Source organism: Thiomicrospira sp. (assembly GCF_036568485.1).
Lineage (GTDB): Bacteria > Pseudomonadota > Gammaproteobacteria > Thiomicrospirales > Thiomicrospiraceae > Thiomicrospira.
In genome coordinates this window covers 1-108,368 of sequence record NZ_DATCSL010000089.1, presented here as the reverse complement: position 1 = coordinate 108,368, position 108,368 = coordinate 1, and the positions used below count along the sequence as shown (strand labels likewise).

Sequence of the window (108,368 nt, the reverse complement as noted above, 5' to 3'; positions counted from 1 at the left end):
TGCGGAGTTCCAGCAGTTAACGACTGAGATCACACGTATTGCGAACACAACTCAGTTTAACGAAACGAACTTAATGAATGCGAATGGTACGGTGAGCTTGCATGTGGGTTGGCAGACAGGTGCAAACAATAAAATTAACGTGAGCACCATTAACTTTACAGGTCTGACTGCATTAACTGGAGACATTACAACAATTGCCAATGCCTCAGCTGCGATTGGCTCAATTGATTCGAACTTAGGTTCGATTAAAAATGTCCGCGCGAACTGGGGTGCGATGCAAAACCGTTTGGATTACACCGTTTCTAACTTGGCGAATGTGAATGAGAACATGTCAGCCGCACGCTCACAGATTCAAGATGCCGACTATGCACGTGAAAGTTCACAGTTAGCACGAATCCAAGTATTACAGCAAGCGGGTATGGCGATGTTGGGTCAAGCGAACCAGCAATCACAGAACGTCTTGTCGTTACTGAGATAATAGACTAGGCTTTAGGCGCTCTATTTTAATAGAGCGTCGGCCTTTACTAATAAAGGAGAAGGTCATGGAAACGTCTGGACTTTCAAACAATATTGGTTATCGAGCGGATACTTCAGGTCAGTCTCAGGTTGAGCAAAAAGCTAGGCCTGTTGTTGAACAAGTTGAGAAATCGAAGCCAGTCAGTCAGCCTGAAGTTACCAAGACAGAGCTGTTAGAGGTTAATGTTGAGCGTGTTAGTGATGCATTGTCTCAATATGGTTTGAGTGTTAACTTCGACCGGGATGCGGAAACCAATCGTCCAATTGTTCGCATTATTGATCGCCAAACAGATGAGGTGATTAAGCAATACCCGAGTGAAGGCGCTTTACAAGTTATGAAGAATATTCAGAACTATTTAATGCAGCAACCGACATCCGGCATGGATAAACAACAATTGACAGGCGCCTTATTCAATGAAATCATATAGATGAGACTTTGTTAGGGAGTAATCACCATGAGCGAGTTAAACAAACTGGCTGCTACGGTGTCAAATCAAGTTTATACAAATGCGGTAAAGAAATCATTTAACGATGGTGATTTTGGATACAATCCGACGCAGCCAGTTGATACGTTAAAAACTGCGTCGCCCAAACATAATGACAGTCGTGATGAAAGTACGCTTGCGCCTGTCGAAACGAATCAAGCCACACCCGAAGAGCTAGAACAAGCTCTGCAGGTTGCAAATACTCAGTTAGAAAGTTTAAAAACCAACTATCTTAAGTTTGAGCGTGATGAACTGACCGATAAAATGGTGGTCGCGATTAAAAATGCTCAAACGGATGAGTTGATTATGCAAATTCCTTCCGAAGATTTTCTTCGTATTGCTAAAAACATTGATGCTTATCTAAAGCAGGTTAATAATGGGTTTAGTGATAGTCCAAATTCAATACCTGTTGGTTTGTTTACCAATCAGCAGGTGTAATAGTTCCCTTGTGTGTTAGCGGTCTTTATGGCCGCTTTTTTCAAGATTATATTCTAAAGTTTCTAATTTAATGGTCGATAACTTTCATACAGAGTAAATCAAAGCGTTTGTTTTGGTATAAAAGTCGCTTAGAGCTTTTGTAATAAACGCCCTGACCAGGAGATGTATCATGGCTAACGAAATTGGTAGTACGCTTTTAAACTCGCTAACTAAGAGTTCATTTGACGTTGGTAATATGGCTAAAGTTTTAGCAGAAGCGGATGTGGCTGGGCCGTTAAGTATTGTTGAACGCAAATCGGAAAAGTATAGTACTGAGTTAAATGCACTTAAATATTTACAGACCAATTTAACCGCATTCAATACCTACGCTAAAGATCTCGCTTCACCAAGCTTATTTACACAGAATACCGTAAGTTCGTCTAATGAGGCAGTAGTCTCAGCCTCAATTACGGGTTCCGCTACGGCAGGTTCTTATAATATTGAATCGGTACAATTAGCTCAGGCACATACCGTTATTTCGGCTAAAACGTTTGGTTCTCAGTTTGATGCTATTTCTCAAGGTACGATGACGATCAATGGGCAAGATATTACGATTGATGCGTCTAATAATACGTTGGAAGGTTTACAGCGAACAATCAATGCATCGGGTTTGGGGGTAACCGCATCTATTATTAATAATGGTTCAGGTTATCAGCTGATGATGAGTGCCAATGAGACGGGTGCGGCTAGTCAATTTGATGTGACTGGGCATCCAGATTTTGCTGGTGCCGATGCATTTGCCGCCGTACCTGGTGCTGAAGGCCAAGATGCGATTATGAAATTGAATGGTGTGCAGGTTTCGAATTCAACTAACGCATTTTCAAATGTGGTGAATGGCTTAACATTTAACCTAAACTCAGAAGCCGTTGGTACGACTCAAGTTGTATCAATTGCTAATGATTCTGAATCTGTGACTACGGCTATTAAAGACTTTGTTGAGGTTTATAATCAGTTAGATACGATTTTAAAAGATCTAGGCTCTTATGATCCGTTAACAGCTGAGGAAATGGAAGATCCCGAAAAGGAATTTACGGGCGACTTAGCGGGTAATAGCTTATTGCGAAATTTAAAAACAGAAATTCGTGAAGCCATGAGTGGGGCACTAGCTGGTACTACAGGAGCATTTAATTCGCTTTCGAGTGTTGGGATTTCATTTGATCAATATGGCAAAATGCAGCTAGATGAAGCTCAACTGAATTCGGTGATGAGTTCTGATATAGGCTCGGTTGCGTCTTTATTTGCTGCAGGTGGGACAGCAACAGATAACTTAGTGAGCGTAAATGGTGGTTCGGCAAATACACTAGAGGGTAGTTATGCTTTAGATATTACCCAGGTAGCGGAACGAGCTGTTGTGGCAGGTGATACCGCAATCGGTGCGGGTGGGGTCGATTTGTCAGCCGCCGCAGTGGCAGATAGAACCTTTAGTATTACTGTAGATGGTGGTGCGACCGTAGATATAACGCTTGCAGCACAAAATTACGCATCCCCTCAGGAATTTGCTGCGGCTATGGCAGATGCCATTAATGGTAACGCCGATATTATGGCTTCTGGAGCGCGAGTGAGTGTGAGCCTAGATGCGACTAATAATCTAAATATTACTTCAAACCGCTTCGGATCTGGTTCATCTGTTGATATGTCAACATTTGCGGCGGCTGGATTTAGTGCGGCGGCATCGGATGTCGGTCAGAATGTGGATGGCACTTTGACAATGAGTAACGGTGCAACCGTGAATATCGGTGCTTATGCGGATTTAAACGATGGTCGTAAAGTGAATATTTCGGAGTTTGCTGTTGATTCATCAGGTGTGGCAGCAGAAGTCAGAGGTTTACAGTTTGAGGTGCAAGGTGGTGCTATAGGTGCACGAGGTACGATTGATTATACGGAAGGCTTTGGCAGCCAGGTCTTTAATACGATTAATGATGTTCTGGCAGCGGATACTGGCTTAATCGGCCAACGCATAGAGTCTCTTAACAATCGTATGGGCGAGCTTGAAGAAAAGCGCGAAAAAATTGATTTGCGATTTGAAAAAATGGAATTGAAGTATCGTATGCAGTTTTCTATGATGCAATCCATTATGTCGCAGATGCAAGAGACGCAGAGTTTCTTAACTCAAACTTACAATAGACCAGCGCAGTAATTAGTTAATTTCATTACTCGGGAATTAATATAGGGAGCAGAAAATGAGCTTGGCAATGCGGAATAAATTCGCGCAGCAATATGCAAATAATTATGTTGAAACGGCCGTTGTTGAGGCTACACCACATAAATTAATTAAGCTCTTGTATGAGGCGGCGATTAAAAACCTTGGGGTAGCTAAAGTATTTATTGAACGTAAGGATTATGCAAAAAAAGCTGAACATATTAATAAGGTTATTTCGATTTTACACGGTTTGAAGTCTGGCTTAGATATGGAAGCCGGTGGTGAAGTGGCGGATAACCTTTGGGCTTTGTATGATTATATGGTACGTCGCACTTTTCAAGCCTCTGCAAAAAATGATATTTCGATGATTGATGAAGTGGTTGACCGGCTAAAAGATTTAGACGGAGCGTGGGGTGAAATGCCTGCGGATTATCAAAACCTGACTCAGGATCAATTGAAAGTCATGCGTCAAAAACGAGTAGCTCAGTAGTGATAAGCCCGCAAATATCTGAGCAATTAAAGTTGATCGCGCACTCCCAGCATATGTTGGTGTGTGCGCAAAAGGCGCGCTGGGATGAGTTGCGCCGTTTAGAAACACAGTTTCAACCAATGTTGGAAACGTTTTTTTCTACGACGGATTTGCCAGCAGAAGAGAGTCGAGCGTTATCGGCTCAATTACTTGATCAGAATGTCGAAATACAAGCCTTGATAAAACATGAGCAAAGTCGTATTCTAGCGCTTCAAAAAGAAGAAGGTCGAAATATTAAGGCCATGCAGCAATACCTAGAGACACCAAAAAAATAAATTCCTTTTATTCCAATTATAAATACCCTTTTAATTCTTGCTTGACAATATTTTGACACTTTTACGCTGTTTGAGAGTAGAATGTCTAAAAATTTCATTTGCGGCGAGAACATGTCTTTAAATCTATTTTCTACTTTAGTTGGCGAAAGCCAGCTTATGCAGCGCCTCTATAGCGCGATTAGCGAGCTTGCTCAGACCGATGCCCCTGTTTTAATTTTGGGTGAATCGAGTACGGGTAAGGATTCTGCAGCGCATGAATTGCATTATGAGTCTGCTCGATCAGGCGCTTCATTTGTGAGTTTCAATTGCGCGGCCATTCCTCATGAGTTATTAGAGTCGGAAATTTTTGGTCATGTGCAGGGTGCCTTTCAAGGCGCCATTACGGCTCGAAAAGGCCGTCTGGAAATGGCGCATGAAGGCACCTTGTTTTTAGATGATGTGGATCATCTGCCCATGCCTATTCAGTTAAAGTTGCTCCATGCTTTGCAGCAGGGGGAGTTTTATCCGGTCGGTGCCCCATCGCCTTTAAAAATCAATGCGCGTCTTGTGATTGGCGCTACCGAGAATCTGGTTAATTTAGTTGATGAAGGTTACTTCTCTGGCGCACTTTATGCCTTGTTTCGTTCGCATGTCTTGCAAATGCCGCCTTTGCGTGAGCGTACCGAAGATATTGAGTCTTTGTTTCAAGTTCTGTTTGCTAAAGTTCAAACGACCGATATAGAGCCTCCAATGCTGGAAGAAGCGGCCTTAAATGCATTAAAAGAATACGATTGGCCAGGTAATATTAGAGAGTTGGAATGTTTGGTAGAAGGTTTGGCAAGCAGTTTTTCTGGTAAATTGATCGGCTTGGATGCTCTGCCGGAACGCTACCGTGAGCCTCATTCTAAAGACCAGTTGTCATTGGGATTGATTGAAGATGAAATGGCGTTTCTTTTGTCCAATCATTTTGACGATGATGAGTGCCAAGCATTTTTGCCCAATCCTCCGCAAGGATATGAGCCCTCGCTGGATTTGAATGAAATACAAGAAGCACCAGGCCTGGTGGATATCCCAAGTTTTGATTTAAATGCGGGTGTGCCAATGAAAACTTATCTACAGCAGGTTGAGTTAGAGGTTATTTGCGGTGCATTGCAAAAAACCCAGGGGAATGTGTCACAAGCCGCTAAATTGCTGCAAGTGAATCGCACCACTTTGATTGAGAAAATTAGGAAACACGATTTAAAGGAGCTTTATATTGCTTAATCAGGTCGAAAAAGATCGTTTGCAAGAATTGGAGCAAGCTTTTGCTTTATTTAACCAAACATCCGATCAGCTGACTCAAGCTTATGAAGCCTTGCAAAATCAGGTAGCGCACCTACAACAGCAATTGGCACAAAGTGATTCAGAAAAGCGGCGGGTGGCTGATCGATTAGAACGCTTGTTAACCTTACTGCCAGCTGGCGTGATTGTACTGAATGTACATAATCAAATTATTGAAATGAACCCAAGTGCTCAATCTATTTTGGGGGATGAGGCTTATGGCCAGGCCTGGAGTGAAGTCGTGCGGCGTGTGTTTTTAAGCACCAATGATGCGCAAGAACTCATTACTCATAACAAAACCATTTACCAATTATCTCAAGTTCCATTGGATACAACCTTGGGTAAAATTCTATTAATTCAAGATGTTACCTCGGCTCGCCAGTTGCAGGACCATATAAATCGTCATCAACGTTTACGTTCTATGGGCGAGATGGCGGCCTCGTTGGCTCACCAGATTCGTACGCCTTTAGCCGCGGCTTTGTTGTATGTGTCACAACTTTCTACCGATGGTTTGGCAGAAGATAAGCGCCATAAGTTTGTCAATAAAACCTTATTAAGTCTCAAGCATTTAGATGGTTTGGTTAAAGACATGTTGCAATACGCTAAGGGTGGCAGTGTGGGAGAAGCTTTAATTGAGTTAGATGGTTTGGTTGAAGGCTTGCAGTCTGCTGTTGAACAGCAGGTCTTGAATAGTGACAGTCAATTAACAATTAAAAACAAAGCACCAGGCCTGGTGGTTAAAGGGGATCATGATTCCTTGATGACCGCCCTGCAAAACCTGGTGGTTAACGCCATAGATGTGGTGCGAATGCGTGCTAACATTGATATTCGGATTCATGAAGCCGCTGATGGTTGGGTCGATTTGATTGTGTCCGACCAAGGGCCAGGTATTGATGTTGCGGTCCAAGAAAAAATATTTGAACCCTTTTATACCAGTCGTGCGAAAGGCACGGGTTTGGGCTTAGCGGTGGTGCGAACCGTAGCCGAGGCGCATGGTGGTGAAGCTTGGGTGCGCTCTAAGCTCGGCCAAGGTGCGCAGTTTGGCATAAGATTGCCTTTGATTAAAGAGGATGTAGCTAAATGAGTATTGCGAAGATTTTGGTTGTTGAAGATGATCCAGAACTTCAAGAAGCCTTAACGGATATTTTAATGCTGAACGAGTTTGAGGTATTAGCGGTCAGCTCGGCTGAAGAAGCTTTAGTGGCTTTAGATGATGATATCGGCATGGTGTTTTCAGATATTCGTATGGATGGCATGGATGGTTACAACTTGATGAAACGCATCCGTGCCTTGAAACCCTATTTACCGATTGTGCTGATGACCGCTTACGGTACGATTGAGCAAGCTGTAGAAGCGATGAAAGAAGGCGCAGTGGATTATATGGTTAAACCATTTGAAGCCAATGTGCTAGTGGAAAAAGCCAAAGCCTATTTTAATCGAGATGCATCTTCTGCCGATGACTTCATTGTGGCCGATCCAGTGACCACGCAAATTAAATTGATGGCGAACAAGGTGGCTCAAAGCGAAGCCAGTGTCATGATCAGTGGCGAAAGCGGCACGGGTAAAGAAGTGCTGGCGCGTTATATACATCAACAGTCTGAACGTCGAGATCAGCCATTCGTGGCAATCAACTGCGCGGCTATTCCGGAAAATATGCTAGAAGCGGTTTTGTTTGGTTATGAAAAAGGCGCGTTTACCGGCGCGATGAAAGCCATGCCCGGAAAATTTGAACAAGCGCAAGGCGGCACCATTTTCTTGGATGAAATTGGTGAAATGAAACCGGATTTGCAGGCTAAGTTACTGCGTGTGTTGCAGGAGCGAGAGGTTGAGCGAATTGGTTCAATGAAATCGGTTCAGTTAGATTTGCGTGTACTGAGTGCCTCGAATGTGGACATGAAGTCGGCCATTTCTGATGGACGCTTTCGCGAAGATTTATTTTATCGCCTGAATGTGTTTCCAGTGCATTTGCCGCCTTTGCGCGAACGTCCGAAAGATATTGCCGCAATTGCTGAAAAACTTTTATCGCGGCGATGTGCGAACGCGCGCGTGCAGCCGGTTATTTCGGCGCCCGCTTTAAAAAAATTGATAGAATATGCTTGGCCAGGTAACATAAGAGAGTTAGATAATGTGATCCAGCGTGCCTTGGTCATGATGGTCGGCGATAGCATTAATGAGCAGGATTTATTGTTTGATGGCGATCAAAATAAACCAGCCGCTGCCGTTAACGTAGTTAAGTCGACCCAGGCCGAAGTTGAAGAGGTTTCGGTTGAATCTGGCAATGAAGCGAACCTTGACCTAAAGGCTCGAGAAGTTGAGCTTATATTAACGGCTCTTAAACGAAACGATGGTCATCGCCAAAAAACGGCTGAAGATTTAAACTTGAGCCCACGCACCTTGCGTTATAAGTTGGCGAGATTAAAAGAGCAGGGTGTTGAAATTTCTTAATAGCCCGATAAAAAATGTTTTATTGGCATATGAATTGCTGGTTATGTGATAATAATCAAACGCTTTTTTGCAAGTTTTGTAGGGTTTAAAATTCAATGGACAAAGTCGATACTCAAAGTTTAATGTTACAGATGCGCGCTTTAAGTGCGCAGGCTCAGAATCGTCCAGACGATAATTCACTTGTTGAGCAGACAGGTGAGTCTAAGGCGCAAGGATTTTCGGATCTACTAAAACAGTCGATTGAGTCTGTAAACAAAGAGCAAGGCAAGTCCAAAGAACTTAAAGAAGCTTTTGAGAGCGGCGATGAAGGTGCTGACTTAACCGAAGTCATGTTGCAGGCTCAAAAAGCGAGCCTTTCATTCCAAGCAATGACTCAAGTCCGAAATAAGTTAGTAGAGGCTTATAAGGACGTCATGAATATGCCGATCTAATTCATTATGCAACCGGTTTGTCCTTGTCTTTTTTTAACCTAAATAGAGTGTGGTATGGCTGAATCAGCATCATTAGATAACAAATTGAATGCGCAGCCTTCGGCTATGAGTATGTCCACTCTAATTAATAACCTGACATCCCTTCCTGTTGCGCGCCAAGTCGGTATTATTATCGGCTTATCCGCCTCGATTGCCTTGGCGATCGGAATTCTCATGTGGTCGCAAACCACCAGTTACACCTTGTTATTTGGCAATATGGAACCTGTTGAGCTGAATGAAGTCGTTCAACTGCTAGATGCTCAAAATGTTCAATACGAATTAGATTCTAATACCGGTTCTATTATGGTGCCAACCGATCAGGTTCACCCACTTAGACTCCAATTAGCCTCAGAAGGCTATCCAAAACAAGCTGAAACCGGCTATCAACTTCTAGATCGCGAACAAGGTTTTGGTATTTCACAATTCCGTGAAACTACTCAGTATCATCGTGCGCTTGAAGGCGAGTTAGCTAAATCTGTTGCCTCAATTAATTCGGTTGAGTCCGCTCGAGTGATGTTAGGCATGCCGAAGCGCTCGGTATTTGTCCGAAAGCAGGAGGAATCCACGGCTTCAGTTGTTATTAAATTACGCTCTGGCCGAACCTTAGATGAGCCAGCGGTTTCCGCCATCGTGCATTTAGTTGCCGCAAGTGTCCCTAATCTAAACCCCAAGAATGTGACTGTTGTTGACCAACTGGGTAATTTACTATCAGACAATAATAATCCAACTAATATGCAAATGAGCATGAAGCAGTTGGACTATACGCGTTCGGTTGAGGAAACCTTGTCAAAACGTGTAGTGAATTTAATTGCGCCGATTGTCGGTGGTGCTAATAAGGTTAGAGCTCAAGTGACGGCCGAACTCGACTTTACTCAGCAAGAGCAAACCCGAGAAAATTATGATCCAGATCCGGCTGCGATTCGATCTGAACAAGAAATACGTGAAATCAATCGTAATGAGGGCCCAACCGGCATACCGGGTGCGTTAACCAATCAGCCACCTCGAGCTGGTATTGCACCAGAAGAAGGTTATACAGGGGCGCAGGATGATCCAAATTTAAAGAATTTATCAGAGCGTAGTACTCGAAACTACGAAATTGACCGCACGATTAGCCATATCAAAAATTCAGTCGGCAATATTCGCCGTTTATCGGTGGCTGTGGTGTTGGATGATAAGTGGGTGGTGACAGAAGAAGGCGGCATGGAACGTCAGCCCTTAACTGAAGCGGAGCTACAGAGCTATCGTCGCTTAATTACCGATACGGTCGGTTTGGATGAAACGCGAGGCGATACTTTAAGCCTAGTCAACGCTTCATTTGTTGAGCCGGAAGATGACTTTTTTGAAGCGACGCCGATTTGGCAGGAGGCCTGGTTCTGGGACATCATGAAGCAGGTACTGGCGGCTCTGGCTTTATTTGTTATTGTGTTTGGCGTGATCCGTCCGATGTTGCGAGATCTATCGCGCAAAGAAGAAACTTACTTGGATTATCCGGATGAGGTACCTGAAGAAGACTTTGAAGAAATTCGTGATGCCGATGAAATCGCGAATGCACTTGATAAGATGAACAAAGAGTTGGAAGAGAAGGTGGCGCAAGACAATGAAGCCAACTCAGACGAAGCGGATATGTTTGAGCGGGTTAAAACAATGGCAATCAATGATCCTAAGTTAGCCTCAATGATCATTAAACAATGGATGCAGGGGAACTAATGGCAGAAGCGATTGAAGAAATCAACGGTTCCGATGACCTTAAAGGAATGGATAAAGCCGCAATTTTGTTGTTAGCTTTGGGTAAAGAGACGGCGGCGTCTGTCTTGAAGCATCTTAATCCCAGAGAGGTTCAGCAGCTGGGCACGGCTATGACCAGTGTTGAAAATGTGACGCATCAACATGTTCATCAAGTGATGAAGTCTTTCTTAGATTTGGTGGGCGATGACGCTCTAGGCGTGGATCCAAATGAATACGCACAAAGCTTGATGACCGATGCGCTAGGAGATGGCGGCGGCTACTTGATGGATGCCGCTTTGTTTGGTGATCAGGTTAAAGGCCTTGAAGCGCTTAAATGGATGCATCCGACGACCATTGCCAATATGTTGCGTAATGAGCATCCTCAGGTAATTGCAATTGTTTTATCTTATTTTGACTCTGATCAGGCGGCCGAAGTGTTGCGTGGTATTCCGGCTCGTTTCCAAGCAGAGGTCATTTATCGTATTGCGACTTTAACCACCATTCAACCCCGAGCGTTATTTGATTTAAACGATGTGCTTGAATCGGCTTCGCGTGATGGCGAGGGCGGTAAATTGGCCTCTATTGGTGGTGATAAGCGCGCTGCAGAAATTCTAAACTATGTGGGCGGCGGTTTGGATGGCAAGATCTTGGATGAAATTGCGGTTGAACATGAAGATGTTAGTAAAGCTATTCAAGACAAGATGTTTGTATTCGACGATATTATCGGTATCGATGATAGAGGTGTACAGACTATCCTGGCGGATGTAGCTAACGATGTGTTAGTCATCGCCCTCAAAGGCGCTGAAGCGAACTTGAAAGATAAGTTCTTAAATAATATGTCTAAACGTCAAGCTGATATTATGCGTGATGATTTAGAAACTGGCGGCCCCGTTAAGTTAAGTGATGTTGAAGAAGCACAGCGTACGATTATCCAAACGGTTCGCCGTCTATCGGACGAAGGCAAAGTGATGATGCCAGGTGGGACAGAGGAGTTTGTCTAATCCATGGCTAGCGATGATCCGCGTGATCCCAACTCAAGCCAAGAAGAGGCTGAATTGACCCGTCTGGTTAGAGCTGAAGAGGTTAAAAATCCAGAAGTTCATGCTTGGCAGTTTATCAATCTTGAACAAGATGAGAAACAAAAAGAGCAGCAAGTTCGCTCCGAAGTCTATGAACGTATTCAGCGTGAGCTTGAACCCCAAATATCCAAGCAAACCGCGATTCTAAAGCGTGAAGCATTTGAAGAAGCTAAGCAAGCTGGTTTTGAAGAAGGTTATCAGGCGGGATTTGAAACTGGTCAATCACAAGGCCTGGAAAAGGCTGAGCAGTCGGCGAAAGCTGAAATTACCCCGAAAGTTCAACGTTTAGAATCCATCCTCACTGAACTCACACAGCCACAAGAACTCTTAACGGAAAAAATCTTTCAACAGCTGGCTGAGCTTGCCATCAAATTGACGGAACGCTTGGTAGAGGAAACTTTGGATTTAGACAAGCAGCGTATTACCCAGTTTGTTGAGCAAGCGGTCGCCTTAATGCCGGAAGGTGAAGCGCAAATTGAGGTCGATTTGCACCCTGATGACCTCAGTGTCGTGAGTTATTATCAACAACAAACTGAACAAAGCTGGCAGTTAAAACCGAACAAGAATATAAAACCAGGTACCTGTCGAGTTAAAAAGCTAAATTCGGTTGTGAATCATAACTGGCATGTGAGATTGGACACTTTGCTAGCAGATACTCAGCAACTGGTTAAGTCAATGGTTTCGCCATCAAGTGAGGAGCCGACAGATACAATCGATGATATCAAGTCATCTCCTGACAACGACACGTCTTCAGTCAAGTCATGAGTTTCTCTAGTTTTCTAAATCAACAAATCGAATCCCAGTTGGGTTACCTCTCGACCAATTTACCTCAACCACCAGGCCTGGTGGTTGAGGGACGGTTAGTTCGCATGGTGGGCATGACATTGGAGGTAGTAGGAACCTATGCGCCGATTGGTTCACGTTGTTTGATTATGCATGATAATGCCGATCCAGTAACAGCGGAAGTGGTTGGGTTTCATGATGACCGCTTATTTCTGATGCCGGTTGGCGAAACTCATGGCTTAGCGCCAAATGCGCGGGTGATTCCAATAAAAGGCGGCGTCAAAGTCCCGGTTGGGTTGGGCATGTTAGGTCGTGTGATCGACGGTCGCGGTCAGCCTTTAGATGGCAAGGGTGCGTTAGTCACAGATAGTTATGCCGACTTAGCGGGTCAGCGGATTAATCCATTGCATCGACATCCCATTGAACGGCCGCTTGATGTCGGTGTTAAAGCGATTAATGCACTTTTAACCCTGGGTATGGGGCAACGTATTGGTTTAATGGCGGGCACGGGTGTGGGTAAAAGTGTTTTACTTGGCATGATGACTAAGTTTACCAATGCCGATGTGGTCGTGGTCGGGTTAATTGGCGAACGTGGTCGAGAGGTAAATGACTTTGTGCGTCATAACTTAGGTGAAGAAGGTTTAAAGCGTGCGGTTGTCGTTGCCACACCCGCTGATGACCCGCCTTTAATGCGTTTACACGGCGCGATGTTAGCCACCGCCATTGCTGAGCATTTTCGTGATAAGGGTTTGAATGTTTTGTTATTAATGGACTCCTTAACGCGTTTCGCCCAAGCGCAGCGTGAAATCGCACTCGCCATTGGCGAGCCGCCTGCAAGCAAAGGTTATCCGCCTTCGGTGTTTGCTAAGTTACCACAACTGGTTGAACGAGCGGGGAATGGCCGCCGCGAAAGCGGGTCGATTACTGCTATTTATACGGTTTTGGCCGAGGGGGATGATCAATCTGATCCAGTCGTCGATTCGGCGCGTGGTGTATTGGATGGGCATATTGTGTTGTCGCGCTCAATTGCCGATTCAGGGCGTTATCCAGCTATTGATATTGAATCCTCGATCAGTCGTGTCATGATAGAGATTGTATCGAAAGAGCAATATAACCATGCGCAGACGTTTAAAAAGATCTATTCCATTTATCAACAAAACCAAGATTTAATTAGTGTGGGCGCATATCGCAAAGGTTCTAATCCAGAAATTGATCTTGCGATACAAAAACACGGCGCACTAAACAATTTTTTAAGCCAATCGATTGATGAGCGATTTGACTTTGCAAAAAGTTTGCACGCGTTAAGTAAAACCCTTTCTTAAAAATTAAAGGTTGGTTATGTCACGTTCTAAACGAATGCAAGTGATCGCCGATTTGGCCGATGAAGAAATGGCGACAGCTTATGCGACGCTCAAAGAAGTGACCAATCAGCGCGATTATGTTCAAGCACAGATGAACGACCTTAAACAGTATCTAAATGAGTATGTGGTTAACTTAACCACCTCTGGCCAGCAATTTATGCCGATTCAACTCCAAACCACTCAAGCCTTTATTGATAAGTTAAAAACCGCGATTGCGAGTCAGCAAGAACAATTGGATTCGTTAGATGATATTGTGAAAATGGCACACGAGCAATGGACAGAAAAGCGGGTAAGATTCAATGCCTTGCAAAAAGTATGTCAAAAGTTAGAGCGAGATGAAAAAGTGGCGCTGGATCGGGCAGAACAAAAAATGATGGATGATCTCGCAGCACAAAATTTTCTTAAATAATAGCATTTTTAAACGAAGTCTTTGGTTTAGGCATGGTGTTTGCTAATTCTCGGTTAGAAGAATTTAATGAGAGATGAATTATGCTGAACACAGCACCGGACACAAGAGCAACCCCCCCTATGTTTGGGTTTATCAATCGTCCTGAAACCCCATCTTTACTCTTATCGGATGCGGCCCCAGAGGCTCAGAGTGATTTCTCTACCCAGTTGGGTGCACTCATGATGGCGGAGTATCAAAAAGGCAACTTAGACTTAGCGGCCTTGTCAGACCTTAAAAAAGTAGACCCCCAATCTTTGCAAGCTTTTGCTGAGAAGTTGTCTTTTGATGTGGATTTGGAATCCGACGAGAGCATGTTCGAGCAGCTTTCTAGCTGGTTGGCTCAGCAGGGTTTGGCCACCTCTTTTACAGGAGATGTGCCACAAAGTCTTTCGGTATCTGAAGGGGCTGATGCTGAATTGGTTTCGGAGTTGGCTGATTTAGATGCGATGCTAGATACAACGCTAGAACAGCAACCAGGCCTGGTTGCTGTTTCTGAGGCGCTTGAAGATGTGCCTTCAGACGAGTTAACTCCTCAAGTGCTATCTGAATTAAACGAGCGCTTCGATGAACTTAAAGCCTCCATGCAATCGATGCTTGCGGCCTTAAAAGATGCCGAAACGCCTGAGCAGAAACATTTAGCGGTAGCCGAGTTTAATGATTCACTGCAGCAATTCGTGGCTTTTCTCAAACAAGAGAAGCCATCGGTGAAATTTGAGTTGGATATGGCGCAGAGTCAAGGTTTGAAGGCTCAGTTTGAATTAGATCCAGCATCCGATGATTCGCCATTACTGACAGATTTCATTCAAAAACATTTATTGCCACGCGCGCAAAAATTATTGGATAGTGTGTCTGCCGACCAGGCTAATCTTGCCGGTTTAAGGTCAGTTGAAACTGAATTCAGTGATTTGGACGGACTTGAAACCTTGGAGGCTTTGACCGAGCTTTTATCTTCCGATGCTTTGGCTGTTGAGAACCTGAGTGAAGAAGACTTGGCTCGTCTGGAGGAGATTGTCGGTTTTGTGCAAACTTTACAGATCCCTAGTCAGTTGAATGAAGTCATAAACCAGCCTGCCCCAGCAGTTAAGGCCGATGACGGCAAAGAGTTGCTAAATCCTGACTTAGAGATGAATCTTCTGGAAGCTGAAGAAGGCCTTAACTCAGCGCTCAATCAAGCGAGCGCTTTTACTCCTGTGAATTCACAAGCTGCCCAGCAAGCCGCGCCGCAGGGTTTAGCTGGCATGGCGCAAGCGGCGCTAAATCGTCAAGCTCAGCCAGCTAATCCTAACGCGTTAGCTGACAAAGTTCAGCTTAAAGCGGCGACAAATGAGGCAACCTCCAAGCCATTAAACGATATTCAAGCGCCAGTGCAAACGTCTCAACAACAGTTGAACCAGTCTAATTTGCAACAGCAAGCAATGAATTTAAATTTAAAGGATCAGTGGGCGCAGCAACAGCAAGAAGCTTTAAAAGTTTCTGATGTGAAGTATAAAGCCGCCAATGCTGAGGGCGAATTGGAATTACTAGGTGTCGCATCAACCGGAGCGGAACGTAAGTCAAGCGCACCGGCCTTGGCTTCAATAGCATATCCTTTGCGTCACCCTCAGTGGGCTCAGTCAGTGGGTAAGCGTATCGTTTTTATGGCGAACCAGCAGATGCAACAGGCACAAATTAGTCTTAATCCAGAGAAGCTTGGACCGATCCAATTGCGTTTACAGTTAGATCGAGATCAAATGGTGACGGTATCAATGACCGCCCAGCATGGTGCGACACGTGAAGCATTGGAGGCGGCTATCCCACGATTAAAAGAAATGCTAGAAGAAGCAGGTATCAGTTTTGATGAGGTTAAGGTAGAGGATGAGGATGCTTTTGAACAATCCAACCAAGATCAAACAGCAGAATCAGCAAAAACCAATGCAGCCAGCGTTTCAAATACTGCAAGTGAAGGGGAGGTTGAGTCACCTTCAGTCAAAAAACAAACAGATAATATGATCGATTTTTATGCTTAGGAGTAGACAAATGAAAGCCGTTAGCACAGGACTGTTTATAGGTGGGCTAGGTTTGCCCGCAATCAGTATAGCGAGCACTGATATTACAACCGGCTCGATGATTGGGTTTGTTGCGGTTGCCGTCGGGGTGACAGCTGTAATCGTTAGTGCATTAGTCTACTTATTATGGTGTAATAAGGCGGGTGTTTGTGAGCAGTCTGAGTTGGTTGATGAACTAAACCAAGTAGGCAGTGATGATCGCTTTGATCAGGTTTTGAAAGCACCAAATACGAACCCAAAATTATTAAAAGCACTTAATCAGCTGCTTGAGCAGGCGCAAGTAAAGTTAGACCAACGTTCAAAAGAGGTGTCTAACTATCAAGCTGAAATTGAAGGTTTGCAACAACAAGTAAACAATTTGAATGCCGCCTTAAGCAGTGCGCAGGAAGAAACAGAAGAAGTACGTGCGGCTGCTGAAAATGGCCTGGATATGAGTGAGCTTTTTGAATTGTCTGAGCAAGTTGAACAGGCGGTTGAACGTATGAGCCACGGCTCAGCGGCGGGTATGTCTTCGGCTGAAAACGTAATAACCGAAGTGAGTGGCTTAACTGAAGAAGTAACGCGTGCAACCGAGGTGATTAAACAGCTCGAATCCGATAGTAGCAATATCGGCACAGTTTTGGTGTTAATTCGGGACATTGCTGAACAGACAAACTTACTAGCACTTAACGCTGCGATTGAAGCCGCACGTGCGGGTGAGCATGGCCGGGGGTTTGCGGTCGTTGCGGATGAGGTTAGAATATTGGCTGGTAAAACTCAGCAGGCGACAACCGAAATTCAAACGATTATTGAAGAGTTACAGAAGCGTGCCCGAAACGCTGTTCAGGTCATGGAACATGGTCAAGAGCGTGTAGAGAATACGCAAACTCAAGCCGGCAAGGTCAGTGATTTCTTGCATGATATTGCAACCAGTTTAAATCAGTTAAAATCTGCTCAAGACGCATTAACCAATGTTATTAAACACTAAATAGCATCTAGGCATCGGTACCAGGCCTGGTTGTTATATAAGATAAGCGTCTGAGCCTTATCGTTTTATAGAAAGGGTAAATATACAGTGAAGGCGATTGTCGGAACCTTAATAGTGATGGGGTGCTTTCTAGGTGGCTATGTCCCCCATGGAAGTTTAAGCATACTTTTCCAACCGTTAGAAATGTTAATCATTTTTGGTTGCGCGATAGGTGCTTACATTATTGGCAATCCGGGGTGGATTATCAAAGGTGGTTTTGCTGGGGCTTTAGCTTTGGCAAAACCTTCGAGCTTTAATAAACAGCTTTATATGGACTTGTTAGGTTTAATGTTCCGTATTTTCAACAAGGCGCGTCGTGAAGGTTTAATGGCGATTGAAGCGGATGTTGAAGAGCCGCATGCCAGCGAGATTTTTAATGCTTACCCTAAAATTGTAAAAGATCATCATGTGGTCGATTTTATCTGTGATTATCTGCGCTTAATGATTAGTGGTGCCAGTAACCCCTACCAACTAGAAGACTTAATGATTCTAGAGTTGGACGTGCATCATCATGAAGCTATGGCCCCTTCGGAAGCGGTAGCAAAAGTGGCGGAAGCTTTGCCTGGTTTTGGTATCGTTGCCGCTGTGTTGGGGATTATTGTTACCATGAGTTATTTGGATGCGGGTCCAATGGAAATTGCGCATCATATGTCGGTCGCTCTGGTCGGGACCTTTTTGGGTATTTTGGCGGCTTATGGCTTTGTCGGCCCGATTGCTTCTGATATGGGAAATCGTGCTCATGAATCGAGTGCTTTTTTTACCACCATCAAAACTTGCTTAATGGCAAACTTAAACGGTTATGCGCCCCAAATTGCAATAGAATTTGGACGTAAGTCGATCCCTGGTAAATTACGTCCAACTTTTAATGAAGTGGATGAGTACTTACAAACTCAAAAATAATGACAAATCAGCATGAGTGATGAACAGTCCATAATTATCAAACGAGTTAATAAGTGCCCCCATGTTCGCCATGGCGGTGCTTGGAAGGTTGCGTTTGCGGATTTTATGACCGCTGCAATGGCCTTTTTTTTGATGTTGTGGATTTTGGGTGGGACCAGTGATTCAGAGCTTAAGTCTATGGCGGAGTATTTTCGAGACCCTACCGTGATAGAGGCGTCACCTGAAATATTAATTCAATCTGAGCGTGCTGGCCAGGCTACCGATTCTGTGATTGACATGGGTGGGCATACGGATGCCCCTCGTGGTGATAAGAGTGATGAGATTAACGAAGAAACGCGTCAGCAAGAGCGAGAAGAAATGCAGCAGCTTAAACAAGAGCTGGAGCAGCGTATCGAAGCCTCACCGGTGTTGCAGGAGTTTAAGGAACAGCTAAAGCTTGATATCACACCAAACGGTTTACAGGTTCAAGTATTGGATGATCGCCGACGTCCGATGTTTGATGCCGGCGTGGATGCACCTAGAGCTTATGCTCAAACGATTATTAGAGAATTAGGTATGGTTTTGGGTAAAAGCGCTAGCAAGATCAGTGTGGCGGGTCATACCGACTCATCAAGCTATGGTGCTAATGCTGAATATACAAACTGGGAGTTGTCAGCGGACCGCGCGAATGCCGCACGTCGCCTCATTTTGCAGGGGGGGGTTGATACTGACAGAATTGTTCAAGTAGTCGGTCTTTCTGATACTGTGCCATTCGATAAAGAAAACCCGTATAATCCGCGTAATCGTCGGATCAGTATTGTCGTACTTAATCAAGATGCCATTGCACGCATTCGCTCACTTAGCGATGCACCCGTGGTGGATTCGACAGGCAGTCAATTACAAAACACCCCATGATTTTGGTGTTACAATTTTCAATTAAATAATAATTAGGAATACAAGCATGGCGGAAGAAGTCCAACCTCAAAATAAAAGTGGTAAGGGATTAATCATTGCATTAAGTGTCGTGGTTTTGTTATTAGCTATAGGTATGGCTGTGATGGCGATGATGCTTATGGGGTCAGGTAGTAATGGTTCTTCAGCTGAGCAAGCGGTTGCAGAATCCACTTCACCTTATAAAGAATACCCTGCGCCACCCGCCGGAACCCCACCAACTTATTTTGAAATGAAGTTTGTTGTGAATTTCAAAGGTGAAGGTCGTGCGCGTTTTTTAGCGGTTGATCTGAAGTTTATGTCACGTCATCCTGAATTAATCGAAGATATGGAACACATACGCCCGATTCTGCAGAATGATCTACAAATGTTGTTACGTCAGCAAACTTACACCGAGTTGAGCCAAGATAACGGACAGGAGCTGCTGCGTCAGCGAATTCTGGAAATTGGTCGTGCAGCGGCTGAAAGTAATGGTCTAAACCCTGAATATGTGCAAAACGTGTTCTTAACTCGTTTTGTCATGCAGTAGAGAATGTGTAGATGGATGATATCCTAAGTCAAGATGAGGTTGATGCGCTTCTTCGCGGTATGGGCGAAGGGGATGTTGAGACTGAAAACGATGAGGCGTCAGATGGTTCGGCTAAAGTCTATGACTTTACCAACCAAGAACGTATTATTCGTGGGCGTTTGCCAGCACTGGATATTATTAACGAGCGTTTCGCTAGAGGGTTCCAGCGTCATTTTAATGAAATGATTCTGGCAAGCGTTGAAGTGACGGCTGGCGAAGTTAAAATCATCAAAATGATTGATTACCTACGTAATCTGTTTGTTCCAACCAGTTTAAATATATATCGTATTAATCCGCTAAATGGCATTTCTTTATTTACCTTAGACTCGAAACTGATTTTTACTGCCGTTGACATCTATTTTGGTGGAACGGGTTTATTACCTTTTAAGATAGAAGGGCGTGAATATACACCGGTAGAAATGAGTATGATCCGTAGCATCTTGGACATTTCTACTGAAAACATGCGAAAAGCATGGGCACCGGTAATGGATGTCGAAATTGAATATATGCATTCCGAGATGAACCCTAAATTTGCTGGGATTGTTGATGCGACCGATATGATTGTGGTGAGCCCAATTAATGTGCGTTTTGAAGGCGTGGAAGGACGGGTTGATATTGTCATGCCTTATGCGATGTTGGAGCCGGTTCGCGATAAGCTCGAAGAGGGCATGCAGAACCTACAAGGTGAATCCGATAACCGCTGGTCAAAAACGCTAAGAGAAGAGTCGAAAAATATCGAAGTAACGATTACAGCTGCGCTGGCTGAAGTTGCAATGGATATGAATGACATTTTAAAAATGGAAACGGGTGATATTATCCCGATTGAAATGCCAAAATCTGTGACACTTCGAGCCGAAGGCATTGCATTAGCCAGAGGTAAAGTTGGCATTAGCAATGATAAAAAATCCATAAAAATTGAAGAAGTTTTGCATCATCCTGCTTATCATGAGCGAATGATCGATAACGTGAAGGACTGGTACAATGAGTGATCAAGATGAATTAGATGCGTGGGGCGATGCCTTAAATGAACAGGCCGAATCGGAAGCTGATACGGATGATGTAGGTGCAGATGATGATCCTTGGGGCAGTGCGCTCAGTGAACAATCAAAAGCCGAAGCGGCTGAAGGCGCAAAAGCAACGAAAGCCGGTGCAATGGATGCGGCTGCCTTTGAAGCTTTAAGCGCGGACCGCGGAGATTCAAAAAACAAAGTTGACCTGGATGTCGTACTCGATATTCCTGTCACTTTGCAGCTTGAAATTGGTCGCGCCAAAGTATCGATCCGAAATCTCTTGTCTTATACGCAAGGCTCAGTGGTAGAGATGGATAGATTGGCAGGGGAGCCGCTCGATTTATTGGTAAATGGCACCTTAATTGCCCATGGTGAAGTCGTGGTGGTAAATGATAAGTTTGGGGTTCGTTTAACGGATGTTATTAGCCCGCAAGAACGGATTAAAAAACTTAAATGATACGCCTTAAGTGCTTGCTGTCAGTATTAATAGTTGGTTTGATGATGTTAGCCGGCACGGCTATGGCATCCGAATCAGCAACCAATAACAGCGAAATCGGTGGATCTTTAATCAGGCCTGGTGACTACTTAGGCCAGATTATGATTTCATTACTTCTGGTGTTGGCTATTATTTTTATAGGTGCTTGGCTGGTGAAACGATATGGGCGTTTTTCCGCGGTGGCTGATGGCCAACTTCGTGTTTTAGGCATGCTTTCAGTCGGACAAAAAGAGCGCATCATGCTACTACAGGTGGGCAGCCAACAGTTATTGGTTGGTGTGACACCTAGCCGTATTACAAGGTTACATGAACTAGCCGAGCCCATCGTGATTGAAGAACAGGATCAAACAACTGTAAAACCTTCTTTCTCGCAGCGCCTTCAAGATGCTTTAAAGCAAAGATATACTGGTGAAAATAGTTAAATTCTTCCTCTTTCTTTTATTATCTTGTGCTCCCTTTTTTGCTCATGCAATGCCGGGTATTCCTGCTTTTACGGTGGAAACCGATCCACAGGGGAACCAAGATTACAGCTTAACCATACAGATTTTATTGCTGATGACGGGTTTAACACTGTTGCCAGCGGCATTAATTGCCACCACCTCTTTTTTACGGATTATTATTGTTTTGGCTTTATTGCGACAAGCTTTAGGCACAATGCAAACCCCCTCTGGACAGGTTCTAATTGGATTGGCACTGTTTTTAACCCTGTTTATTATGTCTCCGGTATTGGATCGTATATACAATACGGCTGTCAGTCCTTATCTAGAAGAACAGATGAGTTTTAAAGAAGCGGTCGACTTGGCTGTTGTACCAATGCATCAATTTATGATTGAGCAGACGCGCGAATCAGATCTGGGAATGTTCGCTGAGATGGCGGGTATCACCTTGGTTTCTCCTGAAGAGGTACCACTTAAGGTGTTGGTGCCGGCTTTTATGACCAGTGAGCTTAAAACGGCATTTCAAATCGGGTTTATGATTTTTATTCCATTTTTAATTATTGATTTGGTCATAGCGAGTTTGTTAATGTCAATGGGTATGATGATGTTGTCGCCGATGATTATTTCGTTACCATTTAAGTTGATGTTGTTTGTTTTGATTGATGGTTGGGCATTGGTGGTTGGCACATTGGCGAATAGCTTTGTTGTGGCGGGGGGAACTTAAATGCAACCAGAAGTCGTGTTAACACTTGGACAAAAAATGTTAGAAGTGGTCGTGCTATTGTCGGCCCCCCTTTTGATTCCGGCTTTGTTGGTCGGGTTGTTGATTGGTATGTTTCAGGCCGCCACTCAGATTAACGAAATGACATTAAGCTTTATTCCAAAACTTGCTATTATTGTGGTAGCTCTGATGATTGCAGGGCCATGGATGTTAACCACCATGATTTCCTACACAACTGAGCTCTATATGAACATCCCTGCATTGATTGGTTAATCATGTCTTTTACCTATCAAGAACTTCTTCAATTGATAGGCTTGTACTTCTGGCCGTTTGTGCGGATTGGCGCGATGTTGTCAATTATTCCTTTATTTGGCATGCGCTCAGTTCCGGTTCGCTCGCGTCTGATTCTGACGGTATTGATTACTATTGCCGTTGCCCCTATGTTGGCCTTGCCTCCGCCGGTTGATCCGTTCACTTGGCTGGGGTTAATGTATATCATGCAGCAAATACTAATCGGTTTAGCGATGGGCATCATTTTTCTGGTGGTTTTCCAAGCATTTGTGATGGCTGGGCATATGATTGCCATGGGGATGGGTTTGGCCTTTGCCTCAATGGTTGACCCTGCAAGTGGGGTTCAAGCGCCAGTGGTATCACAGTATTTTACCATTATCGTAACCTTGCTCTTTTTAGCCTTAAATGGCCACCTAATGGTGATCTATGCGGTTGTTGATAGTTTTCATTACTTGCCTGTAGGGGCTGAAATGCTCACGACAGAAAGTTTTAAACTGGTGTATGAGTTTGGTAGTTATATGTTTTCGGCAGGGGTTTTAATTGCCTTGCCTGCTATTACAGCCTTGTTGTTAATTAATATATCTTTTGGTGTGATCACACGTGCGGCACCCGCCTTAAACATTTTTGCCGTTGGTTTTCCAATCACCTTATTAGCAGGCCTGGTGATGATGATTTATACCACGCCTATGATCTTGCCCCATTTGCAAGAGTTACTGACCCGCGCCATGGAAACCATTCAACTTTTGCAACTTAATTCAGTCTAGGGTTATAGATGGCAGAGAACGACAGCGGTCAAGAAAAAACCGAAGAACCCTCCGAGAAAAAACTTCGAGAAGCAAGTGAGAAAGGACAAATTGCGCGTTCCAGAGAGCTCACTACATTTTTGATGGTGATCTCAGCGTCGCTATTTTTGTATTTTTTCGGTGCGGGAATGATTCAATCTTTTGAAGTGATCATGGTAAAAGGATTGAGTTTTGATCGTGATCATGCATTTGACCTGACTAAAATGCTCGATTTAATTATCGCCTTGGTGGTCGAGTCAATCATGATGTTGATGCCTTTTTTCATATTAATGCTGATTGTCGCCATTATCGGCTCTTCATTGTTGGGGGGCTTTAATTTTAGTGCGCAAGCCATGTCTCCTAAATTCAGTAAGCTTAGCCCGCTTCAGGGTATTAAACGCATGCTTTCAACTCAGGCCTTAATGGAGTTATTCAAGGCGCTGGCCAAATTTACTTTAGTGTTAGCCGTCGCGGTCTATTTTTTGTGGCATGTGTATGAGGAAGTCATAGGGATTGGCAGTCAAGCCTTGAATGTAGCGTTGGCCCATTCGGCCAAAATTATTATTGAAGCGTTTATTTTTGTTAGTTTAGCCTTGATTGTGGTGGCGATTGTGGATGTCCCTTTTCAGATCTGGCAACACACCACTCAGTTGAAAATGACGCATCAGGAAGTGAAAGAAGAATATAAACAACAAGAAGGGAATCCAGAGGTTAAAGGTCGCATTCGCCAGATTCAGCGAGAAATGTCACAACGACGTATGATGCAGAAGGTACCTGAAGCGGATGTCGTTATCACCAACCCAACCCATTTTTCGGTGGCCTTAAAGTACGAGCAGGATTCCATGCGAGCGCCGGTGGTGCTGGCCGCAGGTGTTGATTTTATGGCCTCGCAAATAAGAACCTTAGCAAAAGAGCATAATATCCCCATTATAGAGGCCCCGCCACTGGCACGAGCTTTGTACTATAATGCTGAGATTGATCAGCCAATACCGGATTCTTTATTTAAAGCTGTCGCCGCCGTGTTGGCATATGTGTTCGGTTTGCGCGATAATAAACGCACAAAACCATTGGATGTCAGTAGCCTTGATATACCCAGCGATCTTAAAACAGAGCCCTAACTAACGGAATCTAATGAATATTCAGCAAATTTTTCAACAAGCTAAAAAATGGCTAAAAAGTGGGCTCGGGGCACCAATATTGATTTTAGCCTTGTTAGGCATGATTACGATTCCGCTTCCTCCACTTTTGTTGGATGTTTTCTTCACCTTTAATATCGTGATTTCTTTAGTTGTTTTGATGGTGACGGTATACGCTAAACGTGTCTTGGATTTTGCCGTCTTTCCGACCGTTATTTTGATTGCGACCTTGTTCCGTTTGTCACTGAATATTGCATCAACTCGCGTTATTTTGCTTGAGGGCCATAACGGGGGCGATGCCGCCGGGAAAGTGATTGAAGCGTTTGGTGAGTTTGTTATTGGTGGCAATTATGCAGTTGGTATTATTATTTTCGCAATTTTGGTGATTATCAATTTTGTGGTAGTGACTAAGGGGGCCGGACGAGTTGCTGAAGTCAGCGCGCGATTCACCTTGGATTCGATGCCAGGTAAGCAAATGGCGATTGATGCTGACTTAAATGCCGGCTTGATTACACAGGAAGAAGCGCAAGAACGGCGTAAAGAAATTACCATGGAAGCCGATTTTTACGGCTCAATGGATGGTGCGAGTAAGTTTGTCCGGGGTGATGCGATTGCGGGCATTATTATTTTGGTCATCAATATTATTGGTGGTTTTGCGATTGGGGTGGGGCAGCATGGTTTGAGTTTTGGTGAGGCGGTTGAAGTTTACACGCTGCTCACTATTGGTGATGGCTTGGTTGCACAAATTCCGGCATTACTTTTATCGACGGCTACTGCGATTATTGTCACCCGAGTATCAGGTGACAAAGAAGACATGGGTGAGCAATTTGAATCGCAAATGTTTTCGAGTCCACAAGCCTTAGCTGTGACGGCTGGAATTGTTGGCGCGATGGGTCTGATCCCGGGTATGCCAAATGTTGCGTTCTTGTCGTTTGCTGTGTTAGCGGGTATCGGCGCTTATTTTATTTACCTGAACCAACAGAAAAAACTGGCGGTACAGAGCAACATTATAGAACCGGATTTCGCTGAGGAATCGAAACCAGCTGAACTGGATTGGGACGACGTTCAAAATGTAGATGTGCTCGGATTAGAAGTCGGCTATCGCTTAATTCCGATGGTGGATCAATCTCAAAATGGTCAGTTGTTAGAACGAATTCGTGGTGTTCGTCGTAAAGTATCTCAAGACTTGGGTTTTTTAGTTTCACCTGTGCATATTCGTGACAATTTGGACTTAAAACCGAACCAGTATAGAATCATGCTAATGGGCGTGCCTTCGGGTGAAGGTGAGGTTATGCCAGATCGTGAAATGGCTATTAACCCTGGTAACGTTTATGGTGAGATAGCCGGAACACCAACTAAAGATCCGACTTTTGGTCTCGAAGCGGTTTGGATTGATCCTGTGGATCGTGATCAAGCGCAAGCGCTGGGTTATACCGTCGTCGATGCCAGTACTGTCGTGGCGACGCATGTAAGTCAGGTTATTCAAGATTATGCTTTTGAGTTGTTAGGTTTTGATGAGACCCAACAATTACTTGATAAATTAAAAGCGACCTCGCCTAAATTGGTGGATGAGTTGATTCCTGACCAGTTATCACTTGCTGTGTTAGTGAAGGTATTACAAAGCTTGTTAGAAGAAAAGATTTCAATTCGTGATATGCGAACAATCGTTGAGGCCATTTCTGAAAAGGTAGGGCAAACGCGAGACCCTTCTCAACTTATTATGCATGTTCGCGCAGCCTTGGGGCGCTCGATTATTCAAGATATTGTGGGCATGAACTCAGAGTTGAAGGTTATTACGCTTGAACCGTCGCTGGAGCAGCTATTGTTGCAGGCCACTCAAGGTGCGCCAGATGGTCAGTTGGCTATTGAACCAGGCCTGGCAGAACGTTTGCATGGAACCTTAAAAGAAGAATCTCAAAAAGTTGAAATGGAAGGTCAGGCTCCCGTTTTATTGGTGGCGCCGCAGATTCGGGCACAATTGGCGCGCTTATTTAAATTCAGTTTGCCGAGTTTGCATATTTTAGCTTACTCGGAAGTGCCAGAAAATCGACAAATTAGTGTGGTAGCAAATGTTGGGAATGGGTGAGATGAATCAGGAGTTTGGTCGTGAAAATTAAGCGTTATGTTGCACCAACAATGCGACAGGCTATGGTCAAGGTTCGTGAGGATCAAGGCCTTGAAGCGGTGATCCTGTCTACCCGAACCTTGTCAGAAGGGGTAGAAGTGGTCGCGGCTATTGACCCAGAAGCGATCGAACACTATCAACAAAGTCAGCGTGAACAAAAACACGCGACTTATAAAGCGCCAATCGACCAACACTTTGCAACCCCACCAAGTATGGCCAGTATGCCCGGATCAGAGCTGGACAGAATGTCGCAAGAGCTTCAAGCGGTGCGTAACCTGTTAGAGCAGCAATTATCTGGATTGGCCTGGGGTCAATCTGAAATTGCTCAACCTAATAAAGTTAGTTTACTAAAACGTCTAATGGGCCTTGGTTTAAGCTGGGAGCTGAGCCAAAGACTGGTTAAAGACGTACAACAGGACGAGGAGCAGGCCTGGTCATTTCTGTTGCAGGATATTGAAAGCTTAATTCCCAAGCATGAACGAGACATTATTGATGGCGGAGGCATTGTTGCTTTAGTTGGGCCGACAGGCGTGGGTAAAACCACAACTATCGCTAAAATAGCCAGTCGTTTCGTTATGCGTTATGGTGCCAATCAACTCGCTTTGATTACAACAGATTGCTACAAAATTGGCGCACAGGAACAGTTGCGCACCTTTGCAGAATTAATTGGTGTTCCAGTATATGTCGCCAATACCCAGGGTGAACTCTATGCACTTTTATCATCATTAAACATGAAGCGTTTGGTTCTGATTGATACAGCAGGTATGAGCCAGCGCGATTTGCAATTATCTCAGCAATTAACATCCGGTCACGCAGGAGCCGGTTCGGTTAGAAATTATTTGGTTTTATCTGCCGCCACTCAATTAAATGTAATGCGAGATATCGTTAATTCCTTTGGTCAAGTTGTATTGAAGGGTTGTATTTTGACTAAGGTTGATGAGGCTTTGCAATTGGGTAATGTGATTAGTGTTTTGATTGAAACCGAGTTACCAATGGCCTATGTCTCGGTTGGTCAGCGTGTACCAGAAGACTTGCAGAAAATGAGTGCCAATGAATTAATTGATCGTGCGATCGTATTGGGCCAGCAAATCAATAATACGAATGACGATTTGTTATACCGAATTGGTATGGGCAAGGAGATGTCAAATGCGCAATGATCAAGCAGCAGGTCTTCGTGCAATGCAGCGCACTCCTCAGACTTCTAGTGTCAGTTTAGGAGGACAAAAAAGCCCACAAAAACCAGTGCGGGTTGTTACCGTTGCCAGCGGCAAAGGCGGGGTAGGAAAAACCAACCTATCGGTTAATTTGGCGATTTCGTTAAGCAAACTAGGCGGTCGAGTCTTGCTAATGGATGCGGATATGAGTTTAGCTAATGTTGATATTATGTTGGGGCTGCAAACCAAATACAACTTGTCACATGTGTTAGACGGTCAAAAAACTTTGCGTGAAGTTATCGTTGAAGGACCGGGCGGGATTAAGATTATCCCAGCAGCTTCGGGCGTAAAACGTATGGCCCAATTAAGCGCTTTAGAGAATGCTGGCATTATTAATGCTTTTGCAGAATTATCTGATGAATTAGATGTGTTGATTGTTGATACCGCCGCTGGTATTGCAGATAGTGTGGTGAGTTATTGCCGAGCGGCTCAAGAGGTGATTGTCGTGGTGTGCGATGAACCTGCTTCGATAACCGATGCTTACGCACTCATAAAAGTGTTAAGTCGAGATTATCAAATTACACGCTTTCGTTTGGTTGCTAATATGAGTCGTTCAGCAGCGCATAGCCAGCGTTTATATGAAAAATTTTCACGGGTATGTGAGCAGTTTTTAAAGGTTCATATTGATTATTTTGGCACGGTACCGTTTGATCAAGCCTTGCGCGATGCTGTTCAAAAGCAAGTGCCGGTCACATTAAATCAACCCATGAGTCCGTCTGCTAAAGCCTTTCGAGACATGGCTAAGAAACTACAGACATGGCCGGTGCCAAGCGACGCAACAGGGTATTTACAATTTTTTGTAGAAAATTTGTTTAAACGGAACAGTCATTGACGGAGTCAAAACGGATGAACGGAGCCAGTTTATATAACCAGGTGCAGTCGACGCAAGACAGTCCTTTAGGGGATGTGGAGCACTACCTGCCCTTAGTTAAAAAAATTGCTTATCATCTAAAAGGCCGCTTACCCAGCAGCGTGTTTGTAGAGGATCTCATTCAAGCTGGCGTTATAGGTCTAATGGAAGCCTTGCAAAAATATAACGTGACCCAAGGTGCAAGTTTTGAAACCTATGCCGGTATCCGTATTCGTGGCGCGATGTTAGATGAGATTCGCAAAGGCGACTGGACACCGCGTTCGGTTCATCGTAAGTCTCGTGAGGTGAGTGGCGCGATGGCCAGTGTGGAGGCTAGATTAGGTCGCGAAGCGCATGATAGTGAAGTGGCCGAAGAGTTAGGTGTTACATTATACGAATACCATCAAATTCTAATAGACACGAGTAGTGCCCAATTATTGTCAATTGATGAGCCTGATCATGAAGACTTATCGGAAGACCAGCTGGACAGTCATACCAAGTCACCGCTAGCAGATTTGGCAGATTCAGGATTTAAAGAAGGTTTAACTCAGGCGATTGAACAACTGCCAGAGAAAGAGCGTTTGGTAATGGCACTTTACTATGATGAAGAGCTTAATTTAAAAGAAATCGGCCAAGTGTTGGATGTGAGTGAATCGAGGGTGAGTCAAATTCACAGCCAAGCTATAAAACGATTACGATCCAGGTTATCAGACTGGATTTAGCATGCTAAAATAACAAAAAATTAGATTCAGGAAATATGGAATGCAAATCAATCGAGATATGAAAATTTTAGTGGTAGATGATTTTTCTACTATGCGTCGAATTGTTAAAAACCTCTTAAAAGAGCTAGGGTTTAGTCATTTCGATGAAGCCGATGATGGTTCCACCGCATGGCCGATGGTGCAAACAGGCAAGTATGATTTTATTGTGAGCGATTGGAATATGCCTCAAATGACTGGGTTGCAGTTGCTAAAAAATGTACGAGCTGATGAGAAATTAAAAGCAACGCCATTTTTGCTGATTACGGCTGAAGCAAAACGCAGTCAAATTCTAGAAGCGGCTCAAGCAGGGGTGGATGGTTATATTGTCAAACCCTTTACGGCTGCAACCTTAAATGCAAAAATTGAAAAAATCTTTGAAAATGTCGCAAAACGCGCACAAGCAGCTGAGTAATTATCAAAAAGAGCTTGGGGAAACCTAGCTCTTTTTTAGTATCTAACCCTTCCTTTCTAACTCTACGCTGGATTATTCATTCATATTTCGAGGTGCGATGTGTCGTTATTAACCCAAATAAGTATTTCTGACGTGCAAACTCTCCTGTCTGATTTAGAGGCAGGCGATTTAATTGCTGCAGGTGCTCAGCTTGATAAGTTAACTCAATTACGTGAGCACGAACTTTATCAAGAATTGGGTAGGATGACGCGCAACCTACATGACACTCTCAAAGAGCTTGATGACACTGAGCTATTGCAGCAAGTAAAGCATGACTTGCCGGATGTATCTGAACGCCTTGAATATGTAATTGCTTCGACCGAAGAAGCGAGTAGTAAAACTCTTAGTGCTGCCGAGAGTGTGGCCGAGTGCCTTGATCAAGCGAATCAACTGATGGCTGAACTTCCTTCTACTCAAGCACAGGCGATAAAGCCTTTGTTAGATGAGGCGTCAGCGCAAGTCACCAATATTATGATGGCGCAATCTTTTCAAGACTTAACGGGTCAAGTTTTGAATCGGATTATGATTGTAATGGGCGCGTTTGAACGTAGTTTATTGGAGTTAATTTCTCGATCGGGTCATGATCTATCCACTTTGCCAGAACGTAGCGCGTCTTCAAAACGAGAAGATGAACTAAAAGGCATCGGCCCCAATGTCACCAAATCCAGTCAACAAGATAACCTTTCTTCCCAAGATGATGTGGATGACTTACTTGGCCAGTTAGGTTTTTAGACCTTCAGTTGCCTTGTTCTAAAATGAGATTTTTGAATTTAATGGCATAATCATTGCTTTAAAGCGAGCAAGATAATTTTGAGCTAGTTTTAGCTTTTATGAGGAACCTGCCGTGGATGAAGAAATTTTACAAGACTTTTTAGTCGAAGCCACTGAACTCTTAGATCAGCTGAATGAACAGTTGGTTGACTTAGAAAATTCACCGGATGATTCGGATCTTCTAAATGCTATTTTTAGAGGGTTTCATACGATCAAGGGTGGCGCAGGTTTCTTGGGTGTGGTTCCATTAATTGAAATCTGTCATCGTGCTGAAAATGTGTTCGATAAAATTCGTAATCACGAAGTTGCCTACGATGCCGATGCGGCCGATGTCATTCTTAGAGCCTTCGATAAAGTTAGTCAAATCATTGGGTTGTTAAACGATGGCGAACGAGAAATCGAAGATACTGAACCCGAACTGTTAGATGAGTTAGACGCGATCTATAAACCCGTTGCTAATCAAGATGTAGCAGAGGAAACGGCCGAAGAAATGCCATCAGAGCCAGCCGAATCGGTTGAAGTAGAGTTGACTTTACCGGAAGGCGTCGATCCGGATGGTGATATGACGGACGAAGAATTTGATGCGTTACTAGCACAGCGTGCGCAAAAAACCGCTGAGGTCTCTTCTGATGGTGATGTGGTCGAGCCCAATTTAAGTCTGCCAGAAGGGGTTGATCCGGATGGTGATATAACGGATGAGGAGTTTGAAGCCTTATTAGCTCAGCGTGACCAATTGATGACAGAGTCGCCTAAAGCGACCTCACAAACGGTTCAACAAGCTGAGCCCAGTCTAACTTTGCCAGAAGGGGTTGATCCAGATGGCGATATGACAGATGAAGAATTTGATGCGTTACTAGCTCAGCGTGAACAAATCACATCCAAACCTTCCGCACCTAAAGCTGAAGTAAAAACACCGGCTAAAAAACCAACAGAAGCACCAGCAAAGCCTAAAGCCAAACCGGCTTCTCCCGCGAAAAAAGTAGACGCAAAAAAAGAGGAGCCGGCTGAAAAGGCGAAGCCGTCAGGCGATTCAACAGTCCGAGTTGACACTCGTCGTCTAGATGAAATTATGAATTTGGTGGGTGAGCTGGTGTTGGTGCGTAATCGCTTGTTAACTTTGCGCTCAGCGGATGCCAGTATAGAAGAGATTTCAAATGCGGTTGCAAACTTAGATCATGTGACCACGGATTTACAAACCTCAGTTATGAAAACTCGAATGCAGCCAGTGAAAAAAGTATTTGGCCGCTTTCCACGAGTGGTACGTGACTTGGCACGTAAGCTGGGCAAGGATATTGAGCTAGAGTTAAAAGGCGAAGAAACGGATCTGGATAAGAACCTAGTCGAAGCGCTCGCTGATCCGCTTGTTCACCTTGTTCGTAATTCGGTAGATCATGGTATAGAAATGCCAGAAGATCGACTTGCTTCTGGTAAAGCCAAAGTTGGCAAAATTGTATTGGGTGCAGAGCAGGAAGGGGATCATATCCTCTTGTCTATTACCGATGATGGCAAGGGCATGGATGCGGATTTATTGCGTCGTAAAGCCGTTGAAAAAGGGGTAATGGACGAGGCCGCGGCTAGACAGCTCGATGATAAACAAGCCTTTATGCTGATTATGGCCGCGGGTTTTTCAACGGCCGAAAAAGTCAGCGATATTTCTGGTCGTGGTGTTGGTATGGATGTGGTCAAAAACATGATCACAAAACTCAATGGCAGCATCGATATCGATTCCGCCATGGGTCAGGGCACGCAAATTCGAATTCGTGTGCCACTCACGCTGGCTATTTTACCAACCTTAATGGTGTCATTTGGTGAAGATAGTTATGCCATTCCGTTAACCAGTGTGCAAGAGATTTTCGACTATAATCCAGACAAAACCAATAATATTGATGGCCAAAAAATGGTGCGTCTGCGAGAGCAGAGTATCCCGTTGTTTTTCTTATCGGATTGGTTAGCACCGGATGTAGAAAAGGAAAGCTATCAGGGGGATAAAGTGGTTATCGTAGCGATTGGTAACCAGCGCGTTGGCTTGGTGGTTGAACAGGTCAATGGTCAGGAAGAAGTGGTAATTAAACCCTTGGGTTTAATGCTACATAAGGTTAGTGGCTATGCCGGCGCCACCATAACAGGCAATGGTAGTATTGCACTGATTCTCGACCTACCAGGCCTGGTGGAACGTTTTCAATAAGAGGGGCATTAAGTTATGACGGTACAAACGGGCGAGCGCCAATATCAAAATACCGGTTTGTTTTCGGACGGAGCCGATCTTGATGATGAGGATTACATTAGCCCCACGATACGTTGTGTGTTGTTTAGATTGGACAATGAAAACTTTGGTATCAATGTAAAAAAAATTCGTGAAGTATTACGTGTTGGCGTAATCCGAAAAGTACCTGGATCTTCACCGAATGTGATCGGTGTGATTAATGTACGTGGTGTGATTGTGACCGTGGTCGATACGCGTCGTGTTTACGGTTTGCCTTCCAAGCCGTCAGATGAATTGTCCCGCATTATTATTGTGGAACTGGATGAGGATCGTGCGGTCGGTTTAATGGTCGACAAGGTGCAAGAGGTTAAAGATATTCCTGAGTCTAGAGTCGACTTAATGGCGGCAACACGTGAGGGGGCTTCGGGCTATATTCAAGGGATTGCACACTATCAGGATAATGTCATTATTCTAGTGGATACCGATAATATGTTTGTCGAGCGCTAGTTAATCGCTTCCTATATTAAAGCACCAGGCCTGGTGCTTTGACTCTTCGCTGTTTGTTGAATCATTAAAAATCCTACTTAAATCGAATCCTTTTTAGTATTAATAGCTTGCGTATTTTTACCAGTTTGGTAGAGTGTCGAGTTCGATCCTACAGCCGAGTTGCGTTAAATGACGGTTATGAATCCGGCCCCGCCTTCCTTTGTTGATGTTTTTATTGGGCGTCAACCTATTCTTAATCCACAAAATCAAGTTTATGGTTATGAGCTCTTGTTCCGCAATGGCTACGAGCAGAACTACGCCGAGTTTGAATCGGATGATCAAGCCACGGCCACGGTACTTCATAATGCTTTAATGGGCTTTAATTTGGATGAGTTGGTAGGACAAGCAAAAGCCTTTGTGAATTTTCCTGAATCGTTTTTTAAATTACGCACGCCGCCATTTTTTGACTGTAACGCGATTGTGTGTGAAGTATTGGAAACCATTGAACCTACTGAAGAAGTGATCGAAGGGCTCCAATATTTGAAAAAACTGGGTTATCAAATTGCCTTGGACGATTTTGTTTTTAAAGAAAAATTTATCCCATTTTTACGTTTAGCCGATTACATCAAGGTTGATATTTCAACCGTTAAACCCGAAAACCTTAAACTGGTGTTTGAGCGCATTAAAAAAGTAACCTCGGCTCGACTCTTGGCCGAGCGTGTCGAAACAAAAGACGAATTTGCAATTTGCCTAGAGGCGGGTTGCGTGCTTTTTCAGGGTGCGTATTTTGCCAAACCTCAAATTGTCTCAGGAAAGAAGTTATCGGTTAATCAGCTCAACCTGCTTGAATTGTTAGCTAAAATTAGTGATGAGTCTGCATCAATTGATGGGTTGTTGTCGATTGTTGAGAAAGATATGGGGCTGGCGCATAAACTACTGAAGGTAGCGACTTATTATCGAACCTTGGGAATGCCGAAGTTTTCGAGTTTAAAAGAAGCCATGATGTTATTTGGCTTGAAGAGAGTGCAATCTTGGGTCTCGATGATAGCGATGGATACCCAGTCAGATGTGGCGGCTGAAGTTTTTAATATGGCACGCATTAGGGCGTTGTTTTTACGCCATGCCGCTCAACAAGATGGGTTACCTCGCCCAGAGAGTTTTTATTTGTCGGGTCTTTTTTCCATGTTGGATGTGGTATTGGGTTGCACGTTACAGGAGGCGTTAGCAAAGTTGCCGCTTAGTGATGAGATGCTTGATGGTATGCTTTATCAGCGTGGGGAGGTCGGACGTTTGTTAAAGGTTGTGCAGTCGTTCGAAGCCAAAGATGATCGTAAGGTTAGTTCGCATTATCGTCATTTATATCTTGAAGCGGTGCGTGATGTGAATGCAATCGCTCAGATGGCTTAAACTTGGGTAGATAATATTTCGGTGCAAACCAAGGTTTGGTAGGGAGATTAGGTAGATCTTGTCGGTTTTTCGATCCTTTAGCATTCAGTTGCTGTAACGCCCAATCAATATGTTCATCTACCATCGAGCTGACTTTGCCTCGCTTGCTCAATAGTGCTTGTTTTACCGTCGGTTCGGCCGAGCCATTGCCTAGTGCTACCGCAATGTTTCGCATCCAGCGTTCGTAGCCAATTCGCCGAATTGGCGAGCCAGTCAGATTGTCGTTAAAATCAGACTCACTCCAATCAAACAGGTCGAGTAAAGAAACCTGGTCCAATTGCTGCCGAGGTTTAAAATCTGGTTCGGTTTGAGGTTGAGTGAAATGATTCCACGGGCACACCAATTGACAGTCATCACAGCCATAAATACGATTGCCAATAGCCGAGCGTAGCGCGAGTGGAATGGCACTTGAGTGTTCGATGGTTAAATAAGAAATACAACGTCGTGCATCCACTACGCCATTATCTAAGATGGCTTGAGTCGGGCACTCTTGAATACACGCCGTGCAGGGACCACATCCTTGCTTTTCAAATGGCGGGTCGGCAGGCAGTTTTAAGTCCGTGTAAATTTCAGCTAAAAAGAACCATGAACCAGCTCTTGGGTGAATGATTAAACTATTTTTTCCTATAAACCCCAAGCCTGCCTGTTGCGCAATCGGGCGCTCTAATACCGGGGCACTGTCGACAAAAATTCGATGTGATGAGTCAGGTATCTGCTGTTGAATTTTGCTCACCAGTTGCTTAAGGCGTTGGCGCATGACTTTGTGATAATCTCGCCCTAACGCATAACGCGAAATATATGCTTGATCGGCCTTATGTAACTGTTCGGTTGCTTGGGCAGCATTTAAATCAAAATAATTCATGCGTAAGCTGATAATGCTGGCCGTGCCGGGAATTAATTCGGTGGGGCGAGTGCGTTTGGTGCCATGGGCTTGCATATAGTGCATTTCGCCGTGAAAGTTTTGCTCTAGCCAGTTAAAATAGCCTGCCTCAAATTGTGCGAGGTCCGTATGGGTAATGCCTGTGTCAGCAAAACCGAGCTCTTGAGCCCAATTTTTAATAGCTACAGCCAGTTGGTTTAAGTCTTGTGGAGAAAGTGTGTGATTCATAAACCCTATTCTAGCAAAAAACGACATCTGGCAGATGAGTCTCAGACGGCTTTATTTGCTCAGAGCTTAGCCAAGTTATCTGGTGAGCTTGAAGCTGCACCACCAGGCCTGGTGGTGTATTTACAGGGTGAGTTAGGTGCAGGCAAAACCTCATTTTCGCGCGCGTTTATACAAAGTTTTTTACCGGAACAACGAGTTAAGAGCCCCACTTATACGTTGGTTGAAAGCTATTCGACGCCGAATTTGACGATTTATCATTTTGATTTATATCGACTTTGTGAGCCTGAAGAGCTTGAGTATATTGGCCTTCGTGATTTATTGGTCGCTCCATTTATTGCGCTTGTGGAGTGGCCCTCAAAAGGTCAAGGTGTATTGCCTGAAGCGGATTTAGTGTTGAATTTGAACCGCTTAGGCGAAGGGCGTGAGGTAATTGCGCAGGCTTGTTCTGAACGAGGTGAAGCCTTGTTGGCAAAATTAGACGCTTGAATTTGTTGATTATTTGTTAATTTTGAACAGTCATTGTTATATACTTAATGTGAAGTGTTTTTTAAAAAGTGCTCACAAGTTGTTGTGATTGCTTGAAAAATTGTAAAAAAATGTTCTACAATAGCCGCAAGGCAGTTCAACAATGGTCAATAATTATGAACAACGAGCGCAATCTCAGATATATCGGCCGCCTCTTTTTAGCGTTGCTTTTAATGCTAACCAGTCAATTGACGGTTGCAAAAGCGACGGAATTAAGTGGTATTCGGTTAGGTCAAACACCAGATCAGACACGAGTCGTGTTTGAGATTAGAAATAACGATAGCTTTGATGTGATGCGCTTGAGCAACCCAGAACGTGTGGTGGTCGATTTCCATCATGCACGCAATGCCGTGTCTTTTAAAAATCAGCGATTCCAAGATCAGCGTGTCGCGTCGATGCGAATCTCTTCAAATGAAAAAAGAACACGTGTGGTGTTGGATTTGCGCGATGCCTATCAATATAAATATTTTACGCTTGGCAAAAATGGGCCCCGTCCTGAACGTTTAGTGATTGATCTGACAGAGCCTATGTTGGCAAAAGTCGATTCACCAAGCCAACTAGCTTCTGCACAGGTAGAAGAAAAGCCTCAGCCAGTTGCCCGCGTAGAATCTGCTCCTAAAGAAGTGAACAAAGTAGTAGCTCGTAAACCCACGCCAAGTGTGGTTGCTCGCACTAAGTCTGTCAGCAATGAACGTGTACAGCCCAATTCGGCGACCGAATCTTTATTAAACAATAACCGTGACTTTGTGCAAACCAAGCAATTTATTGTGGCTATTGATCCTGGCCATGGTGGTCGTGATGTTGGAGCGATAGGTCCGGCCGGAACTTATGAAAAAGATGTGGTACTCGCGCAAGCCAGAGCTTTAAAGAAAGTCATTGATGCACAACCGGGTATGAAAGCCGTATTAACGCGCGATAGCGATGTTTATTTGCAGCTTCATGAACGTGTGGATATTGCTAAGCAAAAAAACGCCGATATTTTTATTTCAGTACATGCTGATGCCTATTCTTCTGCCGCGCCAAAAGGCGGCTCGGTTTATGTGTTATCTAATACTGGAGCCAGTAGTGTGATGGCTCGCACTTTGGCTAAACAAGAGAACGCCGCACTCGGTGTGTTGCAGTTAGCGGGGCGCGATAAGGATGTGGCGTTTGTACTGAGTGATTTAACGCGTGAAGCCAATATTCGTGCGAGTCGTAAATTGGGTCAATCCGTCTTGTCTGAAATGCAGCGTACGGTAAAAGTACATAAACATGCGATTCAATCGGCAGATTTTGCCGTTTTGAAGTCGATTGATATGCCGTCGATGTTGCTGGAAGTGGCATTTATTTCCAATCCCATTGAAGAGAAAAAATTACAAGATCCACGTTTTCATCAAACTTTCGCTCAAGCGGTTACACGTGGTTTAAATAAGTTTATTGATCAAACCGGTCATGCGCCACGTTGGGGTGAAACCCTATATGTTAATTATGAGGTCCAGCGCGGTGACACCTTGTCGGATATAGCGCAGGCTTATGGGGTAGGTTCACGAGACTTGATGAATATTAATAACATTGGTAACGCTAATCAGCTTTATGTTGGGCGTAAACTAAAAGTACCAGTGACGGATAAATTAACTGTTCAGTATGATCTGAAGTACACAGTAAGACGCGGTGATACCTTGTCACAAATTGCTCAGGCGCATAAAGTGGATGTCGACGAGTTGATGCGAGTAAATAAGATTAAAAATGCAAACCAGCTATATGTCGGCAAAGAACTAACCGTCCCTGTTAGAGAAAGTGTGCTGGCTGCAGCCCACTAAAATAATGACGTTCATCCTTTTCCAAAACCCTGCTGGTCAGGGTTTTTTTATGTCTGTCACTTTGGTTTAATGCAGCCAGTTAGTTGATTCAGTGCGCTCATCCTGTGAAGAATGTTTGTTAGAATAGTGTTCCATTTGATCTAGCTGGAGATTAGTCCAGCAGATTTGACCATTAAATACAAATGGTCGTGGAATTTGCAAATAAATAGTTTGCTCTTCACGGTTTTGTCGCGCGTGTTTTTGATAGAACATAAACAGATAAACCTTGATCGTGAGTTTAGAATTTAAAAAAATCTATTTAGCAGTTTTTGTACCAGAACTAAATCAATTTAAGGCAAGCGTGTGACTGAATTGGCCCTGAGCGCACAAAGCTCAACAGCAAAAATAAAAGCTTTATCCGAGGCTCTAGCCAATCAAATTGCGGCTGGCGAAGTGGTGGAGCGCCCTGTTTCGGTGGTTAAAGAGTTATTAGAAAATGCATTGGATTCTGGTGCGACTGAAATCGAAGTTTCGATTGAAGAGGGCGGCGAAAAATCCATTCAGGTGATTGATAATGGTCGTGGCATCGCAAAAGACGAACTTTTTTTGGCGGTCAGTCGACATGCAACTAGTAAAATTGCCACTTATGAAGACTTGACTCAAGTCGCTACTTTAGGCTTTCGTGGCGAGGCCTTAGCGAGTATTAGTTCGGTTTCGCGTTTTGAAATTGTGAGCCGACCAGCCGCTGAATCCAACGCTTGGCGTTTAAAGTCGGATGGTGGCGCAATCTGGCCAGATCCTGAACCCATTGCAGGCAAATTTGGAACTCGGGTTAAAGTCGATGATCTATTTTTTAATACCCCGGCACGCAAAAAGTTTTTACGTGTCGCTCGCACTGAATTTGGCCATATTGATGAGTTTGTCAAACGTGCGATGTTAAGCCGAATGGATGTGAGTTTTAAATTGATTCATAACCACAAAGTGGTGCGACATGTGGAGGCGGCTAAAACACCTGCAGATCAAGCACGTCGTTTAGCCAAACTTATGGGTGAAGCGTTTGTCGATCAATCTATGCATATTCATTATGACGCGCAAGACTTAACTTTACGTGGTTGGGTGGGCTTGCCGACCTTTAATCGGGCACAAACCGATATGCAATATGTGTTTGTAAATGGTCGCATTGTGCGTGACCGTTTGTTGTTTCATGCCCTTAAACAAGCTTATGCAGATGTGCTTTATAACGGCCGTCATCCGGTTTATGTGTTGTTTTTAGAGATTCCAGTTGATCAGGTGGATGTGAATGTGCATCCGGCAAAATATGAAGTGCGTTTTGCCAACGGTCGCTGGGTGTATGACTTTATTCGCCGCTCAGTTAAAGAAGCAGTACGTCAACCTTTGACACAAGCCGACATGGCTCAAGCAGATTCTCAAACTGGAGTTGAAAACACCAGGCCTGCTGCTTTTTCGGTGCAACATAATTCGCCCTTGTCTGCTCTAAATAACCAAGCCTATTTTGATTTTCAAAAGCCAAGCGTTGAAGGCATAGAAGAGGGCGCAGGTTTTTACCAAGATCAGACGCCCAATCAAGTCGACCCCATTATTTCAAGTGAGGGTCCGATGCCGCCGTTGGGCTTTGCCAAAATGCAATTGCATGGCGTGTTTATTTTGGCGGAGAATGCGCAAGGATTGATTTTGGTGGATATGCACGCCGCTCACGAACGCATTGTGTATGAGCGTATGAAACAACAATGGCAAACGCAACGTTTGATTTCCCAACCTTTGTTGGTGCCGATGGTTATAACCTTAGATGTGTCTCATATGCTGGCTTGGGAGAACCACCAGGCCTGGTGGTCGCAGCTTGGGTTTGAGTTTGAGGCCTTGGGGCCGCAGCAGCTTAAAGTGACCGCCGTTCCTTCGATTCTTGCAAAAGCCTCTATTGAGCAGCTGGTGCAAGATGTCTTATCAGATAGCGCCGCAGAGGGTGACTCCCAGCGGATTGATGAATATATAAATAGTTTATTATCTACCATGGCTTGTCATGGATCGGTAAGGGCGAACCGTCCGTTAACTGTGGCTGAAATGAACCAGTTGTTACGAGACATGGAAGCCACCCCAGCCTCCTCTCAATGTAACCACGGGCGTCCGACTTGGGTGCAGCTATCCATGAAACAATTGGACGCCTTATTTATGAGAGGCCAATAATGACCGATGCGGATGTAAACATTGAAAAGCTGGTGCAACATAAAACTGTATTGGCAATTATGGGTCCGACTGCGAGTGGCAAAACCTCATTGGCTTTAAGGCTAGCCCAACAGTGGCCAATTGAAATTATCAGTGTCGACTCAGCGCTCATTTATAAAGGCATGGATATTGGTACTGCCAAGCCCAGCCATGCTGAGCGACAACAAGTACCGCACCATTTAATAGATTTGATTGACCCGACGCAAAGTTATTCGGCTGCCGATTTTGTAACGGATGCCAAGCGATTGGTCTCTGAGATTCTAGAACGGGGTCGTTTACCAGTTTTAGTTGGGGGAACCATGATGTATTTCCATGCCTTACAGCAAGGCATGGCGGATTTGCCAAGTGCCGATCCGGGCATTCGTGTGAGGCTACAACAGCAATATGAACAAGATCCTCAAGCACTGCATCAACAATTAAAAAACTGCGATCCACAGGCCGCCGAACGTATTCATTACAATGATCCGCAGCGTTTGATTCGTGCCCTCGAAGTTTACGAAATTACGGGCGAGCCTTTGAGTCGTTTGCAAGCCCAGCAAGCAAGTGTGAACTGGAATGTAAATTTATTAAAAGTCGGTTTGATTCCAGCCTCGCGCGAACGCTTACATTTGCAAATTCAGCTCCGGCTTGAAGCTATGTATCAGCAGGGGTTTCTAGATGAAGTGAGAAACTTATTTGCTCGGCCAGATTTACACGCAGACTTACCCTCAATTCGCAGTGTGGGATACCGCCAGGCCTGGTGTTATCTAAATGCTGAATACGATCAAACGACTTTCGAACAAAAAGCATTGATTGCCACCCGCCAATTGGCTAAGCGCCAACTTACCTGGTTGCGTAAAGAGCAGGGCTTATTAACACTGGATCCATTTGAATTATCGACCGAGCAGCAGGCAAAATTGGTTGGATTATATTTGCAGAAAAATACTAACCTATAAGGTTTTGCCTATGTTATCCTTTGAAAATATTTAAGCTGGAAAATACCATTAAAATAATAAGGAAATAAGAATGGAAAAAGCAAAACCGACCAAAGCGCTACCGATACAAGATCCCTATTTAAATGCCCTAAGAAAAGAGCGTATTAGCGTGTCGATTTACTTGGTAAATGGCGTTAAATTACAAGGGCGTGTCGATTCGTTTGATCAGTTTGTGGTGTTGTTGCGTAGTAATGTAACGCAAATGGTATACAAGCATGCTATTTCGACTATTGTGCCAATGCGTGATCCTAAAGCCTATGAGTTTGGCGATGGGACCGGCGCAGATAAAGCTGAAACAGAGGAGTAAGCGCCACTTTGATGGAAATTTTTGGTCGCTTAGAACGCAAAGAAATTGATCGTGCTGTCTTAGTGCACGTTGATTTTGAAGATGAAGTAAACAGAGAAGACTTAGATGAATTTTTTGAATTGGTTGATTCAGCCGGCGCAGAAATCACTCAGGTCTTAACCACTAAACGCACATCGCCGGATTCAAAATATTTTGTTGGATCGGGCAAAGCACAAGAAATCGCTGATGCGGTCAAGCTGCATGAAGCGGATGTGGTTATTTTTAATCATGCCTTAACGCCTGCTCAAGAGCGTAATTTAGAAAGATTAATCGAATGTCGCGTATTGGACCGAGTTGGTTTGATTTTGGATATTTTTGCCCAGCGTGCGCGCTCTCATGAAGGTAAGCTTCAGGTCGAACTTGCGCAGCTACGACACATGTCAACACGCTTAGTTCGGGGTTGGTCGCATCTTGAACGTCAAAAAGGTGGGATAGGCTTAAGAGGGCCGGGTGAAACCCAGCTCGAATCCGATCGCCGCCTACTGCAAGAGCGTATAAAGTTTCTTTTAAAGCGAATTGATAAAGTACGCCAGCAGCGTGCACTCGGACGACGCACCCGCAAAAAGTCGGAAGTGCCGACGATTACCATTGTGGGCTACACCAATGCTGGAAAATCCACCTTATTTAACCAAATGACCACAGCGGATGTTTACGCTGAAGATCGATTGTTTGCGACATTAGATGCGACCTTGCGAAAAGTGCATCTGCCAGGCGCGGGCGGCGTGATTTTGGCCGACACGGTTGGTTTTATTCGCCACATACCACATGATTTAGTTGTGGCTTTCCGCTCCACATTAGAAGAAACCAGTGAGGCCAGTTTACTGATTCATTTAGTGGATGCGAGTGATCCATTACGTGAAGAGAAAATTCACGAGGTAAATAAAGTGGTGGCTGAAGTGGGGGCTGAAGACGTACCTATTTTATTGGTGTTTAATAAAATTGACCGCTTAGAACCTGTTGTTGAACCACATACTGACTTTAATGATGAAGGCTTACCTGAGCGAGTTTGGCTATCGGCAAAAAATAATCAAGGAATTGATTTATTAAATGATGCCTTGGCCGCCTTTTTTAAGGGCGAATTTGTTAAAGCTCAGGTTGTGTTGCCACCACATGCGGGGCAACGGCGTGCCCAGCTACATGAACTTGGTAAAGTTGATGCAGAAACGTTTAATGAACATGGTGATGCATTGATCACGATGAACTTAACCAAACAGCAATGGCAAAAAGTACAAAGTTGGCCAGAATTATTAGGCGCCAATCTACTGGATTTGGATCAATAATTCATAAACAGCTATAAAGTTAATTAATAGGGATGACAATTTGCAACCAACACCCTAAAATAGTACAACCTTAAAATTTTGGAGAAGGATATGGCTTGGAATGAACCAGGAAAACCAGGACAAGATCCCTGGGGTAACTCTGGCGGTAGCTCTGGCAAGAAAGATGAGCCAAAAGAGCCAAGAAAACGCTCAGATCAAGACATTGATGAGTTGTTGAAAAAAGCCCAACAGATGTTTGGTGGTGCCGGAAATAAGTTTAATGGTGGTATCGGCGGTATCGGTGGTGGCGCCATTTTCTTAATTATTCTGGTCGTTTGGTTATTGTCGGGTATTTATATTGTCGATACGGCAGAGCGTGGTGTGGTTACGCGCTTTGGCGCGTTAGTGACTGAAACCGGTCCTGGCCCACATTGGCATATTCCCTATCCAATAGAATCGGTTACTAAGGTAAACGTTGACCGTATTCGTACCACTGAAATTGGTTATCGTTCTGATGCACAAAATCGTTCTGGTAGTGTGTTAGCTGAATCTTTAATGTTAACGCGTGACGAAAATATTGTGGATATTCGTATCGCGGTTCAATATCGCGTGCAATCAGCATCGGACTACTTATTCAATGTGAAAGATCCAGATGAATCACTTCGTGCCTCCTCTGAAAGCGCCATTCGTGAAATTGTCGGTAAAAATAGCATGGACTTTGTATTGACCCAAGGTCGTGACGAAGTTGTGGCACAAGTGCAAGAATTAACACAGAAAAACCTGGATGATTACCAAACGGGTTTATTCATTACCAGTGTGAATTTACAGGATGCTCAGCCTCCTGAGCAAGTTCAGTCAGCCTTTGCGGACGTGGTTAAGGCGCGAGAAGACCGCGAACGTTTAATCAACGAGGCGGAAGCTTATGCTAATAGAATTTTACCTGAAGCACGTGGTCAAGCAGCGCGTATTGTTGAAGAAGCACGTGCTTATCGCGATCAAGTTGTGTCACGTGCAGAAGGTCAGGCTGATCGCTTTACCAGCGTTGTGACTGAGTACAAAAAATCGCCTGAAATTATGCGTGAACGTTTGTACTTAGATGCGATGTCAGCCGTATTGTCTAATACAAGTAAAGTATTGATGGGGGCTGAGGGCTCAAACAATATTATGTATTTGCCATTGGATAAAATGATGGGGTCAGGTAGCAGTTCAAGTCAGCCAACTTTGCCTTTTTCACCGATTAGTGGACAAAGCACCAGTAATAACTCAAATACTTCACAAGGTACTAGCACTCCTGCAAATCAAGCGAAATCGGAAACGAACATTCGCGATTACCTAAGACAAAGGGAGTTACGTTAATATGAAAGCGATTATCGGTTTATTTATCGCTGCGGTATTGTTTATCGGCAGCAATGCTTTGTTTGTAGTTAACCAATGGGAAACGGGTGTAGTTTTTCGTTTAGGTGAGATTGTGAAATCCGATCTTGAGCCAGGTTTGCATCTAAAGACGCCATTTATCAACAATGTGCGTACTTTTGACCGACGTATTCAAACTATGGATTCACAGCCAGAACGTTATTTAACCGGCGAGTTGAAAAACCTAGAGGTGGATTCTTATGTTAAGTGGCGCGTGTCGAATGTAGAGCGTTTCTATACGGCAATGGGCGGCGATTTCACTTTGGCCAACCAGCGTTTGTCACAAATTGTAAAAGATGGTTTAAGAGCCCAGTTTGGTAGCCGTACAGTGCAGCAAGTTGTGTCAGGCGATCGTGTTGAAGTGGCTGAAAACATTACCCGATTAGCGAATGTTGAAGCGGCTCAGTTTGGGATCGATATTGTTGATGTTCGAATTAAACGCATCGATTTGCCACGTGATATCAGTGATTCGGTTTATCGTCGTATGGAAGCTGAACGTAATCGTGTTGCTGCGGACCTTCGATCTTTAGGTGCGGAAGCGGCGGAACGTTTACGCGCTGACGCTGATAGACAGCGCACCGTGACCATCGCTGAGGCGTATCGTGAAGCGGAGCAAACACGAGGCGAGGGTGATGGACTGGCCGCTCAAATTTATTCTAAAGCCTATGGCGCGGATAAAGAGTTTTTCTCGTTTTATCAAAGTTTAAATGCTTACCAAGAATCGTTTTCGAATAAGTCGGATATGATTGTATTAGATCCGAGTACCGATTTCTTTAAGCACTTTAATCGGTCATCCAACTAAAATGTCACACACGAAGGTGGGGTAACCCACCTTTTTTATGGAAGCACCTTATGTTTGAAACAGCTCTAATTAGTGCGATTGCTCTGGTATTTATATTCGAGGGTTTATTGCCATTTCTGTTTCCTAACTTTTGGCGTCGTGTCATGACTCAAGCCACACAAATGCCCGAAAACCAATTAAGGTTAACCGGATTGATTAGTATTTCAATTGGGTTACTTATATTGTGGATTTGGGGTTAAAAATAAAGATGAAAGCTATGCAACAAGACATATGGTTTACCCCAGAAGGTATTGAGGATCTACTCCCATCTCAAGCCGAGAAGCTTGAAGTATACCGACAAGCAATACTCGCAGAATTCAAACTATCTGGTTATTCGATGGTGTTGCCACCGATTGCTGAATTTACAGATTCACTTTTAACGGGGACAGGTCGTAAATTAGCCCTGGATACTTGCCGCTTTACCGACTATGAAAGTGGTCGCATGATGGGCGTCCGTGCTGATATGACACCGCAGGTCGCGCGGATTGTCAGCACACGTATCAAACCCTCTGGAATTGAACGCTTATGTTATGTTGGCGAAGTTCTAAAGTCGCGTAACAATAAGGCCAAAGGCTCACGTAGCCCAATTCAGCTGGGGGCTGAGATTTTTGGCCACAGTGGCATTGAAAGCGATATTGAGATTATTGACGTTATGTTGTCAAGTGCGCGCTTATTGAGGCTACCCAATTTACAGATGAGTTTAGGTCATGTAGGGATAGTGCAAGAGTTAATGGACTTGGCAAAATTAAGCCCAGAGCAACAAAACACACTCGTTGATATTCTTAAGCGCAAAGCATTACCTGAGTACCAGGCCTGGTTAGCGGATCAATCCTTAACTGATAATAAACTAAAAGCCGCTTTTGAGAACCTAACAGCTTTGTGCGGTCAAGCCGATGAAGTCCTAAAACAATCCCAATCCTTACTTGCAGGTTTAAGTGCTGAATTGGATCAGGCTTTAGTGCATTTAAATCAACTGGTCGATTATTTGGCGAAAACACAATCCATAAATCCACATTTAGATTTAAGTGATTTGCGAGGGTTTCAATATCATACCGGTGTTATTTTTGCCTGTTACAGCGTGACAGATGCGAGTGTGTTAGTAGCTAAAGGCGGGCGTTATGATGAAGTCTGTGCGGCTTTTGGTGAGGCGCATCCGGCGACCGGTTTTAGTATTGATTTGCGCAGCATTCTCGATTTTATCCCTGAACCTGAAAATGCGGGGATGCGTCAAGTTTATGCGCCATTTAGTGACGACTATCAATTGTTTGAACAAATTAAGAACTTGCGTACTCAAGGTGTGCAGGTGATTCGGTTTTATGAAGAGTCAGCCATTCCCGATCACGCCGACCGATTGGTTAGCTTGAATGGTACATGGACAGTTAAATCAAGTGGGTTGTAAGAAGAATACTTATGTCAAAACGTAATTTAGTGGTTGTTGGTACCCAATGGGGTGATGAAGGTAAAGGCAAAATCGTTGACCTATTAACTGATCGAGTCGCGGCCGTGGTTCGCTTTCAGGGCGGCCATAACGCAGGTCACACCTTAGTAATTGACGGCAAAAAAACCGTGTTGCATTTAATTCCTTCTGGTATTTTGCGTGAGCACGTAGAGTGTTTTATCGGCAATGGTGTAGTGCTAGCACCGGATGCGCTCAAAAAAGAAGTCGAACAACTTGAAATGACAGGCTTAAGTGTGAAGCCTCGTTTGAAAATCAGTGAAGCTTGCCCTTTGATACTTGATTACCATGTTGCGCTTGATCAAGCGCGTGAACGTGCGCGTGGCAATCAAGCCATCGGCACGACAGGCCGTGGTATTGGACCGGCTTATGAAGATAAGGTCGCTCGTCGAGGTTTACGTGCAGGTGATTTAAAAAATCTTCCAAAAATGAAAACCATCTTGGCTGAAACCGTCAATTACCATAATTTTATGCTGCAAAATTACTACAAAGTTGAGCCAATTAGCTTTGAAACAGTTTGGCAAAAATGCCAAGCTTATGCCGATTTAATTGTGCCGATGTTAGCCGATGTGCCAGCCTTAATCGATGGTTATAACCGAGAAGGTAAAAGCTTATTATTTGAGGGCGCTCAAGGTACGTTGCTTGATATTGATCATGGTACTTATCCTTATGTTACCTCGTCTAATACAACGGCCGGCGGCGCTACGTCGGGTGCTGGTATTGGTCCTTGTCAGTTAGACTATGTGCTAGGCATTACTAAAGCTTATGCGACTCGTGTAGGTGGCGGGCCTTTTCCTACTGAGTTAGTCTACAGCGTCGCTGAAGATAGTGGCGATGCAATTGGTAAAGAGTTAGGTGAACGCGGACGCGAGTTCGGTGCGACAACTGGACGTCAGCGTCGTTGTGGTTGGTTTGATGCCGTGGCTTTAAGACGTTCGGCGCAAGTGAATGGACTAAGCGGCATGTGTTTAACTAAGCTTGATGTCATGGACCAGTTAGCGGAAATCAAAGTTTGTACGGCTTATGAATATCAGGGCCGAGTTATTGACTTACCTCCAGCCAGTGCAGATGAGTATGATTTATGTCAGCCAGTTTATGAAACCTTACCAGGTTGGCAGTCCTCTACGGTAGGAATTGAATGTTGGGATGACTTGCCAGAGCAGGCCAAATCTTATATTCGTTATTTAGAAAAACAGGTAGGTGTGCCAGTCTCGATTTTGTCAACTGGCCCTGATCGTGCAGAAACGCTTATTTTACAAGACGTATTTGCTTGAAATTTAGATACCTACTATGTATAAAAAAAGGCTCATATTGAGCCTTTTTTTATACATTAAAAACGCACATCTTAACCAAGCACGCGTTCAATCACTTTGAGTATTTTATCTGGGTCGAAAGGTTTAATGATCCAGCCAGTTGCACCAGATTGTTTGCCTTGCTCTTTCATTTCGGCGCTGGCCTCGGTGGTTAGCATCAGAATAGGTGTGAACTTATACTTGTCTAGCTTACGAAGATTTTCTAACAACTCAAAACCATTCATAACCGGCATGTTAATATCCGATATCACGAGATCAAAGTCCGACTCTTGAGCCAGTTGCAGTCCCTCTGCGCCATTTTCTGCCAAACTTATTTGGTAGTGTTTAGATAACACCATATCCATGAGTTGCCGTAATGAATGAGCATCGTCAACGTAAAGTATTTTCTTCATATTAGTCATCTTGTAATAAACGGTGAGGCCATTCTATGTGAAATCGACAAAAGCCCGCAACTAATTCAATTTTTTATGCAAAGTCACAATCTAGCTTGGTATGATATGGCGATTAAAAAATTTAGCTGATTAAAGGAATTTGGATGTTATTAGCGATTCGTGAAAAAGTTCAGGGCTGGATAGCTTGGGCCATTGTGTTGGTATTGATTGTTCCTTTTGCCTTGTGGGGCATTGATCAATACTCAACTGGTGAACGTCAGCAAGTAGTAGCAGAGGTTAATGGCGAATCGATTAGTGGCACTGACTTTTTACGTTTTTATAATCGCCAGCGCATGCGTTTGCAGGAACAGTTTGGCGATATGTATGATCAAGTGGTTGAGGATGCGCAGCTACGCGAGCAGGTATTAGATTCATTGATTGAAAGCCGATTAATTAAACAATGGGCTGAAAAACAGGGGTTACTAATCAGCGATCAGCAATTGGCATCGGTGATTCAAGCGGCTGAAGTGTTTCAAGAAAACGGTCAGTTTTCTGAACAGGTATATCAAGACCTACTGATGAGAAATGGTCTAACCGTGTCAAGTTTTGAATTTGAGCAACGCCAGTTTCTAATTGAATCCCAGTTTAGAGGTTTAACAGAAAGTTCGGTTTTTACCACACCCTCTGAACTAGAAACACTTTTCCAATTACAAAATCAGCGTCGTGATATTGACTACATTCGTTTAGATCAGCGTGTATATCGTGATCAAATTGAAGTCAGCGAAGAGGATATGCAATCTTATTACGAAGCCAATAAAGATGGTTTTATTACACCTGAACAAGTGGTCGTTGAATATGTCACGTTATCCATGGATAAGATTGCTGAAAGCTTACAGATCAGTGATCAAGACGTACGTGAGTATTACGAAACCAATATTGCAATGTTTACTCAGCCGGAAATGCGCCGTGCGCGCCATATCTTGATTCGTGGTGAAGATGAAGAAGCTGCGTTGGCTGAGATTAAGGATATTCAAGCTAAATTAGCCGCCGGAGAAGATTTTGCCGAACTTGCAAAAGTGCATTCGCAAGATCCAGGTTCTGCAATGAACGGTGGAGACCTTGATTTTTTCGAAGCCGGTATGATGGTGCCCGAGTTTGATGAAGTGGTATTTAACATGCAAGTGAATGAGGTTAGTGATGTTGTTAAAACCGATTTTGGTTGGCACTTAATCCAATTAACTGATATTAACGAACAGCGTGCATTGGATTTTAAAGACGTCAAACAAGATGTAGAAGAACAGCTAAAGCTTGAAATGGCGGAACGCCTCTATTTTGAGCAGCTTGAAACCTTGAATACAGTGGCTTATGAGCAACCAGATAGCCTTGAGCCTTTGCTGTCAATTGTAGATGGTGATATTCAAACTTCTGAAGCTTTTCCACGTGAAGGCGCGACTGAAGGTTGGATGGCGTTGCCCAAAGTATTGGAAGCCACCTTTTCAGAAGACGTATTTAAATCACGTCTAAACTCAGCCGCGATTGAAGTGGAACCCAATACTTCGATTGTATTGCGTATCAAAGATTACACGCCTGAGTATCAGCAAACTTTTGCGGAAGTAAAAGATCAGATTAACGCGCGTTTAGTTCGCCAAGCTTCCATAGAAAAAGCCGCTAAGTTAGCTGACGAAGTGATGGCTCAGATTGAAGAAGGCAAAGATCCAAAATCCTTGGTGCGCTCAGGTGTAGAGTGGCATGTGGTCGGTTTTATTGAACGTCAAAACCAGCAAGTTTTACCCCAAATTTCTCAAGCTGCTTTTAAGGCGAAAAAACCTCAGGATGATCAACCGAGCTGGACGCGTACTCAGCTAACGACGGGGGATACCGTGTTGGTTCGTATTAACCAGGTAGATGTGCTTGAAAATGAAGAGACTCGCTCACAAATGGGTCAGATAGAGCAGGCGTTAGTTTCAATCTATGGTGCTTCTGAAGTTGAGGCGCGTATTGATTCGATTAAAGCCGCTGCTAAGATTAAGAAGCCCGAGCTTTATAAAACAATAAAATAGAAACATATCAAAAGCCAATAAAAAAGCGCCTTAAGGCGCTTTTTTATTGGCTTACATAAAGTTTAAATTAATTCGGTTTAAAACGATTCTGATCTGAGCTGTGATTGGAACGGTATAAAGCTTGCGCGTTTTGTAAATATTTTTTGCGATTCCAAAGCAATCCCCAACGAGTCCCACCGACTTGACGCCAAAGCATGGCGGAGCGAATGCCAGCAAGTAACAGGGCGCGTATTTTATTGGCATTTTGTGGTTTTTGTAAGTGACCATGTTGACCTTTTACCATAATGCGCGGGCTGAGCTGACTAACGTTTTCTGTATAAGCTCGTGCAATCGAGGCAATCACATTTTCGTGCCAGTCATCAAAATGAGCACGTTGGTTTCTGGCGGTATCCAATGTGTTTGCCACCTTATCCAGTGCACTATTGTCCTTGGCTAAACTGCGTTCTAACAAGATCAAGTTGAGCGCATAACGAGTGACCTCTAAATTGCGTATTTCCTCGGCATCAGTTGCGCCCATTTGTGATAACAAGGTCTTTACCCCAACTTGTATATTTTTAGCATCGTTGCCATAAACATCTAAGGTTGAGCTGGGGTTGTCGACAAACAAAGAGTTGATCGAGGTCTGGTAGGCTTGTTCATCAAGCTTGCCTGTGGTGGCCAAATCAAAAACCAACTTGGCCGTTTGGTAAATACCAGTGAGCGCGAGGCTACGATCTTGATCTGTGTAGTTCGACATAGGATTCCTTTAGTTAACTGGGTTGATCTCTAGGGCATTCACTGAATTAGCACGCTCTTCAATGACTCCGCCTCCAAGGCAAACTTGTTCATCATAAAATACGATTGATTGACCAGGTGTAATGGCTTTTTGGGCTAAGTCGAACTCGACTAAAATTTGGCCATTATGAGACTGTTTGATTTGACATGGCTGCTCCGTTTGACGATAACGAATTTTGGCTTTTAGTGGCTTATTAATCGCTGGACATTCGCCCTTGACCCAATCCAGTTGGCTTGCTCTTAAAGCCTTGTGGTGTAGTAAAGGATGCGTTTCACCTTGTACGGCAATTAACTGATTGGTTTGTAGGTTTTTATCCGCAACGAACCAAGGGCTGTCGAGTTCTCCGTGACCGCCACCGATTCCTAAACCTTTACGCTGACCTAACGTGTAATACATCAATCCTTCATGGCGTCCAATTATGTCGCCATGTTCATTAATAATGTCACCGGGTTGAGCAGGCAGGTAGCGTTGCAGAAAGTCTTTGAATTTACGCTCACCAATAAAACAAATGCCGGTGCTGTCTTTTTTATTGTGCACAATCAATTCGGCCTCTTCAGCCAGTTTCCTAACTTCAGGTTTTTGTAACTCCCCAACTGGAAATAGGGTTTTACTTAGGGCATTTTGTTGCAAGGTATATAAGAAATAACTTTGATCTTTATTGTTATCTAGCCCTTTTAATAGCTGGAAGTCACCATTCTCAGTCTGAGCAACGCGTGCATAGTGACCGGTTGCGATTTTATCGGCACCCAAGGCTAATGCATGGTCTAGAAAAGCTTTAAACTTGATTTCTTTATTACACAAAATATCAGGATTTGGCGTACGACCGGCTTTATATTCGGCTAAAAAGTGTTCAAAAACGCGATCCCAATATTCATTCGAAAAATTTTCCACATGCAAAGGAATATCAAGCTGTTCGCAAATACTAAAGACATCTTGTAAATCTTCTGCGGCGGGGCAGTAGTCTTCGGTATCATCGCCTTCCCAGTTTTTCATAAACAAACCTTCGACCTGATATCCCTGCTGTTTGAGCAGTAGGGCGGTAACCGAAGAATCTACGCCACCGGATAAACCGACAATGACTTTGGTGTTTGAGTTCATAGTTAATTCTATTCAATAAATAAGTGGTTATTTTAACAGATTGACCTGGTGAATTAATCGGCTTTGGCCGAGTGTGAGTCCATCTAAGTTGAAAGGCCCAACTTGGCTTCGAATTAAACGTAAAGTTGGAAAACCCACCGCCGCAGTCATACGCCTGACCTGCCGGTTTCTACCTTCAGTGATAGTAAGTTTTAGCCAGCTGGTCGGAATGGATTGTCGTTCTCGTATTGGTGGGTTACGCGGCCATAACCAGTCTGGCTCATTTACCATTTGAGCCTGTGCGGGCTTGGTTGGACCATCTTTTAACATCACACCTTTGCATAATTGTTTGATAGCGGCTGAATCAATCAGACCTTCCACTTGTGCCCAATAGGTTTTAGCTAATTTATGTTTAGGATCACTTATTTGGTGCTGTAATGGCCCATCGTTGGTCAAAACCAATAAGCCCTCACTGTCACGATCCAACCGACCTGCAGCATAAAATCCAGGTTGTTGAATATAATCGGCAAGGGTTTCACGTCCCAGATCATCGGTGAATTGGCATAAAACGTTATAGGGTTTATTAAATAAAAGTACGCTAGACATATTTTGACTTGATTCGAAATGCTAAAATTTAGACTATTTTAACGCGAACCGCTATTTAATAGTTTGAAACTCAAGCTGCTTAAAGACTGAGTGCTTTAAATTAAAAGTCAAAACGGCCTGGAAGGCGAAAAAGTGGCATTAACTTTGCTAGCTGTTTTTGGGCTAAAAGCCGCATTTAGGGGAATACTCAACTTGGTTGGGGTTCAAATTTTGGTTATCAATTGGGGCTTTCTCAAAGCATGTTATCGCAACACTTTGATGTCACTAAAGATTATTTTGCTGTACTGGGATTACATGACCAGGCCTGCGAAAAGACCGTTAAGCTAGCCTATCGGCGTATGGCAAGACGTTATCATCCCGATGTCTCCAAAATGCCGGATGCGACCACGAAATTCCAAGAAATTTCAGAGGCTTACGAGGTTTTAAGTAAGTATCGGGACGCTTATTGCCGAGAACACAAACGTCGTCATAACCGTTCGAACCATTCGGGTTTTAACCAGCAGCAATCATCTTGGCAGTCTCAGCAATCCAACCCACATTATCAAAACCACCGTCAATGGCAGCGTGCCCCCGTAAATGGTAAGGATCGCGTGATTGCTTATCCGTTAACCCTGCGTTATGCCATTCGATTACTTCACCAAGGCTTCTTTTATATTCCAGGTCTAAAGGTAAAAATGAAGTTTACTCGGCAAGCGTTTGAAGGCAAAACCTTCCGCTTAAAAGGCAAAGGTTACCAGGGTTTATTTGGGGGTCGTCCGGGTGATTATCTAGTCAGCTTTAAAATTAGCCAGGACAGCTTAAGCTGGAAATTAAAAGGTGCCGATTTATATGGCGAAGTAAAAGTGCCGAAAAGTTTGCTAGTGCCTGGTTCTAAGGTACAATTTGAGTCACCGGTGGGCGCGCTAACCGTGGTTGTTCCCATTAATTATAGTCAGAATGATTTTATTAAAGTTCATAACAAAGGCTTACCCTCCGATGAACGTGGTCTAGCCGGCCATCTCTATGCGCGTTTAATTGCCGCTTAATTTGTCAAATAATTTGAAAGCTAAAACTTTATGTCTCATTTCGATGAAACCAGTGATAATCTGTTGTTAGATAAGGCAACACAAAAAGCCAAGCCGCCTAAACGTTATAAAGTTGTATTATTAAATGATGACTTTACGCCGATGGATTTTGTGGTGGATGTCTTAATGCGATTTTTTGCGATGGATGAGGCCAAAGCCATGCAAGTTATGCTCGCAGTCCACCACCAAGGTAAAGGGATTTGTGGCGTGTATAGCCGCGATGTGGCGGAGACCAAGGCCTATCAAGTGAATCAATTTTCACGTCAGAACCAGCACCCATTACTGTGCCAAATCGAAGCCGAATAAAGCGATTGAGAACCAGAATATGTTAAGTAAACCCGTGCAAATGTCACTCAGCAATGCCTTTGGTATGGCACATGAATACGAACATGAGTTCGTTACCTTGGAGCATTTGCTATTAGAGCTACTCAGCTTGCCGGATGTGCAAGAAGTGGTAGTGGCCTGTGGCGGCCAATTAGAACAAATTGAAGCTGCTCTCGAAGAGTATCTAGAATCTGAACCGGTTGTGGCCAACCCGGATCGTCAAGAAATCCATCCTTCAATGGGGTTTCAGCGTGTGATTGAGCGTGCGATTTATATGGTCCAATCTAACGGCTATAACGAAGTCATGGGGGTGCATTTGTTAGCGGCAATGTATGCTGAACCCGACTCGCATGCAGCTTATCTTTTAGAGTTGAACGGCATTCAGCGTGTTGATGTGCTTAGTTACTTATCCCATGGCATTGTTTCATCTGATGAGCATGAATATTATCGTGCAGAAGAGGATGAATCTTCGGAACAAGCAAGTGAATCCTCCAACGATGATGCCTTAAAAAACTTTACGCTTAATCTAAATCAACAAGCGCTCGAAGGTCGAATTGACCCGATGATTGGGCGGGGTTGGGAGTTGAATCGCACCTTAGAAATATTAAGTCGCCGCCGTAAAAACAACCCATTATTAGTTGGGGAACCCGGTGTGGGTAAAACCTCCATTGCAGAAGGTTTAGCTCATAAAATTGTGCATGGCGAAGTACCGGAGAGCTTAGGTGATGCGGTGGTTTACAGCCTGGATATGGGTGCGTTATTAGCCGGTACACGTTACCGTGGTGATTTTGAAAAACGTTTTAAATCTCTACTTAATAGCCTTGAGAAACAACCGCATGCGATTCTGTTTATTGATGAAATACATACTATTATTGGGGCTGGTGCGGTGCAAGGTGGTGCAATGGATGCGTCTAACCTAATGAAGCCCGCACTGGCCAATGGAAAGTTACGTTGCATTGGCGCGACCACTTATGAAGAGTATCGCGGTATCTTTGAAAAAGACCGTGCGTTAGCGCGACGTTTTCAGAAAGTCGAAGTACGTGAACCTTCAGTGGTTGAAACCATACAAATTTTAAAAGGCTTAAAAGAGCAGTTTGAATCGCATCACGATGTTAAATATACCCAACCGGCGTTAAAAGCCGCAGCTGAATTGGCGGAGCGTTATATTACCGATCGCCATTTACCTGACAAAGCGATTGATGTGATTGATGAAGCGGGTGCTAAACAACGTTTGATGGTGGCAAGTAAACGCCGTAAACAGATTGGGGTGCCAGAAATCCAGCAAGTGGTGGCGAATATTGCGCGTATTCCAATCGCCAACATTACCCAGAAAGAAAAAGACAAATTGTTTGATCTAGAGGACAGTTTGAAGCGAGTGGTTTTTGGCCAAGATCATGCCATTAAACAGTTGGTCTCGGCGATTAAATTGGCACGTTCCGGTTTAGCTAGCCCAGACAAACCAACCGGCAGTTTTTTGTTTTCCGGCCCAACTGGGGTAGGTAAAACCGAATTAACCCAGCAGATGGCAAAACATCTAGGCGTGGAGTTGATTCGATTTGACATGTCGGAATATATGGAACGCCATACCGTATCGCGTTTAATTGGTGCGCCGCCTGGATATGTGGGTTATGATCAGGGTGGTTTGTTGACTGAAGCCGTCAACCGTCAGCCTCATTCGGTGGTCTTGTTGGATGAAATTGAAAAAGCCCATCCCGATGTTTATAACCTATTATTACAAGTGATGGATCACGGCACCTTAACCGACAACAACGGCCGTAAAGTCGATTTTCGCAATGTGGTATTGATTATGACGTCTAATGTTGGTGCCGAAAATATGAGTCGCGCCAGCATTGGCTTTACCGAACAAGATCACACCCTAGATTTTGAAGCAGAGCTGAAAAAGGTATTTAAACCCGAATTCCGCAACCGTCTCGATGCCGTGATTCAGTTTAATAAGTTATCTGAAAAGTCGATGGAATCGGTAGTTAACAAGTTTATTTATGCGCTGGAACAAAGCTTGGCGGATAAAAAAGTAACCTTGGTTTTAACCACCAAGGCACGAGCTTGGTTGGCGAAAAAAGGTTACGACCCACAAATGGGCGCGCGACCAATGAACCGATTAATTCAAGATAAGATTAAGCAGCCGTTGGCGGAAAAACTATTGTTCGGTGAGCTGCAAAATGGCGGCCAAGTGACGATTGATTTAAAAGCCGATGACCTCGTATTTAAAGTTAAATCAACAAGTTAATTTTTAATCTAAGGTACAAACAAAAAAAGCGCCTCCATTTTATGGACGGCGCTTTTTTTATGGCGGCAATTAAGCTTTAAGGAATGATTTTTTGAGACTCATCTAAATATTCACGACCCTTTTTAAGCGCTTTATCATACTGGGCTTTTTCACTCGCTTTGTGCAGGTCTTCCAAGTTGTCTTCAATATTGTCTATCGCATCTTCAATCACATCTAGCGCGTTTTCCAGCGTATAGGTGATTTTATGAATTTCTGCCATATCTACAGGCTTAAGTTCATCTTTTTGCAAAATAGCAGCCAATTCCTTGTTGTACTCAGAAAAGTTTTTAACCGCTGCTTCTAGTGTATGTGATGCTTCGCCTTTGAAATGCCGTGGCATGTCATCGCTCGCCATGGCCGTCGTGTGTAATGCAAGGCTCGAAATAAATGCAAATGCGAGGGTGGCTTTGTTAATCATGATCTATCCTCATTGTTAATAATCAATGCATTTGATTTTAGCAATAACGCTTAGATAAAAGTAACGGAACATTGTTAATTCACATTTGTTCACGAATTAGGTATGCAATATGCCCGCTTTGATAAGGCTGGGTCTGTAAAACCTAGAGGCCGATGGTATGATTATGCCTTCACTTAATTTGAGGTTGGTTTTTTGTCGATTCACTTTATTTTAGGCGGCGCACGTTCCGGCAAAAGCGCTTATGCTGAACAGATGGCCAAAACACAAGCCAAGCCGGTGGTATATATTGCTACAGCCCAGGCCGACGATGCCGAAATGCAAAACCGGATTGCACATCACCAAACTCAGCGCCCACAAGAGTGGCGCACACTTGAGGTGGCTGATGATTTGGGCGGGGCATTAAATTCAATTGATGCTGAGCATTGTGTCATTATTGACTGTTTAACCCTGTGGATGATGACGTGTTTTGCAGAGCATCCGCAAGTGAATCAGCAGGCGATTGACCACTTTGTCGAATCGTTAGTGCAGTTCAAAGGCGATTTATTACTGGTGTCAAATGAAATCTCGATGGGTGTCGTGCCGATGGGCGCTTTATCTCGAGATTATGTCGATAGCCTAGGGCGTTTGCATCAACAGGTGGCCGCACGCGCCGATCAAGTAACTTTAATGGTGGCTGGGCTACCTATGACGGTTAAGTAAGCCGCATTTATAAAGGACAAGCAGTATGTGGCTAAACGAGCCAGTAAAAGTTTTAGATGTCCAAGCTCAAGCTCAGGCCGAAGCTCGTCAAACACAACTCACCAAACCGGCTGGTTCGTTGGGTGAGTTAGAGCGATTAGCGGTTCGATTAGCGGCGATGCAGGGCACCGATAAACCAACTATGCACCAGGCCTGGATTAGCGTTTTTGCCGCTGATCATGGCTTGGCTGAAGCGGGTGTGTCGGCGTTTCCGCAGCAGGTGACCGCTCAAATGGTGCAAAACTTTATATCAGGTGGGGCGGCAATCACGGTATTGGCACGTCAACACCAAGTGCCTTTTGAAGTGGTGGATGTCGGTGTCAAAGCGGATTTTGCCAAACAACCAGGCCTGGTGGTCGATAAAGTGGGCTACGGTACGGCTAATGCCTTAAATCAGCCAGCTATGACTCAAGCTGAATGTCAGCAGGCTTTAGAGGTTGGAAAGCGTGCGGCTGAAAGGGCGTATCAGGCTGGTGCATCTTGTTTTATTGCCGGTGAAATGGGGATTGCCAATACCGCTTCGTCTAGTTTACTGCTCGCCTGTCTGATGCAAACCGAAATTGCGCCTCTAGTGGGGGCCGGTACGGGATTAGATTCAGCGGGTGTTGCGCACAAAGTTGAGATTTTAAAACAGGTTTTGGATCGCCATGCCTCAAGTTTAAAGCCAGCCCAACCCTTAGATATTTTGGCGTGTGTGGGCGGTTTTGAGATAGCGGCTTTAACGGGGGCTTATTTGCGTTGTGCGCAATTGGGTTTACCGGTTTTAGTGGATGGTGTGATTACCACTTCGGCGGCATTAGTGGCGAATGCGATTGCACCGCAAGCGAAAGACTGGTGGGTTTTTAGTCATTTATCGGTCGAACCGGCTCATAAAATCGCATTGGATTTTTTAGGTGTGAAGCCTTTGTTGCAATTGGATTTACGTTTAGGTGAAGGCTCGGGGGCGGCGATTGCTTGGCCGTTATTGCAACAAGCCTGTGTTTTGCACAACCAAATGGCAACCTTTGCCGAAGCCTCGGTAAGTAGCGGCGCATGAGTTCGTTGCAACCGAAACGCATACAACTGGTTCGTCACGCGAAATTGGTGTCGGACACCACGGGTTTGTTTATCGGTCGCACCGACCTTCAGGCGTGTGCGTCATCTAGCCAGCAACTAGTGGAGAGGTTGCAAAAAAAACCTTTTGATGCGGTAGTCAGTTCCCCTTTGCAACGCTGCCGAACTTTAGCCGAGCAGGTGGCAAAATCAAACAAGCTTCAAGTTGACTATCTGGATGGCTTGCAAGAGCGTGACTGGGGAAGTTGGGATGGCTTGCATAGCGCCGATATCAAGCCGTCTGATTTACAGGCTTATTACGATGATCCATTTAATTATGTGATGCCGCAAGCCGAAAGCTGGGATCAAATGCGCGCACGTTTAAACCAGGCCTGGTGGGCGCTATTAAATCATCCAGCACAAGACATTTTATGTATTACGCATGGTGGTGTTTTACGATTATTGATGCAGCAAATATTAGGCTTAGCGGATCAGGCTTTATTCCAGCTTAAACTCGATTACGGTGTGCAAATTTTATTGGAAGTCACGCCTACTCAAACTCAACCGTTTGTGCAGTTGGTTGAGATTCGACCAGGAAATTTATAATGAATGCCTTTAAACGCTTTTTTAAATCGTTTTGGTTAGCGGTACAGTTTTTTACGCGCTGGCCAACCCCGCAATATGCCTCGGTGAGCTCCGAAGAAATGGGGCGCAGTTTGGCCTGGTTGCCATTGGTTGGCTTATTCATTGGTTTGGGTTTATGGGCTTTGACAAGCTTGCAGGCCTGGTGGTCAGAGTCAGTTGTCGCCTTAATTATCTTACTGGCTTGGGTGTGGAGCACGGGCGGCTTACATATTGATGGCGCGGCGGATTTTGCCGATGCTTGGTTGGGCAGCTGTGGTGACAAAACCCGTGCTTTAGAAATAATGAAAGACAGCCGAATCGGCACAGGTGGCGGGGTGGCAATCGGGTTGATTTTGTTAACCAAGTGGGTTTTGTTAACTCAACTATTACAAACCGATTGGTTGGTTTTGTTGGTATTGATTCCTTTTTGGGCACGCATTGGCTCGCTTATGTTAATGATGACGACACCTTATGCGTCACAAAATGGCATGGCTGAAACCATGTTTCGTCATCTGAATCGCAAAATGGTTTGGTTGTGGTTGGTGATCGCGCTTGGTTTGATGATCGTTAAAGCACCAGGCCTGGTGCTGATTGTGTTGGCTTGGTTTTGGGTACGTTGGTTATTGATTCGCTATTTGGGCGGCATGAATGGCGATGGCGCGGGTTTGATGACTGAAGTATTAGAAATCGGCGCTTTATTAATCTTGAGCGCGAGCTTTATCCATTAACTGACATAAGTTATCAAGTGCATCAATTAAACGTGCGGTTGGGCGTTGAAAATGATCGGCGTTTAAAGGATAGATATGGCCGTTTTTAACCGCCTTGAGTTGTGCAATTTTCTGCCATTCGGCAAGCCATTGTTGTTGAACATGATCCAACCCACCCAGTAAAATCATGTCTGGATTTTGCTGAATCACGGCTTCGCGGTTGACATGCGGTGCGAGCGCACTTAAATCGGCAAATACATTGGTGCCACCACACACTTCAATCGCTTGGCTAATAAACTGTTCGCCATTAATGGTGATGGTGGGTTGATGCCAAACTTGATAAAACACCCGCACTTTTGGCGCATCTTGATAATGTTTTCGTAATTGGTTTAGTTGCTCACGCAGTCGTTTGGCCTCCGTTCTGGCGGTCTGCGTTTGTTGGCTCACCCGACCGATTTCTTCGATCAAATTCGGAATAGCATCTAAACCTTGGGTATCACGAATCAATAGATTTAACCCCAGGCGTTCTAAACGATCCAAATCTTGCGGACGATTGCCAGATTGCCAGGCTAATACTAAGTCTGGTTTGAGTTGCATAATCACTTCAAAATTAAGTGCGTTATAACTACCGACAATCGGAAGCGACAAGGCGGCTTCAGGGTAATCGGAGTAGTTGACCACGCCTACCAATTGATCGCCTGCACCGGCTGAATAAACCAACTCGGTTAAACTGGGAGCAAGTGAAATAATGCGTTTGGCCGCTGGTTCAGCTTGGGCCGCCCAGCTGGTAAATAATAGGCTAATTAAAAAACTGTAAATACTGAGTTTTTTGAAGTTCATCAATTTAAACCACATGATAAAGCAGCCCAATTAAGATCAATAAAATCATGCCTAAGTCGAGCGGCAAGCTTAAACTTAACGCCCGTTTTAAATGGCTGGCCTCCAGTTGTTTGGGTGACTGTGGATCACCAAAATAGGGTTTATCCGTCAGCTCACCAAAGTAGCGGGTGGGGCCGCCCAACTGTGCACCAATTCGCCAAGCCATCGCCGCAATTGGATAACCCGCGTTGGGGCTGGCATGCCCACCTGCTTGACGCCACCAACTAAACAGTCCAACTTTGGAACTCAGCAATGCCATCCATAAGGCCGTGATGCGAGCCGGTAACCAGTTTGCCACGTCATCCAAACGTGCCGCGACCTTACCAAAACGCTCGTAGCGTGCGTTGCGATAGCCGACCATTGAATCCATGGTGTTGATCGCCTTGTAAACAACCAGGCCTGGTAGGCCAAACAATAAAAAGTAAAACATCGGTGCAATGACGCCATCGCTTAAATTTTCCGCATAGGTTTCGACACCCGCTTTAAAACAATCACTTTGATCCAGGTCTTGTGTGTCGCGGCTCACTAACATCGCCACGGCTTGTTGAGGTTGCGGGTGGGTGATGAGACCGGCCACTTGGTCACGCAACATACGATGCGCAATCAAGGTCGAAGCTAATAAACCATTAATGAATAAGTGCAGCCATAAAGGCAGGGTAAACAGTAACAAGCTGACGATTGTGGCGGCCAATAAACTGAATATCAACAAGCTAAAAACTAAACCGGCACCGCGTAAAATCGAATCGGCATAATATCGCTTTTCAAACCAGCTAATCAGTTTTCCCAGCCCAATTACTGGATGCGCACGTCCCATAAATTCGCCAAAAAATCGGTCGAAAAGGATCGCTAATAAGGCGCTGATTAAAATCCAGCTGGGATCAAATAATAGCATGGGGTGTTTCCTGGTTAAGTTGGTTAAAAGCGTGTATTAAACGTTGGTGGTGAGTCGGGGTTTGCACGGAAATGCGCAGGTGATCTTGGCCTAATTCGACCCCAAAACTATCACAAGCTCGGACTAAAATCTGCTGATCCTCCAAGGCTTGGGCAATCTGTTGAGCCGGCTGTTGGGTTTGCACCAATACAAAATTGGCTGAACCCGGCATCACTTTTTTGAGCAACGTACAACTTTGCAGGCGTTGGATTAAATCGGCTTTGGCGCTCAACAACCAGGCCTGGTTGTGGTTATCAAAGTCTGGGTCTTGTAGCGCTTGTTGCAATAATTGACTATCCAGATAAGAAATCGGCCAAGCTGCTTGTGGCCAAGTTTTTAGCCAGTCCGGTTGCGCAAACACCGCACCCACACGCAAACCTGGACAAGCGTAATATTTGGTTAAGGATTGCATAATAATGAGCTTTGGCCAGTCTTTCAGGTATCGGCGAAAACTGAGATCATGCTCAAATCCCAAAAATGGCAAAAAGGATTCATCCATCACCACCCAACAATCTTGTTTACGCCAATGGGCAATCAGTTTTTCGAGTTTATGTGGCGCATAATAATGGCCATCCGGCGTGCTGGGATTCACAAATACCACCAGACTATTGGCTGGCAGATCGGGCAAGCACCAGGCCTGGTGGTCAGGCTGATTAAAATCGCGTTTAAGCTCAATCGTGGTTTGGCTATAAAACGCCGCTGCCCGCTGATATTCGCCGTACAAGGGCGTGAAAAGCAGGGTGGTGTGAGGGCGCAAGTGCGCAAACAAACTCAAAATCGCGCTCGAAATGCCATTGGTTAAACGAATATGATCGGTAGCTAACTGAAACTTTTCAGCGATCGCCACCCGCAAATCGTGTGCTTGTTGTGGCGGATAATGTGACCATAAAGCCGGTTGCAGGGTTAAATCGTAACGCGGTTGGTTTGGGTTAATGCTGGCGGAAAAATCCAATACTCTCGCCAAAGCTTGTTGCGGGCTTAAACCTTGGCGTTGAGCAAACTCAAAAAATTGACCACCGTGTTGAGACATTAAAAATCAATACCTGGTTGGGCTTGAATGCCACTTTTGTAAGCGTGTTTTTCGTCTTGAATTTCCGACACGGTATCCGCCAGTTCACGTAATTCCGCAATCGCAGAGCGGCCAGTGACAATCACGTGTTGGCCTTCAGGTCGCTCCATAATGATATTAAGTACCGTGTCTTTATCCAAATAATCGTAGCTGAGCAAATAGGTTAATTCGTCTAATACCACTAAGTCATAACTTGGGTCAGTCAGCATTTGGGTGGCAACTTGCCAACCGCGCTGTGAGGTCGCGATGTCTTGTTGACGGTCTTGGGTGTCCCAGGTAAAACCATCGCCCAGTACATGCCATTCGCAATTGGGTTGGGCGTTAAAAAAGGCTTCTTCGCCGGTATCGGTGCGGCTTTTAATAAACTGGCAGACACCCACTTTCAAGCCATGTCCTAGTGCGCGAGCAATGGAGCCAAAGGCGGAGGTGGATTTGCCTTTGCCATGACCGGTGATGACAATTAACAAGCCCTTTTTTTGGTCGGCACGTGCAATCGCGGCATCAATTTGCGCCTTTTTACGCGCCATACGGATTTTATGATACTGGGATTTCTTATCGTCGTGACTCATTCTAAAATTCACTGTTTAAATTAAAGCCAACAGTTTACAAAACTTATGCAGTTTATTGGTTAATAAATCGGCTTTGCACGCATTAAATATCAATCCAGTTAACAAAAGTCTCTATAATCCATACCTTAGTTTCTTATTCCAGCTCTATCGAGATCGCCATGAAAAAAACCTTTAGCTTAACCCACGAAAAAATCCAACCAGCTCGATTAATTGAAGCGGTTAAACACGATGTTCGTAAATATTTAAAGCGCGAACGCGCTAAAACTTTGCCGGCAGGGGCGGATTTTTGGGATTTTGATTGCCGTTTTGGCGAGCAGGCGACGAGTAGTAGGGTGATTCATATCGCCGAAATAGATGCTTCGTTAAATCAAGCTGAAGCGCAAAATTGGCCATCTTGTTATATTGAAATTCTTGTCAAGCCCGGCTACCGCACACCTAAAACAGTCTAAATAAATATTAGCACTTGCCAGCTTAATTACCAGGCCTGGTGCTTAAGGCTTTTTCAGCTTGTTCATAACCTAATTTCACCATGCGCTCAACTTGGTTAAATTCCAACATGCCGCAGGCATTACGCGGAATATCAATTGTAAAGTCTGGCGGATAACTCGCCAGTTTTTGGCGGGCAATGGTGTTTTGCATGCTGTCGAAGGCACGATTACTGATATCCAGCACATCCCAATCCAGTCCTATGGACTTGTCTTTTTGCTGACCAAATTTCTCGACAAAAAAATCTTTAATCGTATCGGTTATACCGTTTAGGTGACCTAACCAATCAGACGATTCAGACGAGTTTTGCTTGTCGTTTTCAGGCGTCTCTTGCACCTTGTCTTGGGGTTTACCGCCCAAGTTCACCGCAATAATTAAATCATTGTGGTCGCTAAAAGTGGGGGCGATCGGCACTGGGTTGAGCACCCCGCCATCAATCAATGTCATGCCATGATGTTCATATGGTGTGAAAATCATGGGTAATGAAATTGAGGCACGGATCGCTTTATGCAACAAACCGGTTTGCAGCCAAACTTCTTTTTCGTGATCAATGTCGGTCGCCACAGCGGTGTAGGCGATATCCAAATCTTCGATTTGCACATCACCCAAAAAATCGGCCAGTTTATTAAAGAGTTTTTCGCCTTTAATCAGGCCACTGCTGTTCCAAGATACATCTATTAATCCTAGTAACTCGGTTTTGCTGAGCTGTTTTAACCAGTCTTCATAAGCATCGAGTTTGCCGGTGGCGTAGAGGCCGCCAATTAACGCGCCCATCGAGCAACCGGAGATCGAGCAAATTTGGTAACCTTTTTCTTCTAAACAACGAATCACGCCAATGTGCGCTAAACCACGTGCGCCACCGCTGCCTAACACCAATGAAACCGTTTTATTTTTAGCGGGTGTCGAGTTTTTAGTAGGGTGATTCATATGTGGTTTGACCTGTTTTGTTTAAATGAGACTGTGGGTTTGATTATAAAGACTCGTGGTTCTGGAGCAAGCGAAACTGGCCAGCGAGACTCGAGCAATTTTGACTACTATTGAATTGAAAACCAAGCTAAGCTTATCGACGCGTTAATATCGAAAAATGGTGGAATGGATTGATTGATGAGCTGGATTAAGCACTGGCAAGTAAGGCGTGTTTTAAAACGTGAGCCAATTGGGCACGAGTTTTGGCATAACCTAATGGCAAAAGATCCGCTATTTGCAGACCTAAGTTCGGTGCAAAAAGCCCATTTGCGCGAACTGACCACCTTATTTAAGTATCAAAAAAACTTTCGTGCAAGCGATGACTTCAATTTAACGCAATCGATGGCGCTGACGATTTCGGCGCATGCTTGTTTATTGATTTTAGAGTTGGGTTTGGATTACTACCAAGGCTGGCGCGATATCATCGTTTACCCAACCGCGTTTGTGGTTGAGCGCGATGAAACGGACGAATTGGGCGTAGTAGTGCATCAAGCGCAAGTTTTAGGGGGTGAAGCTTGGTTAACTGGCCCGGTGGTGTTGGAATGGCAGAGCTTTAAGGCTGAGTCGGACGAATTCACACCAGGGCGTAATCTTGTGTTACATGAGTTTGCGCATAAGTTAGATATGCTCAATGGCGCGGCTAATGGCATGCCGTCATTGCATAAAACCATGAATCGCGAACACTGGACGCAAGCTTTTAGTAAGGCTTTTGAGCAACTACAACATCAAGTCGAACATGGCCATCATCCGGCTATTAATCCGTATGCGGCGACAGATCCAGCTGAATTTTTTGCTGTCTCAACGGAGTACTTTTTTACCGCACCTCATTTGCTGAATCACCATTTTCCTGCAGTTTATGAGCAATTATGTTTGTTTTATCGGCAAGATCCTAATGCCCGTTTAAGTATTTGATTTTGGCTTGAAATCTTAGTTAAGAAGCGTAAAGTGGAAAGCAGGATATGTATCCCGTAAGGAGCTAAGTTATGCAGCGAATTACAAGCCGTTTTACGCTTTGGGCATTTATTTTAATGGCCTTATTGGGTTTCAATAATGTCTCAGCCAATAAAGCACCAGGCCTGGTGGTTGAATTGAGCATTGGGGGCGGCGTCGGCCCAGCCACTCAGGATTATATTCAACGCGGTATTCAAAAAGCCGAAGCTCAGCAAGCCCAACTTATTATTCTGAAAATGGATACGCCGGGTGGCCTAGATTCGGCTATGCGCGCGATTATCAAAAACATCGCTAATGCCAACATTCCGGTCGTAACCTATGTGTCACCCAGCGGCGCACGAGCCGCCAGCGCGGGTACTTATATTCTGTATGCCAGTCATATTGCGGCAATGGCGCCCGGCACGAATCTTGGTGCGGCAACGCCCGTACAAATCGGCGGGTTTTCTCCGCCAGACATCAAACCCAGTTCCGCGTCAGATAATACCAGCGAAACCCAAGCACCTAACGAGGCTGGGTTAGAGCAGGCCATGCAAGACCCGTCTAAACGCAAAGTCATCAATGATGCGGTTGCTTACATTCAAGGTTTGGCGCAACTGCGTGGACGCAATGCCGAATGGGCGGAAAAAGCCGTGCGCCAAGCTGCGAGTTTATCCGCAGATGGAGCGTTAAAGCAAAATGTGATTGATTTAATTGCCAACAGTCGAGCCGATTTATTAAATCAGCTTGATGGCCGTAAGGTCATTATTCATCAGCAACCCCATCAACTTAATACCGCTAATGCCCAAGTCGTCGAAATTTTACCCGATTGGCGCAGTCAATTATTGAGTGTGATCACCAATCCCAATATTGCCTATATTCTGCTTTTAGTCGGCATTTATGGCCTGATTCTGGAGTTTTTTAATCCAGGTGGTTTTTTTCCAGGCATTGTGGGGGCGATTGCGTTATTGCTGGCTTTGTATGCCTTTCAATTATTGCCGGTTAATTATGCTGGTTTGGCGCTGATTTTTCTCGGGGTCGCGTTGATGATTGCTGAAGCGTTTGATCCGAGTTTTGGTGTATTGGGACTGGGCGGTATTGCCTCGTTTGTGATCGGTTCCATCATTTTAATGGATACCGATCAACCGGCTTATGGCATCGATTTATCCTTGATTATTAGTCTTACGGTTTTGAGTGTATTGGTGTTAGGCGCAATATTGTGGTTGGCGGTGAAATCCACTCGTAGTCAAATCGTCAGCGGTTTGGAGGCTTTGATTGGCAGTGAAGCGGTGGTGATTGAAGATTTTGATGAAAAAGGTTCAGTCATTATGCACGGAGAACATTGGCAAGCTATCACCCATAAGCCTCTAAAGAAAGCGCAAACCGTCAAAGTCACCGGTCTTAAAAACCTGATTCTTAGCGTTGAGCCGCTGGATTCTGAAAATCCACAAAAGGAGGATGTAACATGAGTATGTTTGCACTTTATATCGTGTTCGGGCTGGTCGTATTATTTTTTGTCAGCGCCATCCGAATTCTGCGTGAATACGAACGTGGCGTTATTTTTATGTTAGGGCGTTTTACCAAGGTAAAAGGGCCGGGCATTATTATCGTGATTCCGCTCATTCAGCAAATGGAAAGAGTGGATTTACGCACTGTTGTGATGGACGTGCCCAGCCAAGATGTGATTTCGCGCGATAACGTATCCGTGCATGTGAATGCGGTGGTGTATTTCCGCGTGATTGAACCGGATAAAGCCATTATCCAAGTCGAAGATTTTCACGAAGCGATTAGTCAGCTCTCGCAAACCACCTTGCGTTCGGTGTTAGGTCAGCATGAGCTGGATGAAATGCTCGCCGAACGAGATCGTTTGAACATTGATATCCAAAAATCGCTCGACGAACAAACCGATGCTTGGGGTGTCAAAGTCAGCAATGTCGAAATCAAGCATGTGGATTTGGATGAAAGTATGATTCGCGCTATCGCCAAACAAGCCGAAGCCGAACGTAGCCGACGCGCCAAAGTGATTCATGCCGAAGGCGAAATGCAAGCTTCGCAAAAGTTATTAGAAGCTGCGCAAATCCTATCGCAACAACCGCAAGCCTTACAGTTGCGTTATCTGCAAACCCTAACCGAAATTGCCAACGACCGCTCCAATACCATTGTCTTTCCACTGCCGATGGATTTAGCGGATGTGATTTTCAATAAAAAGAAATAAACATTAGTGCCCAAGAATAACCAGACCTGGTGGTGAAGTGATAGTACCAGGCCTGGTGGCGTGTTTTGACTAGATTTGAAAGCCGACCACACTAATCTAATTAATGTAAAATAGCATTTCGTAACCCTTTGAGTTACACTTGTCCCATGATTAAAAGTTTTATCCATAAAGGACTTCAAAAGTTTTACGCCTCAGGCAATACTTCTGGTATTCAGAAAAAGCATGAGAAAAAACTACGCCTTATCCTTACCAACTTGGACCAAGCTGAAAGCCCAGATGACATGGATTTGCCAGGGCTTTTTATGCACCCGCTGAAAGGTGGACGCAGCGGAATATGGTCTGTGTGTGTAAGTGGAAACTTGAGAATTACTTATCGCTTTGATGGGCGGGATGTCGAAATTGTAAATTATGAGGATTATCACTAATGGCAATGTTTAATCCAGCGCACCCTGGAGAAATCTTAAAAGAACTAATTATCGAGTCTTTAGGCTTAACGATTACCGATGTTGCATCTCATTTGGGTGTGAGTCGTAAAACCTTGTCTAAGATTTTAAATGCACACGGTTCTATTACACCGGAAATGGCTGTTCGGCTAGAACTGGCTTTTGGTAAGCCAACAGCCGATCATTGGCTACGCATGCAAAACGCCTATGATCTCTGGCAAACACGACAACAAAAAGCGTCATTTCAAGTTTCACCTTATAACGTTCAAATGGCGTAAAAGGGCAAGTAGGTTAAATTTACTCTACATATTTATTCAAGGCAAAAATAATGTGTAAACCATCAGATAATCAACAAGATAAGCGACAAGAGTATTAAGAGCGGTATCGATTTTGGACTGATAAAAGAATTTCTCAGCTTTCGTTCCATAACAATCTTCTTCTTACTCTTGGTATTGCATTAATAGGGTATTTCTGGTCAGAAAGAAGCAGCATATACACAAAGCTAGTTATTGATTTCAATGAAATCGATTGGATAGTCACTTTTTTGTACTAGGTCTTATATTCACCGGAATATCTGTTTTTGCAGGCTTCACACTGTCTTTGTCAAGACTTTACGATTTACGTTTAACATCCCATATAGTTTTAACTAGAAAAAGAGCATTAGATAAAAACGTGATAATCAAGGAAAAAAAACATAAACAAAGACTATGCAGTCCAATACCTGCTTTATTCAGTGTTGTATTTTTCAATTATCAGAGGTACGAAATAAAAAAGAATGAAATAAAAGAAAATGAAGGTTTTAAAAAGAAGTTTAATGCGTTAACACAAAAGTCTTCTGACTTGGGATATTTAACATGGGGAATCCTTAAATTTCAAACATTAACTATGCTAATCGCTTTTATTCTTTTCACATTCACCCTGATATTGAAATAGCCTATTGAGAATTGTATCTGGCAGAACTCAGTTCTTATGAAAAGCCACCATTTCGGTGAATTTAATCAAGTGTACTTAAAAAAATCTCTAAACTTCAGTTTTATGCCTTGTAGTGGTTATTCAGTTAGAATAGGCGGCATAATTTTGGGTTTTGAAGGGGTGTGGTGATGGCCGGATCGTTATTTGATCAGTTGAAAAAGTCGGGTTTGGTGAATGAGCATAAGGCCAAGCAGATTAAGAAAGAGAAGTATCAGCAATCTAAAAAGAAAAAGGGTCAGAAGGCCGAGCCAGTAGAGAATGAAGCGGCAAAACTGGCGGCTGAAGCAGCGCGCTTAAAAGCTGAGAAAGACCGACAATTGAACCTAGAACGTCAGCAACAGCAAGCCGAAAAGGCCAAGCAAGCGGAGTTAAAACAAATTTTGCAGTCGAATCAGTTAAAAGGTTTTGAGGGCGAACTGACGTTTAATTTTGCGGATGACAAGCAGGTTAAAACCTTGCGAGTAAATGCTAAAACTCAAAAGGGTTTAATCAATGGCCGAATTCGTATTGCGCGGTTGGACGGCGCGTATGTCTTGATCCCGGATACGGCGGTGGAAAAGGTTGAGTTGCGCGATGCAAGCGTGTTAATTCCCTTTGCAGATAAAGACGATTCCATCTCGAAAGAAGACCAAGATTATTACGCCAAATTCGAAATCCCGGATGATTTGGTTTGGTAGGATTATTATGATGCTTGGCATTTTTAAGTCGGATTTATCACTCTATATAATACCCACAGCTCATCAGCTAACTAGGCTCGTTTCTTGGGAGGCTCTGTTGTGAGCCTAGTCGATTAAACTTTACAAAAAAGGGGAGGTGGTGAATGACTTTGGCGCAAATAATAGAGCTTATGCTAACAGCAATAATGGCTGTATTTTTGGCTTATATTGCATATCAACAGATGTCAATTAACCGGAAAAAACTGGCTCTGGAACTCTACAATAAACGCTTTAAAGTATACTCAGACACACTTTGCTTTTATCAAGAGCTCGTTGAGGGTGATGTAAGTAAAGAGGTTCACCGAGATTTTATTGGCAGTAAAGCAGCATCTAAGTTTCTCTTTTCACAAGATCCCAGTATTTTCGAACTTCTGGACACAATGCATTCTGAGTCATTCAAAAGTATTGGATTTAAGCGACATGGAAAAGAGTGGGAAGGAACTCCTGATTATTTTGAGGCTGCTAAAGTTTCAAAAGAAACTACATTTTGGCTTGGAAAGCAAATAACCTTACTTAAAAATAAAATGGCTCCTTATTTAAACCAATAGGCCTTGGTAAGGATAAAAGGTATGTGATACAGATATGGATGATTTACTGCTTTTCAACTCAGAGTAGCACTAAAGAATCCTGATTTAGTTATCACGCAAAACTGTTCTCTATGGCTAAGATTGTTGCACTTTCAGTTTGACTTACCAAGGATGTTGTTTGAGCTGACTTAGGCCTTTTAGCATAATCGGTGCGGGCTGTAAAAAGTCGGTGCCGTCTAGGGTGATAATGCGGGTGTTTTGCGGCAGGCTCATAATCTGGCAAACCGGGGTGAGTTTGCGTTCAAAAATAAACACTAAATCGGGTTGCAGTTGATTAATCAGCGCTTGAAGTTGGTTTTCGTCAGTGGTGATCGGCAGGTGGGTAATGCGTTGTTGATGACCGACTACTTGAAAACCGGTGTAGTTAAACAAATCCGCCAACCAGGAATCTAAGCCAAAACTATAGGGTAAACCAGAACAGGATGATACCAATAGTAGTTTTTGCCCTTTGCCGTCAATTGTTTTCGCCGTTTGCCGCCAATCTTGGGCAAAATCCTGCGCTTTTTTGAGCGCAACCGGATTGTTTAAGTGTTGCGCAATATCAAGCAGGTTGTGTTCGATTTGTTGCATCGAGCCAAAACTTTCGAGCCGAATGGCTTTAGCAATATGGGTTTCAATCGCGTCAAATTGATCTTGCGGAGTCCAATCGGAGGTGAGCCATAAGTCGGGTTTAAGCGACTGAATGGCTTGCTGGTCTGGGTCGAGCAGCCCGCCGGTATCAGTCACAGCAAGTTCTTTGTTGTATCTGCTTGCGCCAACAATGCAGTGTTTAACGCCTAAATAGTCGAGTTGATGGGTGATATAGGGTGACTGGCTAATTATGCGCGGGCATTGTGCGAATACCGTTGCGCTGAAACTGAGAAGGCAAGCGGCCAGCCATAGTCGAGAAATTAATTGGTATGTTTTCATGGCTGTATGAGTTCCCGTATTTTATCCATCGCTAAATGCTGCTCTAACGTATCCGCTAAACGGTTGAGTTGTTGTTCGCGTTGTTGATTGAGGTCGAAGGCTTGTGCTTGCACCAGGCCTGCCCAGTTAAGCAGGTTTTGCAGGGCTTGCGGTTGGTCAAACAAGCCGTGACAGTAGGTGGCGAATATTTGATTATCGTCTGACACGGCGCCATCGGTGTCGCCGTTTTGCCAATGGATAGCGGGGGCATATTGGCTAAAGTCGGTTTGGCCTTGATGGATTTCATAACCGCTGATTTTGACTGGTTCAACTAGGCCTGGTAGCTGCAACAAACCTTGGCGATTGATGAGTTGTTTGTGCGGGTAAAAGGTCGTGGTGTAATTCATTAATCCCAGACCAGGTATTTGGGTTTGATCAGATTCAATATGGTGCGGGTCGTTAATCAGTGTGCCCAGCATTTGCAGGCCGCCACAAATGCCGATAAGTTTGCCGCCATAACGACAATGTTTGTGCAAATAAGGCAACCAGGCCTGGTGGCTAGTGTGGTTTTGTAGCCAATCCAAATCTGCCATCACACTTTTACTGCCCGGCAGAATCACTAAGTCCGCCGCCGGAATCGGCTCGTTATGTTTGACCCATGTAAAATCCACCTGAGGATGTTGAATCAGCGGATCAAGATCGGTATGGTTGGAAATATGCGGAAACAACGGGGCAATCACTTTTAAAACTTCGTGACCTTCGTGTGCTTCGTGGTTATATTCAAACGAACCAACCGCATCTTCGGCATCAAGGTGTAAGCCGTGTAAATAAGGCAATACACCTAAAACGGGTTTGCCGGTTTCACGTTCCAGCCAATCTAATCCGTCTTGCAATAATGCGATATCCCCGCGAAAACGGTTAATCACAAACCCCTTGATTCGATTTCTTTCAGATGCTGACAAGCAGGCGAGGGTGCCGACAATATGCGCAAACACGCCGCCCTTGTCGATGTCGGCAATCAGAATCACCGGACAATCTACCGCTTCGGCAAAACCCATATTGGCAATATCGCCTTCGCGTAAATTGATTTCAGCAGGCGAGCCCGCGCCTTCAACCAAAATAAGCGGATAGTCAGCTGACAGAATTTGAAAAGAATCGAACACCGCTTGCGCGGCTTTGGGTTTATAAGCATGGTAGTCGAGGGCATTTAGGTTGCCAATCGACTGACCTTGTAAAATCACCTGAGCACCGGTATCGCTATTGGGTTTGAGCAATACTGGGTTCATGTGAACCGTGGGGACGATATTGGCGGCTTGTGCTTGTAACGCCTGCGCACGACCAATTTCACCCCCATCGGCGGTAACGGCACTATTGAGCGCCATATTTTGTGGTTTAAACGGCGCGACTTTGACACCACGCCTTGCCAATACCCGACATAATCCCGCCACTAAGGTGGTTTTGCCTGCATCGGAGGTGCAGCCTTGAATCATTAAACTGGCGGTCATGTCGGAGTTCCTTAAAAGCGAGCGTTTAAACCTAGATAAGCACTGCGTTCAGCGGTGGCATAACCTTCGACGACTTGGTAATAGGTGTTAAACAAGTTATTCAGTTTCAAATAAGCACTTACCGTTGGATCGATCTGATAGTTAATGACGCCATTCCAAACACTGTAGTTTTCGGTCGCGGTATGGACATCGCCACCACGGGTTGCGATATATTGACCGTTTAGATTAATGTCGAGTTGGTCGTTTGGATACCAATTTAAATCCAGCCCAATTTGGTTATCAGGTCGACGGGCGAGCGGGTCGCCATTGGCATCTTCAGTGTTTAAGTGAGTGTAATTCACCCCCAAACCCCAAACGTTGAATCGACGTTTATATTCAGCTTCAACGCCTTTGATTTGAGTGGTGCCTTCAACATTTTGGTATTGGCTACCTGTACTCCATTTGATTAAGTCTTCGACTTTTTTATCAAAGTAGGTAAGGCTTAGGCCGTGCAGGGCATAAGAGATGCTGGCCTCTGCGGACTTTTCGGGCGTTAAGTCGGGATTAGCGGTGCCCCAAGGATTCAGTATTTGAATAATATTGGGCGCGTTATAAGCCGTACCATAATTCACCGCTAAAGATTGATGGGTCGTGATATCCAATTTAACGCCCAGTTTTCCGGTCACTTCTGAACCAAAATTGCTGTAATCGTCATAACGTAAAGCTTCATTAAAGGTTAAATATCGCCAGCGGGTGCTGTGGTTGGCAAAGGCTGAACGAGTATAAGTTTGTTCTTCCATAAAACTAGAATATTTGTCTGAGTTGGCTTCATTGCTACTATAAGCGGCACCCAGTAAGAAATCATTAAATGTCTGGGTTAGCTGCAAACTGCGCGTTTGTCCACGCACAATGTCTGGAGCCGTTTCATCCAGCTGTTTACTACTGAATACGGACTGTTCAGCGGTAAGTTTGGTGTCGGCTATTTGATAGCTGATCTGGCTTAGGTCGGTACGGTTTTTTGAGCGTTTAATCGCGTTAGGAGCCCCCCAGCTATCGTAGTTAGCGAGCGCTTCCGTGGCATTGTGCGCTAAAGTAAGCTGTTGGTTTTTTGCTATAGGTACAACCGCACGTAATGCCACATTACTATGGGTATAGCCATCTTTTTCGTACTGATCAATGTTTTCATCAACCGGTGCTTGGGCACTAAATCCTTCGCTTGTAAGGTGGGAGGCATTCACGAAAAGTCGCGCATCGCCGAGTTTAAAACCGGTTGATATGGCCGATTTGCCAGTGTTATAGGCACCGTGTTCAACATTAATCTGGGTGTCAGTTGATTGCTTGGTAATAATATTGATGACACCAGCGGCCGCATCAGACCCCCAAACACCAGATTGTGCGCCTTTAATAATTTCAATGCGTTCAATATTCGCCACCATTAAGTCAGACAGGTTGGCACCGCTGGTATTGGAAGGATCTTGCGCCCGTACGCCATCAATTAAAATGAGTGTACGTTGGTTATCCGAACCACGTGTATACAAGCTGGCACTCGTGCCTAAGCCGCCATTTTGGGTAAAGCTTAAGCCGTTAACCTGATTTAAAATTTCCGTTAATGAATTAGCTCGTTTGGCTCTGAGTTCGGCGGCCGTAATAACGGTGACATCGGATGTCACTTTTTCAAGGTCTTGTTCGACTTGGTTGGCGGTGACTACAATATTGTTCAGGCTGTTTTCAGCCGACACCAGGCCTGGTGCTATTAAGAGAGCCGCGATTAGCGGTTTGAATTTGTAATGAGTTTGCATTTAAAAGAGTCCTTCAATTCATAGATTCAATATCTGTTATGAACGAAGGCAAAACGGACTTATCCTGAAACAGGTTCAGGCATTTCTACAAGGAAAATTTTACAAGTGCTCCGTATTGCCCACCGCAATAGGTTTAACAACTCATTAGGCCGGTATCCGGGCTGAGGAGCGATTTCAGATTGCCTTCTCGGATTTAAAAACCCAATGGCTTAATAACCTGTCTTCTCCATCACCGTTGCGGGGGCAGCGTTCGATTTGAATCCAAGGTATTTGGATTCGTACGACTCTTCCCGTTTAACGCGGCATTTAAACCGCGCACCTAACGAAGGAGATTATTGTAGAGGGTTGCCGAAAATTTGCAAGCACCAGGCCTGGTGCTTCTAGGGTTTAAGCTTATTAATCGGAATTATTGGTCTGGCTTATTGCGGTTTTTGGCGGCGAGATGATTCGCCCATTTGTAGGACAACCAAAACGCCGGCGTAATAATTGCGAAGGTAAACGCAAAGCTGCTTAACGCCGTTAACCAACCTTCGCCTTGCCAAAGTACGACGGCGCCCACGGCCAAACTTAACAATAGTCCATTGCGTAATGCGCGTTGTATTGGGTTAAATAACATACTTGATTCCTTTGGTTTAGACCTCAATGTTGTCAGCGGGTTTGTGGATTTAATTCGCCATGCCGCCGCGTTGTTGCAAACACAATAAATAGGCTTGTTCGTCTGGTGGTTGCTGGTTTTTCTGACTATGCCACAAGGCTTCCGCCAAACATTCCATCATTTCATGTTCGGCTTCTAATACGCTACCGTGTTTAAGCGTTAACACACGGTGAATTTGTGCAATCCCGGCGGGTCGATCTGTGGCAACCTGTTCACGAATACCTAAGTGCATACCCATGTGCAAAAACGGGTTGGTTTCGCCCATTTCAGGTAGATATTCATTTTTTAAATGCTGTTTGTTTTCGAACATTTTGTGATATTCAGGATGCTGATCAATCACTTGCGCAATCTGCTGTTCCAACGCATCCAAAGGCTGATTGTTGCGGGCTTTCTGCCAAATATCCGCGTAGTGTTGGCGTAGTTTGTCTCGTTCGGATGTGAACATAAATAGCGTTTCCTTAGACTAAATTCAAAAGCACCAGGCCTGGTGACCTTTGGCGATAGGGATGGCTCATTTTAAAAGGCAGACCAGGCAATGAGCAAGCCGAAAAAGATAAATATACTGCCGCTGACTCGGCCTAAACGCAAACGCCCAACATCAGAATGCAACCAGCGTTGTGCTCGGTTCGCCAATAGCGCATAACCTAGATGAACTAAAATCAACAAGCCGCCGTAACTTAGCACAAACAAATGCAAACTTAGGCCTAACTGTTGCGATTGCAACATAAACGGCGGAAAAACCGCCAGAAAAAACAAGATCAGTTTCGGGTTGGTAAATTGAATCAGCACGCCTTCGATAAAGCGTTGCAAGGGTTTGCCACGATGCGCTTGGTCAGTCTGAATATCCGCAATACCGCGTCGCCAAAGCTTGATCCCAAGGTAAATTAAATAAGTCGCGCCCAGCGCTTGCACCAACAGAAACGCCGTTTCTGAGCCCGCAAGTAGCAAACCTAAACTGGTGACGGACAAATAACCGACAATAATCGTGCCGATACTAATGCCCAAAATGCCGTAAAACGCAGGACGAAAACCAAAACGCAACGCATTAGAAAGCGTCATCACCACACCCGGGCCTGGGCTAATAATCGCGGCGGCCGAAGCGGCTAAATAAACAAGATACAAGGTCAGCATAAAGATTTTTTAACTTCACCACCAGGCCTGGTGATATGGGTTATGTTTGATTTACTCAACGTATTTTTCTTTGTCTTTAAATTCGCACAGATCAAAAATGACACAACTGCCGCAACGTGGTTTGCGCGCCATGCAAGTGTAGCGGCCATGTAAAATCAGCAAGTGATGCGCATCCATTAAATGTTCTTTAGGCGTGAACTTAAGCAGTTTTTGTTCGACTTCCAGCACGTTTTTGCCGGGCGCGATTTTGGTACGATTCGATACCCTAAAAATATGGGTATCCACTGCCATTGCAATTTGACCAAACGCGGTATTGAGCACCACATTGGCGGTTTTTCGACCTACGCCGGGCAGGGCTTCCAATTCCTCACGCGTTTGCGGCACGTCACTGTTATGCAGCTCAACCAACATTTTACAGGCTTTAATTATGTTTTCTGCTTTCGAATTAAACAGCCCGATGGTTTTAATATAACTTTTTAAACCATCCACGCCGAGCGCATAAATGGCTTCGGGGGTATTGGCAACAGGGAAAAGTTTCGCGGTGGCGATATTTACACCCTTATCCGTCGCCTGTGCGGACAAAATCACCGCAATCAATAATTCAAAAGGTGTCGAATAATTCAGCTCGGTTTCCGGCTCCGGAATCGCTTGCGCTAAACGATCAAAAATTTGTTGGCGTTTGAGTTTATTCATCTAAAAAGTTAGGAGGTAGAAGAGGCTTTAATCTCAACCGGAATGTTTAATAGTTTGGTTTTTTTCAGACGTTGATCGGCATAGTTTTTTAGCGCGATCAATAAGCCTAAGCCAATAAAGGCCCCAGGCGGTAAAATCGCGAGCAATACGGGTGTGTAATCGCTACTTAAATGCAAGGTCCAGTTGCGGGCGGTTTCGCCGAATAACAACCAGGCCTGGTCAAACAGCGTGCCATTGCCCACCAGTTCACGCAGACTGCCTAAAATAACCAACACAATCGTAAACCCAATCCCAATAAACAACGCATCGACAATTGATTTATCCAGCGAGTTTTTGGAGGCAAAAGATTCCGCGCGCGCTAGGATCGCGCAATTGGTGACGATCAGTGGAATAAAGATACCTAAAATGCCGTGCAAGGTATAAAAGTAGGCATGCATCAGCATGTCAATAATGGTGACGGCGGCCGCAATAATCGCAATAAAAACCGGAATGCGAATTTCAGACGGCACCCAGTGACGAATCAACGAAACCAAAATGTTCGAGGTGAGCAAAACGGCCATGGTCGCTAAACCTAAGCCTAAACCATTTATACTGTTATTGGTGACCGCAAGTAATGGGCATAAGCCGAGCAGGGCGACTAAGGCTTGGTTATTGTTCCAAAGACCTTTTTGCGCAATCTCTTGGTAGTCGCGCCAAGTTTGGTTAAAGGATGCTTTAGTCATACAATTCCTCTGCGTGTCTATTGACATAGTCGAGTGTTAATTTGACCGCGCCGACAACCGCACGTGGGGTGATGGTGGCGCCGGTAAATTGATCAAATTCGCCTCGGTCTCGTTTGACTGCCCAGCGATTCACATTGTCTTCGGTTAGTGTCTTGCCGTTAAAACTTAAAATCCAATCGTTTTTGCGCAGTTCAATTTTATCGCCTAAGCCCGGCGTTTCGCGGTGGCTTATCACTCGCACACCCGCCACACGACCATCTGCAAACACGCCGACAATAAGACGGATATCGCCGTTATAACCATTGGGGGCGACAGTTTCTATCACCAGGCCTGCTGGTTCACCATTTAGGCGCGCGCGATAAATCGTCATGGGTTCGTTTGAGCCCAGGTAGTCGGGTTCGGTCACGGTTTTGGTGTCTTCGAGTAGATTGTTATCATACTGCTGCGCTGGCATGACCTGATTCAGCAGTTGGATTAAAGAAGCTTGTTCGGCTTGCTCTATTTTAGGTTGGGTGAAGGCATTTATCGCGATTAATAAGGCGACGCTAATCACCACAAATAGGCTGAGTAAACCGGCGGCACGAAACATGGTTATTTTGAGTTCTGGTTTCATCGAATATGCCCTACCACGCGAGGTTGAGTGTAGCGGTCAATCATCGGCACGGCGATGTTCATTAATAAAATCGCAAACGCAATACCGTCGGGGAACGCACCCCAGTTACGAATAACATACACCAAAATACCAATGCCTGCGGCATAAATTAAGCGCCCCATCGGCGTGGTGCTGGAGCTGACCGGATCGGTGATGATAAAGAACGCCGCCAACATGGTGCCACCAAATAAAAGGTGAAAGCTGATCGGCGCGTAAAGCGCGGGATTAATCATATGGAATAGCCAAGCCATAAAGGCTAAGGTGCCCAAAAAACCGACCGGAAATTGCCAGCGGATGGTGCGCGTATAGAGCAACCATAAGCCGCCGATTAAGAAGGCGACATTAATCCAACCCCAAGCGGTGAGGTTTAACCAGCTGGATTCAAAGTAAGCCGCTTGTAGCATATCTTGGCTCGACAGACCTTGCTGTAAACCGGTTTGTAAAGTGCTGAGTGGGGTAGCGCCAGTAAAACTGTCGATGGGCATATTGGGCATCACGCCAAATAAAATATGATTGAAGGAATCCCAAAAACTCAAGGTATAACCAGCCAAATCTTTAGGCAAGGTCCACTGAGTCATTTCAGCCGGAAAAGAGATGAGCAAAAAGGCATAACCCAGCATGGCCGGATTAAACGGGTTATAACCCAAGCCGCCGTATAAATGTTTGCCGAAAACCAAGGCAAAAGTACAACCAGTGACAATCACCCACCAAGGTGATTCAGGTGGAATACAGAACACCAGGCCTGTTACAGTGATGAGCGCGCTAAAGTCGGTAATGTTCGGCATGACCGGGCGATCGCGCAGTTTGATCATCACAAACTCGACCAATAGGGCCGTTGCGACCGCCAAAAACCATTGAATAACGATGCCATAACCAAACAGCATAATATGCGCAAGCAATGCCGGAAACGCAGCGAGCTGAACCTGTAACATGATTTTTTGCACCGAGCTGTTGTTATGTGCAAATGGGGAGCTGCTAAAGGTCGCCATTATGGGTTTGTCTCCTGTTGGGCTTTACGCGCAGCGGCTTTTGCTTTGGCGGCTTCCATCGCCGCTTTGCGTTTGTCTTCCACTGACGTTTCTGGCTTAGGTAATTCTGTGCCAGAGTCTTTAGTGTTGTTCGGTTCTTCCGGGCTCGACTTTTTAGCCACTGCGCGGGCTTTGGCGGCCGCCATTGCGGCTTTGCGTTTTTCTTCCGCCGACATTTCAGACTTAGAGGATTCTGTACTAGAATTTTTCGTGCTCTTCGGGTCTTCTGGGTTCAAATTTTTAGCGGCGGTTTGGCGAGCTTTGGCCGCTTGAATGGCTTTTTCGCGTGCGCTTAATTTGGGCGCATCGGCGGCTGGTTTTTCAGTTTTTGGGGCTTCATTGGCTTGTTTTTTGACCGCGGCTTTTTTGGCGGCTAGTTTGGCTTCGCGCTCTTGTTTGTCACGTTCTAAACGTGCTTCACGGGCGTCATAACGTTGCTTGGCAATTTCGGTTAATTTCGCTTGCTGCTTGATTTCCCGCACTTCGGCTTTGGCGTGACGATAATATTGCACCAGTGGAATATGGCTGGGACACACAAATGAGCAACAGCCGCATTCAATGCAGTCGAACAGGTTGAGCTGTTCGGTTTTATCGTATTCATGCGCGCGTGCATGCCAGTAAAGTTGCTGGGGCAGTAGATTTACAGGGCAGGCTTCGGCGCATTCGCCACAACGAATACAGGCCATGGGTTCATCTGACGTTTCGGGTGGATTCGCTAGTATGCAGTTAGTGGTTTTGATTACCGGTACATCATTGTGCGCAACGGCAAAGCCCATCATTGGCCCACCCATTAATAGCGGATAATCCAGTTTTGGTTCGGGTTGGGCCAGTTCAACTAATTCATTAAATGGCGTACCAAGCAGGGCATCAATATTAAACGGCTGTTTTAAACCCATGCCGGAGACGGTGACAAAGCGTGAAACCAGCGGTTGACCGAGTTCGAGTGCCTGTGTAATTGCACGCAGGGTGGCCACGTTCATCATGACCACGCCAATGTCGATACTGTGAAGTCCACTCGGAATTTCGAGTCCAACTAATTCTTGTGTGAGTTGTTTCTGACCGCCCATCGGGTAAACCGTGGCGACTTCTTCCACTCGAACTCGAGTAGCTTGACAAGCTTGGCGCATCGCGGCGATGGCTTGAGGTTTGTTGGTTTCAATACCACAAATGACGTTTTCAACATCAAATAGATCGGCCATAAAGAGCGCGGCTCGCACAATCTCAGGCGCATGCGTTTGCATGAGCAAGTCATCGCAGGTAATGAAGGGTTCGCACTCGGCACCATTGATAATTAAATGTTTAATTTTGCCGGGATGATCGGGAAGTTTGGCAAAGGTCGGAAAGCCCGCACCGCCCATGCCGACAATGCCCGCATTAAGTAGGAGCTGTTTGAATTCAGCAATATTTTTTGGTTTCTCAACGATGCCTAGCGCATTCTCTACGGTGTCTTGTTTTGCGTCCGGTTCAATCACAATACAGGGTTCAGCCAAACCGGAGGCATGCGGCAAAATGCGCTGTTCGATTGCAACAATTTTACCGGAGGCCGGCGCGTGAACTGGCGCACTCAAACCTTTGGCGGCTTGGGCAATCATTTGGAACTTTTTGACCTGTTCACCTATCTCAACGCAAGGTAATGCGGCGCCGCCCATATGCTGTTGTAGCGGCAAAATGAGTTGTTTGGGTATATAGCCGGTTCGTAAAGGTTGGCGTAAGGATAGGCTTTTGTTGTATTTAGGAAAGACACCGCCGTGAAAGTGATACAGCCAGCGTTTCGCCATCGGGTAAATTGGTGCGATCAAATTAATGATTTTTTGGCGTAAACTGGCTTTCATTCGCTGCGCTCCGCCGCGACTTTGGGTTCGGGCCATTTCCAGTTTGTTAAGCTGGGTTTTTCCATCACCATATCAATGCAATCCACCGGGCAAACCGGTACACAAAGTTCGCAACCGGTGCATTCTTTTTCGATCACGGTGTGCATCATCTTGGTGGTGCCGACAATCGCATCGACTGGGCAGGCTTTTATGCAGAGTACGCAACCTATGCAAATGTCTTCATCAATCACGGCCACCATTTTGGGTTTGGGTTCAGTGGCTTCGGCTTCCATCGGCTTGGGTTCAACTTTTAAAATCTCGGCGATCTCAATCATGGTGGGTTCACCACCCGGAATACATAAATTAACTTCGGCTTCGCCTTTGGCGAGCGCTTCGGCATAAGGTCGACAACCTGGATAACCACATTGGCCGCACTGAGTTTGCGGTAACTTTTGGTCAATGATATCGGCCAATGGATCACCTTCGACCTTAAAGCGCACCGCGGCATAGCCGAGTAGTAAGCCAAACACGAGAGCTAAACCTAAAAAGATGAGAATTCCGGCGAGCATCGTCATTTAAACCAACCCACCAAAGCCCATAAAGGCTAAGGACATAAGGCCTGCGGTGATTAAGGCAATCGGCGCACCTTTGAACGGAGTCGGCACATCACCGGCATCGACACGTTCACGAATTGAGGCAAATAACACCATCACCAACGTAAAGCCAACCGCCGCACCAAAACCATAAAAGGCGGATTCGATAAAGTTGTGATCTTCACCAATGTTAAGTAACGCTACGCCCAATACTGCGCAGTTGGTGGTGATTAAGGGCAGGTAAATACCCAATACTTGATAGAGTGCAGGACTGGTTTTGTGAATGGCCATTTCGGTAAAGCCCACCACGGCAGCGATTGACAGAATAAAACCGATGGTCTTTAGATATTCCAATTCAAACGGTGCAAGCAGGTAGGTGTAAAGCAGATAACTCATGACCGAGGATAGCGTGAGCACAAACGTAGTGGCTAAGCCCATACCTAACGCCGCATCGAGCTTTTTGGACACACCCATAAATGGGCACAAGCCTAAAAACTTGACCAGTACAAAATTATTCACCAAAACGGTGCTAATTAAAATAATGACGTAATCGGTCATAACTACTCTTTGTTAGAGAAAACTCAATTTTTTAAACCACGAAGCACACGAAGATTTTTGACATACAATCATCTGCTTTTAAAACTTTTTGCTTGCTTCGTGAACTTCCTGCCCTTCGTGGTTAATTAAAAAACTATTTTACTCGCATACCAGGTTGCGCGCCGTCGTCTGGGTTGAGGATAAATAAATCTTTTCCTCCTGGCCCAGCCGCTAGAACCATGCCTTCGGATAAACCAAAACGCATTTTACGTGGGGCGAGATTGGCGACCATTACAGTTAGCTTACCAATTAGCTGTTCTGGTTCATAGGCCGATTTGATGCCAGCAAATACTTGGCGTTCGCCTAAACCGATATCTAAAGTGAGTTTTAATAACTTATTGGCTTCTGGCACGGCTTCGGCATTAACGATTTTAGCAATGCGTAAATCAAGTTTAGCAAAGTCGTCAATCGTGATTTCTGGCGCAATTGGGTCAAATTGTTTGGCCTCGGCCGAGGCAGCTGGCTCGGTTTTCGCTGGTTGACTTGCTTGTAAGGTTTGTTTTGAATCTTCTAACATTTTTTCTACCTGTGCCATATCTAAGCGAGTTAAAAGCGCTTTATAAGTTTGAATTTCATGGTTCATTAAAGGTGTTTTGGCTTTCGACCATGACCAGTCAGTTTCATTGAAGAACTCGCGGGCTTTGATACTGGTTTCCGGTAAAACCGGTGCCAAGTAAATCATTAAGCTACGGAATAGGTTTAAACCGACACTGACAGATTCATGCAACTCGGCGTCTTTGCCTTCTTGCTTAGCCAGTACCCAAGGAGCGGTTTCAGCAATGTATTCATTGGCTTTGTCGGCCAGCGCCATAATGTCACGCATCGCTTGAGCATATTCACGCTTTTCGTAAAGCTCGGCAATCGGCTCGGCTTTATCCGCAAATTGTCGGAACAAGGCTTGTGCTTCAGGTGACCAGGCCTGGTTGAGTTTGCCATCAAAACGTTTGGTAACAAACCCAGCACAACGGCTGGCGATATTAACGACTTTGCCGATTAAGTCTGAGTTAACCCGCTGCACAAAGTCGTCTAGGTTTAAGTCTAGATCGTCAATGCGGCTATTCAACTTGGTGGCGAAGTAATAACGTAAATACTCCGGTTCCAGGTGTTTGAGATAGGTGCTGGCCATGATGAAGGTGCCACGTGATTTTGACATCTTGGCGCCATCTACCGTAAGGAAGCCGTGGGCAAAAATCGCATTGGGTTTTCTAAAACCTGCGCCCGTTAACATCGCTGGGAAAAACAAGGCATGGAAATAAACGATGTCTTTACCAATGAAGTGATAGAGCTCGGTTTGGCTGTCTTCACGCCAGTATTCGTCAAAATCTAGTTCGTGTTCGTCACAGTATTTTTTGAAAGAGGCGAGGTAACCAATCGGCGCATCTAACCAAACATAGAAAAACTTATTATCTTCACCGGGAATTTCAAAACCAAAGTAGGGCGCATCACGACTGATGTCCCAGTTTTGTAGACCGGATTCAAACCATTCATTTAGCTTATTTGAGATTTGGCTTTGTAAGTGGCCGCCTTGCGTCCATTCTTTTAGCATGGCCTCAAAATGGGCTAATTCAAAAAACAGATGCTCTGAGTCTTTTTGAATCGGTGTGGCGCCAGAAATGACCGACTTAGGATCAACCAACTCGGTGGGCGCGTAAGTCGCACCACAGGCTTCACAGTTGTCACCGTATTGATCGTGCGTGCCACATTTAGGGCAGGTGCCTTTAATGAATCGATCCGGCAAAAACATGTTTTTTTCTGGGTCGTAAAACTGTTTGATGGTTTTGCGACTGATGTGGTTGTTGGCTTTGAGCAGGTTATAAATATAGCTCGAATAATGACGGTTTTCTTCTGAGTGGGTGCTGTGATATTGATCAAACGCAATATTAAAACCGGCAAAATCTTGTTGATGTTCTTGTGATACACGCGCAATCAAGGCTTCAGGTGTAATACCTTCTGACTGGGCACGTAACATAATCGGCGTGCCGTGCGCATCATCCGCGCACACGTAAATGCAATTGTGACCACGCTGTTTTTGAAAACGTGACCAAATATCAGTTTGTATGTATTCAACAAGGTGTCCAAGGTGTATTGGGCCGTTGGCATAGGGGAGCGCGCTGGTGATTAATATTTTTCTGACCGAGGTCATAAAGGCATCCATCTTATTGCAGTTTGAAAGCCTGATATTATAACGGCTTTAGTGCCGTCTGACTAAGGATAATTGAGCTTAATAAAGCCGCGTTCGGACTTTTTTTGATTGTTATTCGGCCACTATAAAAGAGTTGGATATACACGGGTCAATGGTTTATTATTGGGTAAGTTTTTCGTATCCTTTTGTGGATTAGATCGGAGTTTTATTTCATGTCAGTTGAAGGTCAGTTGGTGGGAAATACAGCCATCTTGTATATTAAAGGCCGTTTCGACATTGCGAGCTATGAAGCCTTTAATCAAGCTTACGCTGAGTTTATAGGGCGGGCTAAGCAATTCCAAATTGATCTTTCGATGGCCACATTTATGGATAGTTCGGCTTTAGGTATGTTGTTACTTTTACGCGAAAAAGCCGGTGAAAGCACCGATATTGAATTAGTTAATGCGAATGATGATGTCGCTATGATTTTACAGATTGCCCAATTTCACCAGTTGTTTACCATCCGATGACCCCACCTTTTACTAGCTTACAACCCTTATCTAATCGTATTTTAATTGCAGATCCGAGTGCGGAGCGCTTTGCATTTTATGAGCGTATTCTGGCACAACAGGGATTCGAAGTTCAGCATGTGGATCGAAACGAAGACATTATCAACGCGGTGCAAAGCATGCCGCCCAGTCTTATTATTATCGATCTCACTATTTGTTCGAACAACCGTAATGACTTGATAGAACGCGTGAAAAAGGTGTGTGATGTACACAGTGCATTTGTGCCGGTTTTACTGGCAAGTGATCAAGATGAACAAACTCTTCTAGAGCATGCAGTCGCAAAAAAAGCGGATGGTTTTTTGCAGTTTCCTTTTTCAGAAAAGGTCTTAATGGCTAAGGTCCAATCTTTATTGCGAATTCGCAGTTTATATGTGGCGTTGAAATCAACCAGCGATCAAATTTATCACCTTCACCACACGCTTGAACAAGAACACAAAGATGCAGAGCGAATTTATGAGAAATTTCTGCGCCCATCGTCCCAACGAATTGCAGGGTTCGATAGTTACATTTCAGCGGCATCGATTTTTAATGGCGATCTGTTGCTGGCAAAGGTACAACCTTCGGGTGATGTGCTGGTGTTATTGGGGGATTTTACGGGGCATGGTTTAAGTGCGGCCATTGGGGTTATTCCTGTCGCCGAAATGTTTAACGGTATGGTCTCAAAAGCTCGCAGTGTGCCGGAGATTATTAGTGAAATTAATACCAAGTTATACAATATTTTGCCGGCCCACTTATTTTTTGGCTGTGCGATTTTGCAGGTATCACCCGAGCAAAAGAAAGCCCGTATCTACAATTGCGGAATGCCCGATGTATTGATGATCAAGCAGGGGGCGTTAACACGTTTTAGTTCGCGTAATTTGCCGCTGGGTGTTGTAAACAGTAAACGCTTGGACTTGTATCCTCAAATGGTGGATTTGAGCGGTGATGAGGTGTTTTATATGCTGACCGATGGGGTGACCGAATCGCGTAACCCACAGGGCCAAATGTTTGGTAACCAGCGAGTAGAACAAGCATTGCTGAATGCCGGTAAACAGGGAATTAAGGCTTTAATTAAAGGCGTGGGTGACTTCTGTCATGACTGTTTTACCGATGATGATGCCAGCATTGCAGAGCTGCAAACTGGGCCGATTCTTAATTTTAATTATATTGATTCATTGAGCCATCTTGCCAAGGCATCCCGTTGGCGTTTGAACTTTCGGTTTGATCACTTGGCACTGAAACAAATGGCCCATCCGATGGAGGGCTTAGTGGACATGATTATGCATGTTCAGCCTATTCCAAGCCATAAAGAACGCCTTTTTATTGTTTTAGATGAGCTGTACACCAATTCGTTAGAACATGGTTTGCTTAAGCTAGACTCGTCTTTAAAGCAGGGGCCAGACGGATTTTTACAATTCTTAAATAAACGCGAGCGCGCAATAAGTAAGTTAAATGATGGTTTTATTGATGTGCAGTTAAGCCATGAACCATTGGGTGATTTTGAAGGCGAATTAACGATTCGAATCGAAGACAGCGGGGATGGGTTTGATTATGCGTCGTTTGGTGAATCTTTAAATCCGAGCCAATCGGTTTTTTCAGGGCGCGGCATTTTATTGACTCGATCCTTATGTTCGAACCTGACCTATGAAGGTCAGGGTAACATTGTGACGGCGGTTTATCGTTGGCATTTACGACCAACGCGCGACCCTCGCCAACCAGATTAAGTGTTTTCAATCACAATATTGGGGAAGGCTGACGCATAATTGCGTTTAGATTCAGCGATACCTGCGCCAATTTTATGTGCCATTTGACGATACTTTTGCGCCAATACACCATCCGGTTCGGCGACAACCGTAGGACGACCGGCGTCCGCTTGTTCGCGAATGCTCATGCTCAATGGCATAGCGCCCAAAAACGCAATCTTATAGTCTTGAGCTAAGGTTTCACCGCCGTGCTCGCCAAAAATGGCTTCTTCATGACCGCATTGACTACAAATGTGCGTGCTCATGTTTTCAATCACACCCAATATCGGGATATTGACCTTTTCAAACATTTTGACCGCTTTCTTGGCATCCAGTAATGCCAGATCTTGGGGGGTAGTCACAATAACAGCGCCCGTAACCGGGATTTGTTGGGCGAGGGTTAATTGCACATCACCGGTTCCTGGTGGTAAATCAATAATTAAAAAATCTAAGTCTTGCCAATCAGTTTCTTTTAAAAGCTGGGTGAGGGTTTGGGTAACAATTGGGCCACGCCAAATCATCGGTGTATCTTCTTCAATTAAACAACCGATTGACATGGCCTGTAAATCGTAAGCTCGCATGGGCTGCATGCTTTTGCCATCCAATGTGCTGGGTTTGCCAGATAAATTTAATAAAGTCGGAACACTTGGGCCATAAATATCGGCGTCTAAGATGCCGACGTTTGCGCCTTCTTGCTGAAGCGCTAAGGCAAGGTTTACGCTGGTGGTCGATTTGCCAACCCCTCCTTTGCCAGAAGCGATAGCGATAATGTTTTTAATGCCTGCCAAGGTGTTTACATTAGGTTGGGTTTGATGGGCTTTGATGTCGGTGATATGTTGAATCTTGACTTGATCAATCCCCTCCAGCGCAGTTAATTTTTGCGTAAGTTCGCTATCAAACTGATTATGTAAACTTTGAGCGGCAAATGGCCAGTTAAGCCTGAAGCTTAATAACTTATTTTTATAATTAAGCTCCGACACGAGTTTTGTGTTGGCTAGGTTTTGTTGTGTTAAGGGCAGGTTGGTTTGCTCGAAAATCGAGTGAATTTGGTTTTTCAGTTGGTCGTTTAGGCCGTCACCAAAGAGTTGATTGAATAAACCCATAGCTGTTATTAATCCTGTTATTTAAATACTTGACTGATTTTATCAGGAATTGGTGTATGAACCAAGCACCAGGCCTGGTGCTTGGTTGGTTTGCTGTGATTGATAGGTGTTTAGTCGAGCAAAGCGAGCTGACGTTCGTCGGTTTGATCTTGGTTAATACGGCTGGAGGTCGGGCCAGACTGATTGCGGTATTTTGCATCTTTGCGTTTGTTATACGGCTTATCAGCGGGACTAGATAGGGTTTCGAAGTTAATCGCACAAATATCCATGCCCGGGCGTAAAGCTAATGGCAATTTTCCGCTGTTAAAAATTTCCAATACAATTTGACCTTGCCAGCCTGGATCAATTCGATGAGCGGTGACATGAACCATTAAACCAAGGCGCGCTAAACTTGATCGGCCGTCTAGCCAGCCCACCAAGTCGTCGGGAACGGTAATGGACTCCAATGTTGAGGCTAATGCCAATTCACCAGGATGTAGGAAGAAGGCTTGGTTTTGTTCAATGACGATTTCATTGCCCATCACCTTGTCGAGTAGGGTTTGAACTTCTTCGCTTGGGCCACTTAAGTCGATATAAGGCGCGGTATGATCGTTAAAAACTCGAAAACGGTTGTCGAGTCTCAAGTCAACGCTGATGCCTTTAATTTTTCTGGCATCCGGTTCAGGTTCGATCACAATACGACCGGATTTTAATGCGGCGGAAATATCTTTATCACTGAGTTTCATAGCTTCGATTCTTAGTTTGAGTTCTATGGGAAATGAGGTGGTTCATCTAGCACTAAAACCACGTGGCGTTTAGGTTCGATATTATTTATTTCAATGCGGCCAGGGAAAAAGTTTAAGTCTTCAATCAGCCAAACTTTAATTTCTTGAGTGTCGGTTGTCCACTCATAATAGCGCGCTTTAAGATTGCTTTTATAATTAAGATGCGTTTTGGTCGCTTGATTTGCCACATCGAATTTAACCAGCGATTGCTGTTTTTCTTCTTGCAAAACGAGCGGTGGAGTCGGTTCGCCGCGTAAGCTGTAAAACTGTAAAGCGTAAGCAATCGACATGATGTCGTAGGCATAAGGCGAGCCAGGCCAGCTAAGATCTTTCTGCGGGAAAACGATGCGATTGTCTTGCAGATTGGCGATCAGGTCAATCTGGATTTTCTGTGTATGATCATCGTGTCGTCGGGTTAGATCTTTATGATAGCTGAGCCAGCGAAACTGGTTGTTTGCCGTTCGTATTTTGCTGATTTCATAGGTGGATTCGTTGATAAAACGTTTGGCCCACCAAGGCGGCTCGGCTTCGCTGCTTAAGGTGCAAGTATCGGCTTGGCAACGCATTTTTTGTTGGACTAGGCCGACATTGAATCCCATCAAGCGCACGGCAAACTCAGCATTAAAGTTTTGGCTGGGGCTGGCTTGGACTGGTGTTGATAAGCTCAAGCCAAGCAGAATCAAGGATACAAACACACCTCCCAGCTTGAGCATATTATAAGGCTTCCATTTGTAGTGGAGTGCTTAAAGCTTCGCCAGACCACCAGGCCTGGTGGTTTTGATAGCCTAGCTTGCCTTGGGCAAATAGATTGACCACCAATGGATAAGCTTGATGTTCTAACTGGTGTATTTTTGATTTTAAGCTTTCAACTGAGTCATGTGTCTCAATTTCGGTACGAGCTTGCAAAACCACCGGCCCGCCATCCAGCTCGTCGGTGACAAAGTGAATGCTGAGTCCGTGCTCTTTATCACCGGCTTCCAGCGCACGTTGGTGGGTGTTTAAACCCGGGTACTTGGGCAGTAAAGAAGGGTGAATATTCAACATGTGACCAAGGTAGTGCTGGGTGAATACAGGCGTTAGGATTCGCATAAAGCCAGCCAAGACCACCAGGCCTGGTTGTGCTTGATCAATCGAGTGGATTAACGCGCGCTCAAAATCTTCACGGTTTTGAAAATTTTGGTGGGGCACAATATCGGTTTTAATCTGTCGTTGCTTGGCGCGTTCTAAACCATACGCTTCGGCTTTGTTTGAGATGACTTTGACGATTTCATAAGCACAATCAGCTTGGTCTTGTCGGTCAATCAGGGCTTGTAGGTTGGAACCGTTACCTGATATTAAAACCACAACGCGAAGCGGACTTTGTTGCATGCTTAACCTTAGCGCCGAGCGGGGAACTCGGCGTTGAATAACAATTAATCGACAATTAACTGAACATGAGGTTCAGTTTGGTCACTGGAAACAATCTCACCAATCACTTGAGCGGTTTCGCCTAGTTGAGCAAGTAATTCCAATGCTTTATCTTGATCCTTCGAGTCGACGGCAATCACCATGCCGATGCCACAGTTGAATGTGCGATGCATTTCGACATATTCAACATTACCAGCTTCTTGTAACCAGTCGAATACGGCTGGTCTTTGCCAAGATTGAGTGTGAATTTTCGCACAGGTGTGGTCAGGTAAAACACGCGGAATGTTTTCAACCAAGCCACCACCGGTAATATGCGATAGCGCGTGTACCTTGACTTGCTTCATTAGCTCAAGAAGCGGTTTAACATAAATACGCGTAGGCGCCATTAAAGCATCAATTAAGGGTTGGCCGTTCAAATCTGTATTTAAGTTTTCGCCGCTGACTTCGATAATTTTGCGAATTAACGAATAGCCGTTTGAGTGCGGGCCAGAAGACGCTAAACCAATTAGAACGTCACCACTTTTGACCGCTGAACCATCAATTAAATCTTCTTTTTCGACAATACCAACGCAAAAACCAGCTAGGTCATAATCCCCCACCGGATACATGCCAGGCATCTCAGCGGTTTCGCCGCCGATCAGTGCACATCCGGCTTGTTGACAACCTTCGCCAATGCCTTGGATTACGTCTTTAGCGACATATAAATCAAGTTTGCCAGTGGCATAGTAATCTAGGAAAAATAGCGGTTCGGCTCCTTGAACAATCAAGTCGTTCACGCACATAGCGACTAGGTCGATGCCGACTTGGTCGTGTTTACCGCTATCAATCGCCAAACGTAACTTGGTGCCAACACCATCGGTGCCGGAGACCAATACTGGGTTTTTATATTTGTTGATAGGAAGCTCAAATAGCGCGCCAAAGCCGCCTAACGACGCCATGACTTCTGGGCGGCGAGTGGCTTTGGCAATCGGTTTAATGGCATCAACGAGTGCATCGCCAGCATCAATGTCAACACCAGCGTCTTTGTAGCTTAAGGAAGGTTTGCTTGTCATAAGGATTCGGATCAGTTCTTAGATTGATTAGGGGTTCGATTGAAAACAACCAAGCCCCAGGGTTTAAAAAATATTATGATATTGTAACTAAAAATCACCGAGGCGGGTATGAGAACTTTTCTAATTCCAATAATATTGAGCATTTTTTTTGCGACACAAAGCGTTCAAGCTCAGTCTGACTTGAATCTGTTTGTGGTTGAGAAACCGGTCGAAAAATATCACTCAAGCCAGCTAAATGATTTATTAACGTCGTCGATGCGCGATTTATTAGTTCGGGTTGTCGGCGGTGAAGCGGCGTTAAACCATGCGAAAGCCGATACTTACATCGAAAAAGCACGTCAATGGGTAAAAAGTTACCAGGTTGAAAATCGTGAAGTTGATGGCGTGGTCGTGGGTCAAAAGCTAGTCGTGCAGTTTGATCAGAACCGCTTGTTGCGAGATTTTCAGCGTGATGCGATTCAAATTTGGCCATTAAGTGAACGCCCTAAAACCCTGTTGATTGGGCAGTGGGAACAGCAGGGTTTGCAAGTAAATTTGAGTGATGAAAGTTTGCAGTATCGAGTCGATTTAGACTATCGAGACTATGCCAATCTGCTGGCTTTGTTTATGACTGAACCTGAAAAACAGGCCGAATTTAAAAACATTAATCCTGAACGTTTGGTTGCGCGTGATCAATTAAATAATGAGCTGCTTGCGATGGCCAGTTCAGCCGGAGCCGATTATGTTTTGGTGTTTAAAGCGGATGTGATTGGCGAGGTGTCTAGCTTGGTTTGGTCTTTGTACGAACGTGAAACAGGTGAGCGTGTTTTACAATCGGATGAGACCGGCGAAAGCTTTTTAAGCTTGTTACAAGGCGCATTTGACAGCTTGCTTGAACTATATTCGCGCCCTTATCGAGAAGGAGCCGACAGTTACGGCTTGATGGGACTGACGATCGAGGCTGTACCTTCATATGATGCACTGATTGAAATGGAGAAGTTTTTAAAACAACTTCGCCCCGCTCTAAATGAGGTGAATTTAGTAGAGGTAGATGGTGAGCAAGTGCGCTTTGATATTTTTTATCAAGGGCGTTATTCGAATGTCGTGAAGTTGATGGAAGAAGTCCCCAACTTGCGTTTAATAGAAGAATCGATTTTTAGCAGTGAGTTGAGAGGGCAGTTTGAACCATGAGCCACAAAACGATGTCGGTACAGCTACCGCTTAAAATAAACCTGCGTGATGACGCGAGTTTTGAAACGTTTGTGGCCGAACAAGAATCGATCGCCCTCGTGTTAAGTCATTTACAACAACCTGATAATGCACGTTTTGCCGGTTGTTATTATTTTTATGGCGCAAGCGGCGTAGGAAAAACCCACTTATTACAGGCGGCCTGTCGATTTTATACTCAAAAACAACGACAGAGTGTGTATTTCCCTTTGTCCAATACGGCCTTGCCTTTGATCCCTGATGTATTGAATGGGTTGGAAATTACCGATTTAGTTTGTCTGGATGATGTGGATAAGATTATTGGTCAAGTAGCTTGGGAACGCTCGCTCGCTAATTTTTTAGCAAAATCGCGTGTGCTAGGGCATCGAGTGTTATTAACGGGGTCGCTTGATTTGATTGATTGGCCAGTGGTTAGTGATGAATTAAGAAGAGAGTTGTTGTCGATCATGCCTGTTCACTTGTCTGCTTTACAAGGCTCAAGAGAGTTGGTGTTAGCTTTGCAGCGTCATGCCTTATATAAAGGCTTTGACTTACCTATTGAGGTTGGAAACTTTTTGCTTAAACGGTTTTCGCACAATTTAGAGGAACTGCTGGTTGTGTTAGGCGTACTAGAGCAGGCAACCCTTGCTGAAAAACGCCGCTTGACTTTGCCATTTGTCAAAGACGTGTTGGCTCGTTAAATCGGTTTTAATAACCTCAAATAACCAAAATTAAGCAAAAATTAATAAGGGAAGAAATATGGATTGTCGTAAAAACAACACCGGAGTTATGGGTTTTTTATTTATGATAGCGTTGAGTTTGTTGACCACTATGGCGCAGGCTGAACCAAACGATATTGAATTTGTTGATTTAGAAGGTAAAAGTGTCAATCTGTCTGACTTTAAAGGGCAGTGGGTTGTGGTGAATATTTGGGCAACTTGGTGTCCCCCTTGTATTAAAGAAATGCCGGACTTAACCTTTTTTCATGAAAAATATAAAGACGATGGCGCCATTGTTTTAGGGGTGAACTATGAAAATATCCCGGTTGAAAAAATTAATAATTTTACCGAAGAATTAATGGTGACTTTTCCAATTGTTCGGTTTAAAGATATTGATTTGAACGCCAACAAAACCCCTTTTGGTCCTTTGCGAGGCTTGCCTAGTACGTATATGGTGGCGCCGAGTGGACATATTGTGGCAGGTCGGGCAGGTATGGTTGATCAAGAAACATTAGAAGCATTCATAAAAGAATATGAGGCTAAAAACCCGCAATAAAAGACGGATTGAGGCCTCAGTAGATAAACTTTAGGGAGAGAGGCATGAAGGTTTTTGCATTAAGTTTGGTATTTTTGTTAGGTGGGCTATCGGCTCCTAGCTGGGCCGCAGAGTTTTTTGACCAGAGTTTTGGTAACTTTGAAGAAGAGGCCGCGATGGCACGCGATGAAGGTAAATTAGGTGTTTTCGTTTTTTTTGAAATGGATGACTGCCCTTTCTGCCACCGTATGAAAGAAACTATTTTGATTGAACCAGATGTAGTTGAGTATTTTAATCAACACTTCAAGGCCTATCGGTTTGATATAGAAGGCGCGAGTCCAGTTGTGGATTTTGACGGTACAGAGTTTGCCTCCGGTCAAGAAATGGCTGAAAAAAAATACCGTGTGCGCGCTACGCCAGTGATGATTATGTTTGATAACGATGGAAAGGTCATGGCGCGCTACACTGGGCCTACCACTACTAAAGAAGAATTCTTAATGTGGGGCGAGTTTGTAATCAGTGGCGAATATAAAAATATGCCATTTACACGCTACAAACGTGCACAAGCACAAAAATAGCGAGTCGACTATGCAGCGCATTAATATTTTGAGCCTAGTCTTTCTGAGTTTGTGTGGTGCGAGTTACGCTCAACCTGAGCCGTTACCGACGCCTTTAACTCTGGACTATGTATTGGATTTGCCAGCGACCATGAGCCCGCAAGTACTGAAGCAGAAAGCTCGTTTGCTGCAAGCGCAAGCCCAGCAAGCGGAAGTTAACGCACAGGATCGTGTGCAATTCGATTTGCAAGCCCGGTTAGGTAAACGCGAGTTTTTGGGTGAAGACCAAGACTATAATATGGCGGCCTTGCATATGGGTTTGCCTTTATATGATTTTGGTCGTAGTGCGAATCAAGACCAGGCCTGGTTGTTTGACACAAAAGCCAATCAATATCAGTTAGAGGCGATTGAAACACAGTATCGCTTGGATTTAATGCAAGCTTACTTTAATGTGCTGTTGGCTGATTTAAACTATCGTGTTGAAAATGAAGCCATGGCGATTGCGTACGTTACCTTAGACAAGATTCAAGAAAACTATGAGCTGGGTCGTGAGTCGGATGTAAATTTATACGCGGCAGAAGAACAATATCAAAAAGTATTTGTAAAACGCCAACAGGCCCAGGCCGATTTACGCCGCTCTCGGATGCTATTGGCCAATGCAATGGGGCGTTCTGAGGCGATTGTTTCACGAGTCAGTTTGCCCGATTTATCAAAGTTACCGGAAAAGCTGTTAAAAGTGGAAGACTACTTAGCCTTAGCAATGGATGACAACCCACAAATATTGGCATTAAAGCAGGCCTATGAGGCCAGTGGTTACCGACTTGAGAGTGCACGCGCTGGTAAGCGTCCTGAAATTCGCGCCGATGCTTGGGTTGGGCAATTGTCGAGTTACCCAGATGTCAGGGAAGGGCATTATCATGCCGAGGTTTCGCTTAATGTGCCTCTGTATGATAGTGGTTTAACCCGCTCACGTATCGATCGTGAGCGGGCTCAGCGCCAAGAAGTGCAAGCGAATCTTTATCAAACTCAGCAACAGGTTCGTGATCAGGTTACCAATCTTTATTTTCAATTAAGCTTGTTAGAAGTTGAAAAGCAAGCGGTGGAAGCGGGTCAAACTTTTGCAGATTACAATATAGATTACAAGCGCGCCATTTATGAAAATGAGCTGCAAACTGATTTAGGCGATGCGATGGTCAGAATTTCTCAGGCACATTACGATGCCTTGGCTTTTGATTTAAAACGAGCTTTATTGTGGGCAAAAATGCAGGCCTTAACCGGGCAGAATACTTTATCTGAAACCACGCTCAATCAGCCAGTAGTCATCGAATCGGAGTAATGACATGATTAAACGTATTTTACTAGTGTTGGCCACTTCATCTTTGGCCATGAGTGTTCACGCAGCCGAGGTAAAAGTCGGTGCTTTGGTATCCGGACAAGTGACTCAAGTTATGGTGAAAACTGGGCAAAAAGTGAAAGCCGGGCAACTGGTTTTAAAAATTGACGATCGCCGTTATCAAGCCAAGTTAAAAGTCTTAAAGGCCGAAGTCGCTTATCGAGAAACCGCTTTAGCTGATATGCAAATTGAGTTTGATCAAACACAAGATTTGTATGATCGCACTGTCATTGCGCGTCGTCCGTATGAGCGGGCTAAAACCGATTTTGAGTTGGCGCAAAGTGCATTAAATAAAGCACAAGCCGAACTGGAAATGCACCAGGCCTGGTCGGATTACTTTCAGGTAAAAGCGCCGGTTGCCGGCGAGGTGAAAAGCATTGTGACGCAAGGAACAACTGTGTTTAAAGAAAATGATGCCTTGTTTAGTTTGGAGATTAAATAATGTCTGTGTTAAAAACTCAATGGCGCTATGGTTTAAAGTATTGGCGTTTAGCGATCCATTTAATATTTAAAACGCGCCATTTTGGGGTAAATAATCAATGGTGGTCACGCCAGCCTTCTGTGATTGGTTGGAGTGGATTACAGATCCTGTGGGGAATTGTGACTGTCATGCCGATTGTACGCAATGTCCAATCAATGAAGGTGCGAAGCTGCATTGGTTGGATTCCACAGTCTGAATGTGAAGCGCTGGGATTTTCTACTCAAAAGGACTAGAATGGCCAAATTATTCAGTAGCATCTGATTTTTAAGTTATCCATTTTACAAAGGCACCCTATGTCAGAACAGCGACAATCCTCTCGATTCGCCCGCCAATTTTTAGTCACCGATTATCAGGATGAACACTTTGAGCTGGCTTTTGAGGGGTGGGATGTTAATTTAACCGGCTTAAGCTTTTGGGTAAATGATCCGGATTTATTTATGCCAGGCCAAGTGCTCGCGCTCCGCGTAAAAGCCGAAGATACCTCAGAAATGTATGAGTTGGATAGTGTTGAAGTGGTGCATCTGCAAGAGCGTGACGGCCTAGTTTTATGTGGTTGTCATATTGCCCAAGTTACCAGTGATCAACTATTAGCACATCATCGTTTGGTTATGCTGAATGAGGCTGCAGCCAACCAATCCATGTCGGATTCGGAGTTACGTGAATTCGATTTTAACCAAACTGGTTCAAGTATGTCTTTTCAACCGGCGGATTATCAGCAAGCCAGTTTTGCGCTTAATTTGGCGGTAGAAGAACTCACCGGCGGGGTGCAATCGGATGAAGCGAGTTGGGAAGCGCTGAATCATGGCTTGGAAGATTTACTGAGTGAAGTGGATCAGGATCAACAACAACGTGTTTTATCTTTAATCGCCGGTTTTAAACGGTTTCACCAGTCACAAGAGTCACGTAACGAGCAGGTATTGGCGCTAAGTTTGTTAGCTAAAATGTTGGTACATACCCCTGAGACGGAAGCGGATCGTTTATCCTGGCAAACGTTGTTAAGGGATTTTGAAACTCGCTTTTTAGATGAGCGTTTATTGTTAGCTTATGATTTAATGCATCAGGGTTTAGAAGCTGGAGAGGCTTTGCAGAGGGCGACCGATCAGTTGGCTTTAGAGAAAGAGCCGGTTTAGCTCAAGTGTGTAGGAGGTCTAAGCTCTAAATAAAATTTGAACTTAGACCAATATGACTTTTATCCGACTAACTTATCCATTAAAAACGCCATGAAATCGGCTTGCGCAATATTCTGGCTGCTTTCATCGCGACGATGTTTGTATTCAATCATACCTTCATCCAAACCACGTTCACCCACCACAATACGATGCGGAATACCAATCAGCTCCATGTCATTAAACATGACACCAGGCCGTTCATTTCGGTCATCCAGCAATACCTCAATGCCTTTAGCGTTTAAGTCTTGATAAAGTTGTTCAACCACTTCTTTAACACGCGGGGATTTATGCATTTGCATGGGGACGATGCAGACCTGGAAGGGCGCCAAGGAATCTGGCCAAATCACGCCTTTCTCATCATGATTTTGTTCAATCGCCGCCGCCACTACACGCGTGACACCAATACCATAACATCCCATTTCTAAGGTTTGGGCGCGGCTGTTTTCGTTAAGTACACTTGCATTGAGTGCGCTTGAATACTTATCACCTAGTTGGAAAATGTGACCGACTTCAATACCGCGACGAATCTGAATTAATCCTTCGCCATCTGGACTTGGATCACCCTCAACCACATTGCGAATATCGGCAATCAAGCTTGGTGTTGCGTCACGTTCCCAGTTTGCACCGGTTAAATGGTAACCGGTTTTATTTGCGCCACATACAAAGTCACTTAAATGGGCTGCGGCACGATCCACAATGACAGGAATGTTTAAGCCAATTGGACCAATTGAACCTGCATCACAACCCGCAACTTGTTTAATTTGGTCTGCGCTCACAAAGGTCATGGGTGAGGCTACTTGGGCAAGTTTTTCGACCTTAATATCGTTGACCTCATGGTCACCGCGTAATACCAGAGCCACCACAGGATTGGCGTCATCTGACCCTTCAACTAATAGGGTTTTGACGGTTTGAGTGGGTGGTAGATTTAAAAATGCACACACTTCTTCAATAGTATGGCTGTTCGGAGTCGCGACCTCCTTTAAGTCTTGAGACGGAATAGGGCGTTCACCACTCGGTGTGACAGCTTCCGCTAACTCAACATTCGCTGCGAAGTCGCTTTGAGTTGAGAAAGCAATCGCATCTTCACCAGAATCAGCTAATACATGAAACTCATGCGAACCATCACCACCGATTGATCCTGTGTCGGCTTGAACCGCGCGGAAGTTAAGTCCCATGCGGCTAAAAATACGATGGTAAGTGTCATACATGACCTGATAGGTGGCCTCAAGGCTGTCACGATCTATGTGAAAAGAGTAGGCATCCTTCATAATGAATTCACGCGAACGCATTACACCAAAACGTGGACGAATTTCATCACGGAACTTGGTTTGAATTTGATAAAAGTTAGCCGGTAGTTGTTTATAGCTGCGGATTTCTTTACGAATTAAATCTGTAATGACTTCTTCATGGGTAGGGCCTAAACAAAATTCACGATTGTGACGATCGTTAATGCGTAATAATTCGGCCCCATACTGTTGCCAGCGGCCAGATTCTTCCCACAGCTCGGCAGGCTGAACCACTGGCATCAAGACTTCCTGCGCGCCCGCTTTATCCATCTCTTGGCGAATAATGTTTTCTACTTTTCTAAGCACTCGTAAGCCTAGAGGTAGCCAAGTGTATAAGCCACCGGCTAAGCGACGGATTAAGCCTGCACGAATCATCAACTGATGACTGATGATTTCGGCTTCGGCTGGCGTTTCTCGTGTCGTGGCGAGCAAGAATTGCGATGTTTTCATGTGCATTAGGCCTTGTTGTTCAGCGTGTTATTCAAAATTAAGCGCGTATTTTAGCATGTGGATGGTTTTTTTTGGCGAGTTCAAAACGGATTCTTTGTCCTCGTGGACTTGGGTTTACAGTAGAATAGCCTCTATATTTAATTGCTTGAGTTTGGAGCCACGAAAAACATGTTATACACCACAGATGCTTCTGTTTTTGAAATTAACCCGATTAGAGTTCTGACCCCGAAAGATCGTCATGGACTGGTTAACTGTATTCGCGATTTGGTCGAACAAGACTATCCAATTACATTGCGAGCGGGTGGTACTTCGTTGGGGGGACAGGCCATTGGCTCGGGTGTGATTGTGGATGTTTCTAAACATTTGAACCAAATTGTTGAGTATCGCCCACAACAAAAACAAATCAAGGTTGAACCGGGCGTGATTCAAGACGATTTGAATGATTATTTGAAAGCGGATGGTTTAATGTTTGCGCCAGATACCTCCACTTCCAATCGTGCCATGATTGGCGGCATGGTGGGGAATAATTCGGCAGGGGCCTACTCGATTTATTATGGCACGACTCGTGAACATGTGGTGTCGTTGGATGTTGTGTTGGCTGATGGCTCGGAAGTCGTGTTGGAAGATTTGTCGGCAGATCAACTAGGGCAAAAAATGCAACAGAACGATTTGGAGGGCGCGATTTATCGAGAAACCATGCAGTTGCTTGAAACCCACCAAACTGAAATTTTGGCACAATCGCCAGATTCTTCGATTGTACGACGCAATACGGGTTATGCGCTGGATGTGATGTTGCGAGATCATCAACCCTTTAACTCAAAAGGCAAGCCTTTTAGTTTGGTGCCTTTAATTTGTGGTAGTGAAGGTACTTTGTGTACGGTGACAGCGGCGACATTAAACTTGGTAGAAAGGCCGAAGTTTCGTCAGTTAGTTTGTGCTCACTTTGATTCGATTGAGCTAGCCTTAAATCAAGTAGAAGGACTGTTAGGCTTTAAGCCAGCGGCGATTGAGTTGATTGATAAAGCCACGTTAGATGCCACACAAACGAATATTGCACAGCAAGCCAATCGATTTTGGCTGCAAGCGGATCCGCAAGCCGTTTTAGTGATTGAGTTTTTTTATCAAACTAAAGCAAGTTTGACCAAGCGTTTGAGCGAGTGCCAGGCCTGGTTGTTAGAGCAGGGCGCTTATGCGGCCCCAATTATTGATCCGAACGATGCATCAAAGGTTTGGTCATTGCGTAAATCCGGTTTGGGTTTGTTAATGGGTAAACGTTCACGCAAAAAAGCGGTCGCGGTTATTGAAGATGCGGCGGTGCCGGTGCCGAGTTTGCCAACCTATTATCAAGCGGTGCAAGCGATGATGGCCGAATTTAATGTAAATGCGGTTTATTACGGGCATGCTTCAGTTGGCTTAATTCATATTCGGCCTGAGTTGGATTTGGCTAAACCCGCTGATCGTGAATTGTTTGCCAAGTTGGCGGCACGTTTTTCAACTCTGATCAAAAGCTTTCGAGGTGCTTTGTCGGCCGAACATGGTGATGGCCGAATTCGTGCACCCTATCTCAAAGAACAAGTGGGTGAAGAGGTTTATGCCGCTTGGCAAACACTCAAGCAAACGTTTGACCCCAAAGGCCTATTTAATCCAGGTGTGATTCTGGGGGATTCGCCCATCACACAAAACCAGCGTGCAGACCGTCAACCTAGTCAAAAATTGGAAACCGGTTTTGATTGGCGAGCCGATATGAGCTTAATGGATGCGGTTGAAAAATGTAATGGTGCTGGAACTTGCCGTAAATCAAACGGCTTGATGTGTCCGTCTTACCAAGCGACTCGCGAAGAAGCCTATTCGACCCGAGGGCGGAGTAATTTATTGCGTCGTGCCTTAACTGAACCGAATCCGAAAGAGGCGTTAAGTCGCCATGAGTTACAAGATGCCCTGGATCATTGTTTATCATGTAAAGCCTGTAAAACAGAGTGTCCGGCGAGTGTTGACCTGTCGCGTTTAAAAGCCGAAGTCACTTACCAACTGGGGATTAAAAAATCCGTTGCTTGGGCATTAAAGCGCCAGTATAAGTTGATGAGTTGGGGTGTGCGCCACCCGAAATGGTTTAGATGGTGGCAAAACTTTGGTTTGTCAAAGCGGGCGCTGGGTGTGGATCGCCGTCGTCGCTTGCCGGATGCTGGGTCATTTAGTTTGCAGGATTGGTGGACAGGTTTAACCAATCAGCAATTGGACCCAATGGGTGAGGGCGATGTGCGTCAAAAGGTTTGGGTGTTATGTGATTTATTTAGCCAGTTTCAAGAGCCGGAAGTGGGTAAAGCGACATTAAGCAGTCTCATAAAGCTGGGCTTTGATGTTAAGCCCGTGTTTATGAAAGCTTCGCCCCGCACCTTAATTAGCCAAGGATTATTGCACCAGGCCAGTGAAGAGTTGGCACGTTTGATTCAAATGTTGAATCAGGTTGAACTGGACGATTACATTATTGGTATTGAGCCATCAGAAGTTATTACTTGGCGTGATGAAGCAAAAGATTTATTGCCGAAAACAGCCGATGCATTTGATTATAAACAAGTACGTTTATATGAAGAGTTGATTGTGGATTTGGTGGCACAAAAACGCTTGCCTAAGTTAGCGAGCGTGAATCGAAAACTTTGGTTGCACGTGCACTGTCACCAAAAAGCTTTGGCGAAACCAGAGCAGGTTGAACAGGCATTACTGCAAGTACCAGGCTTGGTGGTTGAAACCATTCAAAGCGGATGCTGTGGTATGGCGGGTGATTTTGGTTACCGACAATATGATCTGTCCGTTAAGATCGCAGAACAAGCGCTGCTCCCTGCTTTGGCTCAAGCAAAGGCGGAAGATTGGGTTGTGGCAACGGGGGTGAGTTGTCGCACACAGGTAGCGGATTTAAGTCAAAAGAGCGCGCTGCATGTCGCACAGGTATTTGACCTGGTGTTGCCTGAACCGGAGGTTGTGAATGCCTAATCCTCTATTTTTGGCGTCCGGCTCGCCACGACGAGCTGAGTTGTTAAGTCAGTTGGGTCTAAGTTTTGAAACCGTGAATGCCCCAGTAGAAGAGGTCGCCTTGCCGAATGAAGATGCTGAATCTTTTGTTAAACGTATGGCGATTGAAAAAGCCTTAGATGGCTTCAATAAATTAGCGGGTGCGCGTATTTGGGTTATTGGCGGCGATACGCTAGTTAAAGTTGGTCACTTAGTATTGGGTAAGCCTAAAAACCAAGCCGATGCAATGCGTATGTGGCGCAGGATATCTGGGCGCGAACATGAGGTGTTATCCGCCGTTGCCGTGGTTCATGACGGTGAAATACTTTGCGCACTGAATCGAACTTGGGTACACGTGAGAGATATAGATGAGCAAGAAATGCGAGATTATTGGCAAACCGGGGAGCCGCAGGATAAAGCCGGCGCCTATGCTATTCAAGGCTTGGGCGCACAGTTTATAACGCGCATAGATGGCAGTTATTCAGCGGTTATGGGTTTACCCTTATTTGAATTGAGTCAGTTGCTAAAGCAGGCTCATTACTATGAGACATTCGAATGAGTAATGAAGAAAAAGTACTGGTCAATATCACGCCCAACGAAACGCGCGTAGCTTGGGTGGAAAATGGTGTGCTGCAAGAGGTGTGGGTAGAGCGCACTAAAAAACGTGGTTTGGTCGGTAATATTTATTGGGGGCGCGTTGATCGTGTTTTGCCTGGTATGCAGGCCGCGTTTGTTGATATCGGGTTAGGCCGAGCCGCTTTTTTGCACGTGTCGGATTTGTCCCAAGCTTTGATCGAACAGCGCGCACCGAATGACCCAGAGGATATTGCTAAGTTACTTTATGAAGGCCAAAAGCTCATGGTACAAGTGGTGAAAGACCCGCTCGGTACCAAAGGCGCACGCGTTACCATGCAAATTTCTTTGCCGTCTCGTTTGTTGGTCTACATGCCTGCTGAAACGACTTTAGGGGTGTCGCAGAAAATCGATCAATCTGAAGAGCGTGATCGTTTAAAAGAAATCATTCGTCAAATTCAAGAAACCCAAGCAGTAGAAGGCGGGTTTATCTTGCGTACGGTGGCCGAAGGGGCCGATTTTCATGAGATTCGCGCGGATTTAACCTATTTGCAACGTCTGTGGCAAGGGATCGTTTCGAAATCAACCCAGGCTAAAAAACCCAAGTTAATTTATGAGGATTTGCCACTTTATTTAAGAATTTTGCGTGATATTCCAAATGAGGGCATTGAAAAGATTCGAGTGGATTCAGCGGAGACTTTCCAAAAAATGCAGGCGTTTGCCAAAATGTATGTATTAGAAGTCACGGATAAGCTTGGGCACTACAAAGGTGATCGTCCTATTTTTGATCTCTACAACATTGAAGATGAAATTCAAGCGGCCTTAGAAAAACGTGTGATGTTGAAGTCTGGCGGTTATTTAATTATTGATCAGACTGAGGCGATGACCACAATTGATGTCAATACCGGCGGGTTTGTCGGACATAAAAATTTAGAAGAAACTATTTACCGTACTAACTTGGAGGCCACTCAAGCGATTGCGCGCCAGTTACGTTTACGAAACCTAGGTGGCATAATCATTTTAGACTTGATTGATATGGATGATAAAGAACATCGAGCCCATGTTTATGAAGCTTTAGGCAAGGCTTTGGCGCGTGATCGGGTTAAAACTTCCATTAGTGAAATTTCGCGTTTAGGTTTAATAGAAATGACAAGAAAGCGCACTCGTGAAAGCTTGGAGCGCATTCTTTGCCAGCCGTGTCCTATGTGTAATGGTCGAGGAGTTGTGCGCACCGCTGAAACGGTTGCCTACGAGATTTTTCGCGAGATCACGCGTATGGATAAATCGTTCAATGCTGATAAGTATCGAGTTATTGCGGCCGAGTCAGTGGTGGCTAGAATTATGGATGAGGAGTCGGATGCGGTCGCTTCTTTAGAGGCTTTCTTAAACAAAACGATTCGCTTTCAAGCAGAAAGTAGTTACCCGCCTGAGTATTTTGATGTGGTGATGATGTAGTCATGTTTTTAAGGTCGGTACGCCTTTTTCTGGAAGGTTTAATTCTTTTGTTGGCTATCTATTTTGTGGTCACCCGCGCCCTTATTACATGGGTTCAGTTGGCTCCGGATCAAGTAGCCAGCGTGACTCAAAAATTGAGCGGCATCGAGATTAATTTCGACCGTCTCAAGCTCGAACAAACCTGGACAGGTTTTAAGTTACAAGTTGCCAATCTGAATATTGATCAACCTTCGATGCAATTAAATATGCAAAGCTTACAGGTTGATTACCATATACTCTCGCCGATTTGGCCAAGTTTGCCTTACGGTGAGCGGCTTGAAATCCAACAAGGTTTGATTCAGTTTGCTCAAACGGATGAGGTGAGCGGCGGCTTTGATGTCGAAACCTGGCTTTATCAAGTTTCAAAGTTTTGGCGACGTGTCAATATTACCGATTTGCACATAGGGTTTGAACCGGATGCGGAGGTTCAAATTGGATCCTTGCAAGTCAGTCGGGCAGAGCGTTGGAGTGCGTTGGCGGATATTGATTTAGTTTATGGAGACAAAGCGCAAGCCAGTCATTTTCAAGTGCGTGCACGTTTGGAGGAGGATGTCTTCGGCTTGTTATCTTCAGGTGACATTAGTGTGCGCCAGACAAGCGGGTTAAATTTTGATGTTTTTAGTCATTTTTGGCCTTCTATTCAACCTACTATTCAGCGTTTGCCGTCTGGTGAATTTCAGCTTGACGTGTCAGCCTCTGTTAAAAAACGCAAGCTCAGCAACCTGTTAATCAATTTAAATCTCGAAAAATTAAACTGGGCCCAAACTAGCACAGGCTTACCTCGGTCGGCCTCGGCGCAGTTAAGCTGGGATCAAACTGCGCTAAAAAACGATCTTATGCAGGCAAAGTTATCTAACTTGCGGTTAGACCAAAGCGCGGTGCAGGATTGGTCTGAGGTTGTTTTAACTAAGCAAAATGAACGTATCCGTTTGCAATTAGCACGCGCATCTTTAATCCCATTTAAGCCCATTTTGCATTCGATTGCCGGTGACTATGTGGATGCTTTACAGACGTTTGAGTTACGAGATATCGACGCCTCTTTTAATTTGAAACAAGCGAGATTTGAATCGTTGAATGCTAAGGTCGATGCGTTTTCATGGCAAAGTTCTGCGTTAAGTATTGGAGTGCAAGGGTTTGAAGTTAAGCATGATAAAGATCAAGTACGTTTCAGTTTTGCCCAGCCCATTGCACTCAGCACTCAACATACAGAGCAACAGCACTACTTGCTAGATTTTGGACCAGGCCTGGTGCTTGATTATCAAAATAACCACCAGGCCTGGTGGTTGAAAGAACAGGCGTTGTGGTTGAATGAATTTCCTATTACGTTGCAGGCCCAAGGGGATTTTAAAGGATTTGTTGATCTTAATTTACATGCAACGGCTTCAACATTAGAGCAAGTCAAATCCGCTTGGTTGCCATTTGGACTGATGAAGCCTAAGTTAAAAAATTGGTTAACAACGGCTTTAATTCGTGGTGATGAGGTTGAGGCAGACGTTTGGTTAAAAGGTCATTTATCTGACTTTCCGTTTGATAATAATTCAGGCGAATTTAGAGTGTTGGCTCAAGTGGATAATGCTCGCTTGATTTTTAACCCAAATTGGCCAGCTTTAGATGAGTTTGATGCAAAGCTAGAATTTACCCCATTTAATCTAAATATTTCATCCGCTCATGCCACTATTCATAATGCTTTAGCTGAAAATATTAAGGTTAATATCGCCAACCTTAACCAGCCAGATATTGCGGTGGACGTGACAGGAACCGTTACTACAGCAGCGCAAAATGGCATCGATTTTTTACTGGCTTCGCCTTTGGCGGATAAACTGGGAATGCGAACTTTCCTGGATAACCAGGTTCAAGCTAGTGGCGATTGGGTGGTTGAGCTAGATCAAATTTGGGTGCCAGTAAAAGGGTTCCAAGATCAGGATGCGCGCTTTGCTGGCACAGTGGGGTTTGATAATGCGACCTTAAGTTTGTTTAATCGACTAAGTTTCAGTCAGTTATCTGGCCAGTTTTTGTTTGATGAACAAGGTGTCTTAACCTCTCAGCCTATTCAAGCCAAGGGTTTGGGCGCGGAGGATATACGATTAGCCATTGATACGAACGCTGAAGAAAAACGTGTAACCTTGGATGTTCAAGGCCAATCACACCTAAAGGACGAATATGGCCTTGCAGGTGTTTTGCCTTTTGATGTTCAGGTCAATGTGCCATATAAGACTGAAACGCCCACGCCAGTTGAAGTGAAGCTTAACGCAAATCCTGAGGCAGTAACGAGTCGATGGCCGGCTCCCTTTGCAACCAATCAAATTAATGCACAAGCTTGGAAGACTCAGGTTGAAGTACTTGATGGACGAGTCAAGGTAATGTCTCGTTTGTCGGATCAATTACGAATGCGCAGTCAAATAATTTTTCAGCCCAATCAGGCACCGGCTCTTGAATTTGCGAGTTTTAACTTGGGTACTCCAGAGCTTATTGGCTCAAATCAAAAAGGCCTTCAGCTTAATGCCGCATTAGATGAAGTGGATCTCGATACATGGATGTCGATGATGCCTGTATTAACGGCTTTATTGAGTAGCCAACCGAAGTCAGCTGAACCCATGACCGGTCTGGTTTGGGCTTCGTCTCAAATTAAAGCCTCACGTCTTCGATTTTTAAATCAAGATTACGATCAATTAAATCTAACATGGCAGACCGATCCCATTACGCAACAACTCAAAGCCGATTTTCAAGCACCATACTTGCAGGCTCGGGTTGACTATCTAAAAGCCAGTGGCGTGGATATTTCGATTGATCAGGCTCAAATAAAACCACCTAAAACGGAAAGCCAGGCAAGTCACAGTCAGTCTAAAGTCTGTAAAACAGATGGTGAATCAACAGAGCTTTGGCCTGATATTAGGTTAAGAGCGCGCCATATTCTGTTGGCCGATAAATTGATTGATTCTTTATCTTTTAAAATTGAAGACCGCCAATCAGTGAGGACCTTTTCTGATATCCAGTTTAGCTTTGCCAACCAAGTTGGCGAAGGGGTGGCCAACTATTATTGGCATAAACTCTTAAACACAAGTGAGTTGGTCTTAAGCATACAAAGTAAGCGAGTGGCGGATTTAAGCCAGTTTATTGGATTCAAGCAAGGCTTTACCGGTAAAGAGGGTGGTTTTAAAACCAAATTAACTTGGTCAAATGGATTAACCTGCTTTCAGCTCAATAATATCGAAGGTGATTTTGAGTTGAGTTTTAACGATGGTGTTATAGAGCAAGTTGAGCCGGGTTTGGCCAGAATTATTGGTTTGTTAAGCGTAGACTCGTTTCTTCGTCGTTTAAAGTTAGATTTAAAAGATGTGACAAATGATGGAATGGAATACGACAAAATTAGAGCCAATGGAAATATTGCGAATGGAGAAGTCGATCTTTTGGCATTTAATGTATCTTCGCCAGGTGTTCAGGTTGGTATGAATGGTCAAATTAGGCTTGAAGAGCAAAGTTTTGACTTGGAGGCGCAAGTCACGCCCGCAATGGGGGCCGCCTTGCCAACGGTTGCTACACTTTTAGGTCTAGCAAATCCCGTTACAGGCGTGCTAGCTTATATACTGGCAAAAAACATTTCTTTTATTAATGAAGATATCGTGACTTATAACTATCAAATTACCGGTCCCTGGAAACAACCTGAAATTACAAGTAAAGGCAGTAGTGTATTATTTAAATAAGCTAAGTTGTTGAATCTAAATGTGACCTGAAAATATTGTCATAAAAGTTTAAAAAAACAGTTGCAAGCGAGCAGGGAGTCTGTAGAATACGCCTCACTTCGCAGCCAAGGGTTGTGAAGGAGAAAAAACGCAGTTGAGAAGTGAAAAATAAATTGAAAAATTTGATTGACACAACTCGCTGAGGTGGCTAGAATAGCCGGCTTGCTAAGAGCGAAAGCGACAAGCAAAACGAATTAAGAAGTTCTTTAAAAATCAGGTAATTCAGAGATA

The 108,368-nt window shown here is 44.5% G+C and carries 109 protein-coding genes and 1 riboswitch; of the genes, 77 read left to right on the top strand and 32 right to left on the bottom strand.

Annotation, left to right across the window (positions count from 1 at the left end):
• The 36 genes from VIM91_RS09225 to VIM91_RS09050 all read left to right on the top strand — a co-directional run.
• Nucleotides 1-478: flagellin (locus tag VIM91_RS09225; protein WP_331864532.1), on the top strand; the 478-nt coding region annotated here is incomplete at its 5' end.
• A 64-nt stretch (nucleotides 479-542) separates the two neighbouring features.
• Nucleotides 543-944 (top strand): flagellar protein FlaG, encoded by a 402-nt coding sequence (locus VIM91_RS09220; protein WP_331864531.1) that lies wholly within the window; start codon nucleotides 543-545, stop codon nucleotides 942-944.
• A 27-nt stretch (nucleotides 945-971) separates the two neighbouring features.
• Nucleotides 972-1,439, top strand: coding sequence for a flagellar protein FlaG (locus VIM91_RS09215; protein WP_331864530.1), 468 nt, complete (start codon nucleotides 972-974; stop codon nucleotides 1,437-1,439).
• A gap of 169 nt (nucleotides 1,440-1,608) precedes the next feature.
• Complete coding sequence (fliD, locus tag VIM91_RS09210; RefSeq protein WP_331864529.1) at nucleotides 1,609-3,615, top strand: flagellar filament capping protein FliD; 2,007 nt, start codon at nucleotides 1,609-1,611, stop codon at nucleotides 3,613-3,615.
• 43 nt (nucleotides 3,616-3,658) lie between these two features.
• Nucleotides 3,659-4,108, top strand: a complete 450-nt coding sequence (gene fliS / locus VIM91_RS09205; protein ID WP_331864528.1) for a flagellar export chaperone FliS — start codon at nucleotides 3,659-3,661, stop codon at nucleotides 4,106-4,108.
• A gap of 32 nt (nucleotides 4,109-4,140) precedes the next feature.
• On the top strand, nucleotides 4,141-4,422 hold the full coding sequence (locus tag VIM91_RS09200; RefSeq protein ID WP_331864527.1) for a flagellar protein FliT: 282 nt from the start codon (nucleotides 4,141-4,143) through the stop codon (nucleotides 4,420-4,422).
• Nucleotides 4,423-4,533: 111 nt separating this feature from the next.
• Nucleotides 4,534-5,664, top strand: coding sequence for a sigma 54-interacting transcriptional regulator (locus VIM91_RS09195; protein ID WP_331864526.1), 1,131 nt, complete (start codon nucleotides 4,534-4,536; stop codon nucleotides 5,662-5,664).
• Nucleotides 5,657-6,805: a sensor histidine kinase gene (locus tag VIM91_RS09190; protein WP_331864525.1), complete on the top strand. Its 1,149-nt coding sequence runs from the start codon at nucleotides 5,657-5,659 to the stop codon at nucleotides 6,803-6,805. The genes VIM91_RS09195 and VIM91_RS09190 overlap by 8 nt, the downstream gene beginning before the upstream one ends.
• Nucleotides 6,802-8,166: a sigma-54 dependent transcriptional regulator gene (locus tag VIM91_RS09185; RefSeq protein WP_331864524.1), complete on the top strand. Its 1,365-nt coding sequence runs from the start codon at nucleotides 6,802-6,804 to the stop codon at nucleotides 8,164-8,166. The genes VIM91_RS09190 and VIM91_RS09185 overlap by 4 nt, the downstream gene beginning before the upstream one ends.
• A gap of 95 nt (nucleotides 8,167-8,261) precedes the next feature.
• Nucleotides 8,262-8,597, top strand: coding sequence for a flagellar hook-basal body complex protein FliE (gene fliE / locus VIM91_RS09180; RefSeq protein WP_331864523.1), 336 nt, complete (start codon nucleotides 8,262-8,264; stop codon nucleotides 8,595-8,597).
• A 54-nt stretch (nucleotides 8,598-8,651) separates the two neighbouring features.
• Complete coding sequence (fliF, locus tag VIM91_RS09175; protein ID WP_331864522.1) at nucleotides 8,652-10,343, top strand: flagellar basal-body MS-ring/collar protein FliF; 1,692 nt, start codon at nucleotides 8,652-8,654, stop codon at nucleotides 10,341-10,343.
• Complete coding sequence (gene fliG / locus VIM91_RS09170) at nucleotides 10,343-11,362, top strand: flagellar motor switch protein FliG (protein ID WP_331864521.1); 1,020 nt, start codon at nucleotides 10,343-10,345, stop codon at nucleotides 11,360-11,362. Before fliF ends, fliG begins: the two co-directional genes overlap by 1 nt.
• A 3-nt stretch (nucleotides 11,363-11,365) precedes the next feature.
• Nucleotides 11,366-12,205: a FliH/SctL family protein gene (locus tag VIM91_RS09165; RefSeq protein WP_331864520.1), complete on the top strand. Its 840-nt coding sequence runs from the start codon at nucleotides 11,366-11,368 to the stop codon at nucleotides 12,203-12,205.
• Nucleotides 12,202-13,545 (top strand): flagellar protein export ATPase FliI, encoded by a 1,344-nt coding sequence (gene fliI / locus VIM91_RS09160; protein WP_331864519.1) that lies wholly within the window; start codon nucleotides 12,202-12,204, stop codon nucleotides 13,543-13,545. Before VIM91_RS09165 ends, fliI begins: the two co-directional genes overlap by 4 nt.
• A 16-nt stretch (nucleotides 13,546-13,561) precedes the next feature.
• The gene (gene fliJ, locus VIM91_RS09155; protein ID WP_331864518.1) at nucleotides 13,562-13,993 is read left to right on the top strand and encodes a flagellar export protein FliJ; all 432 of its coding nucleotides are present in this window, start codon (nucleotides 13,562-13,564) and stop codon (nucleotides 13,991-13,993) included.
• A gap of 119 nt (nucleotides 13,994-14,112) precedes the next feature.
• A complete protein-coding gene (locus VIM91_RS09150) occupies nucleotides 14,113-16,038 on the top strand; it encodes a flagellar hook-length control protein FliK (protein ID WP_331864517.1) in 1,926 nt (641 codons plus the stop codon).
• A 10-nt stretch (nucleotides 16,039-16,048) separates the two neighbouring features.
• Nucleotides 16,049-17,044, top strand: a complete 996-nt coding sequence (locus tag VIM91_RS09145; RefSeq protein ID WP_331864516.1) for a methyl-accepting chemotaxis protein — start codon at nucleotides 16,049-16,051, stop codon at nucleotides 17,042-17,044.
• A gap of 87 nt (nucleotides 17,045-17,131) precedes the next feature.
• The gene (gene motA, locus VIM91_RS09140; protein ID WP_331864515.1) at nucleotides 17,132-17,983 is read left to right on the top strand and encodes a flagellar motor stator protein MotA; all 852 of its coding nucleotides are present in this window, start codon (nucleotides 17,132-17,134) and stop codon (nucleotides 17,981-17,983) included.
• A 12-nt stretch (nucleotides 17,984-17,995) separates the two neighbouring features.
• A complete protein-coding gene (motB, locus tag VIM91_RS09135; protein WP_331864514.1) occupies nucleotides 17,996-18,877 on the top strand; it encodes a flagellar motor protein MotB in 882 nt (293 codons plus the stop codon).
• 46 nt (nucleotides 18,878-18,923) lie between these two features.
• Nucleotides 18,924-19,442 carry a flagellar basal body-associated FliL family protein gene (locus tag VIM91_RS09130; protein ID WP_331864513.1) on the top strand — a complete coding sequence of 173 codons (519 nt, stop codon included), beginning with the start codon at nucleotides 18,924-18,926 and terminating at the stop codon, nucleotides 19,440-19,442.
• An 11-nt stretch (nucleotides 19,443-19,453) separates the two neighbouring features.
• Complete coding sequence (gene fliM, locus VIM91_RS09125) at nucleotides 19,454-20,470, top strand: flagellar motor switch protein FliM (RefSeq protein WP_331864512.1); 1,017 nt, start codon at nucleotides 19,454-19,456, stop codon at nucleotides 20,468-20,470.
• Nucleotides 20,463-20,948: a flagellar motor switch protein FliN gene (gene fliN, locus VIM91_RS09120; protein ID WP_331864511.1), complete on the top strand. Its 486-nt coding sequence runs from the start codon at nucleotides 20,463-20,465 to the stop codon at nucleotides 20,946-20,948. Before fliM ends, fliN begins: the two co-directional genes overlap by 8 nt.
• On the top strand, nucleotides 20,945-21,409 hold the full coding sequence (gene fliO, locus VIM91_RS09115) for a flagellar biosynthetic protein FliO (RefSeq protein WP_331864510.1): 465 nt from the start codon (nucleotides 20,945-20,947) through the stop codon (nucleotides 21,407-21,409). Before fliN ends, fliO begins: the two co-directional genes overlap by 4 nt.
• 49 nt (nucleotides 21,410-21,458) lie before the next feature.
• Nucleotides 21,459-22,148, top strand: coding sequence for a flagellar type III secretion system pore protein FliP (gene fliP / locus VIM91_RS09110; RefSeq protein WP_331864509.1), 690 nt, complete (start codon nucleotides 21,459-21,461; stop codon nucleotides 22,146-22,148).
• Nucleotides 22,149-22,418, top strand: coding sequence for a flagellar biosynthesis protein FliQ (gene fliQ, locus VIM91_RS09105; protein WP_331864508.1), 270 nt, complete (start codon nucleotides 22,149-22,151; stop codon nucleotides 22,416-22,418). It abuts the gene before it with no gap.
• A 2-nt stretch (nucleotides 22,419-22,420) separates the two neighbouring features.
• Nucleotides 22,421-23,200, top strand: coding sequence for a flagellar biosynthetic protein FliR (gene fliR / locus VIM91_RS09100; protein WP_331864507.1), 780 nt, complete (start codon nucleotides 22,421-22,423; stop codon nucleotides 23,198-23,200).
• An 8-nt stretch (nucleotides 23,201-23,208) separates the two neighbouring features.
• The gene (gene flhB, locus VIM91_RS09095) at nucleotides 23,209-24,336 is read left to right on the top strand and encodes a flagellar biosynthesis protein FlhB (protein ID WP_331864506.1); all 1,128 of its coding nucleotides are present in this window, start codon (nucleotides 23,209-23,211) and stop codon (nucleotides 24,334-24,336) included.
• A 13-nt stretch (nucleotides 24,337-24,349) separates the two neighbouring features.
• Nucleotides 24,350-26,440: a flagellar biosynthesis protein FlhA gene (gene flhA / locus VIM91_RS09090; protein WP_331864505.1), complete on the top strand. Its 2,091-nt coding sequence runs from the start codon at nucleotides 24,350-24,352 to the stop codon at nucleotides 26,438-26,440.
• A gap of 20 nt (nucleotides 26,441-26,460) precedes the next feature.
• Complete coding sequence (gene flhF / locus VIM91_RS09085; RefSeq protein ID WP_331864504.1) at nucleotides 26,461-27,636, top strand: flagellar biosynthesis protein FlhF; 1,176 nt, start codon at nucleotides 26,461-26,463, stop codon at nucleotides 27,634-27,636.
• The gene (locus VIM91_RS09080; RefSeq protein WP_331864503.1) at nucleotides 27,626-28,525 is read left to right on the top strand and encodes a MinD/ParA family protein; all 900 of its coding nucleotides are present in this window, start codon (nucleotides 27,626-27,628) and stop codon (nucleotides 28,523-28,525) included. Before flhF ends, VIM91_RS09080 begins: the two co-directional genes overlap by 11 nt.
• 14 nt (nucleotides 28,526-28,539) lie before the next feature.
• Complete coding sequence (locus VIM91_RS09075) at nucleotides 28,540-29,265, top strand: RNA polymerase sigma factor FliA (RefSeq protein ID WP_331864502.1); 726 nt, start codon at nucleotides 28,540-28,542, stop codon at nucleotides 29,263-29,265.
• A 46-nt stretch (nucleotides 29,266-29,311) separates the two neighbouring features.
• Nucleotides 29,312-29,716, top strand: coding sequence for a chemotaxis response regulator CheY (locus VIM91_RS09070; protein ID WP_331864535.1), 405 nt, complete (start codon nucleotides 29,312-29,314; stop codon nucleotides 29,714-29,716).
• A 99-nt stretch (nucleotides 29,717-29,815) separates the two neighbouring features.
• Nucleotides 29,816-30,487 (top strand): protein phosphatase CheZ, encoded by a 672-nt coding sequence (locus VIM91_RS09065; protein WP_331864501.1) that lies wholly within the window; start codon nucleotides 29,816-29,818, stop codon nucleotides 30,485-30,487.
• Nucleotides 30,488-30,599: 112 nt separating this feature from the next.
• On the top strand, nucleotides 30,600-32,711 hold the full coding sequence (locus VIM91_RS09060; RefSeq protein WP_331864500.1) for a chemotaxis protein CheA: 2,112 nt from the start codon (nucleotides 30,600-30,602) through the stop codon (nucleotides 32,709-32,711).
• A 15-nt stretch (nucleotides 32,712-32,726) separates the two neighbouring features.
• Nucleotides 32,727-33,236 (top strand): chemotaxis protein CheW, encoded by a 510-nt coding sequence (locus VIM91_RS09055; protein WP_331864499.1) that lies wholly within the window; start codon nucleotides 32,727-32,729, stop codon nucleotides 33,234-33,236.
• 177 nt (nucleotides 33,237-33,413) lie between these two features.
• Nucleotides 33,414-34,622 (top strand): EAL and HDOD domain-containing protein, encoded by a 1,209-nt coding sequence (locus tag VIM91_RS09050; protein WP_331864497.1) that lies wholly within the window; start codon nucleotides 33,414-33,416, stop codon nucleotides 34,620-34,622.
• Here VIM91_RS09050 and queG read toward each other — a convergent pair.
• The gene (queG, locus tag VIM91_RS09045; RefSeq protein WP_331864496.1) at nucleotides 34,552-35,769 is read right to left on the bottom strand and encodes a tRNA epoxyqueuosine(34) reductase QueG; all 1,218 of its coding nucleotides are present in this window, start codon (nucleotides 35,767-35,769) and stop codon (nucleotides 34,552-34,554) included. The two genes, VIM91_RS09050 and queG, sit on opposite strands and share 71 nt — an antisense overlap.
• Between queG and tsaE the strand changes: the two genes are divergently transcribed.
• Together tsaE and VIM91_RS09035 are read left to right on the top strand one after the other, a co-directional pair.
• Complete coding sequence (gene tsaE / locus VIM91_RS09040) at nucleotides 35,761-36,255, top strand: tRNA (adenosine(37)-N6)-threonylcarbamoyltransferase complex ATPase subunit type 1 TsaE (protein ID WP_331864495.1); 495 nt, start codon at nucleotides 35,761-35,763, stop codon at nucleotides 36,253-36,255. The genes queG and tsaE overlap by 9 nt on opposite strands.
• 212 nt (nucleotides 36,256-36,467) lie before the next feature.
• Entirely contained in the window at nucleotides 36,468-38,093 is a 1,626-nt protein-coding gene (locus tag VIM91_RS09035; protein WP_331864494.1) for an N-acetylmuramoyl-L-alanine amidase, read from the top strand.
• 66 nt (nucleotides 38,094-38,159) lie between these two features.
• Here VIM91_RS09035 and VIM91_RS09030 read toward each other — a convergent pair whose 3' ends face one another.
• Nucleotides 38,160-38,345, bottom strand: coding sequence for a hypothetical protein (locus VIM91_RS09030; RefSeq protein ID WP_331864493.1), 186 nt, complete (start codon nucleotides 38,343-38,345; stop codon nucleotides 38,160-38,162).
• Between the two features lie 90 nt (nucleotides 38,346-38,435).
• Between VIM91_RS09030 and mutL the strand changes: the two genes are divergently transcribed.
• The 9 genes from mutL to VIM91_RS08985 all read left to right on the top strand — a co-directional run bounded on the left by mutL (nucleotide 38,436) and on the right by VIM91_RS08985 (nucleotide 47,876).
• Nucleotides 38,436-40,274, top strand: a complete 1,839-nt coding sequence (gene mutL, locus VIM91_RS09025; RefSeq protein ID WP_331864492.1) for a DNA mismatch repair endonuclease MutL — start codon at nucleotides 38,436-38,438, stop codon at nucleotides 40,272-40,274.
• Nucleotides 40,274-41,248, top strand: a complete 975-nt coding sequence (gene miaA, locus VIM91_RS09020; protein ID WP_331864491.1) for a tRNA (adenosine(37)-N6)-dimethylallyltransferase MiaA — start codon at nucleotides 40,274-40,276, stop codon at nucleotides 41,246-41,248. Before mutL ends, miaA begins: the two co-directional genes overlap by 1 nt.
• 70 nt (nucleotides 41,249-41,318) lie before the next feature.
• The gene (gene hfq / locus VIM91_RS09015) at nucleotides 41,319-41,594 is read left to right on the top strand and encodes an RNA chaperone Hfq (protein WP_331864490.1); all 276 of its coding nucleotides are present in this window, start codon (nucleotides 41,319-41,321) and stop codon (nucleotides 41,592-41,594) included.
• A gap of 11 nt (nucleotides 41,595-41,605) precedes the next feature.
• Nucleotides 41,606-42,913, top strand: coding sequence for a ribosome rescue GTPase HflX (gene hflX / locus VIM91_RS09010; protein ID WP_331864534.1), 1,308 nt, complete (start codon nucleotides 41,606-41,608; stop codon nucleotides 42,911-42,913).
• A gap of 90 nt (nucleotides 42,914-43,003) precedes the next feature.
• Complete coding sequence (gene hflK, locus VIM91_RS09005) at nucleotides 43,004-44,248, top strand: FtsH protease activity modulator HflK (RefSeq protein ID WP_331864489.1); 1,245 nt, start codon at nucleotides 43,004-43,006, stop codon at nucleotides 44,246-44,248.
• Between the two features lies 1 nt (nucleotide 44,249).
• Nucleotides 44,250-45,107: a protease modulator HflC gene (gene hflC, locus VIM91_RS09000; RefSeq protein WP_331864488.1), complete on the top strand. Its 858-nt coding sequence runs from the start codon at nucleotides 44,250-44,252 to the stop codon at nucleotides 45,105-45,107.
• A 50-nt stretch (nucleotides 45,108-45,157) separates the two neighbouring features.
• Nucleotides 45,158-45,346, top strand: coding sequence for a DUF2065 domain-containing protein (locus VIM91_RS08995; protein ID WP_331864487.1), 189 nt, complete (start codon nucleotides 45,158-45,160; stop codon nucleotides 45,344-45,346).
• A gap of 17 nt (nucleotides 45,347-45,363) precedes the next feature.
• Nucleotides 45,364-46,545: an ATP phosphoribosyltransferase regulatory subunit gene (locus tag VIM91_RS08990; RefSeq protein ID WP_331864486.1), complete on the top strand. Its 1,182-nt coding sequence runs from the start codon at nucleotides 45,364-45,366 to the stop codon at nucleotides 46,543-46,545.
• An 11-nt stretch (nucleotides 46,546-46,556) separates the two neighbouring features.
• Entirely contained in the window at nucleotides 46,557-47,876 is a 1,320-nt protein-coding gene (locus VIM91_RS08985) for an adenylosuccinate synthase (RefSeq protein WP_331864485.1), read from the top strand.
• A gap of 71 nt (nucleotides 47,877-47,947) precedes the next feature.
• Here the strand turns inward: VIM91_RS08985 and VIM91_RS08980 are convergent, their stop codons facing one another.
• A complete protein-coding gene (locus VIM91_RS08980; RefSeq protein WP_331864484.1) occupies nucleotides 47,948-48,307 on the bottom strand; it encodes a response regulator in 360 nt (119 codons plus the stop codon).
• A 143-nt stretch (nucleotides 48,308-48,450) separates the two neighbouring features.
• Here VIM91_RS08980 and VIM91_RS08975 point away from each other — a divergent pair, with 143 nt between their 5' ends.
• Nucleotides 48,451-50,346 (top strand): SurA N-terminal domain-containing protein, encoded by a 1,896-nt coding sequence (locus VIM91_RS08975; RefSeq protein WP_331864483.1) that lies wholly within the window; start codon nucleotides 48,451-48,453, stop codon nucleotides 50,344-50,346.
• Between the two features lie 67 nt (nucleotides 50,347-50,413).
• Here the strand turns inward: VIM91_RS08975 and hflD are convergent, their stop codons facing one another.
• The 3 genes from hflD to VIM91_RS08960 are packed head-to-tail and all read right to left on the bottom strand — an operon-like array spanning nucleotide 50,414 to nucleotide 52,804.
• Nucleotides 50,414-51,082, bottom strand: coding sequence for a high frequency lysogenization protein HflD (gene hflD, locus VIM91_RS08970; RefSeq protein WP_331864482.1), 669 nt, complete (start codon nucleotides 51,080-51,082; stop codon nucleotides 50,414-50,416).
• A 9-nt stretch (nucleotides 51,083-51,091) separates the two neighbouring features.
• Nucleotides 51,092-52,219, bottom strand: a complete 1,128-nt coding sequence (gene mnmA / locus VIM91_RS08965) for a tRNA 2-thiouridine(34) synthase MnmA (RefSeq protein WP_331864481.1) — start codon at nucleotides 52,217-52,219, stop codon at nucleotides 51,092-51,094.
• Between the two features lie 27 nt (nucleotides 52,220-52,246).
• Nucleotides 52,247-52,804 carry an rRNA large subunit pseudouridine synthase E gene (locus tag VIM91_RS08960; RefSeq protein WP_331864480.1) on the bottom strand — a complete coding sequence of 186 codons (558 nt, stop codon included), beginning with the start codon at nucleotides 52,802-52,804 and terminating at the stop codon, nucleotides 52,247-52,249.
• Nucleotides 52,805-53,043: 239 nt separating this feature from the next.
• Between VIM91_RS08960 and VIM91_RS08955 the strand changes: the two genes are divergently transcribed.
• From VIM91_RS08955 to clpA, 3 genes are read left to right on the top strand one after another with little or no spacing between them, the layout of a single operon-like run.
• Nucleotides 53,044-53,829 (top strand): DnaJ domain-containing protein, encoded by a 786-nt coding sequence (locus VIM91_RS08955; RefSeq protein WP_331864479.1) that lies wholly within the window; start codon nucleotides 53,044-53,046, stop codon nucleotides 53,827-53,829.
• A 30-nt stretch (nucleotides 53,830-53,859) separates the two neighbouring features.
• The gene (gene clpS / locus VIM91_RS08950) at nucleotides 53,860-54,174 is read left to right on the top strand and encodes an ATP-dependent Clp protease adapter ClpS (RefSeq protein ID WP_331864478.1); all 315 of its coding nucleotides are present in this window, start codon (nucleotides 53,860-53,862) and stop codon (nucleotides 54,172-54,174) included.
• A gap of 19 nt (nucleotides 54,175-54,193) precedes the next feature.
• On the top strand, nucleotides 54,194-56,440 hold the full coding sequence (gene clpA / locus VIM91_RS08945; RefSeq protein WP_331864477.1) for an ATP-dependent Clp protease ATP-binding subunit ClpA: 2,247 nt from the start codon (nucleotides 54,194-54,196) through the stop codon (nucleotides 56,438-56,440).
• A 76-nt stretch (nucleotides 56,441-56,516) separates the two neighbouring features.
• On the opposite strand, the gene VIM91_RS08940 is transcribed toward clpA, so the two are convergent.
• Nucleotides 56,517-56,897, bottom strand: coding sequence for a DUF6746 family protein (locus VIM91_RS08940; protein WP_331864476.1), 381 nt, complete (start codon nucleotides 56,895-56,897; stop codon nucleotides 56,517-56,519).
• Between the two features lie 192 nt (nucleotides 56,898-57,089).
• On the opposite strand from VIM91_RS08940, the gene cobU reads away from it, so the two are divergent.
• The 4 genes from cobU to cobS are packed head-to-tail and all read left to right on the top strand — an operon-like array spanning nucleotide 57,090 to nucleotide 60,019.
• Nucleotides 57,090-57,596 (top strand): bifunctional adenosylcobinamide kinase/adenosylcobinamide-phosphate guanylyltransferase, encoded by a 507-nt coding sequence (cobU, locus tag VIM91_RS08935; protein WP_331864475.1) that lies wholly within the window; start codon nucleotides 57,090-57,092, stop codon nucleotides 57,594-57,596.
• Between the two features lie 25 nt (nucleotides 57,597-57,621).
• The gene (gene cobT, locus VIM91_RS08930; protein ID WP_331864474.1) at nucleotides 57,622-58,671 is read left to right on the top strand and encodes a nicotinate-nucleotide--dimethylbenzimidazole phosphoribosyltransferase; all 1,050 of its coding nucleotides are present in this window, start codon (nucleotides 57,622-57,624) and stop codon (nucleotides 58,669-58,671) included.
• Nucleotides 58,668-59,273 (top strand): histidine phosphatase family protein, encoded by a 606-nt coding sequence (locus tag VIM91_RS08925; protein WP_331864473.1) that lies wholly within the window; start codon nucleotides 58,668-58,670, stop codon nucleotides 59,271-59,273. Before cobT ends, VIM91_RS08925 begins: the two co-directional genes overlap by 4 nt.
• Complete coding sequence (gene cobS, locus VIM91_RS08920) at nucleotides 59,273-60,019, top strand: adenosylcobinamide-GDP ribazoletransferase (RefSeq protein ID WP_331864472.1); 747 nt, start codon at nucleotides 59,273-59,275, stop codon at nucleotides 60,017-60,019. The genes VIM91_RS08925 and cobS overlap by 1 nt, the downstream gene beginning before the upstream one ends.
• On the opposite strand, the gene VIM91_RS08915 is transcribed toward cobS, so the two are convergent.
• Genes VIM91_RS08915 through cobO form a run of 4 tightly spaced genes read right to left on the bottom strand, consistent with a single transcriptional unit; the run spans nucleotide 59,990 to nucleotide 63,446 of the window.
• Nucleotides 59,990-60,853: a cobalamin-binding protein gene (locus VIM91_RS08915; RefSeq protein WP_331864471.1), complete on the bottom strand. Its 864-nt coding sequence runs from the start codon at nucleotides 60,851-60,853 to the stop codon at nucleotides 59,990-59,992. The two genes, cobS and VIM91_RS08915, sit on opposite strands and share 30 nt — an antisense overlap.
• Complete coding sequence (cbiB, locus tag VIM91_RS08910; RefSeq protein WP_331864470.1) at nucleotides 60,843-61,769, bottom strand: adenosylcobinamide-phosphate synthase CbiB; 927 nt, start codon at nucleotides 61,767-61,769, stop codon at nucleotides 60,843-60,845. Before cbiB ends, VIM91_RS08915 begins: the two co-directional genes overlap by 11 nt.
• On the bottom strand, nucleotides 61,756-62,838 hold the full coding sequence (locus VIM91_RS08905) for a pyridoxal phosphate-dependent aminotransferase (protein ID WP_331864469.1): 1,083 nt from the start codon (nucleotides 62,836-62,838) through the stop codon (nucleotides 61,756-61,758). Before VIM91_RS08905 ends, cbiB begins: the two co-directional genes overlap by 14 nt.
• The gene (gene cobO, locus VIM91_RS08900) at nucleotides 62,838-63,446 is read right to left on the bottom strand and encodes a cob(I)yrinic acid a,c-diamide adenosyltransferase (protein ID WP_331864468.1); all 609 of its coding nucleotides are present in this window, start codon (nucleotides 63,444-63,446) and stop codon (nucleotides 62,838-62,840) included. Before cobO ends, VIM91_RS08905 begins: the two co-directional genes overlap by 1 nt.
• A 158-nt stretch (nucleotides 63,447-63,604) precedes the next feature.
• On the opposite strand from cobO, the gene VIM91_RS08895 reads away from it, so the two are divergent.
• On the top strand, nucleotides 63,605-63,895 hold the full coding sequence (locus tag VIM91_RS08895; RefSeq protein WP_331864467.1) for a DUF6172 family protein: 291 nt from the start codon (nucleotides 63,605-63,607) through the stop codon (nucleotides 63,893-63,895).
• Between the two features lie 22 nt (nucleotides 63,896-63,917).
• Here the strand turns inward: VIM91_RS08895 and VIM91_RS08890 are convergent, their stop codons facing one another.
• A complete protein-coding gene (locus VIM91_RS08890; RefSeq protein WP_331864466.1) occupies nucleotides 63,918-64,859 on the bottom strand; it encodes a patatin-like phospholipase family protein in 942 nt (313 codons plus the stop codon).
• Nucleotides 64,860-65,036: 177 nt separating this feature from the next.
• On the opposite strand from VIM91_RS08890, the gene VIM91_RS08885 reads away from it, so the two are divergent.
• From VIM91_RS08885 to VIM91_RS08855, 7 genes are all read left to right on the top strand, one after another.
• Nucleotides 65,037-65,810, top strand: coding sequence for a M90 family metallopeptidase (locus VIM91_RS08885; RefSeq protein ID WP_331864465.1), 774 nt, complete (start codon nucleotides 65,037-65,039; stop codon nucleotides 65,808-65,810).
• A gap of 71 nt (nucleotides 65,811-65,881) precedes the next feature.
• Nucleotides 65,882-67,294, top strand: coding sequence for a nodulation protein NfeD (locus VIM91_RS08880; protein WP_331864464.1), 1,413 nt, complete (start codon nucleotides 65,882-65,884; stop codon nucleotides 67,292-67,294).
• A complete protein-coding gene (locus VIM91_RS08875; RefSeq protein WP_331864463.1) occupies nucleotides 67,291-68,040 on the top strand; it encodes a slipin family protein in 750 nt (249 codons plus the stop codon). The genes VIM91_RS08880 and VIM91_RS08875 overlap by 4 nt, the downstream gene beginning before the upstream one ends.
• A 146-nt stretch (nucleotides 68,041-68,186) precedes the next feature.
• Nucleotides 68,187-68,465, top strand: a complete 279-nt coding sequence (locus tag VIM91_RS08870; RefSeq protein ID WP_331864462.1) for a type II toxin-antitoxin system RelE/ParE family toxin — start codon at nucleotides 68,187-68,189, stop codon at nucleotides 68,463-68,465.
• Entirely contained in the window at nucleotides 68,465-68,761 is a 297-nt protein-coding gene (locus VIM91_RS08865) for a HigA family addiction module antitoxin (protein ID WP_331864461.1), read from the top strand. The genes VIM91_RS08870 and VIM91_RS08865 overlap by 1 nt, the downstream gene beginning before the upstream one ends.
• Nucleotides 68,762-69,583: 822 nt before the next feature.
• Nucleotides 69,584-70,132, top strand: coding sequence for a DUF2058 domain-containing protein (locus tag VIM91_RS08860; protein ID WP_331864460.1), 549 nt, complete (start codon nucleotides 69,584-69,586; stop codon nucleotides 70,130-70,132).
• 143 nt (nucleotides 70,133-70,275) lie between these two features.
• Nucleotides 70,276-70,719, top strand: a complete 444-nt coding sequence (locus tag VIM91_RS08855) for a hypothetical protein (protein WP_331864459.1) — start codon at nucleotides 70,276-70,278, stop codon at nucleotides 70,717-70,719.
• A 141-nt stretch (nucleotides 70,720-70,860) separates the two neighbouring features.
• On the opposite strand, the gene VIM91_RS08850 is transcribed toward VIM91_RS08855, so the two are convergent.
• The 14 genes from VIM91_RS08850 to metG form a co-directional block, all read right to left on the bottom strand.
• The gene (locus VIM91_RS08850) at nucleotides 70,861-71,667 is read right to left on the bottom strand and encodes a hypothetical protein (protein ID WP_331864458.1); all 807 of its coding nucleotides are present in this window, start codon (nucleotides 71,665-71,667) and stop codon (nucleotides 70,861-70,863) included.
• Nucleotides 71,664-73,151 carry a cobyric acid synthase gene (locus VIM91_RS08845; RefSeq protein WP_331864457.1) on the bottom strand — a complete coding sequence of 496 codons (1,488 nt, stop codon included), beginning with the start codon at nucleotides 73,149-73,151 and terminating at the stop codon, nucleotides 71,664-71,666. Before VIM91_RS08845 ends, VIM91_RS08850 begins: the two co-directional genes overlap by 4 nt.
• An 11-nt stretch (nucleotides 73,152-73,162) precedes the next feature.
• Nucleotides 73,163-74,929, bottom strand: coding sequence for a TonB-dependent receptor plug domain-containing protein (locus VIM91_RS08840; RefSeq protein ID WP_331864456.1), 1,767 nt, complete (start codon nucleotides 74,927-74,929; stop codon nucleotides 73,163-73,165).
• Between the two features lie 130 nt (nucleotides 74,930-75,059).
• Nucleotides 75,060-75,267: riboswitch (cobalamin riboswitch) on the bottom strand.
• A gap of 68 nt (nucleotides 75,268-75,335) precedes the next feature.
• Nucleotides 75,336-75,545, bottom strand: coding sequence for a hypothetical protein (locus VIM91_RS08835; RefSeq protein ID WP_331864455.1), 210 nt, complete (start codon nucleotides 75,543-75,545; stop codon nucleotides 75,336-75,338).
• A 49-nt stretch (nucleotides 75,546-75,594) separates the two neighbouring features.
• Nucleotides 75,595-76,029 carry a DUF1841 family protein gene (locus VIM91_RS08830; protein ID WP_331864454.1) on the bottom strand — a complete coding sequence of 145 codons (435 nt, stop codon included), beginning with the start codon at nucleotides 76,027-76,029 and terminating at the stop codon, nucleotides 75,595-75,597.
• 71 nt (nucleotides 76,030-76,100) lie between these two features.
• Nucleotides 76,101-76,715, bottom strand: a complete 615-nt coding sequence (locus tag VIM91_RS08825; protein WP_331864453.1) for a LysE family translocator — start codon at nucleotides 76,713-76,715, stop codon at nucleotides 76,101-76,103.
• Between the two features lie 51 nt (nucleotides 76,716-76,766).
• Entirely contained in the window at nucleotides 76,767-77,408 is a 642-nt protein-coding gene (gene nth, locus VIM91_RS08820; protein WP_331864452.1) for an endonuclease III, read from the bottom strand.
• Between the two features lie 8 nt (nucleotides 77,409-77,416).
• Nucleotides 77,417-78,130, bottom strand: coding sequence for an electron transport complex subunit E (locus VIM91_RS08815; RefSeq protein WP_331864451.1), 714 nt, complete (start codon nucleotides 78,128-78,130; stop codon nucleotides 77,417-77,419).
• Complete coding sequence (rsxG, locus tag VIM91_RS08810; protein ID WP_331864450.1) at nucleotides 78,123-78,743, bottom strand: electron transport complex subunit RsxG; 621 nt, start codon at nucleotides 78,741-78,743, stop codon at nucleotides 78,123-78,125. Before rsxG ends, VIM91_RS08815 begins: the two co-directional genes overlap by 8 nt.
• Nucleotides 78,740-79,771, bottom strand: a complete 1,032-nt coding sequence (locus tag VIM91_RS08805) for an RnfABCDGE type electron transport complex subunit D (RefSeq protein WP_331864449.1) — start codon at nucleotides 79,769-79,771, stop codon at nucleotides 78,740-78,742. Before VIM91_RS08805 ends, rsxG begins: the two co-directional genes overlap by 4 nt.
• Nucleotides 79,771-81,642: an electron transport complex subunit RsxC gene (gene rsxC / locus VIM91_RS08800; RefSeq protein WP_331864448.1), complete on the bottom strand. Its 1,872-nt coding sequence runs from the start codon at nucleotides 81,640-81,642 to the stop codon at nucleotides 79,771-79,773. The genes VIM91_RS08805 and rsxC overlap by 1 nt, the downstream gene beginning before the upstream one ends.
• The gene (gene rsxB, locus VIM91_RS08795; RefSeq protein WP_331864533.1) at nucleotides 81,639-82,190 is read right to left on the bottom strand and encodes an electron transport complex subunit RsxB; all 552 of its coding nucleotides are present in this window, start codon (nucleotides 82,188-82,190) and stop codon (nucleotides 81,639-81,641) included. Before rsxB ends, rsxC begins: the two co-directional genes overlap by 4 nt.
• A 6-nt stretch (nucleotides 82,191-82,196) precedes the next feature.
• The gene (rsxA, locus tag VIM91_RS08790; RefSeq protein WP_029934275.1) at nucleotides 82,197-82,772 is read right to left on the bottom strand and encodes an electron transport complex subunit RsxA; all 576 of its coding nucleotides are present in this window, start codon (nucleotides 82,770-82,772) and stop codon (nucleotides 82,197-82,199) included.
• A gap of 133 nt (nucleotides 82,773-82,905) precedes the next feature.
• The gene (metG, locus tag VIM91_RS08785; RefSeq protein WP_331864447.1) at nucleotides 82,906-84,954 is read right to left on the bottom strand and encodes a methionine--tRNA ligase; all 2,049 of its coding nucleotides are present in this window, start codon (nucleotides 84,952-84,954) and stop codon (nucleotides 82,906-82,908) included.
• Nucleotides 84,955-85,166: 212 nt separating this feature from the next.
• Here metG and VIM91_RS08780 point away from each other — a divergent pair, with 212 nt between their 5' ends.
• Nucleotides 85,167-85,463 carry an STAS domain-containing protein gene (locus VIM91_RS08780; protein ID WP_331864446.1) on the top strand — a complete coding sequence of 99 codons (297 nt, stop codon included), beginning with the start codon at nucleotides 85,167-85,169 and terminating at the stop codon, nucleotides 85,461-85,463.
• A complete protein-coding gene (locus tag VIM91_RS08775) occupies nucleotides 85,460-87,205 on the top strand; it encodes an ATP-binding SpoIIE family protein phosphatase (RefSeq protein ID WP_331864445.1) in 1,746 nt (581 codons plus the stop codon). Before VIM91_RS08780 ends, VIM91_RS08775 begins: the two co-directional genes overlap by 4 nt.
• Here VIM91_RS08775 and apbC read toward each other — a convergent pair.
• From apbC to purM, 5 genes are all read right to left on the bottom strand, one after another.
• A complete protein-coding gene (gene apbC / locus VIM91_RS08770) occupies nucleotides 87,202-88,326 on the bottom strand; it encodes an iron-sulfur cluster carrier protein ApbC (RefSeq protein ID WP_331864444.1) in 1,125 nt (374 codons plus the stop codon). The two genes, VIM91_RS08775 and apbC, sit on opposite strands and share 4 nt — an antisense overlap.
• A gap of 110 nt (nucleotides 88,327-88,436) precedes the next feature.
• Entirely contained in the window at nucleotides 88,437-89,051 is a 615-nt protein-coding gene (dcd, locus tag VIM91_RS08765) for a dCTP deaminase (RefSeq protein WP_331864443.1), read from the bottom strand.
• A 23-nt stretch (nucleotides 89,052-89,074) separates the two neighbouring features.
• Nucleotides 89,075-89,803: a DUF3108 domain-containing protein gene (locus VIM91_RS08760; RefSeq protein ID WP_331864442.1), complete on the bottom strand. Its 729-nt coding sequence runs from the start codon at nucleotides 89,801-89,803 to the stop codon at nucleotides 89,075-89,077.
• A gap of 1 nt (nucleotide 89,804) precedes the next feature.
• Entirely contained in the window at nucleotides 89,805-90,458 is a 654-nt protein-coding gene (gene purN / locus VIM91_RS08755; protein ID WP_331864441.1) for a phosphoribosylglycinamide formyltransferase, read from the bottom strand.
• Between the two features lie 44 nt (nucleotides 90,459-90,502).
• A complete protein-coding gene (purM, locus tag VIM91_RS08750) occupies nucleotides 90,503-91,549 on the bottom strand; it encodes a phosphoribosylformylglycinamidine cyclo-ligase (protein ID WP_331864440.1) in 1,047 nt (348 codons plus the stop codon).
• Between the two features lie 108 nt (nucleotides 91,550-91,657).
• Between purM and VIM91_RS08745 the strand changes: the two genes are divergently transcribed.
• The 8 genes from VIM91_RS08745 to VIM91_RS08710 are packed head-to-tail and all read left to right on the top strand — an operon-like array spanning nucleotide 91,658 to nucleotide 97,549.
• A complete protein-coding gene (locus VIM91_RS08745) occupies nucleotides 91,658-92,719 on the top strand; it encodes a DUF2066 domain-containing protein (protein ID WP_331864439.1) in 1,062 nt (353 codons plus the stop codon).
• A complete protein-coding gene (locus tag VIM91_RS08740) occupies nucleotides 92,716-93,435 on the top strand; it encodes an HdaA/DnaA family protein (RefSeq protein WP_331864438.1) in 720 nt (239 codons plus the stop codon). Before VIM91_RS08745 ends, VIM91_RS08740 begins: the two co-directional genes overlap by 4 nt.
• A gap of 58 nt (nucleotides 93,436-93,493) precedes the next feature.
• The gene (locus VIM91_RS08735) at nucleotides 93,494-94,009 is read left to right on the top strand and encodes a TlpA disulfide reductase family protein (RefSeq protein WP_331864437.1); all 516 of its coding nucleotides are present in this window, start codon (nucleotides 93,494-93,496) and stop codon (nucleotides 94,007-94,009) included.
• Nucleotides 94,010-94,053: 44 nt separating this feature from the next.
• Nucleotides 94,054-94,566 carry a thioredoxin family protein gene (locus VIM91_RS08730; protein ID WP_331864436.1) on the top strand — a complete coding sequence of 171 codons (513 nt, stop codon included), beginning with the start codon at nucleotides 94,054-94,056 and terminating at the stop codon, nucleotides 94,564-94,566.
• 10 nt (nucleotides 94,567-94,576) lie between these two features.
• On the top strand, nucleotides 94,577-95,881 hold the full coding sequence (locus VIM91_RS08725; protein WP_331864435.1) for a TolC family protein: 1,305 nt from the start codon (nucleotides 94,577-94,579) through the stop codon (nucleotides 95,879-95,881).
• 4 nt (nucleotides 95,882-95,885) lie between these two features.
• Nucleotides 95,886-96,380 (top strand): efflux RND transporter periplasmic adaptor subunit, encoded by a 495-nt coding sequence (locus VIM91_RS08720; RefSeq protein ID WP_331864434.1) that lies wholly within the window; start codon nucleotides 95,886-95,888, stop codon nucleotides 96,378-96,380.
• Nucleotides 96,380-96,652: a hypothetical protein gene (locus VIM91_RS08715; RefSeq protein WP_331864433.1), complete on the top strand. Its 273-nt coding sequence runs from the start codon at nucleotides 96,380-96,382 to the stop codon at nucleotides 96,650-96,652. Before VIM91_RS08720 ends, VIM91_RS08715 begins: the two co-directional genes overlap by 1 nt.
• Before the next feature lie 60 nt (nucleotides 96,653-96,712).
• Nucleotides 96,713-97,549, top strand: coding sequence for a PilZ domain-containing protein (locus VIM91_RS08710; protein ID WP_331864432.1), 837 nt, complete (start codon nucleotides 96,713-96,715; stop codon nucleotides 97,547-97,549).
• 59 nt (nucleotides 97,550-97,608) lie between these two features.
• On the opposite strand, the gene VIM91_RS08705 is transcribed toward VIM91_RS08710, so the two are convergent.
• Entirely contained in the window at nucleotides 97,609-99,324 is a 1,716-nt protein-coding gene (locus VIM91_RS08705; protein WP_331864431.1) for a proline--tRNA ligase, read from the bottom strand.
• Nucleotides 99,325-99,492: 168 nt separating this feature from the next.
• Between VIM91_RS08705 and VIM91_RS08700 the strand changes: the two genes are divergently transcribed.
• Genes VIM91_RS08700 through VIM91_RS08685 form a run of 4 tightly spaced genes read left to right on the top strand, consistent with a single transcriptional unit; the run spans nucleotide 99,493 to nucleotide 108,098 of the window.
• Entirely contained in the window at nucleotides 99,493-102,312 is a 2,820-nt protein-coding gene (locus VIM91_RS08700) for an FAD-binding and (Fe-S)-binding domain-containing protein (RefSeq protein ID WP_331864430.1), read from the top strand.
• Nucleotides 102,305-102,889 (top strand): Maf family protein, encoded by a 585-nt coding sequence (locus VIM91_RS08695; RefSeq protein ID WP_331864429.1) that lies wholly within the window; start codon nucleotides 102,305-102,307, stop codon nucleotides 102,887-102,889. The genes VIM91_RS08700 and VIM91_RS08695 overlap by 8 nt, the downstream gene beginning before the upstream one ends.
• Complete coding sequence (rng, locus tag VIM91_RS08690; protein WP_331864428.1) at nucleotides 102,886-104,358, top strand: ribonuclease G; 1,473 nt, start codon at nucleotides 102,886-102,888, stop codon at nucleotides 104,356-104,358. Before VIM91_RS08695 ends, rng begins: the two co-directional genes overlap by 4 nt.
• A 47-nt stretch (nucleotides 104,359-104,405) precedes the next feature.
• Nucleotides 104,406-108,098, top strand: coding sequence for a YhdP family protein (locus VIM91_RS08685; RefSeq protein WP_331864427.1), 3,693 nt, complete (start codon nucleotides 104,406-104,408; stop codon nucleotides 108,096-108,098).
• Nucleotides 108,099-108,368 lie beyond the last annotated feature (270 nt).

Coding starts and splice junctions, on each gene's coding strand:
- VIM91_RS08860 (WP_331864460.1), top strand. CDS start 69,584: ATGGCCGGATCGTTATTTGATCAGTTGAAAAAGTCGGGTTTGGTGAAT.
- VIM91_RS09080 (WP_331864503.1), top strand. CDS start 27,626: ATGCGCAATGATCAAGCAGCAGGTCTTCGTGCAATGCAGCGCACTCCT.
- fliM (WP_331864512.1), top strand. CDS start 19,454: ATGGATGATATCCTAAGTCAAGATGAGGTTGATGCGCTTCTTCGCGGT.
- rng (WP_331864428.1), top strand. CDS start 102,886: ATGAGTAATGAAGAAAAAGTACTGGTCAATATCACGCCCAACGAAACG.
- VIM91_RS08880 (WP_331864464.1), top strand. CDS start 65,882: ATGCAGCGAATTACAAGCCGTTTTACGCTTTGGGCATTTATTTTAATG.
- VIM91_RS08705 (WP_331864431.1), bottom strand. CDS start 99,324: ATGAAAACATCGCAATTCTTGCTCGCCACGACACGAGAAACGCCAGCC.
- VIM91_RS08985 (WP_331864485.1), top strand. CDS start 46,557: ATGTCAAAACGTAATTTAGTGGTTGTTGGTACCCAATGGGGTGATGAA.
- VIM91_RS08720 (WP_331864434.1), top strand. CDS start 95,886: ATGATTAAACGTATTTTACTAGTGTTGGCCACTTCATCTTTGGCCATG.
- hflK (WP_331864489.1), top strand. CDS start 43,004: ATGGCTTGGAATGAACCAGGAAAACCAGGACAAGATCCCTGGGGTAAC.
- clpA (WP_331864477.1), top strand. CDS start 54,194: ATGTTAAGTAAACCCGTGCAAATGTCACTCAGCAATGCCTTTGGTATG.
- VIM91_RS08780 (WP_331864446.1), top strand. CDS start 85,167: ATGTCAGTTGAAGGTCAGTTGGTGGGAAATACAGCCATCTTGTATATT.
- VIM91_RS09030 (WP_331864493.1), bottom strand. CDS start 38,345: ATGTTCTATCAAAAACACGCGCGACAAAACCGTGAAGAGCAAACTATT.
- VIM91_RS09075 (WP_331864502.1), top strand. CDS start 28,540: ATGAACGGAGCCAGTTTATATAACCAGGTGCAGTCGACGCAAGACAGT.
- VIM91_RS08870 (WP_331864462.1), top strand. CDS start 68,187: ATGATTAAAAGTTTTATCCATAAAGGACTTCAAAAGTTTTACGCCTCA.
- VIM91_RS08925 (WP_331864473.1), top strand. CDS start 58,668: ATGAGTTCGTTGCAACCGAAACGCATACAACTGGTTCGTCACGCGAAA.
- VIM91_RS08995 (WP_331864487.1), top strand. CDS start 45,158: ATGTTTGAAACAGCTCTAATTAGTGCGATTGCTCTGGTATTTATATTC.
- VIM91_RS09130 (WP_331864513.1), top strand. CDS start 18,924: ATGGCGGAAGAAGTCCAACCTCAAAATAAAAGTGGTAAGGGATTAATC.
- VIM91_RS08980 (WP_331864484.1), bottom strand. CDS start 48,307: ATGAAGAAAATACTTTACGTTGACGATGCTCATTCATTACGGCAACTC.
- VIM91_RS08815 (WP_331864451.1), bottom strand. CDS start 78,130: ATGACTAAAGCATCCTTTAACCAAACTTGGCGCGACTACCAAGAGATT.
- VIM91_RS09220 (WP_331864531.1), top strand. CDS start 543: ATGGAAACGTCTGGACTTTCAAACAATATTGGTTATCGAGCGGATACT.
- VIM91_RS08825 (WP_331864453.1), bottom strand. CDS start 76,715: ATGCTGACCTTGTATCTTGTTTATTTAGCCGCTTCGGCCGCCGCGATT.
- VIM91_RS09055 (WP_331864499.1), top strand. CDS start 32,727: ATGACGGTACAAACGGGCGAGCGCCAATATCAAAATACCGGTTTGTTT.
- VIM91_RS09195 (WP_331864526.1), top strand. CDS start 4,534: ATGTCTTTAAATCTATTTTCTACTTTAGTTGGCGAAAGCCAGCTTATG.
- purN (WP_331864441.1), bottom strand. CDS start 90,458: ATGCAACAAAGTCCGCTTCGCGTTGTGGTTTTAATATCAGGTAACGGT.
- metG (WP_331864447.1), bottom strand. CDS start 84,954: ATGACCTCGGTCAGAAAAATATTAATCACCAGCGCGCTCCCCTATGCC.
- hfq (WP_331864490.1), top strand. CDS start 41,319: ATGGAAAAAGCAAAACCGACCAAAGCGCTACCGATACAAGATCCCTAT.
- VIM91_RS08840 (WP_331864456.1), bottom strand. CDS start 74,929: ATGCAAACTCATTACAAATTCAAACCGCTAATCGCGGCTCTCTTAATA.
- fliN (WP_331864511.1), top strand. CDS start 20,463: ATGAGTGATCAAGATGAATTAGATGCGTGGGGCGATGCCTTAAATGAA.
- VIM91_RS09185 (WP_331864524.1), top strand. CDS start 6,802: ATGAGTATTGCGAAGATTTTGGTTGTTGAAGATGATCCAGAACTTCAA.
- VIM91_RS08845 (WP_331864457.1), bottom strand. CDS start 73,151: ATGACCGCCAGTTTAATGATTCAAGGCTGCACCTCCGATGCAGGCAAA.
- rsxB (WP_331864533.1), bottom strand. CDS start 82,190: ATGCTCGCCGGAATTCTCATCTTTTTAGGTTTAGCTCTCGTGTTTGGC.
- VIM91_RS08805 (WP_331864449.1), bottom strand. CDS start 79,771: ATGGCGACCTTTAGCAGCTCCCCATTTGCACATAACAACAGCTCGGTG.
- queG (WP_331864496.1), bottom strand. CDS start 35,769: ATGAATCACACACTTTCTCCACAAGACTTAAACCAACTGGCTGTAGCT.
- fliG (WP_331864521.1), top strand. CDS start 10,343: ATGGCAGAAGCGATTGAAGAAATCAACGGTTCCGATGACCTTAAAGGA.
- VIM91_RS08905 (WP_331864469.1), bottom strand. CDS start 62,838: ATGTCTCAACACGGTGGTCAATTTTTTGAGTTTGCTCAACGCCAAGGT.
- purM (WP_331864440.1), bottom strand. CDS start 91,549: ATGACAAGCAAACCTTCCTTAAGCTACAAAGACGCTGGTGTTGACATT.
- fliS (WP_331864528.1), top strand. CDS start 3,659: ATGAGCTTGGCAATGCGGAATAAATTCGCGCAGCAATATGCAAATAAT.
- apbC (WP_331864444.1), bottom strand. CDS start 88,326: ATGGGTTTATTCAATCAACTCTTTGGTGACGGCCTAAACGACCAACTG.
- VIM91_RS08835 (WP_331864455.1), bottom strand. CDS start 75,545: ATGTTATTTAACCCAATACAACGCGCATTACGCAATGGACTATTGTTA.
- VIM91_RS08895 (WP_331864467.1), top strand. CDS start 63,605: ATGAAAAAAACCTTTAGCTTAACCCACGAAAAAATCCAACCAGCTCGA.
- VIM91_RS08975 (WP_331864483.1), top strand. CDS start 48,451: ATGTTATTAGCGATTCGTGAAAAAGTTCAGGGCTGGATAGCTTGGGCC.
- flhA (WP_331864505.1), top strand. CDS start 24,350: ATGAATATTCAGCAAATTTTTCAACAAGCTAAAAAATGGCTAAAAAGT.
- hflD (WP_331864482.1), bottom strand. CDS start 51,082: ATGTCGAACTACACAGATCAAGATCGTAGCCTCGCGCTCACTGGTATT.
- fliJ (WP_331864518.1), top strand. CDS start 13,562: ATGTCACGTTCTAAACGAATGCAAGTGATCGCCGATTTGGCCGATGAA.
- VIM91_RS08710 (WP_331864432.1), top strand. CDS start 96,713: ATGTCAGAACAGCGACAATCCTCTCGATTCGCCCGCCAATTTTTAGTC.
- VIM91_RS08940 (WP_331864476.1), bottom strand. CDS start 56,897: ATGATTAACAAAGCCACCCTCGCATTTGCATTTATTTCGAGCCTTGCA.
- VIM91_RS08850 (WP_331864458.1), bottom strand. CDS start 71,667: ATGAAAACATACCAATTAATTTCTCGACTATGGCTGGCCGCTTGCCTT.
- VIM91_RS08955 (WP_331864479.1), top strand. CDS start 53,044: ATGTTATCGCAACACTTTGATGTCACTAAAGATTATTTTGCTGTACTG.
- VIM91_RS09150 (WP_331864517.1), top strand. CDS start 14,113: ATGTTTGGGTTTATCAATCGTCCTGAAACCCCATCTTTACTCTTATCG.
- flhB (WP_331864506.1), top strand. CDS start 23,209: ATGGCAGAGAACGACAGCGGTCAAGAAAAAACCGAAGAACCCTCCGAG.
- VIM91_RS09165 (WP_331864520.1), top strand. CDS start 11,366: ATGGCTAGCGATGATCCGCGTGATCCCAACTCAAGCCAAGAAGAGGCT.
- VIM91_RS08715 (WP_331864433.1), top strand. CDS start 96,380: ATGTCTGTGTTAAAAACTCAATGGCGCTATGGTTTAAAGTATTGGCGT.
- fliF (WP_331864522.1), top strand. CDS start 8,652: ATGGCTGAATCAGCATCATTAGATAACAAATTGAATGCGCAGCCTTCG.
- cobS (WP_331864472.1), top strand. CDS start 59,273: ATGAATGCCTTTAAACGCTTTTTTAAATCGTTTTGGTTAGCGGTACAG.
- hflX (WP_331864534.1), top strand. CDS start 41,606: ATGGAAATTTTTGGTCGCTTAGAACGCAAAGAAATTGATCGTGCTGTC.
- fliP (WP_331864509.1), top strand. CDS start 21,459: ATGCCGGGTATTCCTGCTTTTACGGTGGAAACCGATCCACAGGGGAAC.
- VIM91_RS08830 (WP_331864454.1), bottom strand. CDS start 76,029: ATGTTCACATCCGAACGAGACAAACTACGCCAACACTACGCGGATATT.
- rsxG (WP_331864450.1), bottom strand. CDS start 78,743: ATGAAACCAGAACTCAAAATAACCATGTTTCGTGCCGCCGGTTTACTC.
- VIM91_RS08695 (WP_331864429.1), top strand. CDS start 102,305: ATGCCTAATCCTCTATTTTTGGCGTCCGGCTCGCCACGACGAGCTGAG.
- VIM91_RS08730 (WP_331864436.1), top strand. CDS start 94,054: ATGAAGGTTTTTGCATTAAGTTTGGTATTTTTGTTAGGTGGGCTATCG.
- VIM91_RS08745 (WP_331864439.1), top strand. CDS start 91,658: ATGAGAACTTTTCTAATTCCAATAATATTGAGCATTTTTTTTGCGACA.
- mnmA (WP_331864481.1), bottom strand. CDS start 52,219: ATGAACTCAAACACCAAAGTCATTGTCGGTTTATCCGGTGGCGTAGAT.
- rsxC (WP_331864448.1), bottom strand. CDS start 81,642: ATGAAAGCCAGTTTACGCCAAAAAATCATTAATTTGATCGCACCAATT.
- hflC (WP_331864488.1), top strand. CDS start 44,250: ATGAAAGCGATTATCGGTTTATTTATCGCTGCGGTATTGTTTATCGGC.
- VIM91_RS08775 (WP_331864445.1), top strand. CDS start 85,460: ATGACCCCACCTTTTACTAGCTTACAACCCTTATCTAATCGTATTTTA.
- VIM91_RS08990 (WP_331864486.1), top strand. CDS start 45,364: ATGCAACAAGACATATGGTTTACCCCAGAAGGTATTGAGGATCTACTC.
- fliE (WP_331864523.1), top strand. CDS start 8,262: ATGGACAAAGTCGATACTCAAAGTTTAATGTTACAGATGCGCGCTTTA.
- VIM91_RS09035 (WP_331864494.1), top strand. CDS start 36,468: ATGCTAACCAGTCAATTGACGGTTGCAAAAGCGACGGAATTAAGTGGT.
- cbiB (WP_331864470.1), bottom strand. CDS start 61,769: ATGCTATTATTTGATCCCAGCTGGATTTTAATCAGCGCCTTATTAGCG.
- VIM91_RS08960 (WP_331864480.1), bottom strand. CDS start 52,804: ATGTCTAGCGTACTTTTATTTAATAAACCCTATAACGTTTTATGCCAA.
- VIM91_RS08865 (WP_331864461.1), top strand. CDS start 68,465: ATGGCAATGTTTAATCCAGCGCACCCTGGAGAAATCTTAAAAGAACTA.
- fliD (WP_331864529.1), top strand. CDS start 1,609: ATGGCTAACGAAATTGGTAGTACGCTTTTAAACTCGCTAACTAAGAGT.
- VIM91_RS08760 (WP_331864442.1), bottom strand. CDS start 89,803: ATGCTCAAGCTGGGAGGTGTGTTTGTATCCTTGATTCTGCTTGGCTTG.
- VIM91_RS08740 (WP_331864438.1), top strand. CDS start 92,716: ATGAGCCACAAAACGATGTCGGTACAGCTACCGCTTAAAATAAACCTG.
- VIM91_RS09215 (WP_331864530.1), top strand. CDS start 972: ATGAGCGAGTTAAACAAACTGGCTGCTACGGTGTCAAATCAAGTTTAT.
- nth (WP_331864452.1), bottom strand. CDS start 77,408: ATGAATAAACTCAAACGCCAACAAATTTTTGATCGTTTAGCGCAAGCG.
- miaA (WP_331864491.1), top strand. CDS start 40,274: ATGACCGATGCGGATGTAAACATTGAAAAGCTGGTGCAACATAAAACT.
- VIM91_RS08875 (WP_331864463.1), top strand. CDS start 67,291: ATGAGTATGTTTGCACTTTATATCGTGTTCGGGCTGGTCGTATTATTT.
- fliO (WP_331864510.1), top strand. CDS start 20,945: ATGATACGCCTTAAGTGCTTGCTGTCAGTATTAATAGTTGGTTTGATG.
- VIM91_RS08885 (WP_331864465.1), top strand. CDS start 65,037: ATGAGCTGGATTAAGCACTGGCAAGTAAGGCGTGTTTTAAAACGTGAG.
- VIM91_RS08735 (WP_331864437.1), top strand. CDS start 93,494: ATGGATTGTCGTAAAAACAACACCGGAGTTATGGGTTTTTTATTTATG.
- VIM91_RS08725 (WP_331864435.1), top strand. CDS start 94,577: ATGCAGCGCATTAATATTTTGAGCCTAGTCTTTCTGAGTTTGTGTGGT.
- rsxA (WP_029934275.1), bottom strand. CDS start 82,772: ATGACCGATTACGTCATTATTTTAATTAGCACCGTTTTGGTGAATAAT.
- VIM91_RS09050 (WP_331864497.1), top strand. CDS start 33,414: ATGAATCCGGCCCCGCCTTCCTTTGTTGATGTTTTTATTGGGCGTCAA.
- VIM91_RS08915 (WP_331864471.1), bottom strand. CDS start 60,853: ATGTGGTTTAAATTGATGAACTTCAAAAAACTCAGTATTTACAGTTTT.
- fliI (WP_331864519.1), top strand. CDS start 12,202: ATGAGTTTCTCTAGTTTTCTAAATCAACAAATCGAATCCCAGTTGGGT.
- clpS (WP_331864478.1), top strand. CDS start 53,860: ATGTCTCATTTCGATGAAACCAGTGATAATCTGTTGTTAGATAAGGCA.
- VIM91_RS08890 (WP_331864466.1), bottom strand. CDS start 64,859: ATGAATCACCCTACTAAAAACTCGACACCCGCTAAAAATAAAACGGTT.
- VIM91_RS09145 (WP_331864516.1), top strand. CDS start 16,049: ATGAAAGCCGTTAGCACAGGACTGTTTATAGGTGGGCTAGGTTTGCCC.
- motB (WP_331864514.1), top strand. CDS start 17,996: ATGAGTGATGAACAGTCCATAATTATCAAACGAGTTAATAAGTGCCCC.
- cobO (WP_331864468.1), bottom strand. CDS start 63,446: ATGAGTCACGACGATAAGAAATCCCAGTATCATAAAATCCGTATGGCG.
- cobT (WP_331864474.1), top strand. CDS start 57,622: ATGTGGCTAAACGAGCCAGTAAAAGTTTTAGATGTCCAAGCTCAAGCT.
- VIM91_RS08700 (WP_331864430.1), top strand. CDS start 99,493: ATGTTATACACCACAGATGCTTCTGTTTTTGAAATTAACCCGATTAGA.
- fliR (WP_331864507.1), top strand. CDS start 22,421: ATGTCTTTTACCTATCAAGAACTTCTTCAATTGATAGGCTTGTACTTC.
- dcd (WP_331864443.1), bottom strand. CDS start 89,051: ATGAAACTCAGTGATAAAGATATTTCCGCCGCATTAAAATCCGGTCGT.
- fliQ (WP_331864508.1), top strand. CDS start 22,149: ATGCAACCAGAAGTCGTGTTAACACTTGGACAAAAAATGTTAGAAGTG.
- VIM91_RS08855 (WP_331864459.1), top strand. CDS start 70,276: ATGACTTTGGCGCAAATAATAGAGCTTATGCTAACAGCAATAATGGCT.